We start from the raw sequence: 105,992 nt of genomic DNA on the forward strand, positions 1-105,992 counted from the left end.
CGGTAGATGCCTCAGCCGTGGCGCACCTGTCTTTTGAAACCCAAAGCTGTCCTGTGGGGTCCGTGGCGAGACCTGGCGTGCCGACCACGGGGCGGCGCCTGTCCCAGCTCGGACCTAGGCGCTGTGGGGCACGGGGGCATGGGATGGGGCGGGGTATCAGGCTCGGTTCGGTGCATCGGCCCTTGGCGGGCCAGAGCGTGAAACAGGGATCACCCCAAGGCATCGAAGGTGGTGGGGGCCGGGGGCCGGGGCGGCGCGGGCCGAAGGCAGGAGCGAAGCCCCGAGTCCCCGAGCCCCCACAGGCCCGCGTGTGGGCCTGTGGGGTGTGATCCCAAGTAGCGGCGGCCGGAAGAGCCACCAGGCCAGAGCTCCGGATGGCCGAAGGCCAAGAGACCCCCGCTCCCCCTCCCGAAGACCTCAGGGACTCAACAAGCCGTAGGGCCAGGCAAGGGGCTGTGGTGCTGTCCTGGGGGTGGCGAAGCATGGGAGAGCTGAGGTTCCCCGCGCTGCTGCTGAAGGGTTCTGTTCATTCCAAGTGCGCCACGGCTGAGGCATCTACCGAACCCCACAAGCCGAAGACCCAGGTGGGGGCCGGGGGAGCCACCCCTCCCCCGCCCAACGGGCGGGGCTTGATGAAGTAGAGAAACCTGTAACAGCTTCGGACCCCCTCGCCCATGAACACGGTATGTATGGATTTGGGCACTCTGTGAATTTCTCCGGTTCTCGCCTTCGCGCATGGCCTAGGCCACCGGTACGGTGGAACCACCCTAGGGACCTGGAGGTCGATCAATGCCCGAAACGGCGAGGCAGATCGCCGATGACCTACGGGCACGGATCGATGATGGTGAGTTCGGGCCTGGCGCTCGGCTTCCAGGGGAACCCGCGCTCGTCAGGGACTACGGCGTAGCCAAGATGACAGCAAGCGGCGCACTGAAGTTGTTGATCGCGGAGGGTGTGGCAGTCTCGCGTCCCGGCTCCGGTACGTACGTACGGGAGTTCAAACCGATCCTGCGAGACGCGACGAAGCGGCTCTCTCGTGACCAGTGGGCTGCGGGCAAGTCGATCTGGTCGGCTGACATTGGTGAACGGCCTATGACCGTGGCTGATGTTGAGGTGTACGAGGAGCAGGCTCCTCGCTGGGTGACCCGCGCCCTTGGCCTCGATGGAGGCTCGCTCGTGGTCGTGCGGAGTCGTCGATTCCTGGTGGACGGCGAGCCGGTACAGCGAGCCGTCTCCTACTTGCCGGCGGAGTTGGTGCGCGGTTCGCGCATCGCAGAGCCGGACTCTGGGCCGGGTGGAACCTACAAGCGCCTCGCGGAGTTGGGCGCAGAGCCGGTTCATTTCAGCGAAGACCTACGTGCCCGAATGCCCAGCTCCGAAGAATCGTCGGCGCTGTCGATCCTTCCCGGCACTCCGGTGATCGAAATCTGCCGCACGGCATACACGGAGGACGGTCGCGCCGTGGAACTCAATCAGATGCTGTTGGACGCCGGCGCTTACGCGTTGCGCTACAGCTTCGGAAGCTGACCCCCAGTCAGAAAGTAGTGCTCGCAAGCAAAGGCCCACCCCGGTGGGCCTTTTTGCTGCCCTCACTCCTGCGCGGGGCGGCTCGCCCAGAACGGGACCCTTGACCTCCCTAGGGAGGTACGCTTTAATCTCCCTAGGGAGGTTGATACCACTCCCGTTCTCGCCTCCAAGAGGAGCACTTCATGCCGTCCTTCAAGATCGACCTTTCAACCGCTGTCGTGTTCGTGGCGACGCCGGCCGTACCGAAGGTGATCAGCAAGCAGACCGGGGAGCGGGCCATGGACCGGGAGACCGGTGCGGCGCTCTCAACAGTGGGCCTGCTGATCTCGGACGAGGGGGAGGGGAACCTCTATCAGGTGACCGTGCCCGAGACAGGGATCTCCGAGAGCCTGACGCCGGGCATGCCGGTCTCGGTGATCGGCCTCAAGGCCCGTGACTGGGAGAACGAGTTCAACGGCCAGAAGCGTCACGGCATCTCGTTCCGCGCGGTCGCGATCTCTGCGGGGGGCTGATCATGGACCTCCGGACCTGCTTACTGCTGGCCGCTGTCGCGGTAATCGCCGGCGGACTCGGCTTCGCGAAAGTCCGCGCTCCTCGCGTGTACTGGTCGCTGGTGGGCCTGCCGCTGACCTGGGGCCGGTTCACGGTGACTTACCGGTCCACGATGGAGGTGTGCGGGCTGACCGTGCAGCCCTCGGGTCTGCGGGCGTTCATGACTCGCAACGTGGCCCGCCGTGAGGTCCGGCCGGTGCCCCCGAAAGTCCGCCGAGTGCGGCCCACCTCCACCGGCTTGCGGATCTCCCTGCGGCTTCCCGCGGGCTTGGAACCGGCGGACGTGGCGGCCGCTTCCGAACGGTTGCGGCACGCCTGGGGGGTCCGTTCGGTGCTCGTGCGGGAGACCCGTCCGGGCATCGTCGACTTGCGGATGACCGGCTACGACGTTCTTAATCGGGTGCGCATGCCGCGTCGCTCCAAGGTCGACGGTCCGATGGTCGTTCCCGTCGCGCTGCGGGAGGACGGCTCGGTGTTCGTCCGGGACTATCGCAAGGTGCCGATGGCGCTGACCCTGGGCGCCAATCAGTCGGGCAAGTCGATGTATCAGCGCAACCTGGTCGCCGGCCTGGCCAAGCTGCCGGTGGGCCTGGTGGGTATCGACTGCAAGCGCGGGGTGGAACAGAGCCGCTACGCGCCTCGCCTGTCGGCGCTGGCGACCACCCCGCAAGAAGCCGGGCGCCTGCTCGAAGTGCTGGTCACCGAGATGGAAGACCGCTTCGATCTGCTGAGCCTGCACGGCGTCTCGGACCTGTGGGATCTGCCCGAGGATGCCCGGCCGGTGCCGCTGGTGGTGCTGGTCGACGAGGTGGCCGAACTGTTCCTCGTGGTCGCGAAGAAGGACGAGGCGGCTCGGGACCAGATGGTCATGCAGATGGTCCGGCTCGCGCAGCTGGCCCGCGCGATCGGCATCTATCTGGAGGTCTGCGGGCAGCGCTTCGGCTCCGAGCTGGGCAAGGGCGCCACCACGCTCCGAGCCCAGCTGACCGGCCGGGTCGTGCACCGCGTCAACGACAAGCAGACCGGCGAAATGGGCCTGGGTGACATCGCCCCCGACGCGGTCCAGGCCGTGACGACGATCCCGCCCGACCGCCCCGGCGTCGCGGTGGCCGGCGACTCCTCGGGCGGCTGGTCCCGCATCCGCACCCCCGCCATGTCCCCCGCTGAGGCTGCGGCCGTCTGCCGAGAGTTCGCGTACCTGACCCCGGAGCTGGCGTTCTTGGCCCCGTTCCGTCCGATCGTGCGCTCCGAGCCGACACCGGAGCCTGCCCCGCCGCTGGTCGCTCCCCGGCCGGTCACCGAGTAACAGCGCACTCCGCTACCCCGGTCGGCGTGACCGTCTCGCGCCACGTCCCTACCCCGCCCATGCCGGAAGTTGGGAGTTCACCACATGGCCGCACGCAAGCCCGTCGCCAAGTCCAGGGCGAAGAAGTGCCCGGAGTGCAAGGGCAAGGGCGAGATCACCGAGACCGTCCGGGTCGGCGCCCGCAAGGGCCGCGCCACCGCCGATCAACAGGCCGCCCTGTGCACCACGTGCTGGGGCTCGGGCGAAGCCACCGACTGAACCCGCCGGGGCCGGGCGGCCGGACACGATCCCCGCCCCGCCCCCGGCTCAACCCCCCGAAGGAGGTGAGGACATGACCCGCTCGATCCGCGTGGACGCGGTGCTCGTGCAAGCCGTCATCGCCGGCGCCCTGTCCTTCGCCCACCTGCACGACCTTGCCGCCGCCGCGGGACAGGACGGCTGGAAGGCCTGGGCCTACCCGATCTCGGTCGACCTGCTGTTGGTCGCCGCCTGGCGCCGGCTTCGCGCCGGTGGACCGACCGGACTGGCCTGGTGCTGGTTCTTGATCGCGCTGGTCGCCTCGCTGGGCGCCAACGTGGCCACCGCCGGCTTCCTCGACATGCAGCATCCCCCGGCCTGGCTGCGGTTCGGCGTCGCCGGATGGCCCGCGCTGGCCTTCCTCGGCGGCACCCTCCTGGCCCACTCGCCCAAGCAAACCGACCACCGGATGCCGGTTCCGCCGGCGCCCGCAGCCCCGGCCCCCGCCCCTGAAGCCACCACGCCCGAGCCGGAATCCGAGCACGAGGAGATCCCTGTACCGGACCCTGCCCCGGCCTTGCCCGAAACGTCGACTCCCGCGGTTCCGCCGGCGCTGATCGAGCACGCCCGGAAGGTCGCCACCGAGCACCACACACGGACCGGAAACCGGATCGACGCGGCCACCCTGCGCGCCCGGCTCGGGGTCCCCGAAGCGCTCGCCAACACGCTCGTGACCCAGCTCGCCTGAGCCGAGAGGAGAAACACCGTGACCCGCCCGAACCGCTTCTACGACCTGATCCGTATCGGCCCCGTCCAGGTCGGTACCTACAACAACGGACGCGGACGCACCAAGCACACCGCCGCCTGCACCGCCCCGAATTGCGGCTTCTCCACCGAGCACGGCAACCGATCGGCCGCTGAACTTGCGGCCCGCACCCACCGCTGCACGGCCTGACAAGGGAGAGCCGTCCCATGCGACTGCCCGACGAACAGCTCCATGCCGGTCACATCCCCGCCGATCTCTACGAGCGGCTTCCGCCCGGCACCGACCCGCGAGCGGTCGTGATCGTGCAGGAGGCTCCCCGCTCCTACAAGGGCCCGATCCTGCTGACCCTGGCCATCACCGCCGGGTGTGCGGTCGTGCTGCTGGTGCTCGCCTTCGTCGTCCAGATCATCGCCGCATCGATCATCGCGGTCCTCTCCGCGACCTGCGGGCTGAGCTACACCCTCAACCGCGCATCCAGGAATGGCCGTTCGTCCGGCCGCATCGCCAAGGGGCGCTCGCGCTCACCTCGCCGGCGCCCTACACGCTCCCGGCCCGCTCGGTCCAAGAGCCGCTACCGCAAGTACTAGCGCCCTCCGGGGCGGCCTCGGTCGCCAAACTTCCGCCGCCCCGGACGGCTTCACCCCATCCAGATCGACCAGACCCGAAAGGGAGACCTTCATGATGCACCAGCCCACCCCGCCCCCGCCCATCTGCAAGGACTGCGACGGCTTTCCCACCGTGGCCATCACCACCGGTGCCCGCCACGGCGACGGATCCCGCGTCACCCTGCACGTCGACTGCCGCACCTGCACGGGCAGCGGCCGTGTCCGCCTCTCGGGCAAGCAGGAGGTGAACGCGTAATGCCTCGACGTTGGAGCCGCGGAACGGACCGCATCCTGTCCGACGAACTGGACAGCGACTACGACCGCGCCAAGCAGGTAGGCAGCGCCCACCAGCGCCATGACGGCGACCGCTCGTCACAGCGCTCGTCCGGGGACACGTCCGGGCCGTCGTGCGACTCGGCCAGCACGCCCAAAAAGCGCGGGTGGTTCTCATGATCCTCCCGCCCAACGGGTCGCGTGTCCTGGACTTGTTCTCCTGCTCGGGTGGGGCCGGCTTCGGCTATCACCTCGCCGGGTTCGAGGTGGACGGCTGCGACATCGCCGACCGCCCTCGCTACCCGTTCACCTACCACCGGGGCGATGCGCTCGAATACCTCGCCCATCTGATCGCCACCGGTGAGATCGCCCGGTACCGGCTCGTGCACGCCTCCCCGCCCTGCCAAGCCGGCTGCGCTCTCACTGTCGGCACGAACCACTCGCAGGGCTGGGGCGCCTCGCACACCGATCTCGTGGCGGCCACGCGGCACCTGCTCGATCAGACCGGATTGCCGTATGTGATCGAGCAGCCCAACGGCCGCGCCGAGATCCGCAAAGACGTCTCCCTGTGCGGGGAGATGTTCGGGCTCGGCGTGCTGCGTCACCGCAACTTCGAGCTGGGCCGCTGGGCCACCGCGAGGCCAGCTCACCCCAAGCACCGGGGCTACGTGCGTGGTCATCGTCACGGCGTCCGGCGGGAGGGCCCCTACGTGGCCGCTTACGGAGAAGGCGGCGGCAAAGCCACCGTGTCCGAGATGCAGAGCGCGATGGGCATCACCTGGACCGACGTTCGCGAAGAACTCACCGAAGCGATCCCCCCGGCCTACACCCGGTGGATTGGCACCGCCTTCCTGACCGCCCGGCAGGAGGTGTTCGCGTGAACGACACCGCCCCTCTGGCGGGTCTCGACCCGGCCACCCTCAGCGACGTGCTGAGGGTGGCCGGCGCCGACGACTTCGACCGCTGGCACGAGCAGATCCGCCGTACCGGAGGCTGCTCCGACCCGATCCGCCTCACCGGCGGTACCAAGACCATCGACCCGGCCACCAAGACCGTGCTGCACGCCTACAGCACCGGCCACGAGCCGGGCGGCACCCTCCGACTGGCCTGCGGCAACCGCCGTGCCTCGCGCTGCCCCTCCTGCGCCTGGACCTACGCCGGCGACACCTACCACCTGATCCGCGCCGGACTGGTCGGCGACCCGGACAAGGGCACCCCGCACACCGTGCGCGATCACCCCCGCGTCTTCGCCACCCTCACCGCCCCCTCGTTCGGCCCCGTCCACAACCGCCCGGGCAACCGGCCCTGCCGCTGCGGCCAACGGCACGCTGAAGATGCGTCCGAACTGGGTACCGCCCTCGATCCGGCCACCTACGACTACGCCGGGGCGGTGCTGTGGAACAACCATGCTTCGGACCTTTGGCGCTACTTCACGATCTACCTCCGCCGGGAGATCGCTGCACGGGCCGGACTCACACAGAAGGACGCTCGTGAACAGTCGCGTGTCTCCTTCGGGAAGGTCGCCGAATACCAAAAGCGCGGGGCCGTCCACTTCCACGCCGTGATCCGCTTCGACGGGCCTGAAGGACCCGATACCCCGCCCCCGCCCTGGGCCACCCTGGCTCTGCTCGACGACGCGATCCGTGCCGCCGCTGCCCGTGTCGCAGTCGACGTACCCCCGGCCGACGATCAACCCGCCCGCACCCTCGGCTGGGGCAAACAGCTCGATGTCCGCCCCATCAAGGCGTTCGGAGAGGGATCCGAGATCACCGAACTGGCTGTCGCCTCCTACGTCGCCAAGTACGCCACCAAAGCAGCCGAGACCACCGGCGCCGCTGACGCACCGATCCACTGCCGCAAGTGCCAGGGAACCGGCCACTCCTCCGTGTACGAGCGTCCCGGCTCGCTGCTCAGCCAATGCGCGGGCTGCCACGGCACCGGACTGGGAGAAGACCTTGCCCGCCTGGAGATCTCCGCACACGCCCGACGTCTCATGACCGCCTGCGTCGACCTGCAAGCGCACTACCCCGAGCGCGTGCTAGCTCGCTGGGCCCACATGCTCGGCTTCCGCGGCCACTTCTCCACCAAGTCCCGCCGCTACTCCACCACCCTCGGCGCCCTCCGTCAGGTCCGCGCCGACTACCGCGCCGCCCAACAACGCGCAGCCCTCGGCCTGCCCGACCCCGACGAGAACCCGGAGGCAACCACGCTCACGCTCGCCCACTGGTCCTACGCCGGACACGGCCACACCCCCGGCGAATCCTGGCTCGCCGCCTCAATCGCCCGGGACATACAGCTCAACCGAGAAACAGCCCGCGAAGCCCTGCAAGACCAACTCGACGTGGAAGGAGCCGCAGCATGACGACGACAGTGATCCAACCGAAGTGGCACACGACCAAAGAGGTCGCCGCGATGCTCGGCTACGGCCTCTCCAAGACCAAGATGCTGGTGCTCACCGGCGAGATCCGTTCCATCAAGGACGGGGGGAGCCGCCGCATCCTTCCCCGCTACGTGGATGAGTACGTCGAGCGTCGCGCCCGCCTGGCTGAGGAGGAAGCAGCATGAGCGGCAAGCGCGGCAACGGTGAAGGCTCCATCTACCCGTACAAGAATGGCTACGCGGCCTACGTCTGGGTGACCAAGCCGGACGGCACACGGGCCCGGAAGTACGTCTACGGCAAGACTCGTGAGGAGACACACGAGAAGTGGCTCAACCTCCACGCAGAAGCGAAGAAGGGGCCCGTCGCCACTCGGCACCGCACGGTGTCCGCCTTCCTCACGTACTGGCTCGACTCGATCGTTAAGCCAAACCTCGCCCCCCTGTCGTACGTGTCGTACGAGGGCTGCGTGCGCCTCTACATCGCTCCCTACCTCGGAGCGAAGCGGCTGGATCGGCTGTCTGTCCGGGACGTACGCGAGTGGCTGACCAAGCTGGCGACGGTCTGCCAGTGCTGTGCTCAGGGCAAGGATGCGAAGCGCGCACCGGCACGGCGGCAATGCTGCGCGGTCGGAGACTGCTGCGAGGCGTACCCCTCTCGCCGGGTCATCCAGGCGTCCCGCGATGCCCTGCGGGCTGCCCTGACGCATGCCGTCTCCGAGGAGGAGATCAATAGGAACGTCGCTTCTCTGGTGAAGGTGCCCAAGCCGCGTCGTCGCCGGATCAAGCCGTGGTCGGTCGCCGAAGCCGGTCAGTTTCTCACCGACGCTGCCGCTCGGGATGATCACCTGTTCGCCGCGTGGATGCTGGTTCTCTGCCTCGGCCTGCGCCGCGGTGAGGTCCTGGGGCTGACGTGGAAGTCCGTCGATTTCGATGCTGGCGAGTTGTACGTGGATCACCAGATCCAGCGCGCCGGCCGCGAGATCCTCCACCGCGAGACCAAGACCGAGGACTCGGACGACTTCCTGCCCCTGCCCGCGCTCTGTCTCAAGGCTCTGCGGATGCGTCGGGCCCAGCAAGCCGGGGACCGCAGCGCCGCCGGTGACGCCTGGCAGGACAGGCACGGCCTGATCTTCACCACGAAGTACGGGACCCCGATCGAGCCGGGCAACATGACCCGGATGTTCGCCCTGCGGGCTAGGCGTGCCGGTCTCCGTGTGATCCCGCTGCGGAACACCCGGCACACGTGCAGCTCGCTCCTGGTGGCCCTGAAGGTGCACCCGAAGGTGGCGCAACGCATCCTGCGGCACTCGCAGATCGCCATGACGATGGAGGTCTACGCGGAAGCGAGCGAGGAAGAAGTGCGCTCGGCACTCGATCAACTGTCCGGCGCGATGGACGCCACCGGCTGAGGCGGTTGCTGTACTTCGCTGCTGTACGGGCAACGCAAGAGGCCCCCGGATGATCTCCGGGGGCCTCTTGCCTGTGTGCACTCGGCAGGATTCGAACCTGCAACCTTCTGATCCGTAGTCAGATGCTCTATCCGTTAAGCTACGAGTGCTTGATTTTTCTGTTTTCCGTCTTCGCTCTCCGGCCTTTGGGCCCGTTCGCGGCGACAGGAAGAACATTACATGACCGCCGCCGCCATGTGAAATCCGTTAGCCACACCGCTTGCGACCTGCGTAAACGTGCCTCCCGGCGGGGAAACGCCGAAGCCCCGGTCCAGGGGACCGGGGCTTCGGGATCTTGCAGCGGAGGCGGAGGGATTTGAACCCTCGATGGGATTTAAGTCCCAAACCGCATTAGCAGTGCGGCGCCATAGACCGGACTAGGCGACGCCTCCAGCTTGCACACCTGCGCGAGCGCGGGGTGCGTGCAGATGATGACACAGCCGAGCGGCGTGTCACCAATCGCGGCTTCCACGGTACTAGTCGGGCGGCCCGCAGAGCAAAGCGTCTTTCCGCGCCCGCAACGTCGCGGCGTCAACGGCGTTAGACGCGGTAGAGCCCGTACGTGTTCGCGTACCCGGTATCCCGCACCCAGTGGAGCCCCGTCATGCTGCGCCGTCTCGTCCTCACCGCCGCCGCGTCCCTCGCCGCGCTGTCCGCCGCTCCCGTCGTCGCCCACGCCGACATGGGCTCCCTGCCCCTGTCGACGCCGCTGACCGAGCCGGCCCCCGACCGGCTCACGGTGGAGGTCACCGACGCCGGGGACGGGTACGACGGGACGTACAAGCTGGAATGTCACCCGTCGGGCGGTACGCACCCCCAGGCCAAGGAGGCGTGCTCGAAGCTCGACGAAGGCACGTGGGGCCGTGACACCTTCTCGCCCACGCCCGCCGACTCGATCTGCACCATGCAGTACGGCGGCCCCGCCACCGCGCACGTCACCGGCACCTGGCACGGCCGGCCCGTCGACGCGACGTACAGCCGCAGCAACGGATGCGAGATCTCCCGGTGGAACAAGCTCGTCCCGGTGCTGCCCGACATCGCGCGCTAGCCCCGGCGATCGGTTCTGGCCACAGCCGTGACCGGTTCCCGGCCACGGCTGAATCCGTCCGCCCGCCACCCCGTCGTGACCAGGCGGTACGGAAGCCTCACATCTTCTGCGTGCGACCTCCCTCTCATCCGGCGTCGCGCGCACAACCTCTCCCCGTAGACTCCCTCCCGTGACACGCCGCGGGCCGCGGGGCAAGATGGCCTGGGCGAGTCGGCAAGCAGCAGTAACCAGGGAGGAAGCGTCGTCGTGAGCAGCAGGCCATCCCGAGGCGCTGCTCGCCTCGCAGCCATACTCGACGCGCTTCCGGACGCGCTGGTCCTCGTGAACGCGAACGGGACCGTCGTGAACGCGAACGCGATCGCGCTCGAGGCGTTCGAGACGCCGGGCACCGCCCTCGTGGGGCGCGGGCTCCTCGATCTGTTGCCGGAGTTCGACTCCCGGCTCATTCCCGGATCGATGCGCAGGCCCGAATCCATCGACGAGCGCGGGCGGACCAAGCCGACGCGGATGACCGCGCGGCGTACGGACGGCAGCGAGTTCCCCGTCGAGGTCACCAGCTCGAACCTCGAGGACATCCGGGACGCCTACGACAATTACGGCTACACCGGCGACGAGTTGCTCATGCTCGTCGTACGCGACCTTTCGGGCGCCGTGGACACCGAGGCCGAACTCGCGCGCTCCCAGCGGCAGACCGAGATGATCCTGCGTGCCGCCGCCGAAGGCGTCGTCGGGACGGACACCGACGGACGGGTCGTCCTCGTCAATCCGGCCGCCGCGCAGATACTCGGCTTCCGGGCCAGCGACCTGGGCGGGCAGGAACTGCACAACCTGGTGCTCCACTCGCGCGCCGACGGCGAGCCCTTCCCGTACGAGGAGTCCCCGCTCGCCGACACCCTGCGCTCCGGGCGCAAGCACCGGGTGCGCGGACAGGTCCTGTGGTCCAAGAGCGGCGACCGGGTCGCGGTCGACCTGACGACGGCTCCGGTGCGGGACGGCGACCAGCTCGTCGGCGCGGTCATGACGTTCACCGACCGGCGGCCCTACGACGCGCTGGCTGAGGAGCACGAGGCCGCGCTCGCCGCGCACGCGCAGGAGATGCAGGCCGCGACCGAGCGGCGCACGGAGGAGCTGCGGGCCGCCACCGAGCGGCACGCCGCCGAACTCGCCGCCGCCGCCGAGCAGCGCGCCGAGGAGATCGCCGCCGAGCAGGAGCGGTACGCGGCGCTCGCCGAGCGCGAGAAGGACCGGTTCGAGGAGCTCGCGGAGAGCGAGAAGGCGCGGTACGACGCGCTGGCCGCGCGGCACGAGCAGCTGCTCGCCGTGCTCGGGTCGTCCCTGCGAGGTCCGCTCGACGAGCTGCGGCGCGAGCTGGCGGCTCTCGCCGCCGATGACGCCGGGCAGTTGTGGCCCGAGGCGAATCAGGTCCTTCATCACCTTTCGGCCGGGTACGCGCGCATCACCACCCTCGTCGACAACGTGCTGGGCTTCCAACTGCTCGACTCGGGTGCCGATCAATTGTCGTGCGTGAAGGTCATGCTCGACGCCGTCGTCGCGAGCGGCGTCGAGGGCGCGGTCGAGCTGATCGGGCCCGGACGCGCGCAGTTCGCGGTGCACGCGCCGCCGATCGAGGTCGAGGTGGACCCGGGGCGGCTCGCCACGGCCCTCGCCCACCTGGTCGCCGACGTGGCGGGCATCGACGCCACGGGCAACGCGCGCGCCGGCGCCGCCCCTTCGGCCGTCACCGCCGGTGGGTACGTGGACTCGACCGTGGTCGTGGCCGCCGCTCAGCGCGGCGAGGTCGTGCGCATCGAGGTGCGGGGGCCGTACGCCGGGGGAGACCCGGTGCACGAGCCGATCGTCCGGGGCATCGTGCGGGCGCACGGCGGCGTGCTGCAGACGCACGAGGTGCCGGGGATGAGCGGCACGGCGTACGTTCTTGAGGTGCCGATCGGTGCGGGGGGCGGGGCGGTCTCCGTTGCCCCTGCGGTGGTTGGCGGTGCCTTGGACTCCTCCGCCGGGGCCTCGGACGGGGCCTCTGGTGGAACATCTGGTGGGTCCTCTGGCGACTCTTCCGTCGGCTCTTCCGTCGGCTCTTCCGTCGTGGTGCCCGCGCAGGCTTCTCCCGCCACGGGTGGCGGGAGGCGACGGGCCCGGCGTGCTGCCGGCCCCTCGGTGGACTCGTTCCTGGAGAGCTCGGTTTCCGGGGACGCGACTTCGGGGGGCACCGGCGCCGACTCCCTGGGCGGGGCTGCGCCCAGTGGGACCGGGCGGCGGCGTGGTCGGCGTGCGGCGGAGGCTGAGGCCGCGCAGGCGGCTGAGGCTGCGGGGGCTGCTGGGGCTGCTGGGGCGCAGGCTGCGGTTGCCGCTGAGGCCGCGGCTTCGGTCGAGGCACCCGTTGCTTCGGCGGCGCCCGCGCCGGCCGAGGCTTCTCAGACTTCTGGTGGTACCGGGCGGCGGCGTGCAAGGCCCAGCGTCGCGGAAGGGTCGGCGGGTGCCGCAGGCTCTGCGGGCTCTGTGGGCTCCGTGGTGACCGCCGCCGAGCATGCCGCCGGGTCGGCGGCTCTGGGGCAGACGGTGCCGCCGCAGGGTGTGCCGGTGCCCGCGGGTGGCGTGGCTCCTGCCGGGCAGCGGGCTCGGCGGAGCGATGAGCAGTTGGCGTTGCCGCCCGCTCTGCCTTCGGGTGGTGGCGGGCAGGAGGGTGCTGCCGCCGGGGGTTCCGGGGGCAGTGGCTCCGGGGGCAGTGGTACCGGGGGCAGTGGTACCGGGGCCGGGACGGCTATGGCTGTCGCGGGGTCGCCCGGCTCCACCGGTGACGCGGGCGAGGCCTCGCCCCGGCCGACGGGACGGCGCCGCCGCGCGCTGGCCGCCGCCAAGGAGCGGGCCGCCGCCGAGGAGGCTCCCAGCGGGCGCGTCTTCGCGCTGCCGCCCGCCTCCGCGGACCAGGACGACACGGGTCAGCACGAAGCGGCCCTGCACCACCCCGCCGACGACCACACCCCGCCGCAGCCCCACCCGGCACAGGCGCCGACGGGCCGCCGCCGGTCGCGTCCCGCGGGGGACGCGCAAGGGACCCCGCCCGCCGGTACTCCCTCGCAGCCCACGACGTACGCCGAAGGCACTCCCGCGCGAGGCGTCCACACACCCGGCAGGGGCGTCGCGCTCCCGCCCGAGCGCGGTACGGAGGAGCGGGCCGCGCAGCCGCTGCCCGCCGAGGCCGCGCCCGGCGACCCCAACTCGACGCAGGGGCGCGCGATCAGCGTGCGTACGCTCGGGCAGGGTGTGCCGTTCGGCCAGCAGATCGCCGAGCAGCAGCAGCGCCGCCTCGGGCTCCAGCAGGGCCAGGCTCCGGCCGCGGCACCGCAGAATCCACAGGCACCGCAGAATCCGCAGAATCCGCAGATCCCGCAGGCACCGCAGCCTCCGCTGCCCCCGCAGGCGCCTCCGGCCCAGCAGGCCGCCGGGGCCGCGGGGCCGGTACCGCCGCGGGCGCCTGCGAAGGACCAGGAGCAGGCCAAGGCCGCCACCCCGGCCCCGTCCGCCCCGGCCCCGTCCGCCCCGGCCGCCCCGCGGTCCACCGCGGGGCCTCTGCCCACCGCGGGCCCGCTGCCCGAGCAGGCGCCGGGGCAGTCGCAGTCCCACACCCTCGGCGGTGGCGGCTCGCTCGGCGGCTCCGTCAGTGGCTCGGGGCGTCGCCGCAGGCTCTCCACTCCCCCCGACCCCGCGGCGGACGACCGCCCCGAGGCCGCGGCCCGCCCGCACCCCCAGGCGCAGGCCCACCCGCAGTCCCGGATCGCGTCCTCCAGCGAGGGCACGGGACGCTCGTACGCGATCGGCGCACCGGACGAGGACGCCGACGAGGGCCCGGAGCCGCTGGACGGCCCCGGCGGCGCCGTCGAGGTCGCCAACCGTCCCCAGCCGCAGCCCATGGACGACGAACTGCCGCCCGAGCCGCTGGACAACCCGCGCCGCCTCCTCGTCTGGCCCGCGCCCGACGTCACCACCCAGCAGGCGCTGAGCGACCGCGGCTACCGTCCCGTGATCGTGAACTCCCGCGAGGAGGTCGACGCCCAGATCGCCGCCTTCCCCGCGGCCCTGTTCGTGGACCCGCTGACGGGACCGATCACGCGTACGGCGCTGCAGTCGCTGCGCACGGCCGCCGTGGCCGCGGAGGTTCCCGTGCTCGTCACGGCGGGCCTCGGCCAGGCGACGCGCGAGGCGGCGTACGGCGCCGACCCCGCCGTACTCCTGAAGGCCCTCGCACCGCGCGACAGCGAGCAGCACCCGCCGCGCGTCCTGCTCATCGAGGAGCACGAGGAGATCGCGCTCGCCCTGACCGCGACGCTGGAGCGGCGCGGCATGCAGGTCGCGCGGGCCGAGAGCGACGCGGACGCGGTGACGCTCGCGGCGCAGATGCGGCCGAACCTGGTGGTGATGGACCTGATGCAGGTGCGTCGGCGCAGGGCCGGGATCATCGACTGGCTGCGCGCGAACGGCCAGTTGAACCGCACGCCGCTCGTCGTCTACACCGCCGCCGTCGACCAGACGGAGCTGCCGCGGCTCGCGGCGGGGGAGACGGTGCTGTTCCTCGCGGAGCGCTCGACGAGCACCGAGGTGCAGGGCCGCATCGTGGACCTGCTGGCGAAGATCGGTACGAACTAGGCCTCAGGGCGCGGACATACGGCGATGCGCCGCCCCCCCCCTGTGGGGGAGCGGCGCATCGGTATCGCGGGTGAAGCCCTGCGTCAGAGCTTGGTGACGTCCAGCTCGCCTTCGGCGTACTGCTTGCGCAGCACCTTCTTGTCGAACTTGCCGACGCTCGTCTTGGGCACGGCCGGCACGATCGCCCAGCGCTCGGGCAGCTGCCACTTGGCGATAGTGCCCGCGAGGAAGTCGCGCAGGGCCGCGTATTCGAGGCTCGCGCCCTCCTTCAACACGACCGTGGCGAGCGGACGTTCGCCCCACTTGTCGTCGGGTACGGCGACGACCGCCGCCTCCGCGACGTCCGGGTGGGCCATGATCGCGTTCTCCAGCTCGACGCTGGAGATCCACTCGCCGCCCGACTTGATGACGTCCTTCGCACGGTCGGTGAGGGTGAGGAAGCCGTCGGGGGTGATCACGCCGACGTCGCCGGTCTTCAGCCAGCCGTCCGCGCTGAACTTGTCCTCGGGCTTGAGGTCCTCGCCGCCCGCGCCGCCGTAGTAGGCGCCCGCGATCCACGGCCCGCGCACCTCCAGCTCGCCCGCGGCCTCGCCGTCCCAGGGCAGGTGTTCGCCGCCGGGGCCGACCAGGCGGGCCTCGACGCCGGTCGGGAAACGGCCCTGGGTCAGGCGGTAGCCGAACTCCTCGTCCGTGCCGATGGACTTGGCCGGCGGGCGGGCGACCGTGCCGAGCGGGGAGGTCTCCGTCATGCCCCAGGCGTGGCAGACGCGCATGCCGAGCTTGTCGAACGCCTCCATCAGCGAGGGCGGGCAGGCCGAGCCGCCGATGGTGACCTGGCCGAGCGAGCTGACGTCACGCGGCTTCGCGGTGAGCTCGGCGAGCAGGCCCTGCCAGATGGTGGGGACGGCGGCCGCGTGCGTGGGCCGCTCCGTCTCGATCATCTCGGCGAGCGGCGCGGGCTGGAGGAAACGGTCCGGCATCAGCATGTTCACGCCCGCCATCAGCGTCGCGTGCGGCAGACCCCAGGCGTTGACGTGGAACTGCGGGACGACGACGAGCGTGGTGTCCGCGTCCGTCAGGCCCATCGACTCGCTCATGTTGACCTGCATGGAGTGCAGGTAGATGGAGCGGTGGGAGTAGACGACGCCCTTGGGGTCGCCGGTGGTGCCGGAGGTGTAGCACATGGCGGCGGCCGTGCGCTCGTCCAGCTCGGGCCAGTCGTACGTCGTCGGCTTGGCGGCGATCAGGTCCTCGTACTCGTGCACCTGCGCCTGGATCCCCGCCAGCGGCGAACGGTCGCCGGGGCCCGAGACCACGAGGTGCTCGACGGTCGGCAGCTGCGGCAGCAGGGGCGCGAGCAGCGGGATGAGGGAGCCGTTGACGATGACGACGCGGTCGGCCGCGTGGTTCACGATCCAGGTCAACTGGTCGGCGGGCAGCCGGAGGTTGAGGGTGTGCAGGACGGCGCCCATACAGGGGACCGCGAAGTAGGCCTCGACATGCTCGGCGTTGTTCCACATGAAGGTGGCGACGCGTTCGTCGCCGTCGACCCCGAGGTCCTCGCGCAGCGCGTGCGCCAGCTGGGCGGCGCGTTCGCCGATCTCGCGGAAGCTGCGGCGCTGTGGAGCGGCTTCGCCGGTCCACGTGGTGACCTGCGACGACCCGTGCACGGTCGTCCCGTGCCGGAGGATGCGGGTGACGGTCAGTGGTACGTCCTGCATCGTGCTCAGCACGGCGTCCTCCCGGTGGGCGCGCGGCATTCATCCGGGGCGGCTCCCGAATGACCTACCTGGCAGTAGGGCTCGCCAGATTCTTGCCGCATACCGCACGGTATGTCACTAGGTCGGGAGAAGAAAGGTCCGGCGGAACTGCGACGATCAGCGGACCGGGGTCCGGCGGGCTGCCGCGAACCGGGGCCGGCGAGCTGCCGCGATCAGCGGACCGGGGTGAGCTCCGGGTCCTCGCGCAGCTTGCCGAGCGCACGCGACACCGCGCTCTTGACGGTGCCGATGGAGACCCCGAGCACCTCGGCCGTCTGCGCCTCGCTGAGATCCTCGTAGTACCGCAGGACGACCATCGCCCGCTGCCGCGCGGGCAGCTTCATGATCGCGCGCCACATCGCGTCCCGGAGCACCTGCTGTTCCGCCGGATCCGCGACCGGCGTCACCTCGGGCTCGGGCAGCTCGTCACACGCGAACTCGTCGACCTTGCGCTTGCGCCACTGCGAGGTCCGGGTGTTCAGCAGGGCCCGGCGCACATAACCGTCGAGCGCCCGATGGTCCTCGATCCGGTCCCACGCCACGTAGGTCTTGGTGAGGGCGGTCTGGAGCAGATCCTCGGCATCGCTCGGATTCGCGGTCAGCGAGCGCGCGGTGCGCAGCAACACGGGCTGACGTGCCCGTACGTACGACGCGAACGACGGATACGCCGAAGGACTCGCTGTCCGCGTCGCGGCCTTCGATGCGCTGGTGCACATGGGCACCATGGATACGGTCATGGCTCCACGCTAGAAGCGCCCCCTACTTCTGCGGATCGGCCGCAGGTCCCTAAGAGGTGTCCGCCTCAGGTTGTACGCGGGGTGGTAGCCCCACCTCCTGAAGGTGGAGGAGGCGGAGCGTACCCCTGAGGGTTCACCCCTGAGAGGCCGTACTCCGGTACGGCCCGACGGCCGGGCCCGACGGCCGGGCCCACGGTCCGGCCCGGGTGGTCTCCCGCCCTAGCCGATCCGGGCCACCGGCGCGTGCACGAGGTTCCGGTCGATCTTCAGCGTGCGTCCGCCGTGCCGCTCCTTCACGTTCCCCGCGTACTGGTGGATGCGCCGCTCAGGGTGCCACGCGCCCTTGCTCAGCGCGGGCTCGCGGTACAGGTGGGGCCGCGTGTGCCAGCGCGCGAACCACATCACCCCCGGCAGGTCCCGCACTCCTGCCTTCCGCGCCGCCTCCATGTGCCGTACGCCGGAGCTCGCACTGCTGTAGAACCCCGGTACGTACCCCAGCCTGCGCACCTCGCGGTCCCAGGCCCGCACGAAGGCCAGCGTGCCGTGGGCGCACTCCTTCTGCCGGTAGCTGTACGCCTCCATGTCCAAGTAGAGCGGGCTGAGCCGCCGCATCCCGAGTGCCTTCGCCTTCCGTACCGCGTCACGCCCCTCCCGTGTCCCCTGCCGCACGGGGTACCGGCCCATGCGTACGTGCTTCTTGTGCTTCGCGATGACGCAGGGCGACTGCGAACCGACGTACACCGGCAGCACCTTCCACCCCTGCCCCCGCACAGTGCGCATCCAGGCGCGGTTCAGCTGAGGCTGGCGCTTGCACGCCCGGCCGCGGCCCGCGTAATAGACGCCCACCGCTCCGTAGGCGGAGGCCTTCCAGCGGCGCATCGTGTCGGCGGACGGGGCGAGGCAGGTGTCGAAGGCCTTGCCCCGGAAGGTCGAGACCCCGGCGGGCCACCCAGCCGCACGGCCCTCAGCTCCGCCCCCGGCTCCGGCTCCGGCTCCGGCTCCGGCCCCGACTCCGGCTCCGGCCCCAGTTCCAGCTCCAGCTCCGGACCCAGCTCCGGCCTCGCGGCCCACGGCCTCGGCCCGGCTCACGGCGATGGTCGGCGGTACGCCCTCGGCCAGGGCGGTGAGGGCGACGGCGAGGACAAATCCCATCATCAGCTTTCTGCAACGCATACGCAGAGTGAAGGGCCCGGAGCCCGCGCCACGCACGCGCCACGCCCGGAACACGCGCCGCGTTCAGCCGTCCGCCGCCAGAATCAACCCCGACGTGGGGACACCGGTGCCCGCCGTGACCAGAGTGCGCGCGGCGTCCGGTATCTGGTTCACGGACGTGCCGCGCACCTGTCTGACGGCCTCCGCTATGCCGTTCATCCCGTGCAGATACGCCTCCCCGAGCTGCCCCCCGTGCGTGTTCAGCGGCAGCGCCTCCTCGGCCACGAAGTCCGCCGCCTCACCCGGCTCGCAGAAACCGAACTCCTCCAGCTGCATCAGCACGAACGGCGTGAAGTGGTCGTAGAGAATGCCCACGTCCATGTCCCCGGGCGCCAGACCGGAACTCCGCCACAACTGCCTTGCCACCACGCTCATTTCGGGCAGCCCGCTCAGGTCGTCGCGGTAGAAGCTGGTCATCTGCTCCTGCGCCCGGCCCGCGCCCTGGGCCGCCGCCGTGATCACCACCGGCGGATTCGGCAGATCCCGGGCCCGCTCCACGCTCGTCACGACGATGGCCTGCCCACCGTCGGTCTCCTGACAGCAGTCCAGGAGCCGCAGCGGCTCGACGATCCAGCGCGAGGCGGCGTGATCGGCGAGCGTGATCGGCTTACCGTGGAAATAGGCCGCCGGGTTGGTCGCCGCGTACTTCCGGTCGGTGACCGCCACATGGCCGAAGGCGTCGGGGGTCAGGCCGTAGGTGTGCAGATAGCGCTGGGCCGCCATCGCCACCCAGGAGGCCGGGGTCAGCAACCCGAACGGCAGGGCCCAGCCGAGCGCCGCGCCCTCCGCCGACGGCTCCCTGTGCTGCACGCCCGAGCCGAACCGCCGCCCCGAACGCTCGTTGAACGCGCGATAACAGACGACGACTTCGGCCACTCCGGTCGCCACCGCGAGCGCCGCCTGCTGGACGGTCGCGCAGGCCGCGCCTCCGCCGTAGTGGACGCGTGAGAAGAACGAGAGCTCCCCGATCCCGGCCGCCTGCGCGACGGTGATCTCCGGGTTCGTGTCCATGGTGAACGTGACCATGCCGTCGACGTCGGAGGGGCCGAGCCCGGCGTCGTCGAGCGCGAGGCCCACCGCCTCCACGGCGAGTCTGAGCTCACTGCGCCCCGAGTCCTTGGAGAACTCGGTCGCCCCGATCCCGACGACGGCCGCCTTGCCGCCCAGGTGATCGCGCGTATGTACGCTCATGCCGCGCCCCCCGCCGACGCCTCGCGGTGCGCCCTGCCGGAGACCTTGCCGGGCGCCTTGCCGGGAGGCCCGTTGGACGCCCCCACGGACTTCCCGACGGACGCAGCGCCGGACGCCCCGCCTGGTGGCCCGGCGGAAGCCCCGCCCGGGACCGTGACCCTGACCGTTCCGGTGACGTGCTTGCCGATGCCGTTGGCCCCGACCACCCGCACCGTGGCCGTATCGCCCTCGACCTGCTCCACGGAACCGGTCAACACCATCGTGTCCCCCGGATAGTTCGGCGCCCCCAGCCGTATCGCCACCTTGCGCAGGATCGCCCCGGAGCCGAAGTGGTCCGTGATGTACCGGCCGACCAGGCCGTTCGTGGTCAGGATGTTCATGAAGATGTCGGGGGAGCCCTTCTCCTGGGCGGCCACCGAGTCGTGGTGCACGTCCTGGTAGTCCCGCGACGCGATCGCACCGGAGACGATCAGCGTCCGGGTGACCGGGATGGTGAGCTCCGGCAGCTCGTCCCCGACCCTCACGCGGCCCTCTCCTCCTCCGACATACCGTCCCCCCGTCATCCCGTCCCCTCCTGCGCGCTCGCGGCGATCAAGTCGCCCATCTCCTGCAGTACTTCGCTCCCGCTTCCCAGGTAGGCGTCCAGCTGCCGCCCCCACAGGAAGTGCCGGTGCACGGGGTGGTCGAGGTCGGCCCCCATGCCGCCGTGCAGATGCTGGCCCGCGTGCACGACGCGCTTGCCGCCCTCCGACGCCCACCACGCGGCGGTCAGCGCATGCGTGCCGTACGGCAGTCCCGTGTCACGGCGCCAGGCCGCCTCGTACGCCGTGACCCGTATCGCCTCGGTGTCCATATGGGCGTCCGCTGCCCGGAGTTGGACCCCCTGCTTGGCCGCGAGTGGCCGCCCGAACTGCTCCCGCTCGTTCGTGTGGGCCACCGCGCGGGCCAGCGACCCCGCGCACACCCCGGCCTGTAGCCCGGCGAAAGCTGTCCGCGCGCTCGCCAGGACGTCGTCGTACGCCCCCTCCCCTCCGATCCGCTCCCCGGGAGTCCCGGCCAGGACCAGCCGCCCGGCCGCCCAGGGCGCGGTCAGCTCCACGGGCTCCGCCTCCGCGTCGGCCACCCGCACCCTCCACAGGCTGTGCCCACCCCCCGGCGCGGGATCACGCACCGCCACCAGGACCTCCGTGGCATCCCGCAGCCAGGGCACCCAGGGCACCACCCCGGTCAGCGCCCCGGTCGACCCGCCGGCCGGCGCCCCAGTCGTCCCGTCGGCCGGCGCCCCCTCCGCGGAGGCCACCACGCCGCCCCGCGCCGGGAACGCCCCCGTCGCGACCGCCGTACCGTCCCGCAGCCCCGGCAGCAGCCGCCCCCGCTGCTCCGCCGTGCCGTGCGCCGCCACCGCGAGCAGCCCATAGACACAGCTCGCCGCGAACGGCACCTGTGCCGTCGTCCGCCCCTGCTCCTCGACCAGCAGCACGAGCCCGAGCAGCCCGACGTCCTCCACCGCACCCGGCAGCCCCGCCGCGCACAGCGCCTTCCACAGCTCGGCATCCGACCCCGTGCCCGCCGCCGCGAGTCGCTCGGGTGTGGACAGGTCTCCGAAGATCTCTCCGGCAAGGTCCCGCGCGGCGGCCTGTTCTTCCGTGGGTGTGAAGTCCATGTCAGACCTCGCCCCCCGTCATGCCCTCGACGACCCGGAACACCGGGAGCTCCAATTCCTTGTCCACCTGCTGGAATTCGAGCCGCACCGGCTGACCGATCCGCACCTTGTCGCTGGGCAGGCCCACCACATTGCTGACCATGCGCACGCCCTCCGCCAGGTCGATGAGCCCGACCGCGTACGGGGGATCGAAGGCGGGGAAGGGCGGGTGGTGCATGACGACGTACGAGTAGATCGTGCCCTCGCCGCTCGCCTCGACCGTGTCCCATTCGAGCGACCCGCAGGCATTGCAGCCGGGCAGCCAGGGGAAGCGCAGCGCCTGGCAGCCACCGCAGCGCTGGATCAGGAGCTGGTGCCGGGCCACGCCTTCCCAGAACCCGGCGTTGTCCCGATTGATCACGGGGCGGGGCCGCTTGCCCTGGGGTTTCCGCTGCGCTGGCGCGTACTTGAGAATCCGGAAGCGGTGCGTGCCCGCCGGCTCGCCGCCCGCTCTGACGTCCATCCGGGTCGTGACGAAGTGCCCCGTGCCCAGCTTCGTCGTCTTGCGCTCCGACACCGACTCGATGACCGCGTCGAAGGTGATCTCGTCCCCCGGCCGCAGGGCCCGCAGATACTCCTGCTCGCAGTCCGTGGCGACGACCGAGGTGTACCCCGCGCCGTCCAGGAGCGCGAACAGCTCCTCGTGAGCGGGCGAACGCCCTTGGTGCCCGGAGAGCCCACCCATCGTCCAGGCCTGGAGCATGGTCGGCGGCGCGATCGGATCCGTCCCCGCGTAGGCCGAGTTCGCGTCCCCCATGGCCTCGCACCAGTGCCGGATCATCGGCTCGTTCACCGGGTCCTTGCCCACGCCCGACGTGGCGGCCGCCCGCCCCTCGAACGCCTTCAACGTCTCGTACGAAAGATCGGTCACCGCCGTCCCCTCCGCATCCCGAGGCGCATCGTCGCCACGATCTCCCGCTGCACCTCGCTCACCCCGCCCCCGAACGTATTGATCTGTGCCGCCCTGTTCATCCGCTCCAACTCCCCCTCACCACCCGTGCCGAGCGCCAGGGCCCCAGGTGAACCGGCCCGCACCAGACCGGTCTCGCCCGTGACTTCCTGACATATTCGGTACACCTCCACCGCCGATTCGGTTCCCATGAACTTCACGCCACTCGCGTCTCCCGGCGCCAGCGCGCCCGCCCCGACATCCCCCACCAAACGCCAGTTGAGCAGGCGCGTTGCCGCAATCCGTGCCTGCGCTTCGGCCAATCTCGACCGGACCCACGGAGCGTCAATCCGGCGTTCGCCCGTCACCGGATCGGGTGTACGGGCGAAGGCGAGGGCCGCGGCGTAGAAGTCCTCGGCCTGCATGCCGATCGCGGCGAGCGCCACCCGCTCGTGGTTGAGCTGGTTGGTGATGAGCCCCCAGCCGCCGTTCTCCTCGCCGACGAGATTCGTGGCGGGCACGCGGATCCCGTCGTAGTACGTCGCCGTCGTCGTCAGACCGCCCACGGTCTCGATGGGCGTCCACGAGAATCCGGGGGCGTCGGTCGGCACGAGGATGATCGAGATGCCCTGGTGCTTGGGGGCCTCTGGGTCGGTGCGGCAGGCCAGCCAGATCCAGTCGGCGTTCTGGGCGTTCGACGTGAAGATCTTCTGCCCGTCGATGACCCAGGCGGCCTCCGTCCCCGCGCCTTCGCCTTCCGTCTCCCCCTCGCGCACCGCCCGCGTCCGCAGCGAGGCCAGATCCGTCCCCGCCGACGGCTCGCTGTACCCGATCGCGAACACGAGATCGCCGCTGAGGATGCGCGGCAGGAAGGCGGCCTTCTGCTCCTCGGTGCCGTACTTCATGAGGGTCGGCCCGACGGTGTTCAGGGTGACCATCGATACGGGCGCGCCCGCGCGGTAGGCCTCGTCGAAGAAGACGAACTGCTCGTCGGGACCGCGCCCCTGGCCGCCGTACTCGACCGGCCAGCCGAGGCCGAGCATGCCGTCGGCCCCGATGCGCCGCAGCAGTCGGCGCTGGCCCTCCAGGTCGTTCCCTTCGGGCGGCCCGCCGGGCATCAGATCTCGGAAGTACGCGCGCAGTTCCGCGCGCAGCTGCTGCTGGCGTTCGGTGGGGGCGAGGTGCACGGGGGCGGCCTCTCCTTCGCGTACGGCGTCCGCGTACGGGCGGCGCACCGACGCGCCGCACCGACAATGGTTTCTGACTGTCCGTCAGAAACTGTCGTGGTGTCAAGAGATCACCCGGGATGCGGTCGCCATGAGATCGCCCCACACCCGAGCGCCATGAGGTCGCCCCACACCCGAGCGCCGTGGGATCGCCCCGTATCCGAACGCCGTGGGATCGCCCCGGCTTCGCGAGAGATCACCCGAGGCGGGAGGGCGTACCCCGAACACGCCTGCGCGGCGGTGCAGATGCACCGCCGCGCAGAACGTCACACACCCCATCGAGCGGGCCCCGGGAGGTGTCCCGGAGGGCCGTCACCTCACCAGAGGTGGGTGAAGTTGACGGCGACGTTCTCGTTCGACTGGTCGATCGCCGTGAACGCCGAGCCGTTCACCTGGGCGGTGTTGTTCTGGTTCGAGGCGCCCGAACCGACTGCCTGCTGCTGCGACGTGGACGAGTTGCCGCTGTTGTTGCCGCCGACGCCGCTGCCGTTGACAGTCGCCACGCCGGCATTCGATCCGTCGTTCGCGAAGGAGCCGTTGTCGGCCGTCGCGACACCCGTGAAGAGTGCGGCAGCCAGGGGCAGGGCCGCGGCTGCAGCGATGACGCGGGCGGTACGGATGCTTGCCATGTGAATTCCTCCGTTACGGGGGTACGCACCGGCGACGCGCCGGGAGTACCTGAAGTGCGGCTTGTTCCGGGGCAGTTGGCCGACCGCCCCTGGTGTTCTGCACGACGTCGCGACTCCAGAGTTGCCCACCGAATCCCCGGCGAACCACCCCGGAAGCCCCAATTCCCCCGCAAGCGTGAGTACAAGTCGATAAACATGCTTGGCTCCCACAAAGCCCCTGCTCAGCACCTAAAAACCCGCCCAAACCCAGGCGCCGCACGCGCTGAAGCGTTCCGCCACTTCCTGAAGATCGACGGGCGCGCCCGCGTTTCGTCCGCGCGCCGTGCCGCCCCCTCTTCCTTTCTTCGAACACCTGTACGAAAATGAAGGCATGGCCACCATCGACCGCCATGCCACAGCACTCGTACTCGCCCACGCCCTGTCAGCCGCCGAGCGCGGCCTCGCCGTCATCCCGCTCTCCCGCACCAAGCTGCCGGCGCTCCGCTCCCCCCACCACGAGCAGCCCGAACCGACCCCCTGCCACGGCGAATGCGGCCGCCCCGGACACGGCGTGTACGACGCGTCGACCGACCCCCGCCGCATCCGCGAGCTCTTCGCCGCCGCTCCCTGGGCCACCGGCTACGGGATCGCGTGCGGGCTGCCCCCGCACCATCTGATCGGCATCGACCTGGACACCAAGTCCGGTACGGATGCTCCGGCGGCCCTGCGGGAACTGGCGCTGCGCCACTTGTTCACGATCCCGGCGACGGTCGTCGTGGCGACCCCGAGCGGTGGCCGCCACATCTGGCTCGCGGGCCCGCCCGACGCCGTCGTCCCCAACTCGGCGGGGCGCCTCGCCCCCGGCATCGACATCCGTGGCGCGGGCGGCTATCTCGTCGGCCCCGGTTCGCGCACCGAGCACGGCGTCTACAGCACCGTGGCCGGCACCGCCCATCTCCCGCCGGCGAGCTGCCCGCCCGCACTGCTGCGCCTGCTGATGCCCCCGCCCCGCGTCTACCGCCCCACGCTCCCGCAGGCACCCGCCCCGCCCCAACGGGGCCAGGGCCTAGTCCAGTTCGTGCTCGCCGCGCACGAGGGCCAGCGCAACACCCGCCTGTTCTGGGCTGCTTGCCGCGCCTACGAGAACGGCATCGGCGAGTCCCTGACCGAGGACCTCACCGATGCCGCGGTCCAGGTCGGCCTGACGGAGCGCGAGGCACGCTCGACGATCGCTTCGGCGGCGCGCCTGACGGGGTACGCGTAGAGCCCCCTGAAGGGACGCGGTAAGGGACGCCCGCAATGGCGGACGCCCCTTACCCAGCCTGCACGCTCCCCGGCGCCCCACAAGCCGCTAACCACAAGCCGCCAACCGCCAACCGCTAACCGCTAACCGCTAACCGCTAACCGCTAACCGAGCATCGAACGCACGGCCGCACGGTCGATGTTCGTCAGGGCGCGGACCAGCTTCGGGGTGAGGAAGACGATGGTGAGGCCGACCAGGGATGCCCCGGCGATCTGCACCGGCGACTCCAGGTAGAACGCGTGCTGCTCGCCACCGGAGGTGTAGTCGAACACCCGGTAGCCGGGCCAGTCGAGGTAGCGCGGGAAGACCCAGGTGTACGCCGGAAGGAGCGCGACCACCCAGCCGGTGACCAGGAAGGTGACGCTGAGAACGAAGGACACCACGCGCGACGGGAACATCACGACCTGGAAGAGCAGCGCCCGCCAGCCCGCACCGTCCGAGAGCCGCGCCCGCATCCCCGCCCACGCACCCGCGTCCCGCGGCGCCTTCACGGCAGCGGGCCCGGCGACGTCGAGCCCCAGCTGCGCCCGCGCCCGCCCCCGCTCGGCGGCGCCGAACCCCCGCGCACCGGCCAGAGCGGCCGCGAGGACCGGCAGTCCGAGCACGGTGACGAACAGGCCCAGGCCGAGCGCGAACATCGTCACGGCGAAGGTGAAGCCGACGATGGCGACGGGCAGCGACGTCACCGTGTAGCCGATCTCCCGGTAGGTGGAACCGGAAAACGGTGCACGCCAGAAGCCCGGGGACCCGGCGGAGCGCACGGGTGAAGGAGCGGTGGGAGCGGTGGGAGCGGCTGCGTACGGCAGGGCGCTGGTACTCATGACGGGCCTCGAATCTTCACGGTGGGGAGGTGGTGGGGACGTGCCGTGCTGACGTCCTCAAGGCTCGCGAATCCCGACGGCCCGCGACATACGGCGACCCGGCCTCTCGGGGGTGTCACTGGCACCACCCCCGGCCAGGGTGGTGAGACACGCCTCCACGCGCTCCCCCACACACACGAAGCCCCACACGCCCCCACACGCGAAAGGGTGCCCCTCAATGAGAGGCACCCTTTCGAACAGCAGACTGCCGACTGTCAGCCGTCGAAGCCGAAGCCGTGGAGGGCGGTCCCGTCCCGGTGCCCGCCGTCCGCCTGGCCGGCGGTGGTGATCCCGTAGGGGCCGCCCATGTTGGTGAAGGTCTGGCCTGCGTAGCGGCCCTCGCTGATGGTGGTGCTCGGGTCGTCGGCGACGGCGGTACCGGCGGCCAGGAACCCGGCGACGGTGGCTACGGCGAGGGCAGATGCGATGCGCTTCAACACGAGTTTCTCCTCTGAGACGAATCCAGTGATCTCCGCGGAGAACGACACCTCACTCGGCCCGCACCTTCTCCTAGGCTCGCCGCGCAGCGGCCACGTGGAGTACGGGGTTCATCCATGGCTTAGGCCACCTGGGCTCCAGTCCCCGCGTGCGTGATCGGCCCAGGGCCGGAGGGAAGGGCGGGACGTCACGAGGGCCGGAAAAGAGGAAGAGCCTCCGACCGATTGCGCTGGTCAGAGGCTCTCAACCACTGCGGTGGGTGTGGGATTTGAACCCACGGTGACTCTCGCCACGACGGTTTTCAAGACCAGCCGGTTTCCCACACCCAAAGGGCCTCCGACCTGCACGGGGGCCCGACGCTGCCACGCCCGTAGCCTCACGTTGGCCAGAGGATGGCCACGGGCCTCAGTTTGGGCACTCCGGTCAGGTCAGGCGCGAGCCTCAGTGTCTGCCCACAGCCAAGGGGTCCTCTGGGAGAGAAATGGCGTCCGATGACCTCTGTGCGAGCCAGCCGGACCGACGGTGCGAAGGCGCCTCCGTCCGGACGTGCTTGAACCCCAAACGCTCGTAGTAGGCCTGCAGATCTGTGTTCGTGCGCCAAGTGTCGATACGAACCCACTCGCGTCCCTCCAGCGCGGCAACCCGAGAAGCCCAGTCGACGATGCGAACACCGAGCTGCCTGCCTGCCGCCGATCTCGCCACGATCAGTTTGTAGAGGTAGAACGCGGACTCCGGCTTGTCGTCGTCGTTCCAGAAGTCTCGGTCAATGGGCCCACGGCTGACGGTAGCCAGTGCCGCCCCACTGTCGTCGACGACGACCCAGGCCCGCCCGTCATCGATCGTGGCGTGCCATTTGCTGATGGCTCTCGCGCCAGCCTCGCGGTCATTCCACTGATCTGTGCCTCTCGCATGGAGCCACTGTTCAGCTTCCGTCCGCAGCGCCATGAGCGCGGGTACGTCCTCGGCTGCGGCAGGGCGAAGGTACTCAGTCGGCATCGACTTCATAGAGGATCTTGTGCCTGTCTCCTGGGAGGATCGTGACCATGCAGCGAAGAGGTTTCCCGTCTCCGTCGTAACCAGTCCGGGTGTGCTCCGCGACCGGTGTGGCCGACGGCAGAGCCAGCAGTTCAGCCTCCTTGAGTGTCGGCATCCGTACGGCGATCTCATCGCGGTACGTCGCCTGAACAAGGCCGACGGATGCGAGCACTCCGCCGGGTGCGGACACGTCACGGGGTTCCATGAGCGGGGTGCCGGAAACGAGTTCCTGGGGAAAGTACGAGTCCGCGAGGGCGTACGGCCGGTTGTCGACGTACCGCACCCGCTTGCGCGCCACCGCCAGTCCCCCCTCAGACAGAGCTAGCGCGTCATGGACGTGCTTCGGGGGCTCGACGATCGAGACACTGATTTCCTGCCGAGGGCTCTTGCCCTCATCGGCAACGGCGCTGGCCCATTGGTCACCAGCCGTCCGACCCTCCACGGCAGTGGCGTGACGCTTGCGGCTCTCTAGCGTCGTCCAGTTCCACACGACTGGGGGGTAGTCCTCGCGGACGTACTTCCCCTGCCCTTGCCCGGTCACGACTAGGCCCTCATCGACAAGGGCCCGGACGCCGGCGCGCACGGTTTCACGGCTGTAGCCGTACTGGCTCATCAACTTGGCTTCGCTGGGAAGCGCTTGGCCGCCTTCAAGCTGACCCGAATCGATCTGTTCTCGCAGGTCAGCCGCGATCTCTTGCGCCTTCGTAAGTCCGCGTCGCACGTGTCCCCTCCGTCTCACCGGTCTAACTCCTCCATACAAGTTAGACCAGGGGGCTTGACTCTCCAAGACCGAGTGGGCATTCTCATCTCACGGCACTCCTCCAGACAAGTCGTACGGGGTGTCACGTACAGCAGTACTTGCAGACCAGGAGCCCCGCATCGGACGGGGGGAGGTTTCCCGGCGCCTTGTCAGCCGGAGGGCTTAGACCGAAAGGTCACGTCTCCATACGCCTTCGACAGGCGTGGCGGCTCTACCGCCGCCCGCCCTGAAGGAGACAAACGCATCACTTCACCTTCCGCAGCGTTCCGCGCTGCGGCCGGTTGCCTCCGCTGCTCGTCTCGTACGAGCAGCGCTGAGGGGAGCCGGAACACCCCTTCGTTTCCTGGGAGTCCTTCATGAGCGCTGTTGAGATCGTTTCGTTCGGCTACCTGCACGAGGCCCCGCCCGCCGCGCACCTGACCATCGACCTGCGCCAGCACTTCCGCGACCCGCACGTGTCGCCGGAGCTGCGGTACATGACGGCCGATGACGAGCCGGTACGTACCGCCGTGCTGCGCACCCCCGGCATCACGGACCTGGTGGCGGCCACCGCCACGGCGGTCGCCGCGTTCGCCTCCGGCCCCAGCGCCGGAACGGTCACCGTCGCCGACGGCTGCGCCGGCGGCCGCCATCGGGCGCCCACCTTCGCCCGCGCCCTGGCCGAGCAGCTCACGGCAGCCGGGCACTCGGTGACCGTCTCCCACCGGGACCTGAGCAAGGCCGTCGTGCAGCGCTGACGGCTGCCCGCGTCGCCCGGTGATCCGGGCGGCAAGGGGAGCCGGACAGCCCGTCCGGCCGCTCTGCAACCGAGGAGATCGCTGTGACTGCACGCCACTTCATGAAGCCCGGCAGCATCGACCAGGACGACTTGATCGCCGACATCCAGGCGGACGTTGCCTCCGCGCACGGCGCGACCAAAGCGCTGGAAGAGGCCGGTTCGCCCGGCGCGCAGAGCATGCGCGCTGCCACCGACGGGTTCCTCGACGAGCTGTCGGAGGCCAAGGCCGGTACCTGGCAGCCCAAGCACCCGATCTGAGTCCGCGCACCGTCCCACACCAACCTTCACCGCTCATCCACGCACGCACCTCTGAGATGGAGATACGTCATGGCCAAGCACAACGAGATCCACAACGGCGACGCGGGCAACGTCATCGACGCCAAGAGCGCCGAGGTGATCAGCACCGGCGGCGGTCAGGTCATCAACAACAGCGTCGTCGTCACCGGCGAGAACAGCACCTCGCAGGTGATCAACGGCGACAACCACGGCGGGCTCAACATGACCTTCAACCGCCGCTAGATCGCCGCCCCCGCACGATCGCCCCGATGGTCGCAAGGCTGGGTTCGACTCCTGGCCGGGGCACTGCGGTCGCACTCGCTGACCGCTCCGCCGCGCTCACCGCGGCTTCCTCTCAACGGCGCGCACCCCCGGAGCTGGCACTCCGGGGGTGCTGTTTGGGCCGTTGCCACCTGCTAGGGAGAACACGACCCATGAACCACATCGTCACTGTTCAGGACGCTGTTACCGCCTTCGAGCCGTGGATGGAACCCACGGCCGCTGAGCTGGACGCCATCGAGCAGGAGATGCCCGTCATCCTGGCGGACGTCGACCTGTTGGATGCGCAGATCATCACCCTGGACCGCACACCCAACGAGCTGGACGCCAGGCGCCTGCGCCGGGCCCGCCGCAAGGCCCTCGCCGCCCGCGTGACCCTCGCCAACGCCGCCATCGTGCTGCCGGGGGTGGGCGCGTGAGTGCCACCGAGTCGAAGCTGACGGCCGCACACGCTGAGGTGAAGGCCGAGATCGCCCGCACCGACACCAAGACCAGCCTGCTGCTCGCCTTTGTCGGCGCGCTGCTCGCCGGGACCTGGACGATCGCCAAAGACGCGCCCCTGACTGCCCCCGCTTACGTGGTGGGCGGGCTCGGTACGGCGCTGCTGCTCGCCGCGGCGGGCCTGCTGCTGCGGTCGGTGCGCCCGAACTTGGGCGGCCGTCACGGTTTCCCGCTGTGGGCCACGCTCACGGCCGAGGAGATCAGCGCCACCCTCGCGACGGACCTGAGCGCGGATATCGCGGGTCTGTCCCGCATCGCGGTCGCCAAGTTCACCAGCCTTCAGCGCGCGGTCGACCTGACCCGCGCGGGCGGGGCCCTGCTCATCATCGCCGCGCTCATCGCGGTCGGGGGTGCGCTGTGAAGGCGAAGACGGTGCTTCCGGCCGTCGCGATGACGGCCGTGTCCATGGTGCTCACCCTCGCCGTGGTCGTGATGTGGCTCGGCACGGCGGTGCCGTGGCCGGTCGCCCTGGTCGTCGGTCTCGGCATCGACGGGGGATGGCTGGCCACTCTCGCCTACGAACGGCGCCTCGCCGCGCAGGGCGACCACAACCGCGTGGTGACGGCCGTCGGCTGGTCCTTCGGGCTCCTGGCCGCCGGGGTCCTGGTCGCCCACGGGGTGAGTGCCGAGGACTCCGCCGGTGCGTGGCTGGCGGTGGCGTGGCTGCCGATCGCCGCGAAGGCGCTGTGGCTGGTGCACGGCATGTGGGAGCGGACCGCGCTCACCCCGCACGCGCTGGACGCCATCCAGGGGATTCAGCAGGAGGCGCGCGACGAGGCGGCCGTGGCCCGTGCCCGGCTGCGGTCTGAAGCGGCCACGGAGGAGACGCGGTTGACGGCCGTGACGGCCGCCGGGGCACGCGTCGCCCGCGTCCAGGCCAAGACCGCCCGCACCCTGTCGGGGGCGTGGTCGACGCTGGAGACGGCCCGCAAGGGCGAAGGCACGGGCAAGGCGCTGACCAGCGTGACGGCCTCCGTCACGCCCGGCGTCACGGCCCGCTGGGACCTTCCGATCTGGGGTCCGACCGAGCCGGTTCCGGCCCTGGAGACGGCCGCCCCCGCGCTCACGGATACGGAGCTGGATCTGCTGGTCGACGAGATCCGCACCAGTGAACACCCCGCCCTGTCCTACCGCGACATGGCCGCCCGCTTCCGCGCGTCCGGCCATTCCGCCTCGGAGGTCCGGCTGCGGGCCGCGTGGAAGCGCGTCGCCTGATGGCCACGCTGCCGGTCTTCCGGTGGCACCTGGCCCCGGACGGCTACGCCACCCGCCGCCAACTCCGGGCGCGCGGCCTGCGGCCCGGTGGTCAGTGCGTGGCCGCGCAGCTCGAACGGCCACGCCGCCGCCGCGAACCGCTGGTCGCCTACCTCTACCGCGTCGACCTCGCCAAGCCCATGCGGCCGATGACCCCGGCCCGATGGGCGGCTCTGGCCAAGGCGAACGCTGCGCGCCGCGTGTGCCCCGCCTGCTGCCGCGATGCGGGCTACGTCATCCCTGCATCGCTCGGCTCGTGCGTGCCCTGCGCCTACCCCGAACCCTCCGACTCCCCGAGGAGTGCTTGCCATGGGTAAGCCCGACACCCGCCGCCTGGACCGTGAGATCCAGCAGGCGAACCGCAAGCTGGCCGCCGTCCAGAATCGCGAGATGTGGCCGCTGGAGAGCCGCGAACGGCGCGCCGTCGCCTCCGCCGTCGTCAGCACCTCCGTCAAGGTCGCGCGGCACAAGAGCCCCGACCGCGCCGTGACCAAGGCCGACACCGCCTGGCAGGCGGCCGAGACCCGGCTGATCGCGGAGATCGCCGCGATGCAGACCGAGCGTCAGCGCATCGTCAACGAGAACGCCAAGGCCAAGGCCGCCAAAAAGTCGTCGGGGTGGTGGTGACCATGGCCGCCAAACCGGCGCCTCCCGGTGAGTGCCCGCAGTGCTGGCAGCACGCCCACGACAAGAGCATCCACCGCCGCCTCAAACCGCGCGAGGACTGCACGCCGTGCCTGAACCACATGGTCAACGGCTGCCCCTCCCTCGTGCCCAAGAAGCCCTCCCGCTGGTTCTGAGCGCACCCCGCGCCGGGGCGACCTCGCTTCACGGACGCCCCGGCGCCCCTCAACTTCCCGCCCCGGAAGGGGTAGTCAGGAGTCTTTCCGCCATGGGTGACAACGTCGTTCACCTGCACAAGAACCCCGCCCCACCCGCTGCCGGCACCGCGACCGTGACCACCCTGAGCGTGGTCCCCGAACCTGTCGCCGCGCCGGTCGTGCCGCTGTGGGTGCGCTCCGGACGCGCCCTGCGCCGGATCGCCACCGACGAGCGCACCACGACGGCCGCCCGTGCCATGGCCCGCCACAGCATGTACGTGGTGGGCGGCACGCGGATCGTGGCCCGCCGCACCTGGGACGGCCGCACCGGCTCCCGCTACGAACGCATGCTGCGGGCCGCCGAAGCCGCAGGAAACTATGAGGTGGCCCAGGAGTGGGAGGAGCGCCTTCAGCGCTTCCGCGACGCGCGCCACCGCCGCCGCATGGACCTGCTCCACTCGCCCGTGGATGCGGCCAAGGGCGCCTTGGTCGGCACAGGCATGGGCATCGGTACTCTGGTGGCGCTTGGCATCGTGATGGCCATCAACAACGGCAACATCGCCGACGTCATCACCCCGCTCGCCGCCACCATCGACTTCATCGGCCTGCTCATCCGGATCGTGCAAGTCGTCTGGGGCCCCGCCCTCACGATCGGCCCGTTCCTCGCGCTGCTCGCCCTGTGGGCCGTCGGCCACAAGCAGCAGGCCGCCCCCAACTGGGCACTGCCCGCCAACGTCCGCAACGGCGAGGGTGAGCCGATCACACCGTCCATCGTGGTCAAGGCCCTGCGCGACCTCGGGGTGCCCGCCCTGCGCAATGCCATCAAGGAGATGGGCGACGCAGGCGCCGCCATGCTCGGCCCGATCCGGATCGCCGGATGCGGCGTGGAAGTCGACGTGACCCTTCCCTCCGGGGTGTCGACGATCGAGGTGCAGAACAAGCGGCGCAAGCTCGCGGAGAACCTGACCCGGCACGAGCACGAGGTGTTCATCACCATCCCCCAGGCCGCCCGCACGGTGCGGCTCTGGATCGCCGACAGTGGCGCGCTGGACGAGCCGATCGGGCCGTCGCCGCTGGTCACTGACGAGTCGATGACCGCCGACTACGCCAAGGGCCGCGCCCCCTGGGGCCAGGACCTGCGCGGCGACGCGGCGGCGCTGAGCCTGTATCAGCGCCACCTGCTCATCACGGGCCTGTCGAACCAGGGCAAGACCGTGGCCCTGCGCTCCCTCGCGCTGTGGGTCGCGCTGGATCGGTCGGTGCAGTTCCTGATGGGCGACCTCAAGGGCGTGGGCGACTGGGCCATGTTCGACGGCCTGGCCACCACCCTCATCCAGGGCCCCACCGACGAACACGTCATCCAGGTGACCGAGATGGTTGAGGGCGCGGTGGAGGAGATGAACCGCCGCATCCAGGCCCCGCCCGGCACTGTCTTCCCGGCGCTCATCGTGCTGGTTGACGAGGCGCAGGTGGCGTTCATGTGCCCGGCCAAGGACGACGAGAAGCGCCCCTATGGCGGCTCGAAGGCCAACTCCCGCTACTTCATGGCCGTCCGCAAAATCCACAACCAGGGGCGTGCGGTAAACGTCCTGATGTGGCAGGGCACCCAGGACCCCACCAACGAGAACCTGCCCAAGCTAGTCCGCGAGGGCGCCCACACCCGCGCCTCGCTCGCGCTGGGCACCGAATCCCAGGCGCGCATGGCCTTGGGCGACAAGGCCGTGGACGGCGGGGCCGCGCCGAACCTGCTTCGTCCGGGCCTGGATCAGGGCACGTTGGTCGTTGCTTCGTCCGGGATCGACATCCCGCAGGGGCAGTCGTCCCTCACGGTGCGCACGCACTACATCGACGACGACGCGGCCGAGGCCATCACGGAGCGCGCCAAGGCCCTGCGCGACGGCGTGACCACCCTGCACGCCATCGAACGGGGCGAGGAGCGTGACCGGCTCGCCGACATTGCCGCCGTGCTCGGCACTTCCCCACGGCTGCTCACCCAGGACGTCCTCAAGCGGTTGGCGACGCTCGACAGCGACACGTACGGCAAGTGGTCGTTCATCGACCTCAAGCGCGCCTTGGACGGCACCGGCGCTGAGCCCTACAAGTCGGATGGCCGCATGGTCATCGCCGCCGACCGCCTCAGCCGCGCCCTGAAGAACCGCGAGGGCGACGGTTCCGCTTCCGCCGCGAAGTAGAGGGAGGCAAGCCGCTTCTAGTCAGGGAGGCAGGGAGAACTCCCTGACCGCCTCCCTAACCCGCCTCCCTCGCCCTGACCTGCACAAATGATCGCTCAGGGAGGCAGGGAGGCGCCGCAGGTCAGCCCCCTGAAACCCCCTCCACACGCCACCCGACAGGGGGTGCCTCCGCCTCCCTGCCCCATCCCAGAAGGTATTCCGCATGCATCCCGAGACACCCCCTCAAACCGATACCCCGAGCCCCGGACTGAGCGAAGCCCAGGCCGAAACCGAAGCCCGCCGGATCATCGCGGACGCCTACCGGCCCACCGCCTACCGCGACGACGCTCCCCTCCCCGCCCACGGTGACGCCCCGGCCGTAGCTCAGCCCGGACGGCCCCCGATGAGCCAGGGCGCCACCGATGCCAGCGTGCTCATGCTCGCGGGAGGCACCACCACCGTCATGGTCGGCGGCACCGCCGCCGTGCTCATGTACGTCTCCCAGTTCGCCGACCCGATCGTCTGCGGCCTCGTCTTCGGCGCCCCCACCGCCCTCCTGCTCGCCCTCGCCCGGCTCGTCCAGCGGGCCAAGCCCGCCCCCAACGTCCACCACCACTACCAGGGCCCCGTCTACCAGGACCGGCGCAACGTCCACAGCCGCACGAACGGCGTGTGGGCCAAGACCAACAACCAGCAGTAGCTACGCCAAGGGCGGCCCCCGCATCTCGCCAAAGAACTGGGGCCGCCCTTGTCACCAGCACTCTTCACAGAACTGGAGACCTCCAGCATGACGCAACCCACCCGCATCCGGCGAGACGGCCACCGGCCGTTACTGCTGGACCTGTTCTCCTGCGCGGGCGGCGCAGGCATGGGCTACGCCCGCGCGGGCTTCCGCGTGCACGGCTGCGACATCGCCGACCGGTCCAACTACCCCTTCCCACAGCACCAAGGCGATGCGCTGGAATACCTCGCGTGCCTCATTTCGACGGGCGAGATCGAGCGGTACGCGTTCGTGCACGCTTCTTGCCCCTGTCAGGCAGGGTGCGCGTTGACCGTGGGCACCAACCAGTCCCAGGGCTGGGGCGGTACGCACGTCGACCTCGTGGCGCCCACCCGCGCACTGTTGGAGCGCACGGGCCTCCCGTACGTGATCGAGCAGCCCAACGGCCGCGCGGAGATCCGCAAAGACCTCACGCTGTGCGGGGAGATGTTCGGGCTCGGCGTCATCCGGCATCGCAACTTCGAGTTGGGCGGCTGGAGCATCGAGCAGCCGGCGCACGTCGCACACCGGGGCCGCGTACGTGGCTACCGCCACGGCCGGTACTTCGACGGCCCGTACGTGGCCGCCTACGGCAACGGCGGGGGCAAGCCCACGATCCCAGAGCTTCAGGCCGCGATGGGCATCGACTGGACCGATGTCCGCGAGGAACTGACCGAAGCCATCCCACCCGCCTACAGCGAGCACATCGGCCGCGCCTTCCTCGCCTCCCGCGTGCTGGGGGTGGCGGCATGAGCGAGATCCTGCTGAACGCGGCCCTTGAGGCCGCCGAACGCGGCTGGCACGTCTTCCCGCTCCGCCCCGGCACCAAGCGCCCCGCCCTGCACGGCGAAGCCTCCTGCCCCCGCACCGGCGTCTGCGCGAGCGGCCACCGCAAGTGGGAGCAACGCGCCACCACCGACGCGGACCGCATCCGCGCCACCTGGTCCCACGGCGCGTTCAACGTCGGCATCGCCACCGGCCCCTCCGGGCTGCTGGTCGTCGATCTCGACATGCCCAAGACCAACAGCAGTGCGGACACGCCTTGCGGCGTGACGACCTTCAAGGCGCTCTGCGAGCGCACCGGCCGCACCGTCCCGGCTACCTGCCGGACGCGGACCGCGAGCGGCGGACAGCACCTGTACTTCACCACGCCGCCCGACGTGCGGCTGGCCAATACGGCAGGCACGATCGCCCCGTTGGTCGACACCCGCGCATGGGGCGGCTACGTCGTCGCAGCGGGCAGCACCACCCCCGCCGGCCCCTATGAAGCCGTAGGCGGCCCCGTGGCGGCCCCACTGCCCGGATGGCTGCTGTGCATCCTCAAGCCCGCCCCCAAGCCGTCACAGGCCCCCTCAGTGGCCGTAACGGCACAATCCAGCAGATACGCTGACATCGCGCTCGCCAACGAGACCCGCAACGTCTCCGGGGCCCAACAGGGGGAGCGCGAGGCGAAGTTGTTCGCGGCGGCGCGCGCCCTGGGGCGGTTCATCGCGTGGGGCGACCTGCCCCGATCGTCGGTCGAGGATGCTCTTCAGGGAGCGGGCGAGGCGGCCGGATTGCCAGCGTCCCAGTGCCGCGCGACCCTGCGCAGCGCACTGAACTGGTCAATCGCCCACAACCAGCGTCGCCGGGAAGCGGCATGAGCACGCCACCCCGTCCTCCTCTGAAGAGCATCACCCGCACCCCGTCGGGCCCCTGCTCCGCCGAACCCACCGCACCACGGACGGCCGTGGGCGAGCCGAGGGGCGTCGCCGAAGGCGTCCCCATTGCTGTTCGCCCTGACCCGCCATCCGGTGACGGACGGTATCCCGTGGCGTGGCTGCACATCGTCGCCCCGCGCGGCGCGGTGCCCACCGCGACGTCACGGTGCCTGTGCGGCCGTGACCGCAGCGCCGTTGGCAAGCCCCGCGTGCTCGCCCTCATCGACGACCACGCCGCCCACCGCGAAACCTGCCCGCTCCGCACTCCCCAGGAAGGGAGGGCCGCCGCATGACCGACGTCATCGACGGGGCCGCGCTGCTCGACGAGGTGGAAGCCTTTCACCGCCGCTTCAACGTCTTCCCCCACGAGGCCGCCTACGTCGCGGTCGCCCTGTGGGATGCCCACGCTCACCTACTCGACTGCTTCGACTCCACCCCACGCCTCGCCTTCCTCTCCCCTGAGCCGGGTTCCGGGAAGTCACGGGCGCTGGAGATCGTGGAAACCCTCGTGCCCGACCCCATGACGGCCGTCAACGCGTCCGCCGCCGCCCTCTTCCGGTCCGTGTCCAACCCCAACGGTCGGCCCACGATCCTGTTCGACGAGATCGACACGATCTTTGGCCCGAAGGCAGGCGACAACGAGGAACTGCGCGGATTCCTCAACGCAGGCCACCGCCGCACGGGGGTCACCTACCGGTGCATCGGCGATGGCGGCAACCAGACCGTTCAGGCTTTCCCCTCGTACGCAGGCGTCGCGGTTGCCGGACTCGGGAACCTGCCGGACACGATCATGACGCGGTCCGTCATCATCCGGATGCGCCGGCGGGCCCGCAACGAGCGCATCGAACCCTTCCGCGCCCGCATCCACGAGGCCGAGGGCCACAAGCTCCGTGACCGCCTCGCCCAATGGGCCGAGCACGCACGCGGGTTCGTCATGGGCGCCTGGCCCGACATGCCCGAAGGCGTCAGCGACCGCCCGGCAGATGTGTGGGAACCCCTGCTCGCCATCGCCGACGCGGCCGGTGGCGACTGGCCCGCCAGGGCACGCGAGGCATGCGTGACGTTGGTGACCGCCTCCCAGGCCAACGACAAAGGCAGCCTCGGCGTAAGGCTGTTGACCGACCTACGCGACCACGTCATGGGCGGCATCGACCGCCTGCCCACCATCGCCATCCTGGACCGGCTCAACGCCCTGGACGACGCACCGTGGGCCGATCTGAACGGCAAGCCGCTCGACAACCGGCGCCTCTCCAAGATGCTCGCGGAGTACATGACGGGCGACAACGAACCCATCACCTCCCGCAACATCAAGACCGCCGGAAGCGTCCTCAAGGGCTACTACACCGCCGATCTCCACGACGCGTGGGCCCGCTACTGCCCCCCACCCCCCGAAAGTCCGCTACCTCCGCTACCCGGCACCGAAAACCTGGCCTGACCAGCGATAACGAGGTAGCGGCAAGCCGTGCGGCTTGCCGCTACCTATCCGCTACCGCTACCCCGTCCGCTACCTCCGACAGGCCCTCTGACCTGCGAGGTAGCGGAGGTAGCGGAAGTAGCGGCCCTCAGAGACACGGGGGCCAAGCCCCCCTCCTTCTGTCCAAGGAGTCCATGGCATGGCACGCCCACAGAAGCTCAAGTTGTCCGAAGTCCTCACCGAGATCCGCATGAGCCGCGCCGCCTTCTACCGCATGCGCGCACGTGGCCAGGCCCCCCGCCTCCAAAAACTCCCTAACGGCGAGATCCGCGTGAACCGCGCCGACTTGGACGCGTGGTGGGAGAGCTGCGACCAGCGCGCCGCCTGAATCAACGCCACACCATCAAAGGACCGTTGAGGGGACCGCTTCCGGCGGTCCCCTCCGTCATGAGGTGATCTATGAAGAGCCACAACGTGCGGATCTGGGGCATCCGCCGCCGCGAGAGCAAGTCGGCACCCTTCCAGGTGCGTTGGACCGTGGCAGGCAAGGTCCACCAAGAGCCCTTTGCCACGAAGACACTCGCGGACGCCCGTCGAGCGAAGCTCGTCACAGCCGCTGGCGCTGGTGAAGCGTTCGACGTCGCTACGGGGCTCCCTGCTTCAGAACTCCGGGAGGCGACGTCTCCGACCTGGTACGAACACGCCTGTGCGTACGCGCTCATGAAGTGGCCCAACGCGTCTGCCAAGCATCGTGCTGGCATCGCAGAGGCCCTGACTGCCCTGACCGTGGCACTCGTCTCAACCTCCCGTGGGGCACCGGACTCACTCGTCCTGCGCCACGCTCTTCAGGGATGGGCGTTCAGGGTCACGCTCGGGAACGACGGGCAGCACCGGGCTCTGAAGGATGCCGAGCAGGACATTCCGCGCGATGTCCGCTGCGCCCTGGACTGGGTGTCCGGCGCCTCGCTCAAAGTGATCGAGGTGGCCGAGTCGGACAACATCCGACGTGCCCTAACTGCTCTGTCCAAGCGGCTGGACGGAAAGCGTGCGGCGGACAACACGATGAGGCGTAAGCGGATGGTGTTCAGCAATGCCATGCGTTACGCGGTCGAGCGGGAGGTACTTCCTGCGAACCCCTTGGGGCGAATCGACTGGGCAGCGCCGGACACCACAGATGAAGTGGACTTCCAGTACGTGCCAGACCCACAGCAGACACGACGGCTGATCGACGCGGTACGGGCTGCTGGCGGGCGCGGCCCGCATCTGCACGCGTTCTTTGGCTGCCTCTACTACGCCGCTATGCGCCCATCCGAAGTGGCATCGCTCATGAGGCGGAACTGCAAGCTCCCTGCCGAGGGTTGGGGGGAACTGGTGCTCACGCAGAGTCGCCCGGAAGTCGGTTCGGGCTGGACCGATGACGGCCGCTCGTTCGAGGAACGAGGGTTGAAGCGGCGGGCGCGCAAGGCCACGCGCCCCGTGCCGATCCCGCCCACACTGGTCGCGATGCTGCGTGCACATCTGGACCAGTTCGGCACGGCGGAGGACGGTCGACTCTTCCGTGCAGCCCGTGGCGGTCGGATCAGGTCCACCGAGTACACAGACCTGTGGCAACAGGCCCGAAAGGCTGCGCTCACACCGGAGGAAGCGGCCACGCCGCTCGCAGACGTCCCGTACTCGCTCCGGCACTCCGGGGTCTCGCTGTGGATCAAAGCGGGCGTCGACCCGGTGGAAGTCGCACGGCGTGCCGGTCACAGTCCGGCGGTGCTGTGGCGGTTCTACGCGAAGATCCTTCGCGGCCAACAGACGGTGTCGAACCAGATGATTGATGCCGCTCTGGCCGAAGGCGCCTGACCAGGCTTTATGGTGCCTGCCGCTTGGCCACAGGTTGGCCGCACGCACTGGTCAAAGGTGGGACAACCCGAGTCAGGGTGAGACAGGGTGAACGCAGAAGGGGTGTCCCTCGCGGAGGGGCACCCCTTCTGACCAGTCAATACTCTGACCTGCTGCGGTGGGTGTGGGATTTGAACCCACGGTGACTCTCGCCACGACGGTTTTCAAGACCGTTCCCTTAGGCCGCTCGGGCAACCCACCCCGCACCGCCGCTCAGGCGGTGCGGGGTCAAGAGTAGCGGGTCAGCTCTCGCCCTTGCGTTCGCCCAGGACCACGTCGACCTTGTGCTCCTTGCCGTCGCGCGTGTAGGTGATCTCGACGGTGTCGCCCGGCTTGTGGGTCCAGATCTGGCCGATCAGGGTCGGGCCGCTGTCGATCACCGTGTCGTCCAGCTTCGTGATGACGTCGCCGGGCTTGAGGCCCGCCTTGTCCGCCGGACCGTTCGGGGTGACCGCCTCCGTGCCGCTGGCGCCCTCCTGGGAGATCGTGGCGCCGCCCGCCTTCTCCTCCAGGGCGACCGAGGCACCGATCACGGGGTAGACGGCCTGGCCGGTCTTGATGAGCTGCTGTGCGACGTACTTGGCCTGGTTGACCGGGATCGCGAAGCCCAGGCCGATGGAGCCGGACTGGCCGCCTCCGCCGAGGCCGCCGCCGCTCTCCGCGGGCTTGATCGCGGAGTTGATGCCGATGACCGCACCGCCCGCGTCGAGCAGCGGGCCGCCGGAGTTGCCGGGGTTGATGGAGGCGTCGGTCTGCAGGGCGCTCATGTACGAGCTCTTGCTGCTCGCGCCGTCGCTGGAGGTCACCGGGCGGTCCTTGGCGCTGACGATGCCGGTGGTGACCGTGTTCGAGAGGCCGAAGGGCGCGCCGATGGCGATCGTGGAGTCGCCGACGGCCACCTTGTCGGAGTTGGCCAGGGGGAGCGGCTTCAGGTTCGAGGGCGGGCTCTTGAGCTTGAGGACCGCTACGTCGTAGCCCTCGGCGCGGCCGACCACCTCGGCGTCGTACTTCTTGCCGTCCGAGAACGTCGCCGCGACCTTCCCGCCGTCGGCGGCGGAGGCCACGACGTGGTTGTTCGTGAGGATGTGGCCCTGCTTGTCGTAGACGAAGCCGGTGCCCGTGCCGCCCTCGCCGTTGCCGCCCTGGGCCTCGATGGTGACGACGCTGGGCAGCGCCTTGTTCGCGATGTCGGCGACCGTGCCGGGGTCGCGCTTGAGGTCGGCCGGGGTGTCCGACGCGGACACCGTGGTCGAGCCCGTGCTGTTGTCGTTCCGGTCGGCCGCCCAGAAGCCGATGCCGCCGCCGACACCACCGGCGACCAGGGCGGCCACGAGCACCGCGGCGATCAGACCACCGCGTCGGCTCGCGGGCTTGGGCCCCTCGGGGTGCTGCGCCGCGTACGACGCGCCCCACCCGGAGCCCGAGCCGCCACCTTGGGCGTACGAAGGAACGGCGGGCGGCGGCGGAGGCGGCCAGGCGCCGGCACCGGAGGCGTGCGGGGCGGCGTGCTGGGGCGCGCCCGCGGCGGCACCGGCGTGCGCGGGAGCCTGGTGCGCCGTCGGTTCCTGGGCGGACGCCGCGGGGGACGGCGCCGCGAGGTCGGGTGCGGAAGGGTGCGTCGGCTCGGCGGAAGCAGCGGGAGTTTCCACCGGCACAGGAGGCGCTGACGGGGCCGGGGGTACCTCGGTGCCCTCGTTCTCGGTGCTCACAGCTCTTCTCCTCGGTCCACGCTGTCGTTCTCGGTCACGGCCTGGCTGTGCCCAACTGTGCATCTGTCTGCAGTCAGCTTTTCCCATGGGCTGTCAGGGCACCATAAGCCGATCCTGTGGATCCGGCTCTGTGTGCCAGGTCCGGCTCGGTGTTCGCCACCCCTTGGGCACACCTGCGGGTACCCCGTGATGGCACCATGACGCGGTGACCCTCGCACGACAGCACCAGATCCAGGTCGTCGCCCACCGCGGAGCCTCCGAAGACGCCCCCGAGCACACGCTGGCCGCGTACAAGAAGGCCGTCGAGGACGGAGCCGACGCCCTCGAATGCGATGTACGCCTCACCGCGGACGGACAGCTCGTCTGTGTCCACGACCGCCGCGTGAACCGTACGTCGAACGGCCGAGGAGCCGTGTCGGCCCTGGAGCTCGCCGACCTGGCCACGCTCGACTTCGGCTCCTGGAAGAACAACCACGGTGAGGCCGACGAAGGCCCCGACTGGGAGGACACCTCCGTCCTCACCCTGGAGCGGCTGCTCGAGCTGGTGGCCGAGAGCAACGCCTCGGGGCGCAACGTCCAGCTGGCCATCGAGACCAAGCACCCCACCCGCTGGGCGGGCCAGGTCGAGGAAAGGCTGCTCCTTCTACTGAAGCGCTTCGGTTTGGATTCCCCACCCGCCGACGGCCCCTCTCCCGTACGCGTCATGAGCTTCTCGGCGCGCTCCCTGCACCGGGTACGGGCCGCGTCCCCCACTCTTCCGACGGTCTATCTGATGCAGTTCGTCTCGCCGCGACACCGCGACGGCCGCCTTCCCGAGGGCGTCCGGATCGCGGGGCCGGGCATGCGGATCATCCGCAATCACCCCGGCTACGTGGCCAAACTCCAACGCGCGGGCCACCAGGTGCACGTGTGGACCGTGAACGAACCCGAGGACGTCGAGCTCTGCGCCGACCTCGGCGTCGACGCCATCATCACCAATCGCCCCAAGCAGGTGCTGTCCCAGTTGGGCCGCCGCTAACCGCGACCACGTCGGTTACGGGGTGTGCACCGGCGCGTTCGGTCCGTATTCGATCGTTACGAGTGCGTCACCGCACAAGGATTGGCCGGTTTCCGGTCCAGTCCATTGGGGCATTCACACCGTGGCGTGGGGCGAAGGAGGTCTCGGGGGTGGCGTTGGTGGTGGCACGGGAGGTGCCCGCGTCGTCGAGCATGGCCGTACCCCATGGCCCGGCGGGCGTGGGGGAAGCAAGGCACCGGATGCGCGATCAACTGCGCAGGAACGGAGTGCCGGAATCGGTCGTCGACGATGCTGTACTGATCCTTTCGGAATTGCTCAGCAATGCCTGTCGGCACGGCAGGCCGCTGGGCGAAGGAATGGTGGGCGACGGTGATGTCCGGGCCGCCTGGTGCGTGGACGCGGCAGGCCGGCTGACGGTCGAGGTGACGGACGGCGGCGGCCCGACGCGCCCCGTTCCGGCCACGCCCTCGGTCACCGCGCACGGCGGTCGCGGGCTCAACATCATCACGGCGCTCGCCGACGCGTGGGGCGTGCGTGACGACACCCACGGCGAGGTCACGGTCTGGGCAGCGGTCCACGCCGAGCAGCGTCACGAGGACTTCGCTACGCGCGTCGCGGCCCCGTCGGGCGCGGCGATACCCGACCTGGCGTACGCGGACCCCTTCGACGACCTCGACTGACTCAGGCTGGATCCCGACGCCCCATGGGTGAGCGGCTAGGCTCGCGCCCGTACGCCCAAGACGTACGAAGAGCCACGCTGGAAAGCCGCATCCGGGAGACACCCAAGATGGCCAAGAAGCGCCCTCAGACCAAGGGCAAGCAGCCGCAGCTGACGGACGGGCAGGTCCCTGTCGTCGGTGCCCGCGAACCCTGCCCCTGCGGTTCGGGCCGCCGTTACAAGGCCTGTCACGGCCGGGCCGCCGCGCACGCGGTGACCGAGCTGGTGCAGCGCCCCTTCGAGGGCCTGCCCGGCGAGGGCGACTGGGTGGCTCTGCGCGAGCTCGTCCCGGCGGCGACCGTCGAACTGCCCCTGAAGGACGGGCTGCCGGACGGCGTGCCCTCGGTCGCCCTGGCGACCGTCCTGCCGATGGCCTGGCCCGCGCTGCGCCGCGACGACGGCTCGGTCCTGCTCGGCCTCCAGAACGACACGGCGTCCGGCGACATCAGCCGCGACCTCGCCGACACCCTCCAGCGCGCCCTGACCGCCGAGCCCGGCTCCCCGGTCCAGGCGCGCCGCGCCCCCGCCGACGGGCCGCGCCTTCAGGACATCCTCGACCCCGACGGCGCATTCGAGCCGATCGTGCACGCGGGCTTCGAATTCTGGGTGCCGGACTCGGAGAACGCGTCCACGGAGGTCTCCGCGTCCCTGGAGCGGGCCAACGCCGCCGCGATCCCGACCGTGAAGCTCTCCGGTGTGGACTCCGCGTACTGGTGCGAGACCCCGGACAAGAACCACCTGCGCTGGGTCATGCCGCACCCCGAGGAGCAGCTCCTGGACGCGCTCGCCCGCCTGCACGCGGCCGGCACGTCGAGTCTGGGCGAGGGCACCCGCCTGGTCGGCTCCTTCCGGGCGCACGGTCTGACGGTCCCGGTGTGGGACCTGCCGACCGGAATGGGCGCCGAGGACATCGAGAAGCCCGCCGCGGAGTTCGCCGAGCGGCTCGCGACTGCGCTCGGCAGCGATGCCCCGCTCACGCCGGACGAGCGCCGGGCGCGCGGCGGTCTCACCAACCGCCAGGTGACGCTGAGCTGACCCACCAGTCAGTCGGAGGGGAGGGGTGACTCCTGTCACAACTCCCCGTCGTCGCAGGTGAATCCCTGTCTGGATATCCGAGATCGAATTTGCCCAGAGCAGATCTCTTGTTACCGTTCAGGTAGCCCGGTTGCTGGTGCATCCCCCGTCGCCAGCAACCGGGCCCTTCCATGTCCGGCCCGCCGTACGGCCTGACCTGCGATCTCAACTGGCCGTCGGCCGCGCGGAGTTGCTCCCGGAGCGCAGGAGCAACGGTCCACCACTCCCGTCGGCGAACTCCACCACCGCCGAATAGGCCTCGGTATTCCCCGCCGTACGCTCCCGCGGCGTCTCGCACGCCCCCGGCTCGTCCGCCGCGCCCACCGCGCAGTGCGTCTGGACGGTGCGTCCGCCCGGACCCATAACGGTCAGTACGGCGCTCAGCTCATCACCGGTCGTGTTGCGGTAGTACGTGCGCCCCCAGGTGTCGCGTCCCTGGGTCAGAACACACGTCTGGGCTTCGATGCCCTTGGGGGAGGTGAGTTCGGGTCCGCACTGGGCGGCGCTGTCGAGGCCGAGCCCCCCGAGGAGCGACGAGTCACCCGAAGACGAAGATGAAGTCGAGCCCGAAGACGAAGACGCGCCCTCCGTAGAGGGCCGTTTCGAAGTCGGCTTCTCCGAAGAGGGCTGTTTCGCGTCGGGATCCGGCGCCGCCCCCGGTGCCGCGTCCGCCGACCGCTCCGACGGCCCGGCTTCGGCGTCACCGTCGCCCACAGGCCCCGCGGACGCGCCGGCGAGCGGCAGGAGAACCGTAATGGCCACGACGCCCATGAGCGCGATCAGGCGGGGGTTCATAGGGCCTGACACTAACGACGTTTGATGGGCGCCCGGCTCGCCGCGCGCCCATTTCCCCTACAACTCGGGGGCGCTCACACCCGTACGAGTGAGCGCGTCCACCACCGCGTCCACCACGGCCTCGACATCGGGCACCCACGGCGCCGCCGAGCCGGGCAGCGGAGCCCGCTCCCAGCGCACCGGTCCCTGGCCCGTCCCGGAGGGCGGAAGGGCGAGATATCCGCCCTCTCCGTGGAAGCGCAGCGAGCCGGGCACGAAGTCCTTGGCGTACAGCAGGTCGCCCAACTGCTCCATGGAGTACGGCGCGACGAGCAGGAAGAGGCGGGCGGGGGTCGCCACGACCGGGCCGAGCCTGATGCCCATCTGGTCGAGCGCGGCCAGGGCGCGCGCGCCCGCGATCGCGGGCAGACTGACGGCGCACGGGGCACTGGCGCCGGTGGCGAGCACGATCGGCGCGTCCGGGCGGTTCGTCCACCACCAGCGCACCATGCGCTCGTCGGTCGTCGCGGTCAGCAGACCGGGGTCCAGGGGATGTGCTCCCGGCACCGTGCAGTCGGGGTCGGGGCAGGCGCAGCGGGTGTCGTCTCGCCGGTCGAGCCCGACGCCGGGCACCACGGGCCACTTCCATGCCGTCGCAAAGGTCAGTGCCGCGCCGATCAGACCGGGAATCTGGTCAGACTTCCTGCCGGTGAGCCTGGACAGGAGCCTGCGTCGCCTTCCGAGGATCTCGCGCATGAGCGCTCGTTCCTTTCCGTTTACACGCCGAGGAACACGGCGGGCCACATCACACCATGTGTGGATCACTTCGCTGTGCGTAGAACTGGCGCATCACACCCCAGCCTGCGGCATGGGGAACCCCTAGGGGGCCGAGCGTTAGCGTGGCGTGGGGTGGCGGTGCCTGGCGTTTGCTGTCCCGCGTACTTATTCGCCGCCTCCCCCACGGGAGGATGGGGCACGGTCGTCGTGAGTTAAGACGCCCGGTTCCGTCACCAGGTTCCGGGCTGATCTCAACTGCCCCTGGTCATCACCGAGTACGTACCCATCACGGCCGCTGTGACGCGCCTCCCATGCCTGAGGGCCTGGGAGTGCCCCTTGTTGAACAATCCCAGTCGATCGCAATAGGCCGTCGCCTCAGGCACTTTTGAGCCAAGTTACCAAGATCGCCTAAACGCCACAGAATTCCCACGGACACCAGGAATCCCAGCGGGACAATGCTGGACATCCCCTCATCAGTGCGTGTAGATGTGGAGAACATTGCTAGCGGCGCAGAATGACATGGGGGTTTGCGATGCTATTGAGCAATACGCACCGGCCGGAAAGCCGTCAGCCATGAACGCTCCGCACCTTCCGAAAGTGGCCGGAATCGATTCAACTGTTCCGCCACCAGCCCACACTGTCGCGCCCACCCCACAGGCCCAAGGCGCACCGACCCTCATGATCCAGGACCGGCTCGCGGGCTGGATCTCCGATCTCACCACCCTGCAGGAGCTCACCGAACGCCTGGCCCGCACGGCCACGCTCGACGAGGCCCTGCACGAACTGCTGCGCGCCGGAGCCGGCCTGGTCGGCGCCCGCCGCGGCCTGCTCGTCCTGGAGCCCGCCGACGGGCTCGGGCCCGACACCACCGTCGGCCTCGGCCTCGCCCGCGCCGACCTGGGGCACATCGAGACGGTGCCCCGCGGCGCCACCGCCTTCGGGCGGCTCCTCGACGCACCGCCCGCGCCGCCCGGCTCGGAGACCGGGATCGTCAACGCGGATCTGCTCGCCGACAGCACCCTCGACCCCCGCCACCGCGAGGTCGCCGTCCGGCTCGGCTACGCGGCGAGCTACGCACTGCCCCTGTCCACCGAGGCGGCGGGCCGGATCGGCGCCGCGGTCTGGCTGTACGACGAGCCCGCGGAGCCCGGCGAGCGCCAGCGGCACCTCGTGGGCCTCTACGCACGCCAGGCCGCCGAGCACCTGGCGCGGCTGCTCGAACTCGACCGCGCCCGCACGACGGAGGCCACACTGCGCGAGGAGCTGCTGCCCTCACGGCTGCCGCGGGTCGCCGGGGTGCAGCTCGCCGCCCGGCACCGCACCTGCGCGCGCGGAGGCGGCGACTGGTTCGACGCGCTGCCGCTGCCCGACGCCGCGCTCGGCCTGGCGGTCGGGTCCGTCACCGGGTCGGGTCCCAGCGCCGTCGCCGCGATGGGGCGCCTGCGGGCCTCCTTGCGGGCGTACGCCGTCATGGAGGGCGAGGACCCCGTCGCCGTCCTGTCCGATCTGGAGCTGCTGCTGCGGCTCACCGAGCCCGCGCGGTCGGCGACGGCCCTCTTCGCCTACTGCGAACCGGCGCTGCGCAAGATCGTCCTGGCCGGGGCCGGGCACAGCCCGCCGCTGGTGATCGGCGAGCGGCGCACCGAGTTCGTGGAGACCTCGCTCTCGGCGCCGCTGGGCATGCTCGCCTGCTGGGAGGCGCCGAGCGTGGAGTTCCAGCCGGAGCCGGGAGAAACGGTGCTTCTCTATACGGACGGGCTTCTGCACCGCACGGGCGACCCGATGGACCGGGCCTTCGCACGGCTGCACGCGGCGGCGGCGAGCGTGCCGAAGCCGGTGCGCGACGACCCGGACGCACTCGTCGATCACGTGCTGCGGACGGTGCTGCCGGACGGCCTCGACGCCGCCGACAGCGACGAGGACGTGGTGCTTCTTGCGGCCCGCTTCGAGTGACGCCCCGGGGTCCGTTTCGAGTGACCCCCGCAATACGGCATGTAATGGGCCTTCCGGCACTTGGCCCCCTTCCGTACGCCCGTACGATGGAGGGGGCCCAGTGTCGTACATAGGAGGCAGATCGTGTCGGAGGAGCTCAATCCGGAGAACCCGGAGACCCCGGAAGACCTGGAGATCGAGTCCGAGGAAGAGCCGATCAAGCAGCGCAAGAACGGCCTGTACCCGGGCGTCTCCGACGAGCTCGCCGAGAACATGAAGTCCGGCTGGGCCGACACAGAGCTGCACGACCTGCAGCCGATCGCCCAGGCCGAGCACACCGCCGCCCGCCGTGCCGCGCTCTCCGCGCGCTTCCCGGGCGAGCGTCTCGTGATCCCCGCGGGCAATCTCAAGACCCGCTCGAACGACACCGAGTACGCCTTCCGCGCCTCCGTCGAGTACGCGTACCTGACCGGCAACCAGACCGAGGACGGCGTCCTGGTCCTGGAGCCGACGGACTTCGCGGACGGCACGAGCGGCCACGAGGCCACCATCTACCTGCTGCCGCGCTCCAACCGCGAGAACGGCGAGTTCTGGCTGGACGGCCAGGGCGAGCTGTGGGTCGGCCGCAGGCACTCCCTCACCGAGGCCGAGACGCTGTACGGCATCCCGGCGTCCGACGTGCGCGAGCTGCCCGGACAGCTGCGCGAGGCGACCGGCTCCGTCCGCGTCGTCCGTGGCTACGACGCCGGCATCGAGGCCGCGCTGACCGACAAGGTCACGGCCGAGCGCGACGAGGAACTGCGCGTCTTCCTGTCCGAGGCCCGTCTGGTCAAGGACGAGTTCGAGGTCGGCGAGCTCCAGAAGGCGTGCGACTCGACGGCCCGCGGCTTCGAGGACGTCGTACGCGTCCTGGACAAGGCCGAGGCAACCAGCGAGCGTTACATCGAGGGCACGTTCTTCCTGCGCGCCCGCGTCGACGGCAACGACATCGGCTACGGCTCGATCTGCGCCGCGGGCCCGCACGCCACGACGCTGCACTGGGTGCGCAACGACGGCGCCGTGCGCTCCGGGGAGCTGCTGCTGCTCGACGCCGGTGTGGAGACGCACACGTACTACACCGCCGACGTGACGCGGACGCTGCCGATCAACGGCCGCTTCGACGCGCTCCAGCGGAAGATCTACGACGCCGTGTACGAGGCCCAGGAGGCCGGCATCGCGGCGGTGCAGCCCGGCGCCAAGTACCGCGACTTCCACGACGCCGCGCAGCGCGTGCTCGCCGAGAGGCTCGTGGAGTGGGGCCTCGTCGAGGGCCCGGTCGAGCGCGTCCTGGAGCTGGGTCTCCAGCGCCGCTGGACCCTGCACGGCACCGGTCACATGCTCGGCATGGACGTCCACGACTGCGCGGCCGCGCGCCGTGAGACGTACGCCGACGGTGTCCTGGAGCCCGGCATGTGCCTGACCGTCGAGCCCGGTCTGTACTTCCAGGCGGACGACCTGACGGTCCCGGAGGAGTACCGCGGCATCGGCGTGCGGATCGAGGACGACATCCTCGTGACGGCCGACGGCAACAAGAACCTGTCGGCGGCGCTGCCGCGGCGGGCCGATGACGTCGAGGCGTGGATGGCCGAGCTCAAGGGCTGAGCATTTTGCTGAACCGGGCCTCTTCTTTAAGAAGGGGCCCGGTTTCGTGTTCCCAGGGTGCTGCAGGGTGCTGTCCGGGGCCTAGCGCTCATCCTCGCCCGCCACCTTGGCGGTGCTCAGGGCGATGCGGTTCCAGGTGTTGATGGTGAAGATCAGGGCCAGGACGTGGCCCAGCTCCGTCTCCTCGAACTGCGCCGCCGCGCGGGCGTAGACGTCGTCCGGTACGCCGCCCTGGTGGACGAGCGTGACGGCCTCGGTCAGGTCGAGGGCCGCCTGCTCCTTCTCCGTGAAGAAGTTCCTGGCCTCGCGCCAGACGCCGATCATGTGCAGGCGTGCCTCGTCCTCGCCGGCCTTGCGCGCGTCGGTGGTGTGCATGTGGAGGCAGTAGGCGCAGCCGTTGAGCAGCGAGGCGCGGATCTGGATCAGTTCGACAAGCGCCGGGTCGAGTCCCTCGCGAGCGGCGGCGTCCAGTCCGATGACGGCCTTGAAGGCCTTCGGGGCGGCCTTGGCGAAGTTGAGGCGGGGGGCGTGCGTGTGGGGCTGCCCGGCGGTGTGGGCGGCGGGCTGCGGGGCGCTCTGGGAGGCGGGCTGAGGGGCGATCTGCGTGGCGTTCTCGTTGTTCGTCATGACCATGAATCTACGGGCCGCATAGACCTCGGATAGGGTGCATTTTCATGCCGGAATCATGGGTCAATTTGGCGGAGCGCATCGGGAGCGACCTGCACCTGGAGCTCTCCGGGGCGGGTGGCCGCCGCGCCGTCCTCATCCGCGCGCTGCGCGACGCCGTGCGCGAGGGGCGGCTCGCTCCGGGGACGCGGCTTCCGCCCTACCGCTCGCTGGCCGCCGATCTGGGCATCGCCCGCAACACCGTCGCCGACGCCTACGCCGAGCTGGTCGCCGAGGGCTGGCTGACCGCGCGGCAGGGCTCCGGCACCCGGGTGGCCGACCGGGCGGCGCCTCCCGCGCGCACCCGCGTCCCCAAGCGGGCACCCACCCGGCCCGCGAAACCGGCCCCGCCCGCGTACGACCTGCGCCAGGGCCAGCCCGACGCCGCCTCCTTCCCGCGCACCGCCTGGCTCGCCGCGGCCCGGCGCGCCCTCAACTCGGCGCCGAACGAGGCCTTCGGGCCGGGTGACCCGCAGGGCCGCGTAGAGCTGCGCCGGGCGCTCGCCGGCTACCTGGGGCGCGCCCGCGGAGTGCGCACCGATCCGGAGCGGATCGTGGTGTGCTCCGGGTTCGCACACGCCCTGCGGCTGCTGTTCGGGACCGGGGGAGGCGGGATGCTGCGGGGCCCTTCCCCAAGCTCTCGGCTTCGCTCGAGCAGGGGATACCCCATCGCCGTGGAGTCGTACGGCCTCGGCTTCCACCGCTCGATCCTCGCGACCGCGGGCGTACGGACGGTCCCGCTCGGCCTCGACGAGAAGGGCGCCCGGATCGAGGAGTTGACCGAGGGTCAGCGAGTCCGGGCCGTCCTGCTCACGCCCGCACACCAGTTCCCGACCGGCGGCCCCCTGCACCCGACCCGGCGCGCGGCGGTGATCGACTGGGCGCGTGCCGGCGGCGGCCTCGTCCTGGAGGACGACTACGACGGGGAGTTCCGCTACGACCGGGAGCCCGTGGGCGCGGTACAGGGTTTGGATTCCGAACGCGTCGTCTACATGGGCTCGGTCAGCAAGAGCCTCTCTCCGGGGGTGCGTCTGGGGTGGCTTGTTCTGCCCGAACACCTCATCGACGGCGTACTCGCGGCCAAGGGCGAACGGGAGGCGTGGGCCAGTGTCATCGACCAGCTCACGCTCGCCGACCTGATCGAGTCCGGCCACTACGACCGGCACATCCGCCGCATGCGTCAGCGCTACCGCCACCGCCGTGACCAGCTCGTCGAGGCGCTCGCCGCGCACGCCCCGCACATCAGCCCCACCGGAGTCGCCGCGGGCCTGCACGCCGTCCTTGAACTGCCGCCCGGCACCGAACAGTCCACGGCGAAGGCGGCGGCCTGGCAGGGCCTCGCGCTGGAGGGCCTGGCCGATTTCCGCCACCCGGAGGCCACCATGCCCGCGCCCGACGGCCTGGTCGTCGGGTACTCCACGCCGCCGGAACACGCCTACGGAGCGGCGCTCGACGCCCTGTGCAGGGCGCTGCCGCCCGGGTGAGGCACACCGCGGGTGAGGCGGCCGGGCGGCAGGGAAGAGCCCTCAGGCGCCCTCAGGCACTCCTCAGGCAGCCCTCAGGCCGAGACGAGCGGCGCGTCCTCGCGCCACTTGAGGATCTTGTCGAAGCTGATCACCGCACCGCCCCTGCCTCCCGGCCTCGGGCCGAAGTGCACATGATCGGCGAGCTCCTGGATGAGGTAGAGACCCCGTCCGTGCTCGGCGGTGTCGGACACGGTCTGCGCGACAGGGACGAACCCCGGGCCGGAATCGGCCACTTCGATGCGGCACTTCTCGCCGTCCAGGTACGCCGTCACCCGGTAGGCCCCGGCCGCCCCCTCGGGGGGCACCGCCGCCCCGCCGTGCTCCACCGCGTTGGCACAGGCCTCGCTGAGAGCCACCGACAGGTCGTACGAGACGTCGGGATCCACCCCCGCGGTCTCCATCGTGCCGATCAGCAGCCGACGGGCCAGTGGGACGCTCGCAGCTTCGCGCCGCAAATGGAGAGACCACCACATGCTCATGCTCCAGCCTCCTGGCCGCGGCTCGACATACCGATACGTATTGCCGCAAGCGCCCGTGTATAAGCGCGCACTTGACGTGATGCCGCCCATACGGCGGACGCGCGAACGGCTCGGGACGGTGTAGACACGTCCCCCACAAGGCACTTTCGATGCCCCTAAAGGCACTCATTCGTGGTGGATGGGCATCGATCGGCACCGATCACCATCCATGGGAGCTTGCGGACCTGCCGTATGCGGCGGGTAAGGCCAGTGCGATGATGTTCCGGCCATGACTGCCCCCCACCAGCGCGAAGCGCGCGCCGGAGTCGACCTCCGGCTGCTGAGAGCCTCGGTGTTCGCCGTGCTCTGCGTCGTGCTGTCCGCCGGGGGCCATGTGCTCGCTTCCTGCGCCGCCGTCCCGCTGTGGACGCTCGGCGTCGGGTTCCTCGCCGTCCTGGCCGTCGCGGCACCGCTCGCCGGGCGTGAGCGCTCGCTGCCGGGCATCGCCGCCGCACTGGCTGCCGGGCAGGTGGGGCTGCACGCGCTCTTCGGGGTCGGCCAGCACGGCGGCGCCGCGGGGGCCACCGCCGACACCTCCCTGGTGGAGCAGGCCGCGCGCCTGGTGTGCGGGGCTGGCGCGGCCAATCTCAGCCCCGCCCAGGCCCACCGGATCCTGACGACGGCGGGCGTGCAGCCGGGCGGCGGGGCCACCGGCCACGTCATGCATCACAACGCCCCGGCCACGGCGGCGGACTCCGCGATGGACTCGATGTCGCTGCTCCCGTCGCTTCCGATGCTGCTGGGGCACGTACTCGCCGCCGTCGCCGCCGGATGGCTGCTGCGCCGCGGCGACATCGCGCTGCTCCGCCTCGTACGGCTCTCGGCACATGGGGCGTATGGAGTCGCCGAGGGGGCGCTCGTGCGTTCCCTGCGCGGGGCTGTCGCTCTTGTGTGCGCCCTGCGCGCCGGACTTCCCGGAGCGCCCGACGCGGATTCCCGCGCATCCCGTACAGCGTTCTTCGGACCGCCGAAGAAGCCGCACACCACCGCGCTCCAGCACACGGTGATCAGGCGAGGCCCGCCGGCCGCCGCCGCACTCGCACTCGCTGCCTGACGCGACGCACTCCTACCGCAGCACTACGGAGAGGTGCCTCACGCCCGGCGGCGTCCACGCGCGCGTGCCCGCTCGGTTCGTCGCCGCGCGCACTCTCCCTGATCACCACTGCTGGCCTGATCAGCACTGTTGATCACCACCGCTGAAAGTGGAGTGTTCTGCCATGTCTGTTCTGTCCGCGCTGTCCGCCGTGAAGGCCTCCCGCGTCTCCGTCGTCGGTGGCGTCGCCGCCTCCGCCGTCCTGCTGCTCTCCGTCCCCGCCTTCGCACACGTCAGCGTCACGGCCGAGGGCGAGGCCGCCAAGGGCGGCTACGCCACGGTCAACTTCAAGGTGCCGAACGAGATGGACGACGCCTCGACCAACAAGCTCGAGGTGTCCTTCCCCGAGGACCACCCGCTCGCCTCCGTCATGACGCAGCCCGTCCCCGGGTGGACCGCGAAGGTCACCAAGAAGAAGCTCGACAAGCCGCTGGAGATGCACGGCGAGAAGATCGACGAGGCCGTCTCCAAGGTCACCTGGACCGCCGACGGCAAGGGCGTCCAGCCGGGCACCTTCCAGAAGTTCCCGCTCTCCCTCGGCGCGCTGCCCGAGGACGCCGACGAACTCGTCTTCAAGGCCGTCCAGACGTACGACAACAAGGAAGTCGTCCGCTGGATCGAGCCGCAGCAGAAGGGCCAGGAGGAGCCGGAGCACCCGGCGCCCGCCCTCGCGCTGACCGCACCGTCCGAGGACGGGCACGGCGCCGCCGCCTCGCACGACGACACCAAGGAAGACGCGAAGTCGGACGACAAGAGCGAGTCCGCCTCCTCCGACAGCAGCGACTCCACCGCCCGCGTCCTCGGCGTCGTCGGCATCGTCGTCGGTGCCGCCGGCGTGGCCTTCGGGGTCCTCGCCGGTCGTCGGCGCACCAACAGCTGAGCCACCCTTCGGGCCGCGCCGGGGGCGTTTCGCCTGCCCCCGGTGCGCCCGGGCCCCCCTCACATCTGGGACATTTTCGTATGCGCAAGAAGAAGCTGCTCGCCGCCGCCATGCTGGCCGCGGCCACCCTCACCCTGTCCGCCTGCGGCGGCGGTGACGACAGCAAGAAGCCCGTCGCGGACGTCTCCGTGGAGTCCAACGGCGACAAGGCCGCGACCATCCTCGACAAGCCCTTCGAGAAGCCGGACCTCGTCCTCACCGACACGCACGGCAAGAAGTACGACCTGCGCAAGCAGACCAAGGGCAAGCCGACGCTCATCTACTTCGGCTACACCAACTGCCCGGACGTCTGCCCCCTGACGATGAGCAACATCGCCGTCGCCAAGAAGCAGCTGCCCAAGGCCGAACAGGACGACCTCCAGGTCGTCTTCGTGACCACCGACCCCAAGCGCGACACCCCCGCCACCCTCGGCAAGTGGCTCAAGGGGCAGGACACCGACTTCATCGGTCTGACCGGTGACTTCGACACCATCCAGGGCAGCGCCCGCACCCTCGGCATCAGCATCGAGCCCTCCAAGAAGGAGAAGGGCAAGGTCGTCTCGATGCACGGCACGCAGGTCATCGCGTTCTCGCCGAAGACCGACGCCGGGTACGTGCTGTACGGCGAGGACACCACCGTGGACGACTACACCAAGGACCTCCCCAAGATCGTCAAGGGAGCGACCCCGTGAACCGCCGCACTCTCCTCTCCGGGGCCGTGGCGCTGACGGCGGGGCTCGCCCTCGCGGGCTGCTCGGACTCGTCCGGCGACAAGGACGGCGCCAAGGCGTCGGACAAGCCGGAGCTCAAGGTCTCGGGCGCCTTCATGCCCGAGCCCGCCATGGACACCATGGCCTCCGGGTTCTTCACCGTCACGAACAAGGGCGGCGCCGACAAGCTCACATCGGTGACCAGCTCCGTCGCCCGGAGCGTGACGCTGCACAGCACCAAGGACAACGCGATGAAGGAGCAGAAGTCGTTCGACGTACCCGCGAACGGCGAGCTCGACTTCGCGCGGGGCGGCAACCACCTCATGTTCGAAGAGGTCAAGCAGAAGCCGAAGCAGGGCGACAAGGTCTCGGTGACGCTGCACTTCGAGAAGTCGGACCCGATCGAGATCGAGGTTCCGGTGAAGGCCGCCACGTACAACCCCAAGCCCGGCAAGCACGCGTCGCACTGAGGGACTGATCGCTGATGCAGACCATCGCTCCCCGCTGTGGAGCTCGCTCCGGGGCCACCGCCCGCTTCGGGATAACCCCCGGTGCCGGACGGCTCCTGCTCGTCGTCGCCGTCTTCCTCGGCGCCCTGCTGGCCACGGCGGCCCCCGCTTCCGCCCATGCCGCGCTGACGGGCAGCGACCCCAAGCAGGGGGCGGTGGTCGACACGGCGCCCGCCCGGGTGTCGCTGACCTTCTCCGAGAAGGTCGCCATGTCCGACGGCTCCGTACGGGTGCTCGACCCGGCCGGCAAGCGCGTCGACACCGGCAAGACCAGTGACCTCGGGTCCAACACGTACGGCGTGAAGCTGCACAAGGGGCTGCCCGACGGCACGTTCACCGTGGCCTACCAGGTCGTCTCCGCCGACAGCCACCCCATCTCCGGGGCCTACACCTTCTCCGTGGGCGCGCCGTCCGACACCAAGGTCGCGCTGCCGGACCAGGAAGTGGGCGGCGGATTCGTCGGCGGGCTCTACGGCTTCGCGCGCTACCTCTCGTACGCCGGATTCATCCTCGTCGTCGGCGGGGCGGCCTTCGTCCTCGGCTGCTGGCCGGGCGGCGCGGGCGTGCGGCCCGTGCAGCGCCTCGTGGTGTCCGGCTGGCTCACGCTGACCGCGTCCACCCTGGTCATGCTGCTGTTCCGGGCGCCCTACACGGGGTCGGGGAAGATCGCCGACGCCTTCGACATGGCCAAGCTCGGCGACGTGCTCCAGACGAAGACGGGAGCCGCGCTGGTCTCACGGCTGCTACTGCTCGCCGCCGCCGCGCTCTTCATCGCCGTCCTCTTCGGTGCGTACGAAAAGCGAACCGACCCCAAGGAGCGCAAGGACCTCACCTTCGGGCTCGCGATCGGCGGAGGCGTCGTCGCCGTCGGACTCGCCGCGACCTGGGCCATGGCCGAGCACGCGTCGACGGGCATCCAGGCCGGGCTCGCGATGCCCGTGGACGTCGTGCACCTGATCGCCGTCGCCGCCTGGCTCGGCGGGCTCGCGGCGCTCGTCGTCGCCCTCTACTTCGCGCCGTCGGTGGAGGCCGGGGCGGTGCGGCGCTTCTCGCGCGTGGCGTTCTGCAGCGTCATCGCCCTGGCGGCGACCGGGCTCTACCAGTCGTGGCGGCAGGTCGGCTCGTGGTCGGCGCTCACCGGTACGTGGTACGGACAGCTGCTCCTCATCAAGGTCGGCCTGGTGGTCGTCCTCGTCGGCATCGCCTGGATCTCGCGACGCTGGACGGCGCGGATCGCGGACCAGGCCGGCGACATGGCGCCGGAGGCGGCGGCCGCGGCCGTCGTCGAGAACCGCGCGGAGAAGCGTGCCGGGGCCAAGCGCGTGGAGAAGAAGCCGGTGACGGTGCCCGCGGGGGCCGCCGGAGCGGACTCCAAGCGCTCGGCCCAACTCGCCCGCCAGCAGGCCGCCATGAGCACCGCCCGCGAGAAGCGGATCCGCGACGCGGACCCCAACCGGTCCGGCCTGCGCCGCTCCGTGCTCGCCGAGGCGGGTGTCGCCGTGGTCCTGCTCGCCATCACCACGGTCCTCACCTCCACCGAGCCGGGGCGCACGGAGGAAGAAGCGGCCGCTTCGCAGACGGCCGCCGCCGCGCAGCGGTCCGGACCGCTCACCCTCAAGATCCCCTTCGACACGGTCTCCGACGACGGCAAGGGCACCGTGCAGCTCGACCTGGACCCGGGCCGCACCGGCAGCAACGAAATGCACATCTTCGTGAAGCGGCCGAACGGCAGTGCCTTCGACATCCCCGAGGTGAAGGTCTCCTTCACCCTGAAGTCGAAGGACCTCGGCCCGCTGCCCGTCGCCCCCGACCACATCGCCACCGGACACTGGAGCTCCAGCGGGGTCCAGATTCCGATGGCGGGCGAGTGGAAGGTCGCGGTGACCGTGCGCACGTCCGACATCGACCAAGTGACCGTGAACAAGAACGTGCAGATCGGCTGAACGGAACCACCATGGCGGACAACGGGATTTCGAGGCGGCGGCTGCTCGGCACCGCCGGTGCCACCGGTCTCGCGCTCGGCGCGGCGGGTGGTGCGGCCGGGTACGCCGCGGCGCCGTCGGACACTCCCGAGAAGGCGGCCTCGCTGGCTTCCCTTGGCGCGGACACGGTCATGTTTCACGGGAAACATCAGCCGGGCATCACCACGCCCGTCCAGTCCCGCGGCCATCTGGTGGCCTTCGACCTCGCCGCGGGCGCGGGCCGCAAGGAAGCGGCGGCCCTGCTGCGCCGCTGGTCGGCGACGGCCGAGCGGCTGATGGCGGGCAAGGCCGCACAGGGCGAGGACACGGACGTCGCGCGGGACGCGGGTCCCTCGTCCCTGACCGTCACCTTCGGCTTCGGGCACAGCTTCTTCGGGCGCACCGGCCTGGAGGAGCAGCGCCCGTCGGCGCTCGACCCGCTGCCGGACTTCTCCTCCGACCGCCTCGACAAGGCGCGCAGCGACGGCGACCTGTGGGTGCAGATCGGCGCCAACGACCCGCTCGTCGCCTTCCACGCGCTGCGTGCGCTCCAGAAGGAGGCGGGTGACGCGGCGCGCGTGCGGTGGCAGATGAACGGCTTCAACCGCTCGCCCGGCGCGACCGCGCAGCCCATGACGACCCGCAATCTGATGGGCCAGATCGACGGCACGAACAATCCGAAGCCGTCGGAGGACGACTTCGACCGGCGGATCTATGTGCCCGCCACGGGTGACCCGTCCTGGATGGCGGGCGGCTCCTATGCCGTCGTACGCCGTATCCGGATGCTCCTCGACGACTGGGAGAAGCTCGGGCTCAAGGACCAGGAGGCGGTCATCGGGCGCCACAAGGCGGACGGCTCGCCCCTGACCGGCGGCACGGAGACCACCGAGCCGAAGCTGGAGAAGGCGGGCGCGGACGGCAAGTACGTCATCGCCCTCAACGCCCACGCCCGCATCACCCGGCCGGACCAGAACGGCGGCTCCGCGATGCTGCGCCGCCCGTTCTCGTACCACGACGGCTTCGACAAGGGCGGCGAGCCGGACGCGGGGCTGCTCTTCGTGTGCTGGCAGGCGGACCCGCTGCGCGGCTTCGTGCCGGTGCAGCGCAAGCTCGACCGGGGGGACGCGCTGTCGGAGTTCATCCGGCACGAGGCGAGCGGCCTCTTCGCGGTGCCGGGCGGGGCGGCGAAGGGCGAGTACGTGGGGCAGCGGTTGCTGGAGGGGTAGGGCTGGGCCCGGTCTCGTATGTACGTACGTGGGGCGGGCGCCGCTTCGTGAGACGCGTGAGCCATGCCACGGACAGGCCATTAGGGTGACGGTATGTCGGCGATGCGCTACACCTATCTCGGCCCCGAGGGCACCTTCACCGAAGCCGCCCTCCGCACGCTCCCGGAAGCGGCCACCAGGGAGCTCGTCCCGATGGTGTCCGTGCCGGCCGCGCTGGACGCGGTCCGTAGCGGTGACGCGGCTGCCGCGCTGGTGCCGATCGAGAACTCCGTCGAGGGCGGCGTCACCACCACCGTCGACGAGCTCGCCAAGGGCGAGCCGTTGATGATCTACCGCGAGGTCGTCCTGCCGATCGCCTTCGCGCTGCTGGTGCGGCCCGGCACGCAGCTCAAGGACATCAAGACGGTGACCGGCCACCCCGTGGCCCAGCCGCAGGTCCGCAACTGGCTCGCCGCGAACCTCCCGGACGCCCTGTGGGAGTCGGCGGCCTCGAACGCGGACGGCGCGCGCCTCGTCCAGGAGGGCCGCTTCGACGCGGCCTTCGCCGGCGAGTTCGCGGCGGCGACGTACGGCCTTCAGCCGCTGGTCAGCGAGATCCACGACGCGGCGACGGCCGAGACCCGCTTCGTCCTGGTCGGCCGCCCGGCCCGGCCCGCCGCGCCGACCGGCGCGGACAAGACCTCGGTGGTCATCTGGCTCGGCGACGACCACCCCGGCGCCCTGCTCGAACTGCTCCAGGAGTTCGCCGTACGCGGGGTCAACCTGATGCGGATCGAATCGCGGCCCACCGGCCAGCGCATCGGCAACTACTGCTTCTCCGTGGACGCCGAGGGCCACATCACGGACCGCCGCGTGGGCGAGGCGCTGATGGGCCTCAAGCGGATCTGCCCGCAGGTGCGCTTCCTCGGTTCGTACCCGCGTGCGGGAGTGGCGCCCGCGGACGTCCGGCCGCTGCGCCCGGGGACGACCGATGGCGAGTTCCTTGCGGCGTCGGACTGGCTGACCCAGTGCCAGGACGGCCGGTTCTGAGCGGTCTTACCTGCTGATTTACGTTGTCCACAAAGTTATCCACAGGCGCGCTTCTCGACCTGGGGACAAGTCGACAACGAAGCACGACATGGTCGACAAATCGGCCTACAACCCACAAGTCCGTCCACAGTCCCGCACGTCACCCCTCGTCCACCCTTTTCCATTGATCAACTCTTTGGGGCGAACCATTTCCACTCGAAAGTGGGTGTGAGGGTGGTTTGGGACGGGAATCCTTCGCCGTGCATGCGGCTTTCGGAACGATCTCTTCCGGCATCCACAGATCTTTCGCACAGCCTGTGGATAACTTTTCCGGAGGGGATATTCCTGTGGACAACCCGGGTCCCAAGTCCCGCTCCCCACAAGGGGATCGGGTCAAGGCGGCGCGTCCCCTCTGCCCCATTTCGGGGAATGGCACCCTTTTCATTGACCCGGAAGCCGAAGATCCGGCGAAGGGTGCGACAGCTGCGCGAGGGGCGCACGACGACTGCCCGGTGGCTCATTTCCGTCGCGCCGCTTTCGGGAATTCCCATTCCGGCAAATCGGTCATAACGCTACAGAGTGGAATATCGAGTCGAGAGCCGGAACCTCTCGACGGTAGCCTGGTGGGGTGATTGACCTTCGCCTGCTCCGTGAGGACCCCGACCGTGTTCGCGCCTCCCAGCGCGCCCGTGGAGAGGACGTCGCGCTCGTCGACGCCCTGCTCTCCGCCGACGAGCGGCGCAGGTCGTCCGGGCTCCGCTTCGACGAGCTCCGTTCCGAGCAGAAGGCGCTCGGCAAGCTCATCCCCAAGGCCTCGGGTGACGAGAAGGCCGAACTCCTGAAGAAGGCCGGCGAGCTGTCCGCCGCCGTCAAGGCGGCCAACGCCGCACAGGACGAGGCCGACGAGGAGACCAAGCGCCTCCTCGGCCAGCTGGGCAACCTCGTCCACCCCGACGTCCCGGTCGGCGGCGAGGAGGACTTCGTCGTCCTCGACACCATCGGCACCCCGCGCGACTTCGCGGCCGAGGGCTTCGAGCCCAAGGACCACCTGGAGCTCGGCGAGATGCTCGGCGCCATCGACGTCGAGCGCGGCGCGAAGGTCTCCGGATCGCGCTTCTACTACCTCACGGGTGTCGGCGCGCTGCTCGAACTGGCCCTGGTGAACGCGGCGATCGCGCAGGCGACGGAAGCCGGGTTCATCCCGATGCTGACGCCCGCCCTGGTCCGCCCGCGCGCCATGGAGGGCACGGGCTTCCTCGGCCAGGCCGCCGAGAACGTCTACCACCTGGAGAAGGACGACTACTACCTGGTCGGCACCTCCGAGGTCGCGCTCGCCGGTTACCACATGGACGAGATCATCGACGCCGACAAACTGCCCCTGCGGTACGCGGGCTTCTCGCCCTGCTTCCGCCGCGAGGCCGGCACGTACGGCAAGGACACCCGCGGCATCTTCCGCGTGCACCAGTTCGACAAGGTCGAGATGTTCTCGTACGTCGACCCGGCGGACGCGGAGAACGAGCACCAGCGGCTCCTGGAGTGGGAGAAGCAGTGGCTCACCGGCCTCGGCCTGCCGTTCCAGGTGATCGACGTCGCCACCGGTGACCTGGGCTCCTCGGCCTCGCGGAAGTTCGACTGCGAGGCGTGGATCCCGACGCAGGGCAAGTACCGCGAGCTGACCTCCGCGTCGAACTGCGACACCTTCCAGTCCCGCCGTCTGTCGATCCGCATGCGCGAAGAGAACGACGGCAAGAAGGTGACGCAGCCGCTCGCGACGCTGAACGGCACGCTCTGCGCCGTCCCGCGCACGATCGTCGCGCTCCTGGAGAACCACCAGCAGGCCGACGGCTCCGTGTGGGTGCCCGAGGTGCTGCGTCCGTATCTGGGGGGACGAGAGATCCTGGAGCCCATCGCCAAGTGAGCCACCCTGCTCCTGCCACCCCGTCCTTCCCGTACAAACTCGTCGCGACCGACCTCGACGGAACGCTCCTGCGCTCCGACGACACGGTCTCGGCGCGTACGCGCGACGCGCTCACCGCGGCCACCGCGGCGGGCGCCGCGCACATCATCGTCACCGGCCGTGCCGTGCCGTGGACCCGGCACATCCTCGACGACCTGGGCTACGACGGCCTCGCGGTGTGCGGGCAGGGCGCGCAGGTCTACCACGCGGGCGAGCACCGGCTGCTCACGTCGGTCACGCTCGACCGGCAACTGGCGGGCATCGCCCTGGCCAAGATAGAGGCGGAGATCGGCCCGCTGGCGCTGGCCGCGAGCCGTGACGGCCTCGACGGCGAGGTGATCGTGGGCCCTGGGTACGTGGTCCAGGACGGCCCGCTGCCCGCCGTCCCGTTCACGGACGTCGCCGAGCTGTGGTCGGCTCCGCTGAACAAGGTGTACGTCCAGCACCCGGGCCTGAGCGACGACGAGCTGGCCGCGGTGGCGCGTCAGGTGGCCGGTGGACTGGTCGGCGTGACGATGGCCGGCGAGGGCATCGTCGAACTGCTGCCCCTCGGCCTCTCCAAGGCGACGGGCCTGTCCCTGGCGGCGCGCCGCCTGGGCGCGAAGGCCGCGGACACGATCGCCTTCGGGGACATGCCCAACGACATCCCGATGTTCGGCTGGGCGGCACATGGCGTGGCGATGGCCAACGCCCACGAGGAACTCAAGACGGTGGCGGACGAGGTGACGGCGTCGAACGAGGACGACGGCATCGCGGCGGTCCTTGAGAGGCTCCTCGGCTGACCCTGGGGGCTTCACGCCCCGCACGCACTGAGCCGGCCACCGCGTTTCGGTGGCCGGCTCAGTGCGATGTCGGGTGGGCGGCCCGCGCAGTGAAGTGCGCGCTCGAAGCGGCCGCCCCGGGCATCTCCCCCGTGGGCGGGGCTCGACGGAGCGAGTGACTACTCCGGAGCCTGCCGCGGGATGCCCTGCCGGGAACTCGACGGACTGGTGAAGGACACGTCGGCTCCTCTCCCCGTAGGCGGGCGCCAGGGTCGTGGCGCGGTGACACAACTACTGTGCCCGCGCCCCGAGTTGCCCGCCACTCAATTAATCACTCCTCCCCGGCCAGCGTCAGCGAGCGCAGCTTCTGCCCGGCGTACCAGGTGGCGAGGACCGTGACGCCGACCAGCAGCACCGTGGCGACCGGGAGTCCGACGTCCGAGGTGACCAGGTCGCCGCCCGCGGTCTTCTGGGCGACGGCGAGCGACCACTGCTGGACGCTGAGCGTGCGCGCCCCGGAGACCAGCGACCCGAAGAGCGCCTCCCACACGAGGGCGTAGACCAGTCCGAAGACGACCGCGTGCCGGGTGATGGTGCCCAGAAGCAGGAACATCGCGGCGTACGCGATCGAGGCGACCAGGGCGGCGATGGTGTAGGCCACCGCGATCTGCTGGCCGTTGCCGTTCAGGATCATGCCCGCGATGAACGTCGGGACCGCGGAGAAGGCCATGGTCACGGCGATGGCGACGGTGAGCTTCGTAATGATGATCGTGGGGCGCTTGACCGGCTTGGAGAGGAGATAGACGACGGAGCCGTCGTCGATCTCCGGGCCGATGGCTCCGGTGCCCGCGATGACGCCGATGATCGGCACCATCGTGGCGAGCGCGAAGCCGCCCAGGAGGTCGGATGCGACCTGGTCGTCGGCGCCGCTGAATCCGCGGACGGCTGCGGCGATGACGATGAGCAGGACGGGCAGGGCGAAGAGGATCAGCGCCCTGCGGCGGCCGAGCAGGGCCCGGTAGGTGAGCCGGGCGACAGTGGGGTCGTACACGATGGCTCCCTTCAGGCCGCGACGAGATAGGAGAAGACCGACTCGAGGGACTCGTCCGAGGGCGAGACCGTGAGGAGCCGGATGTCGTGATCGCGGGCGATGCGTGGCAACAGGGCGGTGAAGCGCCCGAAGTCGATGGCTTGGATGCGCAGGGCGCCTTCCTTGAGGTCGACTTCGATTCCTGCCGTCGACGGGTCTGCGATCAGGGCTGCGGCCAGGGCGCGGTCGTCGCTGGAACGCACCAGGTAGCGGTGCGGGCGGTCGGTCATCAGGCGGCGGATCTTGCGGAAGTCACCGCTCGCCGCGTGCCGGCCGGCCACGATCACCTCGATGTGCGAGGCCAGTTGCTCGACCTCTTCGAGGATGTGCGAGGAGAACAGGACCGTGCGGCCCTCGTCCCCCATGCGCCGCAGCAGGTCCATCAGCTGCATGCGCTGGCGGGGGTCCATGCCGTTGAACGGCTCGTCGAGCAGGAGCACGGACGGTTCGTGGACGAGGGCGGAGGCCATCTTCACGCGCTGGCGCATGCCCTTGCTGTACGTCGAGATCTTGCGGTCCTGTGCGTACTCCATCTCGACCGTGGCGAGGGCCTTGTGCGCGGCCCGCTCGTCCAGGCCGTGCAACTCGGCGTTGGCGACGACGAATTCGCGTCCGGTGAGGAAGTCGTACATCGCCTCGCGCTCGGGGACGATGCCGATGTCCTTGTAGATCTGTTCGTTGCGCCAGATCGGCTTGGCGTCGAGGGTGACGCTGCCGGTGGAGGGGGCGAGGAAGCCGCCCATCATGTTGATGAGGGTGGACTTCCCCGCGCCGTTCGGACCGAGGAGGCCGGTGACGCCGGGGCCGACGTTCATCGTGATGTCGTTGACCGCCACCACGTTGCCGAACCAGCGGCTGGTGTGGTCGATGTTGATGGTGCTCACAGCCCGACCTTTCGGTAGCGGCGCAGCAGTGCGCCGTAGCAGCCCGCGATGAGGGCGAGGACGACGATCACGTAGACCACGCCGGTGCCGGACGAGGGGCCTTCCCCTCCGGGGAAGGCGGAGGTCGCGCCGAGGAACGCGGTCTGTACGCCGTCGATGAGCGTGATCGGCGAGAAGAGGCCGAGCCAGGCGATGGCGTCGGTGCTGCCCTGTTCGTAGGCGATGGCCTGGACCGTGGACACCGCTCCGTAGCTGATGGTCAGTACGGCGATGACGGCGGCGATCCCGAAGCCGCGGCGGGGGGTGATCGCCGAGACGACGAGGGCGATGCCGGAGAAGAGGAGCGAGAGCAGCGCCACGGAGACGAGCCCCTGGCCGAAGCCCTTCGTCTGGTCCACGAAGTCGAGCTTGGCGAGCAGCGCCCCTACGTAGAGGACGAGCAGCGGTGCGGCCGTGAGGACGAAGAGGGCCGAGGCCATCGCCGCGAACTTGGCGCGTACGTAGTCGCTGTGCTCGATGGGACGGGAGAAGTAGAGGGGGACGGTCTTGAAGCGGAGGTCGCGGGAGACCGTCTGGGGGGCCTGGGCGGCCAGATAGAGACTGATCACTGCCTGCAGCACGATCGCGTAGCGGGTGTAGTCGAGGGGGAGGTCGTTCGCCTTGGTGGTCACGGCGACCGCCACCATGATCGCGGCGGGGACGCACATCACCGCGAAGAGGATCATGGGCAGGACCTTGGACTTGGCCGAGCGGCCCAGCCCGTACGCCCCGCGCAGGCTCTGCGAGAAGAGCGAGCGGCGTGCATAGGCGCGGCCCAGGCGCGGGCCGTCGTAGTTGCGATAGCCGATGTTGTGGATCTGGGTCTGTTCGCCGGCGCGTGCCGGGGTCTGCTCAACCGCCATGGCGGACCGCCTCCTTCCGCGCTTCCTGGTCGGACTGTTGAGACCCTTCGGACGGCTCGGACTGCCCGGACTGCCCGGACTGCCCGGTGGTCTGCTCGGCCTGCTCGGACTGGAAGACCTCTGCGATGTGGTGCCTGCGCTGTTCCATCCGGACCAGGCCGAGGCCGAGGTCCGCGACGAGGTCGCGCACCAGGTCGTACGTCTCGTCGCCGTCCGCTTCGAGGAGCACGGTGTGACCGGCACCGGGCAGGCCGCTTCCCTCGTGGGTGGCGACCCCGCGTCCCTGCAGGGCCTCGCGGAACACCTTGGTGCCGTCGGGGTGCTCGTCGGTGTCCGTCACCTCGACGGCCAGCGTCGTGGTGGTCTGGGTGAAGTCGGTGGTGGAGCTGGACCGCAGGAGCTTGCCGCCGTCGATGACGACGACGTGGTCACACGTGCGCTCCAGCTCGCCGAGCAGGTGCGAGGTGACCAGGACGGAGATGCCGAAGTCCGTGTGGACGCGGCGGATGAGGCCCAGCATCTCGTCACGGCCCACGGGATCGAGGCCGTTGGTCGGCTCGTCCAGGAAGACCAGGTCGGGGTCGTGGACGAGGGCCTGCGCGAGCTTCACGCGCTGCTTCATCCCCGTCGAATAGCCGCCGATGGGGCGATAGCGCTCCTCGTACAGACCGACGTGCCGCAGGGTGTCCGCGGTGCGCTCGCGGGCCGCCGTGGGCGGCAGTCCCGACATGCGCGCCATGTGGACGACGAATTCGGTGGCCGACACGTCGGGCGGCAGACAGTCGTGCTCGGGCATGTACCCGACGCGTTCACGGATCTGGCCGCCACTGGTGGCGACGTCGAGGCCGAGCACGGCGGCGGTGCCCTCCGTGGCGGGGGACAGACCCAGCAGGATCTTGATCAGTGTGGACTTGCCGGCTCCATTGGCTCCGACGAGTCCGGTTACACCGGGCCCGATATCCATGGAGAGCCGGTCAAGCGCGGTCACCCTCGGGAACCGCTTGCTCAGGCTTTCGGTCGCGATCACAGTCACATTTCGAAGGTAGTGGCGCAGGCCACATCAGGCGTCAGACCAGGGTGCTGTCCTCGCCTCACTCTCGGGTATTACGGGCCCGTAGGGGTCGTCCTGAGGTCGCCCCCTGGGGGATACCCCGCAGTTTCCACCCGAGTCGGGCCCGGCTGGTACGCAGCTATTGACGTAGCCGCTGAGCATTGTCACATTCATCAGTGTCAAGTTACGGACGCGTACTGCGATGGACCGGACACGGACGGACGGTGGCATGACCTCAGCAGTGGCAGGTGAACTCTCCGCGGAACTGCGGGGGTTCAGGGAAGTGCAGACCCTCGCGTATGAATGCGCGGAGGCGGTCGCGGCGCAGCTCAAGCCGGGTGTGACCGAGCGCGACGCGGCGCGGATGCAGCGTGAGTGGCTGCGGGAGCGAGGCGTGCGGGACTGGTTCCACCTGCCCTTCGCCTGGTTCGGGGACCGCACGGCGTTCGTGAACTTCCGGATACCGCTGCAGTTCTTCCCCACCAACCGTCGGCTCGAGCCGGGGATGCCCTTCATCCTCGACATGGCCCCGGTCTACAAGGGATACACGGCGGACATCGGCTACTCGGGCTGCCTCGGCCTCAATCCCGTGCACGACAAGCTGCTCGCCGACCTGGAGGCGCACCGCGAGCTGCTCCTGCGCGAGGTGCGCGAGCGTCGCCCGCTGCGCGAGATCTATGAGGACGTGGACCGGCTCATGGTCCGCCAGGGCTATGCCAACCGCCACCGCGCATACCCCTTCGGCGTCATCGCGCACAAGATCGACCGCGTCAAGGAGCGCCGCCGGTCGCCGCATGTCTTCGGCTTCGGCACCCAGTCCCTGAAGGGGCTGGCGAGCGACGCGCTCCATGGCCACCGGGACGGCTGGTCGCCGCTGTGGTCGCCGTACAAATTCTCCGACCACCCGCCCCAGCCGGGGCTCTGGGCGGTCGAACCGCACCTCGGATTCCGGGGTACGGGCGCGAAGTTCGAGGAGATCCTGGTCGTCACCGACTCCAAGGACCCCGAGCAGAGCGCGTTCTGGCTGGATGACGATCTGCCGCATGTGCGGCGCTGGGCTGAGGAGAGGGCCGCCGCATGAGCACGGAAGGAATCACCAAGGGGATCAAGGGCGCCCGCGAGCGCTGGGTGCGCACGGGCGGAGTGGAGCTGTGCGTCGCCGAGCTGGGCGACCCGACGCAGCCCACGGTGCTGCTCGTGCACGGCTATCCGGACTCCAAGGAGGTGTGGGCGGACGTCGCCGAGCGTCTCGCCGACCGCTTCCATGTCGTGCTCTACGACGTGCGCGGCCACGGCAGGTCGACGGCTCCGCAGCCGCTGCGCGGCGGCTTCACGCTGGAGAAGCTGACCGATGACTTCGTGGCCGTCGCCGATGCGGTGAGCCCGGACAAGCCGGTGCATCTGGTGGGCCACGACTGGGGTTCGGTACAGGCCTGGGAGTTCGTCACGGTCAAGCGCACCGAGGGGCGCATCGCGTCCTTCACCTCGATGTCGGGGCCCTCGCTCGACCACTTCGGGCACTGGATCAAGAAGCGGATGACCCGGCCCACACCGCGCAAGGTCGGCCAGCTCCTCGGCCAGGGCGCCAAGTCCTGGTACGTGTACATGCTGCACACGCCGGTGCTCCCCGAGCTCGCCTGGCGCGGACCGCTCGGCAAGCGGTGGCCGAAGATCCTCGAACGCATGGAGAAGGTCCCCGCGGGCGACTATCCGACGTCGTCGCTGCCCTCGGACGCCGCGCACGGAGCATGGCTCTACCGCGACAACGTCCGCGCACGGCTGCGCAGGCCCCGCGCCGACGCCTACGCGCACGCCCCCGTGCAGCTCATCACGCCGTCCGGCGACATCTTCCTGTCGGAGAAGCTCTACGACGAACTGGAGCTGTGGGCGCCGGAGCTGGTGCGCCGCAGCATCCCGGCCAAGCACTGGGTGCCCCGCACCCGGCCCGACCAGCTGTCGGCCTGGATCACGGACTTCGTCACCAGCAACGAGGACGGGGTGCCCGCCAACGACAGTGTGGCCACCGGCAAGCACGCCGATCGCTTCGGCGGCCAGCTGGTCCTGGTCACGGGCGCGGGCAGCGGCATCGGCCGTGCCACCGCCTTCGCGTTCGCCGAGGCGGGCGCGCGCGTGGTGGCCGTCGACCGGGACGCGGAGAGCGCGGCACGCACGGCGGAGATGTCCCGTCTGATCGGCGCCCCCGAGGCCTGGGGCGAGACGGTCGACGTCACCGACGAGCAGGCCATGGAGAAGCTCGCCGAGAAGGTCGCCAGGGAGTACGGCATCGTCGACGTCCTGGTGAACAACGCGGGGATCGGCCTCTCCGGCTCGTTCCTCGCCACGAGCACCGAGGACTGGAAGAAGGTCCTGGACGTCAATCTGTGGGGCGTGATCCACGGCTGCCGGCTCTTCGGCAAGCAGATGGCCGAGCGCGGCCAGGGCGGCCACATCGTCAACACCGCTTCCGCGGCGGCCTATCAGCCCTCCAAGGCGCTGCCCGCCTACAGCACCTCCAAGGCAGCGGTCCTGATGCTCAGCGAGTGCCTGCGCGCGGAGCTGGCGGGTCAGGGCATCGGGGTCTCCGCGATATGCCCGGGCCTGGTGAACACGAACATCACGTCGACCGCGCGCTTCGCCGGCGTCGACGCCGAGGAGGAGAAGCGCCGCCAGAAGAAGGCCTCGCGCCTGTACGGCCTGCGCAACTACCCGCCGGAGAAGGTCGCCGACGCGATCCTGCGCGCGGTCGTCAAGAACCAGGCCGTGGTCCCGGTCACCCCGGAGGCCCGTGGCGCCCACCTCATGTCCCGCTTCACGCCCAAGGCCCTGCGTGCGATCGCCCGATTGGAGCCGCCGCTGTGAGCACGGAGAAGAGCACCGGCACGAACACCGAGGAGCACTACACGATCGTTCCGCGCCGGGTCTCGTTCGACTGGGAACGGACGCCGCTGCACTGGATACCGGACGAGCCCACCGCCACCCACGTCATCAACGTGCTGCATCTGCTTCTCCCGGCAGGGGAGCGGTGGTTCGTGAAGGTCTTCAAGGAAGGCCTGCCCCTGATCACCGACCCGGCGCTGCTCAAGGACGTCAAGGGGTTCATGGGCCAGGAGGCCACGCACAGCGTGCAGCACGCGCACGTGCTCGACCACCTGGCGGCGCAGCGGCTCGACACCGCGGCCTTCACCAAGTACGTCGACTTCCTCTTCGAGAAACTCCTCGGCGAGAGCCCGCCGTTGGGGGCTCCGATACCGACGCAGGAGTGGCTGCGCTTCCGTCTCGCGGTCGTCGCGGCGATCGAGCAGTTCACGGCGGTCCTGGGGAACTGGGTGCTGCACGCCGAGGGCCTGGACCAGGCGGACGCCGACGCGGTCATGCTCGACCTGCTGCGCTGGCACGGCGCGGAGGAGGTCGAGCACCGCTCGGTCGCCTTCGACATGTACCAGCACTGCGGCGGCGACGGCTTGCCCCGCTACGCCCGCCGCATCGCCGGCATGGCGGTCACCGCGCCCGTGATGCTGTACCTGTGGGTCTGGGGCACCGGCTATCTCATGCGCAGGGACCCCCAGCTCGCGGGGCGCATCCGTTACTCCCTCACCGAGCACAACAAGGCGGTCAGAAAAGGCCTGCTGCCCTCCTGGCAAGAGCTCGGTGCGGCCATACCCCGCTACCTGCGGCGGTCGTACCATCCCTCGCAGGAAGGCTCGCTGCGCAAGGCCGTCGAATATCTGGCGGAGTCACCCGCGGCACGGGCCGCGGCCGCTGCGGTCGGCCGAGCGGCCATCGCCTAGCACGAGGTTCTACGGAGGCGGGGAGCGTGGACGAGCAGTCGGGCGCGGGGCAGAGGCCGGTGGATCAGCACGGCACCGAGCACAGGCCGGTGGAACACCACAGCACCGAGCACAGGCCGGTGGAGTACCGCATCGAGGACCTGGCGCACCACAGCGGCGCCACGGTCCGCACGATCCGCGCCTACCAGGACCGCGGCCTGCTCCCCCGGCCCGAGCGGCGCGGCCGGGCCAATGTGTACGGCGATGCGCATCTGGCCCGGTTGAGTCAGATAGCCGATCTGCTCGACAGGGGCTACACCCTGGCCTCCATCAAGGAGCTGCTCGAAGCCTGGGACGCGGGCCGGGGGCTCGGCGGTGTCCTGGGGCTGGCCGCCGAGGTCGACGGCCCGTGGACGGACGAGAAGGCCGACCGGATGACCCGGGCGGAGCTGGACGCGGCGTTCGGCGGCGATCCGGACGAGGCGGCGGTGGCCGACGCGATCGCGCTCGGCGTGCTGGAACCGATGCCGGGTCGGGACGACGAATTCCTCGTGCCCAGCCCTCAAGAGCTGGCGGTCGCAGTGGAGTTGCATGCCGCCGGTGTTCCGTTGTCCGCAATCTCCGGTCATCTCCGGGAGTTGAGGGGGCAGGTCGAGCACATAGCCTCTCGTTTCCTGGAGTTCACGACCGAGCACGTCTTCGCGCGCTTTCTCGGCCATCACCCGCCGAGCGAGACGGAAGCGGCGGAGGCAGCCGCTCTCGTGCGGCGCCTGAGGCCGCTCGCCCAGCAGTCCGTCGACGCCGAACTGGCCCGTGCCATGCGTCTGTTCGCCACCCGCCATCTCCAGCACCACCTTGCGTCGGGACAGCCCGCTCAACGTACGAACGAGGCTCTTCCGGTGGCACTGCCGGCGTCGACAATGCAGGCCGTGGAGGGGCTCGTTGGGCGGGAGAACGCTGCCGCGTTCATCGCCGCGGCCACTGAACGCGAAGTGCAGGCCAGGACATTGGACTCACTTGCCGCAAGTCACAGCAATAGGGGATCTGTTGACCAAAAGCCCTAAATGAGCTGGGTGTTGTCCACAGAATCGCCAATTCCCCTGTGGATAACTGGACTTGGCTGTGGATCAAACCTGTGGACGAAAAGTCGTGGATGAAAAGTCGGTGGACGAAAATCGAGTGCGGGAAGAACGGCTCGGAGCGAGGCTGAATGGATGAATAGAGAACCCCCCTCCGGCGCTCCCTCTGCCGCTCGCCCCGACGACGAAGCGCCCTCCGCCGAAGCGGCCGCCGAGCGACGCACCGTAAAGGTGTCGAAATACCTCTCCAGGCACCTGCGCCACGAGCCCGCGAGAATCGGTATCGCGCTCGACGAGAGCGGCTGGGTGGAGATCGACGCCCTCATCGCCGCCGCGGCGGCGCACGGATTCCGCTTCACACGTGCCGAGCTGGAGCACGTGGTGGCCGTGAACGACAAAAAGCGCTTCGCCGTGGAAGGCGGCCGGATCCGCGCCAGTCAGGGCCACTCCGTCGCCGTCGACCTCGATCTGCCCCCGGCGGCCCCGCCCGCGTACCTCTTCCACGGCACGGTGGGCAGCAATGTGCCCGCGATCCGCGCCGAAGGCCTGCGGCCCATGAACCGCCATGCCGTGCACCTCTCGCCCGACCGCGAGACCGCCACCCGCGTCGGCGCCCGCCGCGGGCGGCCCGTCGTGCTCTCCGTGGACGCGGGCGCGATGCACCGCGACGGACACGTGTTCCAGGTCAGCGCCAACGGCGTCTGGCTCACCGCCGCCGTGCCCCCGGGCTACATCCGTTTCCCGGACAAGCACTGACCGCTGCGGAAGAGCACCTCCCCAGGGCCGTCCTCACTCCGGCTGACCAGCGGATTCCGGTGAAAGCCCGAGCCGCCCGCGGGGCATACGCTCTGATACATGAGTTTGCGTCTGAGTACCGTGATCCTGCCTGTCCGTCGTTGGCACGAGGGCGGCAAGGAGCGTTGGCAGCGGGCCGAGGAGCTGGGATTCCACACCGCGTACACCTATGACCACCTCTCCTGGCGGACCTTCCGCGACGGGCCCTGGTTCGGCGCGGTGCCGACCCTGACCGCCGCCGCGGCCGCCACCGACCGGCTGCGCCTGGGCACCCTGGTCACCTCGCCGAACTTCCGGCACCCGGTGACCCTCGCCAAGGACCTGATCACGCTGGACGACGTGTCCGACGGCCGCATCACCCTCGGCATCGGCGCCGGCGGCAACGGCTTCGACGCCACCGCACTGCTCAAGGCGGGCGAGGAGCCCTGGACCCCGCGCGAGCGGGCCGACCACTTCGGCGAGTTCCTGCCCCTGCTCGACCGTCTTCTCACCGAAGACGTCGTTTCGTACGAGGGCGAGTACTACTCCGCATCCGAGGTGCGCAACATCCCCGGCTGCGTCCAGCGCCCCCGGCTGCCCTTCGCGGTGGCCGCCACCGGGCCGCGCGGCCTGAAGCTCGCCGCCCGCCACGGGCAGGCGTGGGTGACCACGGGCGACCCGAAACTCTTCGAGAACGGCACTCCGGAGCAGTCACTTCAAGCCATCCGCGGCCAGGCCGAGAAGCTGGCCACGGCCTGCGACGCGATCGGCCGTGACGTCGGCGAGCTCGACAAGATCCTGCTCACCGGCTTCACCCCGGACCGCCCCCTGGACTCCTTCGACGCCTTCGTGGACTTCGCCGGCAACCACGCTGAGCTGGGCTTCAACGAGATCGTTCTGCACTGGCCGCTGCCGGGCACGGATTTCGCGGCCGACGAGAAGGTCTTCGAGCGGATCGCCACGGAGGCCCTGGTCCAGCTGGGAGACCACACAACAGGGGCGTAAAGGCACTCAGATGTGCGCCCCAGCGCACGCCCGTGCACGCATATGCGGGACAATCGATGGCGTGACCTCAGCTACCCCACGGCCCAAGACCCCGGCCGCATCCGTCCCCCACCGGCCCAAGGCCCGGCTGATCGCCACGGACCTGGACGGCACCCTGCTGCGTGACGACAAGTCCGTGTCCGACCGCACCGTCGCCGCACTCGCCGCCGCCGAACGGGCCGGGATCGAGGTCTTCTTCGTCACCGGCCGCCCGGCCCGCTGGATGGACGTCGTCAGCTCGCACGTCCACGGCCACGGCCTCGCCATCTGCGGCAACGGCGCCGCCGTCGTCGACCTGCACGACGGCTCCGGCGGCCACCGCTTCGTGAAGGTGCGGGAACTGCGGCGCGAGGACGCGCTCGACGTCGTGCGCCTCCTGCGCGCGGCGGCCCCCGGCACGTCCTTCGCGGTCGAGCGGACCGGCGGGCTGCACCACGAGCCGACGTACCCGCCCCTGCACCTGGAGCCCGGCGAGAGCGTCGCCCCCGCGGAGAAGCTCCTCGCCGAGGACTCCGACAACGCCACCCAGCCCATCCTGAAGGTCCTCGCCTTCCACCCCGAGCTCGCGCCCGACGCGTTCCTCGTCATGGCCCGCGCGGCCGTGCGCGGGCAGGTCGAGATCACCCGTTCGAGCCCGAGCGCTCTGCTGGAGATCAGCGGCCCGGGCGTCTCCAAGGCCAGCACCCTGGAGCTGTGCTGCGCCGAGCGCGGCATCACGCCCGCGGAGGTCGTGGCCTTCGGGGACATGCCGAACGACATCGAGATGCTCACCTGGGCGGGCACGTCGTACGCGATGGGCAACGCGCACCCGGACGTGCTCGCCGCCGCTTCGGGGCGCACGGTCGCCAACAACGAGGACGGCGTCGCGGTCGTCATCGAGCGCATCCTGAGCGAGCAGCAGGAGCGGTAGCCCTCTCGCGGGAACACCCCCTCTCGGGAGCACCTCTCTCGGGAGCACCGCTCCCGAGAGAGCCCCTCGTGGGAGCGGCCCCTCTCCCAAGAGCGGGTCAGAGCCGCACACCCCGCTCGTCCAGCCACTCGGCGGGGTCCACCCCGGACCCCAGATGCGGCGTGAGCCGTACCTCGAAGTGCAGGTGCGGCCCCGTCGAGTTGCCGGTCGTGCCCGCCTGCCCGAGCCACTGCCCGGTGCGCACCCGGTCCCCCTGGTCGACGGTGACGGCGGCCAGATGCGCGTACTGCGTGTAGTAGCCGCCCTCGTGCGCCACCAGGACCTCGATGCCGAAGCCTCCCCCGCACGACACGGACACCACGCGGCCCTCGCCGACCGACCGCACCGGCGCCCCGATGCCGACGGCGAAGTCCTGCCCGGTGTGCCGGTGCGACCAGCGCGCACCGGCACTGTCGAAGCCCGCCGACAGCTCGTACGTCTCCACGGGCGCCACCCACGCGCGCGTGGAGTCCGTCTCCGGCTGGTCCAGGCGTACGGCGCCCCTGCACTGCCCGGCGGCGACCGACCGGTCGGCCTCGCCCTGAAGCGTCCACTGCGCCGACTCCAGCTTGCTCTCGATCCCGCGCTTCAGCTTCGCGAGGCCCGCGTTGCGCCGGTCCAGGGTGCGTTTGGCGCGGTCCGCCGTGCGCTTGGCATCCGCGAGCCTGGTGGCGGCCCGCTGGGTCTTGGTGACGGCGTTCGTGACGGCGAGATCCGCCTGCCACATCAGCCGCTGACCGCGCATCAGCTCTTCGGGGCTGTCGGCGAGCAGGAGTTGGGCGGTCTGGGGCAGGCCACCGCCGCTGCGGTACTGGGCGCTGGCCATCCGGCCGAGGTCCCCGTGCAGCACGTCGACCGCGTGACGCTCCTTGGTGAGGAGTCGGTCCAGTTTCCGGACCTTCGCGCGTTGCGCTTCGGCGGCGTGCCGACCCGCTTCGTAGCGCACGGTCGCCGCGGACGCCTCCTCGTAGAGGCGTGCCACTTCGGCGCTCGTACCTGGCCCATCTCCGGACCCGTCGCCCGGCTCCTCGGAGGCATCGGCGGGCGTGGGGCACAGGAGCGCGCACAGCAGTACCGACACGGTGAAGAGCGGGTGGTGGATACCGCGGTGGCTCAAGCGCATGTCAGGGATCGTTGCCCCGCCGCCGTCGCCGGGTCCTGCCCGACTCGTACACCCGGGGCACCCGGTGCCCCGAACAGCCCACTGCCGTACGGCCGAACAGGGCTCTCCGGAGAGGCCTGTTCAACAGCGGCCGCCCCGAACAGGGCCCCGGGGAGGCCGGTTCAACAACAGCCGCTCCGTGGAGACCACTTCAGAGCCGCCCGTAGAGACCACTTCCGAGCCGCCCCGTAGTGACCGCTTCAGTACGGCGCCTGCCACACCACCGTCGTACCGCCGCCGTCCTCCCCGATGCCGGGCCCGTACCAACTGTCCCCACCCAGCGACTCCGCTCGCCTCTTGAGGTTCTTCAGGCCGCTGCGCCGACCGCCCCGCGCGATGCCGACCCCGTCGTCCGACACCGTCAGGCGTACGCCCTGCTGCCCGTCGGGAAGGGTCACCGTCCCGTCGACGACGACGTCGATGCGGTCGGCGCCCGCGTGCCGGAACGCGTTGGACAGCGCCTCGCGCAGCGCCGCGATGAGGTTCTTGCCGGTGAGCTCGCCGACCACCGTGTCGACGGCGCCCACGAAGTGGTGCGTGGGCTTGAAGCCGAGCGGCACCGCGGCCATGTTGATCTCGCGAAGGACCCGCGTACGCAGCCCGGACGGCGCCTCGGCCGGGCCCTGCTGCAAGGCGAAGATCGCCGTACGGATCTCCTGGATCGTCACGTCCAGCTCGTCGACGGCCTTGCCCACGCCCGTCTGCACCTCGGGCACGACGGACCTGCGCTGGGCGCTCTCCAGCATCATCCCGGTGGCGAACAGCCGCTGGATGACGAGGTCGTGCAGGTCCCGCGCGATCCGGTCGCGGTCCTCGTACACCGCGAGCCGTTCCCGGTCGCGCTGCGCCTCGGCCATCATCAGGGCGAGCGCGGCCTGCGAGGCGAACTGGGTGGCGAGGGTCCGCTCGGTCTCGCTGAACGGCCGTGCGCCACGCGCGCGTGGCGTGACGAGCGTCCCCATGACGCGTCCGTCGCTCTGCAGCGGCAGCATCATGACGGGCCCGTAGTCGCGGGCGAGGTCGGTCATGACGCGCGGGTCCGTGGCCGCGTCGTCGAGGAACACGGAGTCACCGGCGAGCAGGTCGGTGATGATGCGGCTCTCCGGGGGGACGACCACGCCGAGCATCCCGGAGGGTTCGTCGGAGGAGACGGCGACGATCTCCATGCCGCCCTCGTCGTCGGGCAGGAGCACGATCCCGGCGGCCGAGTCGGCGAGATGGCGGGCCTGTTCGGCGACGACGGCGAGCGCCTCCTCCGCGTCGCTCCCCGAGAGCAGCGCGGTGGTGACCGCCACGGAGCCGTCGATCCAGCGCTCGCGCTGCATGGCGGCTTCGTAGAGGCGCGCGTTGCCGATGGCGATGCCCGCCTCCGTCGCGAGCACGCGGACCATGTGCACGTCGTACTCGTTGAAGTCGCCGCCGCCCCGCTTCTCGGTCAGGTAGAGGTTGCCGAAGATCTCGCCCTGGACGCGGATGGGGACGCCGAGGAAGGTCCGCATCGGCGGGTGGTGGGCCGGGAAGCCGCACGAGCGCGGGTCGGCCGACAGGTCGGCGAGGCGCAGGGTCTCCGGCTGGTGGATGAGGGCGCCGAGCAGCCCCTTGTGTCCGTCGGGCAGGCGCCCGATCCGCGCGGCGGTCTCCCCGTCGATGCCGAAGTAGACGAAGTCGGAGAGCCCCTTGCCGTCCTCGGAGACGACGCCGATCGCCGCGTAGTGGGCGTCCGCGAGCTCGGCCGCCGTCTCGCAGATGCGGTCGAGCGTGGTGTGCAGTTCGAGCCCGGCGCCCACGGAACGCATCGCTTCCAGGAGCTGCGGCACGCGGGCGGTCAGCTCGGGGGAGAGCCCCTGGAGGCTGCGGGTCGCCTGCTTCGCCGCCTCGATCGCGTCCGGTGTGCCGTCGGGTTGCGGAGAGGCGGCGGAGGCCGAGGGGGCTGACATGCTTTGAGAGTAGTTAGTCCTATTTGGCGAGGAAAGTCGGGGCCCGCTCCCCACCGGGCGCGGACCCCGCGGTCCTACCCGGCGGCCGTCACGAGCAGGTCCGCCGCCTGCTCCCGTTCCAGCATGCGCCGCAGCGGCCCGTCCACCGCCACGAGCTCCGCGTACGCACCGCGCTGCACCACCTGGCCCGCGTCCAGGACGATCACCTCGTCCACCGCGTCGAGCCCGGCGAGGCGGTGCGTGATGAGCAGCGTCGTACGCCCCTCGGTGGCGGCGAGGAGATCGTCGGTGAGGGCGTCGGCGGTCGGCAGGTCGAGGTGTTCGGCCGGCTCGTCCAGGACGAGGACGGGGAAGTCGGCGAGCAGCGCGCGGGCCAGGGCGATGCGCTGGCGCTGGCCTCCGGAGAGCCGGGCCCCGTGCTCGCCGACCAGGGTGTCGAGTCCTTCGGGGAGCGAGTCGGTCCACTCCTGGAGCCGGGCCCGCGTAAGGGCGCCGCGCAGTTCCTCGTCACTGGCGTCCTTGCGCGCGATGAGCAGGTTCTCGCGTACGGAGCTGTCGAAGATGTGCGCGTCCTGCGCGCACAGCCCGACGAGCTCGCGCACGGTGTCGCCGTCCAGCGTGGCCGCGTCCGTGCCGCCCAGGCTGTACGTCCCTTCGCTCGTCCCCAGGAAGCGCAGCAGCACCTGGGCGAGCGTCGTCTTGCCGGAACCCGATGCCCCCACCACCGCGATGCGCCGTCCGCGCTCCAGCGTCAGGTCGACACCGGCGAGGGCGTCCCGGTCCTGTCCCTCGTACCGGGCGTGCAGCCCCTCGACGCGGAGCGGGAAGGGTGTCTGCGGGCGCTGTGCGGGGGCGGCGGGCTCGGGGACGGGTTCGGGGGCGTCGAGCACCTCGTAGACGCGCTCGGCGCTCTTCCTGACGCGCTGGCGGTACTGCACGGCGAGCGGCAGACCCAGGACCGCCTCGAAGGCGGCGAGCGGGGTCAGGACGACGACGGCGAGCGCGACACCGCTGAGCCGGCCGTCGTGCAGCGCCTGTACGCCGACGACCGCGGCGGCGGCCACGGTGAGACCGGAGGCGAGCGCCCCGAGCCCGTCGCCGAGCGCGGTGGCCTTGGCGGTGCGCGAGGCGATCCGGGTCAGCTCGGCGTCGGCTTCCTTCACCTTGGCCGTACGCCGGGTCAGCGCGCCGGCGACCGTCAACTCGGCGGTACCGGTGAGCAGATCGGCGACCCGGGTGGCGAGCACCCCGCGCGCGGGGGCGAGTTTCCGTTCCGCACGGCGGGCGACGGCTCCGGAGAGCAGCGGTACGCCCACTCCGGCGAGGAGCAGTCCGACGGCGAGGACAGCGCCCGCTTCGGGCAGCAGCCAGGCGGTGAAGCCGACGGCTCCGGCGCCCACCGCGGCGGCGGCCGACGCGGGCAGGAGCCAGCGCAGCCAGTAGTCCTGGAGGGCGTCCACGTCGGCGACCAGGCGGGAGAGGAGGTCGCCGCGGCGGGTCTTCCTGAGCCCGGCAGGGGCGAGGCGCTCCAGGCGCCGGTAGACGGCCACACGCGTGTCGGCGAGCATGCGCAGCACGGCGTCGTGCGAGACGAGGCGCTCCGCGTAACGGAAGACGGCGCGGCCCATCCCGAAGGCACGGGTCGCCGTCACGGCGATCATCAGGTACATCACCGGCGGCTGCTCCGACGCCCGGCTGATCAGCCACCCCGAGGTGGCCATCAGCCCCACGGAGCTGCCGATGGCGAGGGTTCCGAGCAGCAGGGCGAGTGCGAGCTTGCCCTTCCGCGCCTGTGCGGCATCCCGCACCCGGGCCAGGACGTCGCCCTTCGGCCGCGGACTCGCCCACGCGTCCACCGGGTCGTCCGGCGCCTCCGGGTGCCCCAAGGACGTGTCGCCGCCCTGCGGCGCGTCCACCGCCGCCCCCAAAAGGGCCGCCGCGTCCAACCCGCGCGGGGCTCCGTCAGCAGGGGCGTGGAGCCGTACGACCCGGTCGGCGACCCCGAGCAACGCCGGCCGGTGCACGACCAGCAGCACGGTCCGCCCCACAGCCAGCCGCCGGACCGCCTCGACGACCCCCGCCTCGGTCTCCCCGTCCAGAGCCGCGGTCGGCTCGTCCAGGAGCACCACAGGCCGGTCGGCCAGAAACGCCCGGGCGAGCGCGAGCCGCTGCCGCTGTCCGGCGGAGAGTCCCGCCCCGTCCTCCCCGAGCAGCGTCTCCACACCGCCCGGCAGGGCGGAGACGAACTCCCAGGCCCCCGCCGCGCTCAACGCGTCCCGCACCGAAGCGTCGTCCGCGTCCGGCCGCGCGAGGCGTACGTTCTCCGCGACGGACCCCGCGTACAGGTGCGGCCGCTGCGGCACCCAGGCGATCCGCTCCCGCCACTGCTCCGGCGCGACCTCGGCCAGGTCGACGCCCCCGACGCACACCCGCCCCTCGGCGGGCTCGACGAACCCGAGGATCACGTCCAGGAGCGTCGACTTGCCCACCCCGCTGGGCCCGACCAGAGCCACCGTCTCGCCGGACTCCACCGCGAACGAAACCCCGGAGACCGCGTCCGAGTCCCGCCCCGGGTAGCGGACCGTCACGCCCTCCACGCTCAGCGTCCCCGAGGGCGCCGGCGCCTGCCCGGCGGCCCGCACCGGAGCCTCCAGGACCTTGAAGATCTCCTCGGCGGCGGAGAGCCCCTCCGCCGCCGCGTGGTACTGAGCCCCGACCTGGCGCAGCGGCAGATAGGCCTCGGGCGCGAGGATCAGGATCACCAGACCCGCGTACAGATCCAGGTCGCCGTGGACGAGCCGCATCCCGATGGTCACCGCGACCAGTGCCACGGACAGCGTCGCGAGGAGTTCGAGCGCGAACGACGACAGGAAGGCGATGCGCAGCGTCCGCATCGTCGCCTGCCGGTACTCGCCCGTGATCCGCCGGATCGACTCGGCCTGCGCCTTCGCGCGGCCGAACACCTTCAGGGTCGGCAGCCCCGCCACCACGTCCAGGAAGTGCCCCGACAGGCGGGACAGGAGCCGCCACTGACGGTCCATCCGGTTCTGGGTCGCCATGCCGATCAAGATCATGAAGATCGGGATCAGCGGCAGTGTCACGACGATGATCGCCGCCGACACCCAGTCCTCGGTGACGATCCGCGCGAGCACCGCCACCGGCACCACCACCGCGAGCCCCAGCTGCGGCAGGTAGCGCGAAAAGTAGTCGTCGAGCGCGTCCACGCCCCGCGTCGCCAGCGAGACCAGCGAACCCGTCCGCTGGCCGCTCAGCCAGCCGGGACCCAACTGCCCCGCCCGGTCGAGCAGCCGCCCCCGCAGCTCCGACTTCACCGCCGCGCTCGCCCGGTGCGCGGCGAGCTCGGTCAGCCAGGCGACAAGGGCACGGCCCGCCGCGACCACCGCGAGCAGGACGAGCGGCGTCCCCAAGTCACCGGGGGCGAACCCCTTCTGGAAGGCCCCGACCACGATCTCGGCGATAAGCATCGCCTGAGCGACGACAAGCCCTGCCCCGGCGACGCCGAGGATCACCACGGCGGCCAGGAAGAACCGAGTGGCACGGGCGTACCGAAGCAGGCGCGGGTCGATCGGTTTCACGTGAAACACACCCTCCGAAGGGACCAGAGATCAGAGACCAGCGAGCGATCACTCAGGCACGGACACCTCAGTGCGCGGAATCCGCGATGTGCTGCGTCCCGATCCGCTTGCGGAACACCCAGTAGGTCCACGACTGGTAGAGCAGCACGATGGGTGTCGCGATGCCGGCACACCACGTCATGATCTTCAGGGTGTACGGGCTCGAAGAGGCGTTGGTGACCGTGAGACTCCACTCCTCGTTCAGCGACGACGGCATGACGTTCGGGAAGAGCGTCAGGAACAGCATCGCGACGGCCGCCACGATGGTGATGCCCGAGAGCGCGAACGACCAGCCCTCGCGCCCCACCTTGATCGCCCCGATGGCGCCGACGAGCGCGACCACGGCCACGATCATCGCGACCAGGCTCTTGGCGTCGCCGTTGTCCGCCTGGGTCCAGATCAGGAAGCCGAGCGAGAGCACGGCCGTGACAAGACCGAGCCCGAACGCCGTCTTCCGCGCCCGCACCCGGATGTCGCCCACCGTCTTGAGTGAGGCGAACACCGCGCCATGGAACGTGAACAGCGTAAGGGTGACCAGCCCACCGAGGATCGAGTATGGGTTGAGCAGGTCCCAGAAGTTGCCCACGAACTCCTTGTGGGCGTCGATCTTCACGCCGCGCGTGATGTTGGCGAAGGCCACGCCCCACATCACCGCCGGGATCAGCGAGGTCCAGAAGATGGCCTGCTCCCAGTTGCGCTGCCACTTCTCCTCGGGCCGCTTCGCCCGGTACTCGAAGGCGACACCGCGCACGATCAGGCAGAGCAGGATGATCAGCAACGGCAGATAGAAGCCGGAGAAGAGCGTCGCGTACCACTCGGGGAAGGCGGCGAAGGTCGCGCCGCCCGCCGTCAGGAGCCACACCTCGTTGCCGTCCCAGACGGGGCCGATGGTGTTGATCAGGACCCGCTTCTCGACCCGGTCACGGGCGAGCAGCTTGGTCAGGATGCCGATCCCGAAGTCGAAGCCCTCCAGGAAGAAGTAGCCGATCCACAGGACTGCGATCAGCACGAACCAGACGTCGTGAAGTTCCATGTCGATCAACTCCCTCAGTACGAGAAGGCCATGGGCCGGTCGGCATCGGCGTCGGTGTCGCTGTCCGAGCCCGAACCCGCGCCAGGACCGCCGATCTTGGTGGGCGGGTTGAGATCGGCCTCGGTGAGCTCGGGCGGGCCCTGCTTGATGTACTTGAGCAGCAGCTTCACCTCGATCACGGCGAGGATCGCGTAGATAGCGGTGAACACGACCAGCGAGGTGATCACCTCACCCTGCGAAACCCCCGGCGAGACCGCGTCCCTGGTCTTCAGGACGCCGTAGACCACCCAGGGCTGACGCCCGGTCTCGGTGAAGATCCAGCCCCAGGCGGTGCCGATGAGGGGGAAGATCAGCGTCCACTGCGAGAGCCGCCACCACCAGTTGCCGAGCTTCGGCGTCAGCTCCTTGTTCTTGGTGAACATGAGCTTGGGTACGTCGTCCTCGCCCGTGCGGTGCTCCGGCGCGAGCCAGAACTTCTTCCGCGTGAGCCAGAGTCCGGCGGTGCACAGGGCCATCGAGACCCCGCCGAAGCCGATCATCCAGCGGTAGGACCAGTAGGCGGTGGGGATGTTGGGCCGGTAATCGCCGGGCCCGAACTTCTCCTGCGCCTCCTTGTTGAGGTCGTTGATGCCGGGGATCTCGGCGCTGAAGTTGTTCTTGGCGAGGAAGGACAGTATTCCGGGGATCTCGATGGCCACGTCGTTGTGCCCCTTGGACACGTCGCCGTACGCGAAGAGCGAGAACGGCGCCGGCTTCTCCGACTCCCACAGGGCCTCGGCGGCCGACATCTTCATCGGCTGCTGCTCGTACATGACCTTGCCGAGAGTGTCGGCGCTGACCACGGTGAGCAGGGTGCCGACGAACGCGGTCACCAGGCCGAGCCGCATCGACATCCGCATGGTGCGGATGTGCTGCTTCTTGCGCAGGTGGAAGATCGCGATGCCGGTCATGAAGGCGCCGCCGACCAGGACGGCCGCCGAGATGACGTGGAAGAAGTTGACCAGCGTCGTCTCCTGGAAGAGCACTTTCGAGAAGTCGGTGAGCTCCGCGCGCTTGGTGCCGTCCCGCTCCACGATCTTGTAGCCGACCGGGTGCTGCATAAAGGCGTTGGCGGCGATGATGAAGTACGCCGACAGGACGGTTCCCACGGAGACGATCCAGATCGTCGCGCAGTGCAGCTTCTTCGGGAGCTTGTCCCAGCCGAAGATCCACAGGCCGATGAAGGTCGACTCGAAGAAGAACGCGATGAGCGCCTCGAAGGCGAGTGGCGCCCCGAAGACGTCACCGACGAAGCGCGAGTAGTCGGACCAGTTCATGCCGAACTGGAACTCCTGGACGATGCCGGTGACGACACCCATCGCGATGTTGATCAGGAACAGCTTTCCCCAGAACTTGGTCGCCCTGAGGTAGTGCTCCTTGCCCGTGCGCACCCAAGCCGTCTCCAGGATCGCCGTGAGGGCGGCCAGCGAGATCGTCAGTGGGACGAACAGGAAGTGGTAGACGGTGGTGATGCCGAACTGCCATCGCGCCAAGGTCTCGGGCGCCAGAGCCAGATCCACGTCGACTTCTCCTTACGGCCGTGATCACATCGGCAGTTTGCCCCTTTAATCCCACTTACCTCGGGAGCAACCGGGACACGCTTGTGAACGCGTTCACATTCACAAGCATTATGTCGTACCGGTTCTGAGCCCGAACAGGGGGTCCCCCCTTACTGACGGGAACCTCACACAGCCGTCACACGGGACACGGCGAAGCACGCGGACACGGCGAAGGGGCCGAGGACAGCGTCCCCGGCCCCTCGTCACACCGCCTGCCTACAGCTCCTTGCGGAACGCCTCGGCCGCCTGGAGGAAGATGTCGTTGGCCTCGGTCTCGCCGATCGTGGCCCGCATCCCCTCGCCCGCGAACGGCCGTACGACCACGCCGGCCCTCTCGCACGCCGCAGCGAAGTCACTCGTGTGCTCCCCCAGCCGCAGCCACACGAAGTTCGCCTGCGTCTCGGGCACCGTCCAGCCCTGCCCGCGCAGCGTCTCGACCACCCGCGTGCGCTCGGCGACCAGCGAGCCGACCCGGCCCATCAGCTCGTCCTCGGCCCGCAGCGAGGCCACCGCCGCGTCCTGCGCGAGCTGGCTCACCCCGAAGGGCACCGCCGTCTTGCGCAGCGCGGCCGCCACCGGCTCATGGGCGATCGCGAAGCCGACGCGCAGACCCGCCAGGCCGTACGCCTTGGAGAACGTACGCAGCACCGCGACGTTCGGACGGTCGCGGTAGAGATCGACGCCGTCCGGCACCTCGGCGTCCCGGATGAACTCGCGGTAGGCCTCGTCCAGCACCACCAGGACATCGCTCGGCACCCGGTCGAGGAACCGCTCGAGCTCGGCCCTGCGCACGACGGTGCCGGTCGGGTTGTTCGGGTTGCAGACGAAGATCAGCCGCGTCCGGTCGGTGATGGCGTCGGCCATCGCGTCCAGGTCGTGCACGTCCCCCGGCGTCAGCGGCACCTTCACCGACGTGGCACCGCTCACCTGCGTGATGATCGGGTACGCCTCGAAGGACCGCCAGGCGTAGATGACCTCGTCACCCGGGCCCGACGTGGCCTGGAGCAGCTGCTGCGCGACGCCGACGGAGCCGGTGCCGGTCGCCACGTGGGACGCCGGCACCCCGAAGCGGTCGGCGATTTCGCTCATCAGGCCGGTGCACGCCATGTCCGGGTAGCGGTTGAACGTGCCCGCGGCGGCGAGCACGCTCTCCATGACGCCCGGCAGCGGCGGGTAGGGGTTCTCGTTCGAGGACAGTTTGTAGGCCACCGGTCCGGCGGCAGCGGCAGGCTTCCCCGGCTTGTAGGTGGGGATACCCTCCAGCTCGGCACGCAGCCTCGGGCTCGTCTCGCTCACCGCAGTCCTCCTCTTGAACACCTGAACACCCTGACTTCAATACTCCTCACCTTATGAGGATTCAGCTCTGCTGCGAATGGGTCAGGGAGATCCGCTCCGACAGGCGCGCGCAGAGGGGGGAGCGCTCCCTCCTCCTGCACGCGCCGGTGGCTCACTCCGTGGCGCGCATCACCCGTGAAGGTGAGTTGAGACCTCTTCGAGACATCGCTCATTTGGCAGGCCAGTGCGCGGCGACAAAGGACCGTCCACCCTGGAACCGGCCAACTCCCTTGCAATCCAAGGTCGTTGACCCGTTTTGGCCATGCAGAAACGTGCCTGTCAACGAGTGAATATGCGTCCGCACTACCCACCCCCATGAGCCCTACTATCGGCTCGCCATGACAGCAGCAGGGAACCACCAGGTGAGCCGAGCGGAGACCGCCCGCCGGGGCAACCGGCAGAGTCGAGCGGGCATCAGAGACGTCGCCGCCGCCGCCGGTGTCTCCATCACGACTGTCTCCGACGCTCTTAACGGCAAAGGGCGGCTTCCGGACGCCACCCGACGCCATGTCCGCGAGGTCGCAGAACGGCTGGGCTATCGCCCCTCCGCCGCGGCCCGAACGCTCCGTACCGGCAAGTCGGGCCTGATCGGCCTGACCGTGACGACCTACGGGGATGAACCTTTCACCTTCACCGAATTCGCGTACTTCGCGGAGATGGCCAGAGCCGCCACCTCGGCCGCGCTGGCCCGCGGCTACGCCCTTGTCATCCTGCCCGCCACCTCCCGGCGCAGCCCGGTCGACGTGTGGTCGAACGTCGCGCTCGACGGCACCGTCGTCGTCGATCCGTCCGACCACGACCCCGTCGTCAGCGAACTCGTGCGCCAGGGCCTGCCCGTGGTGTCCGACGGCCGCCCGGCCGGGTCTCTGCCGGTCACCGCCTGGGTCGACAACGACCACGAGGCGGCCGTCCTGGAGATCCTCGACCACCTCGCGGCGGCCGGAGCCCGCCGGATCGGGCTGCTCACCGGGACCACCACGGACACGTACACCCATCTGTCCACGACCGCCTATCTGCGCTGGTGCGAACGCGTCGGCCAGGACCCCGTCTACGAGTCCTACCCCGCCCACGACCCCTGCGCGGGCGCCGTCGCGGCCGACCGGCTGCTCGCCCGACCGGACCGGCCCGACGCCGTCTACGGCCTCTTCGACCCCAACGGCACCGATCTCCTCGCGGCCGCCCGCCGGTACGGACTGCGCGTCCCGGACGACCTGCTGCTCGTGTGCTGCAGCGAGTCCACCGTCTACGCCACCACCGAACCGCCCATCACCACGCTCTCGCTCAAACCGCGGCGCATCGGCACGGCCGTCGTCCAGCTCCTGATCGACGCCATCGAAGGCCTGGATTCGGGCCGGCCCGTCGAGCAGGTGATACCGACGGAGCTGATCGTGCGCACCTCGTCCGAGCGACGTCCACCGCGTACGACGGTCAGCCCACCCCGCTCGCCCGGACCCGGTTGAGCGGGCCGCCGGGCGGGGAGAACCCCCGTCAACCAGTCCTGCCCGGCACGGCCCGGTCGTGACCTGTGGGGAAACCCCTACCCAATTCGGGAGAAAACCTCGGTGAACTGGGGTTCCGCACTGATTCACCACCCCTGGTGCACCACACAGCGCGAGCCGCATTCCTATGATGGGCGGACGACACCGCGGGCCGCTGCGACCAGGCAGTCCGATCTCGGTGCAGATGCGGCGCAATGGTGGTGGAGGGGTCGATGACTCAGGGGGCCGGTCAGGGACCCGATGTGCGGACGGCGACGTTGCGCGACTTCCGCGTTCCGGCGTACGTCCATGAGACCGGTCCGGTCGACGGGGGTTCGGCGGGCGTGGCGGCTCCGGGCGTCTCGGGGGACATCCCCGGGGCGCCGGACGACGGCTACACCCCCACCCAGCGCGACCTGCCCGTCATCAATCGCGGCGACACCGTGCAAGTGGAGGTGCAGGTCATGCCCGAGCCTCCGCAGGCGACCGACGAGCACGGCCCGCTGTTCGTGGTGGGCGACGTGCACGGCTATCTGGACGAGCTGCTCGGGGCCCTCCACGAGCAGGGACTCATCGACGGCGACGGCGACTGGGCCGCGGGCAACGCGCGCCTGTGGTTCCTCGGCGACTTCACCGACCGCGGCCCGGACGGCATCGGCGTCATCGACCTCGTGATGCGCCTGTCCGCGCAGGCGGCGGCCGCCGGCGGCTACTGCAAGGCCCTGATGGGCAACCACGAGCTGCTCCTGCTCGGCGCGAAGCGGTTCGGGGACACCCCGGTCAACTCGGGCGCCGGCACGGCCACCTTCCAGGCGGCCTGGCTCCTGAACGGCGGCCAGAAGACCGACATGGAGCGCCTCGAGGACCACCACTTGCAGTGGATGGCCCGCCTCGACGCGATCGAGTCGGAGGACGGGCATCTCCTGATGCACTCCGACACGACCGCCTATCTGGATTACGGCGACTCGATCGAAGCCGTGAACGACACGGTCCGCGAGACCCTCACGCGCAACGACGCGGACGAGTGCTGGGATCTCTTCCGGAAGTTCACCAAGCGCTTCGCCTTCCGGGACGAGTCGGGCCCCGATGCCGTACGTGAACTCCTCGACATGTACGGCGGCCACCGCATCGTGCATGGCCACAGCCCCATCCCGTATCTGCTCGGCGATGTCGGCTCCGAGGATGACTCGGACGGCGGCGGACCCGTCATCGAGGGCCCCCACATCTACGCAGGCGGACTGGCCATCGCCATGGACGGCGGCGTGACCATGGCCGGAAAACTGCTGGTCTGCCAACTGCCCCTGGATAACTGAGCCTTCACGGGGCAGGTGCACCCCTACACGATCACGCTGGCCAAGGGGCCTTTTTCTGGAAACCCCCTGTCACCGCGTGCCGTCACGGCTCTACCATCGGCTTATCCGTAGCAGGCTCCCCTCCGTTTCTGCCCGACGGCTCGTAGCCATGCGAGCCCCAAGCCCTACGGAGCATCGGGGGATGCACATGAACAGCGCTCCACACCTGCTCAATGAGGACCGCCCCGAATACGAGCGGATCCTCGATGAGGCGCTGCGCACCGCACCGAACCGTCCTGATCTCGCCGCAGTGGGCGAGCGGCTCAATCCCGAGCAACTGCGCACCATGGCGCTGAACGCCACGGCGCTGATCACTGCCGCCGCCGCGACCGAGTACACGCACTATGTGAAGGTCCGCGAGGAACTGCGCGAAAGCGGATCTGCCGCACCATCGATCCGGGAGCGGAGCCCAGAGGGCCCGGCGGAAGCCGGCTCCGGCGGCCTCGGTCTCGCCACCACGATGGGGGAGGTCACCACCCAGGCATCGGGGGCGGGGGCCGTCGCCGTCGTCGCGGTGCTCGCACCTGTTCTCGCCGGGGCGGCCGCCGCGATCTTCCTGCTCGTCGGCTACATCCTGAAGATGCTCAACCCCGAGCCCGCCTTCGCGGAAACCCTGCTCACCGCGGGGTGGCTGTTCGGCGCGCTCACCGCAGGCGGCATCCTGATCGCTGCGATCGGCCTGCTCCTGACCGCCCTGCGCAACGGCTCCACCTCGCTGCAGGCCGGTTCGTACGGCGAACACAACGAGGAGGTGGTCCGCGCCAGGGAAGCCTGGGGCGAGGCACTCCTGGAGCGCGGTCTCCTGCCGTTCCTGCGGGAGGCGCTCGCGGATCCGGGGGCGGCGCACGCGGCTCGTACGCCGGCGGCGGACCCGAGCAGCCGCATGCCCCACCTCGGCTACAACAGGCCCGGATTCAGCAGCCCGGACGGCGGCCCCGCGGCGGGACCGCGCCCGAGCTTCTCGAGCCCGGACTTCTCAAGCCCGGACTTCGGCGGGCCCGACCACAAGCCGGAGTAGTACGCGCGGTTTCGGGCGGACGGACGGTCACGGCCGTCCGCCCGAAGCACCACGCGCTGGCGCTGATCAGTCGGCGAGCCGCTGTTCAGTGGGCGAGCCGCTGCTCAGTCGGCGATCGGGAGATACACGCGGTTTCCGGCTGCCGCGAACTCCTTGGACTTCTGCTCCATGCCCGCCTCGATCTCGTTCTGCGTGCCGCCGTGCTCACGGCGGATGTCGTGCGAGATCTTCATGGAACAGAACTTCGGCCCGCACATCGAGCAGAAGTGCGCCGTCTTCGCGGGCTCCGCCGGCAGGGTCTCGTCGTGGAACTCCCGCGCCGTGACCGGGTCGAGGGCCAGGTTGAACTGGTCCTCCCAGCGGAACTCGAAGCGCGCGTCCGAGAGCGCGTCGTCCCAGTCCTGCGCGCCCGGGTGCCCCTTGGCGAGGTCCGCCGCGTGCGCCGCGATCTTGTACGTGATGACGCCGGTCTTCACGTCGTCGCGGTTGGGCAGGCCCAGGTGCTCCTTGGGCGTGACGTAGCAGAGCATCGCCGTGCCCCACCAGCCGATCATCGCGGCACCGATGCCGGAGGTGATGTGGTCGTACGCGGGAGCGATGTCCGTGGTCAGCGGGCCGAGCGTGTAGAACGGCGCCTCCTCGCAGATCTCCTGCTGAAGGTCGATGTTCTCCTTGATCTTGTGCATCGGGACATGTCCCGGGCCCTCGATCATCGTCTGTACGTTGTGACGCTTGGCGATCGTGTTGAGTTCCCCGAGGGTGCGCAACTCGGCGAACTGCGCCTCGTCGTTGGCGTCCGCGATCGAACCGGGCCGCAGACCGTCGCCGAGCGAGTACGTCACGTCGTACGCAGCGAGGATGTCGCAGAGCTCCTCGAAGTTCTCGTAGAGGAAGCTCTCCTTGTGGTGCGCGAGACACCAGGCAGCCATGATCGAACCGCCGCGCGAGACGATGCCGGTCTTGCGGTTGGCGGTCAGCGGGACGTACGGAAGGCGCACACCCGCGTGCACCGTCATGTAGTCCACGCCCTGTTCGGCCTGCTCGATGACCGTGTCCTTGTAGATCTCCCAGGTCAGCGCCTCGGCCTGGCCGTCGACCTTCTCCAGGGCCTGGTAGAGCGGCACGGTGCCGATGGGGACGGGGGAGTTGCGCAGGACCCACTCGCGGGTCGTGTGGATGTTGCGCCCGGTGGACAGGTCCATGACCGTGTCGGCGCCCCACTTGGTCGCCCAGGTCATCTTGTCCACCTCCTCCTCGATGGAGGAGGTGACCGCGGAGTTGCCGATGTTGGCGTTCACCTTCACCAGGAACCTCTTGCCGATGATCATCGGCTCGATCTCCGGGTGGTTGACGTTGGCGGGGATGACGGCGCGACCGGCGGCGACCTCCGCGCGCACGACCTCGGGATCGAGGTTCTCGCGGATCCCGATGAACTCCATCTCGGGCGTGATCTCGCCGCGACGGGCGTACGCCAGCTGCGTCACCGCCTGGCCCTCTCGGCCGCGGCGCGGCTGACGCGGACGGCCGGGGAAGACCGCGTCGAGGTTCTTCAGGCCGCCGCGCGGCGAGGTGTGCTTGATGCCGTCGTCCTCGGGACGGGGCGGGCGGCCCACGTACTCCTCGGTGTCGCCGCGAGCGATGATCCAGTTCTCGCGCAGCGGCGCGAGGCCCCTGCGGACGTCGGTGTCGATGGACTCGTCGGTGTACGGCCCCGAGGTGTCGTACAGGGTCACGGCCTTGCCGTTGGTGAGGTGCACCTGTCGGACCGGCACCCGCAGGTCGGGGCGTGAGCCCTCGACGTACGCCTTGTGCCAGCCGATGGACTTCCCGGCCTCGTCGCTCTGGTTCTGCGTCGAGGCAGGCGTGCGTGCGTCCGCTGTGGTCATGAGACCTACTCCCTACGCCGGCATTACCCGGTAACAGGTTCGGCGGTCGACGCAGCGAATCCCGCACGGCTCGGGCACATTTGTGCCGCTTCGTACGGAGGTCAGCGCCCTCTCAGCCCGGTGCTCCGAGCTCCCGCGATTGCAAAGGTGTCTCCACGCTAGCGTCCTATCGGGCGCGCTGAACAGAGGGCCCCCGCCGTTCTTGCGATGATCGGGCAGTGACCACCACACAGCCGCCGTCCCAGCCGCCCGTCCCGAACGTGCCTCCGGACCCGCACGGGCACTCCCACAGCCACGGTCCCGCCGCGCCCGTCTCCAAGCATCTGCGCAAGGTCATCGCCGCCGTGCTGATTCCCTTCGCCACCGCGGTGCTCGTGGGGCTCGCGGTGTTCTGGCCAGGTGGCGCTCCGTCCCACGAGCGCACCGGAGTCGGCTTCGACCGGCAGACCCAGTCGGCCGATGTGACCAAGGTGCAGAAGCTCTCCTGCAAGGACGTGAACGCCTCGCAGACCCCGCCCAACGGCGACACCTCCACCGCCGAGGGGCAGTCCGCGCAGTCCCGCGCGGAAGGCATCTGCAAGAAGGCGACGATCGAGGTGACCAGCGGCAAGGACACGGGCCGCACCTTCACCGAGATCGTCCAGCCGGACTCACCGCGGCAGTTGCGCGAGGGCCAGGAGGTGGTGGTCGCCTATGAGCCATCGGCCCCCGAGGAGCTCCAGTACTCGGTCACCGACGTGAACCGGAAGTTCCCCATGGCCCTGCTCGCCGGGATCTTCGCGCTCGCCGTCGTCGTGGTGGGCCGGCTGCGTGGCGTCATGGCCCTGGTCGCCCTGGCGTTGAGCTTCCTGGTCCTGACGTTCTTCATCCTGCCCGCGATCCTGCAGGGCTCGAACCCGCTGGTCGTGGCGGTGATCGGGGCCAGCGCCATCATGCTGATCGCGCTCTATCTGTGCCACGGGCTCACGGCGCGCACATCGGTCGCGGTCCTGGGCACGCTGATCTCGCTGCTCCTCATCGGGCTGCTCGGCTCGCTCTTCATCGGCTGGGCCTCACTGACCGGCAACACGGACGACAACACCGGCCTGATCCACGGCCTGTACCCGGACATCGACATGAGCGGTCTGCTGCTCGCCGGCGTCATCATCGGCTCGCTCGGCGTGCTCGACGACGTGACGGTGACGCAGACGTCCGCGGTCTGGGAACTGCACCAGGCCAACCCCACGATGGGCTGGCGCGGTCTGTACGGCGCGGCCATCCGCATCGGCCGCGACCACATCGCCTCGGTCGTCAACACCCTGGTCCTGGCCTACGCGGGCGCCGCGCTGCCCCTGCTGCTGCTCTTCTCGATCGCCCAGAGCAGCGTGGGCACGGTGGCCAACAGCGAGCTGGTCGCCGAGGAGATCGTGCGCACCCTGGTCGGCTCGATCGGCCTGGTCGCCTCCGTGCCGGTGACGACCGCGCTCGCGGCCCTGGTGGTCTCGGCCGACCGCTCGACCCCCGCGGGCCGTACGGGAAGCACGGCGCACCCGGCAGGCACGTCGCACCCGGGGATCGCGGGCCACCCGGGCGGCGCCGGTGCCACCCCGGCCGCCAAGCAGACCCGAGGCGGAAAGGGCCGACGCCGCAAGGCCTGAGCGGCCGATGCCACGAAATGCACCAATCTGCCGTACGGCTGCGCCTTTTGGATCGCGGGGGTCAGCCCGCGCTCTGCTCCTCGGCGAGGATCCGGTCCAGCGCTTCGTCCAGGTGCGTCTCGAGATCGGCGAGCGCCCGCTCCTGCCCCAGCGGAACCAGCTTGTCCGTCCGGTCGAGGAAGGCGAGCAGCGGCGGAATCCCCACCCGGAACAGCGCCTGGTCCGGCCCGACCTGAAGCCTGATGAGCACCTCGTCGAGCAGTTCGGGATCGGTGGGCGCGATGTGCACATCCCCGTCGCCGCACGCCCCGCCCACCCCGTCGACCAGCAACTCACGTCCGAAGGCCCAGGTCACAGGGGCGTCGCCGGGGAGGTGGAAGGTCAGCCGGACGGCGTAGGGATCACCGCTCTCATAACCCAGCTCCACCGGGATGCGAAACGACAGCTCCTCGGAAACGAGGAAGCTCATCATGACCTCTGCCTGGACCGACTCGCGCATCGCCCGCCTACCCCGTCGCTAAAGCTCGACTGGCCAGGAACCAACTCCCTGACACTCATGGCATCTTGCTTAACGTACACATCAGATCACAAGGAGTGAGTTTTCAGATGCTGATAGAGAAGGCAAGTGTCCCCAGTAGCCTTCCGATCTCATTCTGCAACCTCGCGGCCGCAGGCAGTAGTCGATCTGCTTGATAGGACGGAACGGAAATCGCCATCGTCGCCGCCGTGTTACCCGCAGTGATCGGAATCGCGGCACAGACCGTTCCCAACGCGTACTCCTGCCGCTCCACCACGGGCCGCATCCGGCCCATCCCCTCCAGACGGCGCAGGAAGGCCCGGTCGTCGTGGACCGAGTACGGAGTGATCGACTGCACCGGGTAGCGGGAGAGGTGGTCCTGGCGCTGCTCGTCGTCGAGTTGGCCGAGCAGACACTGTCCGATCGCATGGGCGTGTCCCGTCTCGCGGAAGTCGGCCCACTCCTCCACCGCCGGATTGCCCGGCGTGTCCGCGACCGCCACGACCTCGATCTCGCCCTCGCGGTAGACGGCGAAGTACACCGGCACCCCGATGGCGTCGCGCCAGTGCTCCAGGGCTTCGCCGATCATGCCGCGACGATTCTGCTGTGCTCCGCTCGCGCTCAGCCGCTCGGCCGCCTCGCCGAGCACGAACACTCCCTTGTCCCGGCGCAGATAGCCCTCGTGGGTCAGCGTGCGCAGCAGGTGATACGCCGTGGGCAGCGCGAGCCCGGCCTCCCGGGCCAACTGCTTGGCGGGGGCGCCCTCCTGATGCGCGGAGGCGGCTTCCAGCAACCGCATCGCCCGCTGCACCGAGCCAATGAGAGTCGGCGCGGCGGCAGTTGATGCCGTGACGGTCGGCGGTGCGCCGTACGAGGCGTTGTTCGCCGGGGAGCCCTTGGCCGAGGAGCCACGGGAGGCGGAGCCACTGGACGGGGAGCCAGCGGGCGGGGAGCCGGCGGACGGGGAGCCGCTGGCCGGAGGGTCGTTGGACGAGGTGTCGGCGGGTGTGGCGTCAACCGAGGCCAAGGTTCACTCCCGAAACGCGTGGGGGTTCCGCCCGTGCCCGGGATACACGGGTGGGAGCGCAGGGCGCCCGCGCGCGGGGATCGACACCCCGCGTCGGTTTTCGGACTCTAACCGGTGGCCGCCGGCCTAAGCCCCCACAGCGGGAAACTTCCCCCACCCGAGCGAACTGTTGCGAAAAATCACCAATCGCTGCGCGAAGAGGTCGACCCGGATATGAACTTCCGTACGACGTAGATCAGTCCACCCACCAGCGCCACGAAAAGCAGTGCCTTGAACAACAGGCCGACCACGAATCCCACGACGCTCGCTATCAGACCGCCGAACACGACCAGGGCGATGACCGGCACCGCGATCCACTTCACCCACCACGGCAATCCCGAGAAGATCTCCTGCGCTGCCATCGTCCTTACCTCTCTCCGCATCTGTCCTACTTCTTGCATTCGATGCTAGGGCGGCGGAGGGCCCGACGGGGGCCTCGCATCCCTTGCCCTCCCCTGATCCGCCCCCTAGGGAACCCCGAGGTCGCAGCCCTGAGAAGTCAGCCCTGCGGCGTAGAGGATCCGCTCCCGCGGGAGCGGATCGGCCCTCCACCGCAGCAGATCACCCCTCCGGCGGTGAGAAGACGACGAGTACCCGCAGGTCCTCGCTGATGTGATGGAACTTGTGGGCGACCCCCGCCGGCACGTACACGACACTGCCGCGCGCGACTTGGGTGGTCTCCATGCCGACCGTGATCGACGCCCGCCCGCTGACGATCATGTACACCTCGTCCTGCTGGTGAGGCTGCTGCGGGTCGGACTCCCCGGCGTCGAGCGCGTACAGCCCGACCGACATGTTCCGCTCGCGCAGAAACTGCAGATACGCGCCGTCGTTCGCCGCGCGCTCCGTCTCCAGTTCATCCAGCCGGAATGCCTTCATCGTCCTCGTACGCCCCTTGCCCCAGGTCGCGAGCCGACCGCTCTGGCCGTCCGTCTGCAACGATCAGACACATGAAGAATTTCGTAGTCAAGACGATCGCCAACGCGGCGGCCCTGGCCGTCGCCGTGTGGCTCCTCGACAAGATCACCCTGACCGGCGACAGCACAGGCAAGAAGACCCTCACGCTGATCGTCGTCGCACTGCTCTTCGGCCTGGTGAACTTCCTGGTCAAGCCGATCGTGAAGGTGCTCACCTTCCCCCTGTTCATCCTGACGCTCGGCCTGATCACCCTCGTGGTCAACGCCCTGATGCTGCTGCTGACCTCGTGGCTGGCCGACAAGTTCGACCTGAGCTTCCACGTCGATGGCTTCTGGACCGCCGTCCTGGGCGGCCTGATCATCTCGATCGTCTCCTGGGCGATGAACGTCGTCCTGCCCGACGACAAGGACTGAGCCCGCCCCATGGCCTTCTCCGTGTGCTTCGTCTGCACCGGCAACATCTGCCGGTCCCCCATGGCCGAATCCGTCTTCCGCGCGCGGCTGGACGAGGCCGGGCTCGGCGACCTGGTCCAGGTGGGCAGTGCGGGCACCGACGGCTGGCACGAGGGGGACGGCGCCGATCCGCGCACCGTCTCCGCCCTGACGGCGGCCGGCTACGAGAGCGATCACGTGGCGCGCCGCTTCCAGGTCTCCTGGTTCCCCCGGCTCGACCTGGTGATCGCCCTGGACGCCGGCCATCAGCGGACCCTGCGCCGCCTCGCGCCCACACCGGCCGACGCGGACAAGGTGCGGCTGCTGCGCTCGTACGACCCCGAGGCCGCCGCCCGGGGCGACCTGGACGTCCCCGATCCGTACTACGGGGACGAGGACGGGTTCGACGCGTGCCTGAGAATGGTGGAGGCGGCGAGCGACGGTCTGCTCGACGCCGTACGCGAAGCAAGGGAAGGGCGGGCGGCATGACGGACTCCGCAGCGATAGCCGCAGGTACCGGCGCGGGCACAGCCGCGGGAGCGGTCCCGGGAAGAGGCGCCGGGATGGGCGACGGCACGAGAGCGGTGCGGGCCGGTCTCCCCGAGCCCGTGAAGCACGAGCCGACCCTCCCGGGACCGGTGTTCGCCGCGCACTTCCACCTGCCGGGCGATCCGACGGGGCCGTACACCTACGGGCGGGACGACAACCCGACCTGGACGCTCCTGGAGCAGGCCATCGGCGAGCTCGAGGCGCCGGGTGAGGGCGGTGCCGCCGACGCGGACGTCGAGACCCTGGTCTTCGCCTCCGGGATGGCCGCCATCTCCGCGGTGCTCTTCTCGCAGCTGCGCGCCGGCGACGCGGTGGTCCTGCCGGACGACGGCTATCAGGCGCTGCCCCTGGTCAGGGAGCAGCTCACCGCGTACGGCATCGAGGTGCGCACCGCCCCGACCGGCGGCGACGCCCAGCTCGACGTCCTGGACGGCGCGAAGCTGCTGTGGATCGAGACGCCGTCGAACCCGGGCCTGGACGTGTGCGACGTGCGGCGCCTCGCCGAGGCGGCACACGCGCGGGGCGCCCTGGTGGCGGTCGACAACACCCTGGCCACACCGCTCGGCCAGCGCCCCCTCGAACTCGGCGCGGACTTCTCGGTGGCCAGCGGCACCAAGATGCTCACCGGCCACGGCGACATCCTCCTCGGGTACGTCGCCTGCCGCGACGCCGAGCTGACCGCTGCCGTGCGGCGCTGGCGCAAGATCGTCGGCGCCATCCCGGGGCCGATGGAGGCCTGGCTGGCGCATCGTTCGCTCGCCACGCTGCAGCTGCGCGCCGATCGCCAGAACGCCAACGCCCTGGCCCTTGCCCAGGCGCTGCGCGGACGCGACGAGGTGACCGGGCTTCGCTACCCGGGGCTGCCCGAGGACCCCTCGTACAAGATCGCCTCGCAGCAGATGCGGCGCTTCGGGTGCGTGGTCTCCTTCACCCTGCCCTCACGCGCGCGCGGCGACCGTTTTCTCGACGCGCTGCGTCTGGTGGACGACGCGACGAGCTTCGGCGGCGTGCGTTCCACCGCGGAGCGGCGTGGCCGCTGGGGCGGGGACGCCGTCGCGGAGGGCTTCATCCGCCTCTCCGCCGGGTCCGAGGACCCGGATGACCTGGTCGCGGACGTGCTGCGGGCGCTGGACGAGTCGGCGGGCTGACAGTCCCGCGTGCGTACGGACCGCTTGCGGCTAGTACCGGGCTACGCACAACGAACGGTCCGAGCCTCCCCCCTCGTGGCTCGGACCGTTCCGGTTCTGCGCGCGAAGAACCGCGCGAACAAGGCTAGTTGACTCTGTGTCAGTGTCCAATCACAGTAGCGACAGAGACCTATCGACATATTTATAGTTGGGCGCGGCCTGAATGCCGCGCCGGGGAGGGCGTCACCGTGGATCTGGCCCTGCTGCGCACGTTTGTGACCGTGCATCGGGCCGGTTCCTTCACGCGGGCGGCCGCACTGCTCGGGCTTTCACAGCCCGCCGTGACGTCGCAGATACGCACCCTGGAGCGGCAGCTGGGCCGCCCGCTGTTCCTGCGCCAGGCGCGCGGCGTGACCCCCACGACCATCGGGGACGAACTCGCCCACAAGGCCGCGCCCCATCTCGACGCCCTGGTGGAGATCGCCGAGACGGGCCTCGAAGAGGACTCCTCGGTACGCACCCTCCATCTCGCGGGGCCTCCGGAGTTCACCGCGGCCCGCGCGTTACCCGCCCTCACCGCGCTGACCGGCCAGGACGGACAGGGCTTCGCGCTGCGTGCCTCGTTCGGCACCGCGGAGGAGGTCCTCGAAGGGCTCTCCGCAGGGCACCACGACCTGGCCATCACCACGGCCCGGCCACGCGGCGCCCTGCTCACCGCGGCGCCGCTCTGCGACGAGGAGCACGTCCTGGTCGCGGGCCCGCACCTGGCCGCCCGCATCGGCCCCGGCAAGCTGCGCCGCAGGGGCGCGTCCGCCCTGGAGAACCTGCCGGTGGTGGAGGTGCACGAGTCTCTGCCGCTGGTCGCCCGGTACTGGGCCGCCGTCTTCGACACCCGTCCGGCCGCATCGGGCACCGTCATTGTGCCGGACCTGCGGGCGGTGCTCGCCTGCGTCGTCGCCGGGGCGGGGCTCGCCGTGCTGCCACGCTATCTCTGTGCGCCCGCTCTGAAGAATGGCGAGGTCGTGGCCCTGCTGGACCCGGCGGTGCCCCCGTTGCGCACGTATTTCCTCGCCGTACGCACCGGCACACTCGCGATGCCGCACATAGCGCGGGCGCACGAGTGGCTGCTGCGTGCTGCCGTCGACTGGGCTTGAGCAGGACTCCGACTGGTTCACGATGTTTCACGTGGAACAGTCCGGGCCACATTCCTCCCATGACCGTTCGACCTGTGGTCAAGCGCACCGCCCGCGCCATCCTGCTCGATGGCGACGACCTGATCCTGATCAAGCGGACCAAGCCCGGTGTCGATCCCTACTGGCTCACCCCCGGTGGCGGCGTGGAACCGGAGGACGCGACCGTCGTCGACGCGCTCCATCGTGAGGTGCACGAGGAGCTCGGCGCCAAGATCTCCGACGTGGTTCCCTGCTTCGTGGACACCGTCGAGCACATCGGCGAGGACGGTGGCGCGACCGGCGTCAAAGTGCAGCACTTCTTCGTCTGCCGTCTGGAGTCCATGGATCTCTCGCTGCGGCACGGCCCCGAGGTGGAGGAGCCGTGCGGCGAGTACGAGATCGTCCATGTGCCCTTCACCCGCGTCGGGATCGCCTCGGTCCACCTCGTACCGCTCTCGCTGCGGCACTATCTGGACGGCAACATCGAGGGCGTACGCGCGATGCACGCCCCTGACCTGGGCTGAGCCGGGCTTTCTTGCTCCTGGGCGCTGAGCCTCAGTCGGCCACCGCCACCAGTTCCTCCACGGAGTCGTGGCGGATCCGGCCGGCCGGGATGCCGATGTCCCGCAGCGCGTCCACACCGCTGCGGATCATGCCGGGCGGGCCCGACAGGTAGGCGTCGTACTCGTTCCAGGGGCCGTACTCGCGCACGGCGTCCGGGAATTGGGCGTGATCGTCGACGACCGGGCGGACCGAGAGCCACGGGTGGGTCTGCTGGAGGCGCAGCATCGTGTCGATGTCGTACAGGTCGTGGTCGGTGCGGGCGCCGTAGAAGACCTCGACCGGGCGCCGTTCGCCGTGCTCGGCGACGTCCTCGACGAGCGCCTTGATGGGGGCGATGCCGGTGCCGCCCCCCAGACAGAGCAAGCCGCTGTCGGTGGTGTGGTCGACGGTCATCGAGCCGGCGGGGGCGCCCAGCCGCAGGACGTCACCGGGCCGTGCGTGGTGCACCAGGGCGTTGGAGACCCAGCCCGCGGGGACGGCCTTCACGTGGAACGAGAGCAGCCCGTCGGAGCGCGGCGCCGACGCGAACGAGTAGTGCCGCCAGATCCGCGGCCACCAGGGCGTCTCCAGGCTCGTGTACTGGCCCGCCAGGAAGGGGTAGGGCTGGTCGGGGCGGACGGTCACGACAGCGATGTCAGGCGTCCTGAGATCGTGCGAGACCACCTCGGCCAACCACCAGGCGGGTGCGCGCAGTTCATCGGCGGCGGCCGCGTCGATCATGATCTGGGAGATCGTCGTGTACGTACGGACCCAGGCGGCCTCGGTCTCCTCGTCCCAGACCGCGCTCGCGTACCGGCTGAGCGAGCCGATCAGACACTCGCCGACGGCCGGGTAGTGCTCGGGCCGGGTGCCGTACTTGCGGTGTCCGCGGCCGAGGTTCTTCAGATACGCGGTGAGCACGTCGGTGTGGTCGATGTGCTCGGCCGCGGTCAGCAGCGCCTTGAGCAGCCGGTCGCGCTGGGTGTCCATCGCGGCGGGGAACAAGGGGCGCAGGTCGGGGTGCCGGGTGAAGAGGAGCGCGTAGAAGTACGAGGTCACCTTGTCGGCGACGGGGCCTATCTCAGCCATCGTGCGCTGGACGCGGATCGCGTCGGGGGAGCCCTGGGGAGAGGGCTGTCTTGGTTCGGGTACGCGCTCGGTCCGCGGCTCGGGATGACCCGCCGGGGCCTGAGGGGCGTTCTGGGCCACGTTCTGCGCGACGTTCGCAGCGGGCGCAGCGGGCGCCGGTCCTGCCGCTTCCGGGGCTTCAGTCGCTTCCCGGGCGGCGGGTATTCGGTCCTCGGGGGCGCGATCGGGTTCCGGCGTGGGCCGGGCCTCGGGAGCAGACGGCTCAGGAGCAGCTGTCGCAGGAGCAGCCGTCTCAGGAGCATCTGCGGACGCAGCCGCGCCGGGCCTGCCCACCGGGCGTATGGCGGACACCCGGCGGCCCTCGGCCGCCTCGGGCTCACCGCCCTCGGGTCGTGTCGGCTCGCCGCCCTCCGACGGCTTCGGCGCCTTGCGTGGGGTGAACCAGCCGCCTCCACCGCCGCTGTCGCCGGAAGTGCCGTTGCCCGCCGACGTGGTGGTCGGAGCGTCCATGCTGTGCCTCGCCTCGAACATCTCTCAGTCGGTCCATGCACTTCCCTGTGGGAAGCCGCTTACTTTCCCCGCTCTGCCTCGTCAGCCAATGTGGCCACATTGAACCTCGAATTACCGGACCCTACGGACAAGTAGGCACCAAATGTGACATTGCCCGCAGTCATCTCACCGCAGCGTCCCATCCCTCACCGTCACGCCGGTCGCATAACGGAAAGTTCAGGTCTTCGATCTCTTCGCCCCGTTAGGCTGCGTTGACCTCCGCCCGTGCCCCCCTGGGGTGCACTGAGATGCACCCGGCTCGAACCGGACTCGACCATACCGGCAGCCGTCCGGCGCACAAGTCCCGCCGCCCTTCACCGGGAATTCAGCGAGCCTGCGCCCCACCAATTGCCCCAATTACCGGATGCCACACACCAATTCATACGCCTTACGCAGATCACGCCCGACATAAGAGTGGGTGGCGAGCCCGGCCAGCCGCTGATCCGCATTGACAGCGACCGAAACAGGCACCGCGCCGAACAGCTCCAGGTCAGAGAGCGAGTCGCCATAAGCGACGCAATCGGACCGCCCCACCCCCAACTCCTCACAGAGCCGGTTCGCGATCTTCACCTTGGCCGCGGCGTTGAGAATGCCCGCCGGATTCACCGGCTCGGTGAACGGCACGGAGGGGAAAACCGATCCGTACGCGGCATGCGCGCCCCAGCCGAGCAGTCGCTCGACGAAGAAGGACGGCGACAGGGAGATCACCGCGCAGTAGTCGCCGCTCACCCGGATCTCGGCCCAGGTCTCCCGAATTCCCATCAGCCACGGCGCTCCCTCGAAAGCCGCTGTGACCTGCGCGTCCGTGAGTTCCGCCCACAGGGCGCGCACACGGACGGCGTACTGGGGCGAGTCGATCCGCCGCGCCACGAAGTCCCGTTCCAGCTCGGCGATCTCCGCTCCGAGGCCGAGCTGGCGCGAGATCTCCACGGGCGCCGCCGTGCCGTGCAGCAGCGTTCCGTCCAGGTCGAAGAGGTGAAGGCGTGCCATGTACGCCGAGGCTAGTACCCGCGGTTACTCCCGCTGTCAGACGCCTTCGGCCACCGCTCCCGGCACCGTGTTTCACGTGAAACTAAGCCGCCCCGCTCGCCGGGCCACCCTCGTCGTCCATGTCACCGCCGCCGCAGGCTGGCTCGGGCTCACGCTCGGCCTGCTCGCGCTCGCCTTCGCGGCCATCACCACGGGGTCCGCCCCGACCACCGAAGCCGCAGCCCGCTCCATGAAGCTCTTCGCGGACTGGCTGGTGCTCCCGCTCGCGCTGCTCACCCTGCTGAGCGGTCTGCTGCTGTCCCTCGGGACTCCTTGGGGTCTCGCCAGGCACCGCTGGGTCTACACGAAGTTCTGGCTGACCCTGGCGACCACCGCCGCATCGGCCTTCGCGCTGCGTCCGGGCATCAACGACACGGTCGCCACCGTGTCCGCGGGCTCCCCGCTGGCGGACCCGACCGACCTGATCGCCGGTCCCGTCGTCTCCCTGAGCGCGTATCTCTTCATGATGGTCATCTCGGTGCTCAAGCCGTGGGGGCTGACGCGCCGTGGCCAGAAGCAGCGTGACCAAAACCGACGTGCTTCTGCCCACAAACCGGTGGACGCCAAGGACGTGCGTCAGACAGCCTGAGCCGAGTGTCGACACCTACGATCTCCGCACTGCCCATCCGCCGGCTGACCCTCCGTGATCTCACCGCCTGCGCCGACCTGTCGCAGGATCGCGGCTGGCCACGCGAGGAACACAAATGGGGGTTGTTGCTCTCCGCCGGCACGGGATACGGCATCGACGACCCCGACGGTGACGGCCTCGTCGCCGCCTGCGTGGTGACCGAGTACGGACCACAGGAGCGCCCCGGCCTCGGAGCGGTCGGCATGGTCCTCGTCGCCGAGCGACACGCCCGCAAGGGCATCGGCCGCCGCCTGATGCGGTATGTCATCGAAGGTGCGGGCACCACCCCGCTCACCTTGCACGCGACGCCGAACGGCCGCCCTCTCTACGAACAGCTCGGATTCAAGACCACGGGTCGCGCCGAGATGGTCCGCGGCCGGTTAACCCCCGGCGGCACGCTGCCGGATGTCACCACCCGCCCGGCGACCGCGGAGGACCTGCAAGCGCTCGTCCGGCTCGACACAGAGGTCTTCGGCCTCGACCGCACGCACGTGCTCACCCGGCTCCCCGCCTTCGTCGACCAGCTGCGGGTCGCGGAGGCTAACGGCACGATCACCGGCTATGCGGGCGCCTGGCCGAACATGGAGACCCATGTCATCGGCCCCCTGATCGCCCGGGACACGGAGACGGCGAAGGCCCTGATCGCCTCGCTCGCCGCGGGCTCGGACAGGCCGCTGCGCACCGACATCGACGTACGCCATGAAGAGCTGCTCGCCTGGGTGAAGGAGCGCGGCCTCGCGCCCATCGCCTTCAATGCCGTGATGACGTACGGCGTTCCCGAGCTGCCCGGCGACTGGACCCGCCGTTTCGCGCCGCTGACGGTCGCGGCCGGCTGACCGCACACAGAGGCCCGCCCCAGAGACCGGATGGTTGCCGGTACTCGAGGGCGGGCCTTCGTCATGTCCTCGCGCGGTGTCGTGCTCGCCGCACTCCCGGCGTCGTACTACGCGAGGGTCTCCACGGCCGTCGTGGCGAACCCGTGGTCCTGCTCGGGCGCTCCGCCGCCGACGCCGATGGCCCCGATCAGACGGCCGCCACGGTGGACCGGGACGCCACCGGCGATGAAGAGCAGCGGCCGGTCGAGGGCGGTGGGCAGGGTGTGGAAGGGCCCGTCGGGCTTGACCAGGTCGACGAGGTCGGCGGTCGGGGCGTTGAGCTGAAGCGCCGTGTACGCCTTGCGGGTGCTGGTCTCGCCGGAGATCAGCACGGCCCGGTCGTCGCGCAGGAAGGCGAGCAGCTGACCGCCCGCGTCGAGGACGGTGACGCTGACCGTGACATCGGCTGCCTCGGCCGCGCGGCGGGCCGCGGTGATGAGTGCCTCGGCGTCCTGCGTGGTCAGCGGGGCGACGGCGGTGGTGGTGCTCATGAGGTTTCTCCTTGTGCGGTGGTGCTTGTACTGAGGGGGTTCGGGAGGGGTCGGTCAGTGGTGGACGGGCGTCGCCTGCTCTACGGGGGACACGGGGGACACGCCCGCCACGACCAGGCTGGGAGCGGCGGCTGCCGAGCGGCGCTCGAGCGTGGCCGAGACAACGGCCAGGACGAGTGCGGAGCCCGCGAGTACGGCGCCCACCCAGTTCGGGGCGGTGTAGCCGAGGCCCGCGGAGATCACGAGGCCGCCGAGCCAGGCCGAGAGCGCGTTGCCGAGGTTGAAGGCGCCGATGTTCATGGCCGAGGCGAGCGTGGGTGCGCCGGAGGCCTGGTCGAGGACCCGCTTCTGCAGCGGCGGCACGGTGGCGAAGCCCAGGGCGCCGATCAGCGTGATGGTCACGGCTGCCGCGATCTTGTTGTGGGCGGTGAGGGTGAAGAGGGCGAGCACGACGGCCAGCGCGCTGAGCGAGATGTAGAGCAGCGGCATCAGGGCGCGGTCGGCGAACTTTCCGCCGATCAGGTTGCCCGCGACCATGCCGAGCCCGAAGAGGACGAGAAGCCAGGTCACGGACGAGTCCGCGTAGCCGGCGACGTCCGTCATCATCGGCGCGAGGTAGGTGACGGCCGCGAAGACACCGCCGAAGCCGAGGATCGTCATCGCCATGGCGAGCAGCACCTGCACGTTGCGGAACGCGGCCAGCTCGTGGCGCAGGCGTACGCCTTCGGGCTTGGGCAGGTCCGGCACGAGCTTGGCGATACCGGCCAGGCCGATGACGCCGAGGCCCGCGACGACGGCGAAGGTGACGCGCCAGCCGACTGTCTGTCCGACGAGCGTGCCGAGCGGCACACCGACCACGTTGGCCACGGTCAGGCCCGTGAACATCATGGCAATGGCCCCGGCCTTCTTCTCCGGTGCGACCAGTTCGGCCGCGACGACCGAGCCGATGCCGAAGAAGGCACCGTGGGCGAGCGAGGCGACGACACGGCCAGCCAGCATGACGCCGAAGACCGGGGCCACGGCGGAGAGCAGGTTCCCCACGATGAACAGGCCCATGAGGAGCATCAGCATCCGCTTGCGCGAGATGCGGGTGCCCAGGACCGTCATCAGGGGAGCGCCCAGTACGACGCCGAGTGCGTAGCCGGTCACGAGCAGACCGGCCGTGGGGATGGAGACGCCGAAGTCACCCGCGACCTCAGGGAGCAGTCCCATGATCACGAACTCTGTGGTCCCGATTCCGAAGGCCCCGATCGCGAGGGCCAGTAGCGCGAGAGGCATGGTTCTACCTTCCAGACGGTTGCAGGTGCGCTTAGCTTGCGTCCACAATAGTTGCACACGCGGGTTACTTGCAATCGCCGGATATTGCGGCGGTGGACTATCCTGGTACTCAGCCGCTCCGGGACGGAGGAACAAGAGCCATGACAGCGACGGACCCCGCACTGACCGCCCTTGCGCAGGGCTGGTGCGCTCTCTCCCTGCTCCACGGGAAGATCGAGACCCACATCGAGCGCGCCCTGCAGGCCAAACACGGCCTGAGCGTGCGCGAGTACTCCCTGCTCGATGTCCTCAGCCGCCAGCACGACGGGGAGGGCGGCCATCTGCAGATGAAGCAGGTCGCCGACGCCGTCGTGCTCAGCCAGAGCGCCACCACGCGCCTGGTCACCCGGCTCGAGGACCGCGGGCTGCTCTCCCGCTACCTGTGCCCCACCGACCGTCGCGGCATCTACACGGACGTCAGCGAGTCGGGCACCGCGCTCCTCGCCGAGGCCCGTCCCACCAACGACACCGCGCTGCGTGAGGCGCTCGACGAGGCGGCGCTGGACCCGGAGCTCGCACCGCTGGTCAGGGCCGTCGAAGCGGTGCGCGTCCCGGCGTAGCGCGCCTGGCAGCGCAGCGGCCGGCCCGCCACGGCGGGCGGCTGCATAGGCTGCGCCTCATGGGAGATCTTGAGATACGCCCGGCGGTCGCCGACGACATCCCCGCCATCGTGGAGATGCTCGCCGACGACCCCCTGGGCAGCACGCGCGAGTCGCCGGACGACCTCACCCCGTACCTCACCGCGTACGAACGCCTTGCCGCAGACCCGAATCAGCACCTGGTCGTCGCCGTGCGCGAGGGACGCGTCGTCGGCACCCTCCAGCTCACGATCGTGCCGGGCCTGTCCCGGAAGGGAGCGACTCGGTCGATCATCGAGGGCGTACGCGTCCACGCCGACGCGCGCGGCAGCGGCCTCGGCACCCGGTTCATCGAGTGGGCGGTCGATGAATCCCGGCGTCAGGACTGCCAGTTGGTGCAGCTGACCTCCGATGCCACCCGCACCGATGCCCGCCGCTTCTACGAGCGGCTCGGGTTCACGGCATCGCATGTGGGTTTCAAGCTTCAGCTCTGAAGCCGCCGTTGACATGACGTGCCGGTGATTGTCTGACATGACGTGCCGGTGGTTCATCTGACATGACAGGCCGGTGGTTCGTCGTGTTTCACGTGAAACAAGACCAAACAACCAGCGGTCGGAAAAAACAAAATAAGGAGCCCGCC

The 105,992-nt window shown here is 70.1% G+C and carries 103 protein-coding genes, 3 tRNA genes and 1 pseudogene; 67 read left to right on the top strand and 40 right to left on the bottom strand.

What is annotated here, in order from left to right; all coding sequences use genetic code 11:
• Positions 1-789: 789 nt before the first annotated feature.
• The 12 genes from ACZ6ZP_RS41970 (at position 790) to ACZ6ZP_RS42025 (ending at position 9,054) form a co-directional block, all read left to right on the top strand.
• Entirely contained in the window at positions 790-1,527 is a 738-nt protein-coding gene (locus tag ACZ6ZP_RS41970; RefSeq protein ID WP_469410494.1) for a GntR family transcriptional regulator, read from the top strand.
• 182 nt (positions 1,528-1,709) lie between these two features.
• A complete protein-coding gene (locus ACZ6ZP_RS41975) occupies positions 1,710-2,039 on the top strand; it encodes an SCO3933 family regulatory protein (RefSeq protein ID WP_469410495.1) in 330 nt (109 codons plus the stop codon).
• Between the two features lie 2 nt (positions 2,040-2,041).
• Positions 2,042-3,385 (top strand): FtsK/SpoIIIE domain-containing protein, encoded by a 1,344-nt coding sequence (locus ACZ6ZP_RS41980; RefSeq protein WP_469410496.1) that lies wholly within the window; start codon positions 2,042-2,044, stop codon positions 3,383-3,385.
• 84 nt (positions 3,386-3,469) lie between these two features.
• On the top strand, positions 3,470-3,643 hold the full coding sequence (locus tag ACZ6ZP_RS41985) for a hypothetical protein (RefSeq protein WP_469410497.1): 174 nt from the start codon (positions 3,470-3,472) through the stop codon (positions 3,641-3,643).
• A 73-nt stretch (positions 3,644-3,716) separates the two neighbouring features.
• On the top strand, positions 3,717-4,370 hold the full coding sequence (locus tag ACZ6ZP_RS41990; RefSeq protein WP_469410498.1) for a DUF2637 domain-containing protein: 654 nt from the start codon (positions 3,717-3,719) through the stop codon (positions 4,368-4,370).
• Between the two features lie 18 nt (positions 4,371-4,388).
• Complete coding sequence (locus tag ACZ6ZP_RS41995; protein WP_469410499.1) at positions 4,389-4,577, top strand: mobile element transfer protein; 189 nt, start codon at positions 4,389-4,391, stop codon at positions 4,575-4,577.
• Positions 4,578-4,594: 17 nt separating this feature from the next.
• Positions 4,595-4,975 carry a hypothetical protein gene (locus ACZ6ZP_RS42000; protein ID WP_469410500.1) on the top strand — a complete coding sequence of 127 codons (381 nt, stop codon included), beginning with the start codon at positions 4,595-4,597 and terminating at the stop codon, positions 4,973-4,975.
• 94 nt (positions 4,976-5,069) lie between these two features.
• Positions 5,070-5,249 (top strand): hypothetical protein, encoded by a 180-nt coding sequence (locus ACZ6ZP_RS42005; protein WP_469410541.1) that lies wholly within the window; start codon positions 5,070-5,072, stop codon positions 5,247-5,249.
• 193 nt (positions 5,250-5,442) lie between these two features.
• Positions 5,443-6,147 (top strand): DNA methylase, encoded by a 705-nt coding sequence (locus tag ACZ6ZP_RS42010; RefSeq protein ID WP_469410501.1) that lies wholly within the window; start codon positions 5,443-5,445, stop codon positions 6,145-6,147.
• Complete coding sequence (locus ACZ6ZP_RS42015; protein WP_469410502.1) at positions 6,144-7,628, top strand: replication initiator; 1,485 nt, start codon at positions 6,144-6,146, stop codon at positions 7,626-7,628. Before ACZ6ZP_RS42010 ends, ACZ6ZP_RS42015 begins: the two co-directional genes overlap by 4 nt.
• A complete protein-coding gene (locus tag ACZ6ZP_RS42020; protein ID WP_469410503.1) occupies positions 7,625-7,831 on the top strand; it encodes a helix-turn-helix domain-containing protein in 207 nt (68 codons plus the stop codon). The genes ACZ6ZP_RS42015 and ACZ6ZP_RS42020 overlap by 4 nt, the downstream gene beginning before the upstream one ends.
• A complete protein-coding gene (locus tag ACZ6ZP_RS42025) occupies positions 7,828-9,054 on the top strand; it encodes a site-specific integrase (protein ID WP_469410504.1) in 1,227 nt (408 codons plus the stop codon). Before ACZ6ZP_RS42020 ends, ACZ6ZP_RS42025 begins: the two co-directional genes overlap by 4 nt.
• A 76-nt stretch (positions 9,055-9,130) precedes the next feature.
• Here the strand turns inward: ACZ6ZP_RS42025 and ACZ6ZP_RS42030 are convergent.
• Positions 9,131-9,203: transfer RNA gene (locus tag ACZ6ZP_RS42030), tRNA-Arg, on the bottom strand.
• A 191-nt stretch (positions 9,204-9,394) separates the two neighbouring features.
• Positions 9,395-9,485: transfer RNA gene (locus ACZ6ZP_RS42035), tRNA-Ser, on the bottom strand.
• Between the two features lie 212 nt (positions 9,486-9,697).
• Here ACZ6ZP_RS42035 and ACZ6ZP_RS42040 point away from each other — a divergent pair.
• Positions 9,698-10,141: an SSI family serine proteinase inhibitor gene (locus ACZ6ZP_RS42040; RefSeq protein ID WP_351167398.1), complete on the top strand. Its 444-nt coding sequence runs from the start codon at positions 9,698-9,700 to the stop codon at positions 10,139-10,141.
• 246 nt (positions 10,142-10,387) lie between these two features.
• Positions 10,388-14,800 (top strand): PAS domain-containing protein, encoded by a 4,413-nt coding sequence (locus ACZ6ZP_RS42045; protein ID WP_469410505.1) that lies wholly within the window; start codon positions 10,388-10,390, stop codon positions 14,798-14,800.
• A gap of 83 nt (positions 14,801-14,883) precedes the next feature.
• Here the strand turns inward: ACZ6ZP_RS42045 and ACZ6ZP_RS42050 are convergent, their stop codons facing one another.
• From ACZ6ZP_RS42050 to ACZ6ZP_RS42090, 9 genes and pseudogenes are all read right to left on the bottom strand, one after another.
• On the bottom strand, positions 14,884-16,533 hold the full coding sequence (locus ACZ6ZP_RS42050; RefSeq protein ID WP_366462437.1) for a long-chain fatty acid--CoA ligase: 1,650 nt from the start codon (positions 16,531-16,533) through the stop codon (positions 14,884-14,886).
• Positions 16,534-16,733: 200 nt separating this feature from the next.
• The gene (locus ACZ6ZP_RS42055; RefSeq protein ID WP_249588982.1) at positions 16,734-17,297 is read right to left on the bottom strand and encodes a SigE family RNA polymerase sigma factor; all 564 of its coding nucleotides are present in this window, start codon (positions 17,295-17,297) and stop codon (positions 16,734-16,736) included.
• Between the two features lie 219 nt (positions 17,298-17,516).
• A complete protein-coding gene (locus ACZ6ZP_RS42060; protein WP_469410506.1) occupies positions 17,517-18,452 on the bottom strand; it encodes a DUF1906 domain-containing protein in 936 nt (311 codons plus the stop codon).
• Between the two features lie 81 nt (positions 18,453-18,533).
• A complete protein-coding gene (locus tag ACZ6ZP_RS42065) occupies positions 18,534-19,700 on the bottom strand; it encodes a lipid-transfer protein (RefSeq protein WP_469410507.1) in 1,167 nt (388 codons plus the stop codon).
• A 137-nt stretch (positions 19,701-19,837) separates the two neighbouring features.
• Positions 19,838-20,224, bottom strand: a pseudogene (locus ACZ6ZP_RS42070) (MaoC family dehydratase); the annotation flags it as partial.
• A 35-nt stretch (positions 20,225-20,259) separates the two neighbouring features.
• Complete coding sequence (locus ACZ6ZP_RS42075) at positions 20,260-21,363, bottom strand: acyl-CoA dehydrogenase family protein (protein WP_469410508.1); 1,104 nt, start codon at positions 21,361-21,363, stop codon at positions 20,260-20,262.
• Between the two features lies 1 nt (position 21,364).
• Positions 21,365-22,273, bottom strand: a complete 909-nt coding sequence (locus ACZ6ZP_RS42080) for a bifunctional MaoC family dehydratase N-terminal/OB-fold nucleic acid binding domain-containing protein (RefSeq protein ID WP_351167388.1) — start codon at positions 22,271-22,273, stop codon at positions 21,365-21,367.
• Positions 22,270-23,478 (bottom strand): acyl-CoA dehydrogenase family protein, encoded by a 1,209-nt coding sequence (locus tag ACZ6ZP_RS42085; protein ID WP_469410509.1) that lies wholly within the window; start codon positions 23,476-23,478, stop codon positions 22,270-22,272. Before ACZ6ZP_RS42085 ends, ACZ6ZP_RS42080 begins: the two co-directional genes overlap by 4 nt.
• A gap of 356 nt (positions 23,479-23,834) precedes the next feature.
• Positions 23,835-24,146 (bottom strand): hypothetical protein, encoded by a 312-nt coding sequence (locus tag ACZ6ZP_RS42090; RefSeq protein WP_351167384.1) that lies wholly within the window; start codon positions 24,144-24,146, stop codon positions 23,835-23,837.
• Between the two features lie 370 nt (positions 24,147-24,516).
• Here ACZ6ZP_RS42090 and ACZ6ZP_RS42095 point away from each other — a divergent pair, with 370 nt between their 5' ends.
• A complete protein-coding gene (locus ACZ6ZP_RS42095) occupies positions 24,517-25,389 on the top strand; it encodes a bifunctional DNA primase/polymerase (protein WP_351167382.1) in 873 nt (290 codons plus the stop codon).
• A 143-nt stretch (positions 25,390-25,532) separates the two neighbouring features.
• Here ACZ6ZP_RS42095 and ACZ6ZP_RS42100 read toward each other — a convergent pair whose 3' ends face one another.
• The 4 genes from ACZ6ZP_RS42100 to ACZ6ZP_RS42115 all read right to left on the bottom strand — a co-directional run bounded on the left by ACZ6ZP_RS42100 (position 25,533) and on the right by ACZ6ZP_RS42115 (position 28,482).
• The gene (locus ACZ6ZP_RS42100) at positions 25,533-26,249 is read right to left on the bottom strand and encodes a sensor domain-containing protein (protein ID WP_469410510.1); all 717 of its coding nucleotides are present in this window, start codon (positions 26,247-26,249) and stop codon (positions 25,533-25,535) included.
• A 254-nt stretch (positions 26,250-26,503) separates the two neighbouring features.
• Positions 26,504-26,728 (bottom strand): hypothetical protein, encoded by a 225-nt coding sequence (locus tag ACZ6ZP_RS42105; protein ID WP_351167378.1) that lies wholly within the window; start codon positions 26,726-26,728, stop codon positions 26,504-26,506.
• Positions 26,729-27,167: 439 nt separating this feature from the next.
• Positions 27,168-27,731 carry a GNAT family N-acetyltransferase gene (locus ACZ6ZP_RS42110; RefSeq protein ID WP_469410511.1) on the bottom strand — a complete coding sequence of 188 codons (564 nt, stop codon included), beginning with the start codon at positions 27,729-27,731 and terminating at the stop codon, positions 27,168-27,170.
• Positions 27,712-28,482 (bottom strand): GntR family transcriptional regulator, encoded by a 771-nt coding sequence (locus ACZ6ZP_RS42115; protein WP_469410512.1) that lies wholly within the window; start codon positions 28,480-28,482, stop codon positions 27,712-27,714. The genes ACZ6ZP_RS42110 and ACZ6ZP_RS42115 overlap by 20 nt, the downstream gene beginning before the upstream one ends.
• A 395-nt stretch (positions 28,483-28,877) precedes the next feature.
• On the opposite strand from ACZ6ZP_RS42115, the gene ACZ6ZP_RS42120 reads away from it, so the two are divergent.
• From ACZ6ZP_RS42120 to ACZ6ZP_RS42200, 17 genes are all read left to right on the top strand, one after another.
• Positions 28,878-29,258, top strand: a complete 381-nt coding sequence (locus tag ACZ6ZP_RS42120) for a RapZ C-terminal domain-containing protein (RefSeq protein WP_469410513.1) — start codon at positions 28,878-28,880, stop codon at positions 29,256-29,258.
• Between the two features lie 83 nt (positions 29,259-29,341).
• Positions 29,342-29,557, top strand: coding sequence for a hypothetical protein (locus tag ACZ6ZP_RS42125; protein WP_351167362.1), 216 nt, complete (start codon positions 29,342-29,344; stop codon positions 29,555-29,557).
• 69 nt (positions 29,558-29,626) lie between these two features.
• The gene (locus tag ACZ6ZP_RS42130) at positions 29,627-29,818 is read left to right on the top strand and encodes a hypothetical protein (protein ID WP_469410514.1); all 192 of its coding nucleotides are present in this window, start codon (positions 29,627-29,629) and stop codon (positions 29,816-29,818) included.
• Positions 29,819-30,009: 191 nt separating this feature from the next.
• Entirely contained in the window at positions 30,010-30,273 is a 264-nt protein-coding gene (locus tag ACZ6ZP_RS42135; RefSeq protein WP_351167359.1) for a DUF6284 family protein, read from the top strand.
• Entirely contained in the window at positions 30,270-30,716 is a 447-nt protein-coding gene (locus ACZ6ZP_RS42140) for a Pycsar system effector family protein (protein ID WP_469410515.1), read from the top strand. The genes ACZ6ZP_RS42135 and ACZ6ZP_RS42140 overlap by 4 nt, the downstream gene beginning before the upstream one ends.
• Complete coding sequence (locus tag ACZ6ZP_RS42145) at positions 30,713-31,570, top strand: protein spdB (RefSeq protein WP_469410516.1); 858 nt, start codon at positions 30,713-30,715, stop codon at positions 31,568-31,570. The genes ACZ6ZP_RS42140 and ACZ6ZP_RS42145 overlap by 4 nt, the downstream gene beginning before the upstream one ends.
• Complete coding sequence (locus ACZ6ZP_RS42150) at positions 31,570-31,926, top strand: RRQRL motif-containing zinc-binding protein (protein WP_469410517.1); 357 nt, start codon at positions 31,570-31,572, stop codon at positions 31,924-31,926. The genes ACZ6ZP_RS42145 and ACZ6ZP_RS42150 overlap by 1 nt, the downstream gene beginning before the upstream one ends.
• Positions 31,919-32,236, top strand: a complete 318-nt coding sequence (locus ACZ6ZP_RS42155) for a hypothetical protein (protein ID WP_469410518.1) — start codon at positions 31,919-31,921, stop codon at positions 32,234-32,236. The genes ACZ6ZP_RS42150 and ACZ6ZP_RS42155 overlap by 8 nt, the downstream gene beginning before the upstream one ends.
• Before the next feature lie 2 nt (positions 32,237-32,238).
• Positions 32,239-32,409 (top strand): pRL2-8, encoded by a 171-nt coding sequence (locus tag ACZ6ZP_RS42160; RefSeq protein WP_469410519.1) that lies wholly within the window; start codon positions 32,239-32,241, stop codon positions 32,407-32,409.
• Positions 32,410-32,501: 92 nt separating this feature from the next.
• Positions 32,502-34,622 (top strand): FtsK/SpoIIIE domain-containing protein, encoded by a 2,121-nt coding sequence (locus ACZ6ZP_RS42165; RefSeq protein WP_469410520.1) that lies wholly within the window; start codon positions 32,502-32,504, stop codon positions 34,620-34,622.
• A gap of 202 nt (positions 34,623-34,824) precedes the next feature.
• Positions 34,825-35,301: a hypothetical protein gene (locus ACZ6ZP_RS42170; protein WP_469410521.1), complete on the top strand. Its 477-nt coding sequence runs from the start codon at positions 34,825-34,827 to the stop codon at positions 35,299-35,301.
• Positions 35,302-35,388: 87 nt separating this feature from the next.
• Complete coding sequence (locus ACZ6ZP_RS42175) at positions 35,389-36,114, top strand: DNA methylase (protein ID WP_469410522.1); 726 nt, start codon at positions 35,389-35,391, stop codon at positions 36,112-36,114.
• Positions 36,111-37,004, top strand: a complete 894-nt coding sequence (locus ACZ6ZP_RS42180; RefSeq protein ID WP_469410523.1) for a bifunctional DNA primase/polymerase — start codon at positions 36,111-36,113, stop codon at positions 37,002-37,004. The genes ACZ6ZP_RS42175 and ACZ6ZP_RS42180 overlap by 4 nt, the downstream gene beginning before the upstream one ends.
• Before the next feature lie 167 nt (positions 37,005-37,171).
• Entirely contained in the window at positions 37,172-37,354 is a 183-nt protein-coding gene (locus ACZ6ZP_RS42185; protein ID WP_469410524.1) for a hypothetical protein, read from the top strand.
• Complete coding sequence (locus tag ACZ6ZP_RS42190) at positions 37,351-38,496, top strand: DUF3631 domain-containing protein (protein WP_469410525.1); 1,146 nt, start codon at positions 37,351-37,353, stop codon at positions 38,494-38,496. The genes ACZ6ZP_RS42185 and ACZ6ZP_RS42190 overlap by 4 nt, the downstream gene beginning before the upstream one ends.
• A 178-nt stretch (positions 38,497-38,674) precedes the next feature.
• Entirely contained in the window at positions 38,675-38,863 is a 189-nt protein-coding gene (locus ACZ6ZP_RS42195; protein WP_469410526.1) for a helix-turn-helix transcriptional regulator, read from the top strand.
• 71 nt (positions 38,864-38,934) lie between these two features.
• Entirely contained in the window at positions 38,935-40,326 is a 1,392-nt protein-coding gene (locus tag ACZ6ZP_RS42200; protein ID WP_469410527.1) for a tyrosine-type recombinase/integrase, read from the top strand.
• Positions 40,327-40,481: 155 nt separating this feature from the next.
• Here ACZ6ZP_RS42200 and ACZ6ZP_RS42205 read toward each other — a convergent pair.
• Positions 40,482-40,566, bottom strand: a tRNA-Ser gene (locus ACZ6ZP_RS42205).
• Between the two features lie 41 nt (positions 40,567-40,607).
• A complete protein-coding gene (locus ACZ6ZP_RS42210) occupies positions 40,608-42,074 on the bottom strand; it encodes a S1C family serine protease (protein WP_361470432.1) in 1,467 nt (488 codons plus the stop codon).
• A gap of 205 nt (positions 42,075-42,279) precedes the next feature.
• On the opposite strand from ACZ6ZP_RS42210, the gene ACZ6ZP_RS42215 reads away from it, so the two are divergent.
• From ACZ6ZP_RS42215 to ACZ6ZP_RS42225, 3 genes are all read left to right on the top strand, one after another.
• A complete protein-coding gene (locus ACZ6ZP_RS42215; protein WP_351167334.1) occupies positions 42,280-43,092 on the top strand; it encodes a glycerophosphodiester phosphodiesterase in 813 nt (270 codons plus the stop codon).
• A 62-nt stretch (positions 43,093-43,154) separates the two neighbouring features.
• A complete protein-coding gene (locus ACZ6ZP_RS42220) occupies positions 43,155-43,772 on the top strand; it encodes an ATP-binding protein (protein WP_351167332.1) in 618 nt (205 codons plus the stop codon).
• 107 nt (positions 43,773-43,879) lie between these two features.
• Positions 43,880-44,845, top strand: a complete 966-nt coding sequence (locus tag ACZ6ZP_RS42225; protein ID WP_351167330.1) for a DUF5926 family protein — start codon at positions 43,880-43,882, stop codon at positions 44,843-44,845.
• 204 nt (positions 44,846-45,049) lie between these two features.
• Here ACZ6ZP_RS42225 and ACZ6ZP_RS42230 read toward each other — a convergent pair whose 3' ends face one another.
• Together ACZ6ZP_RS42230 and ACZ6ZP_RS42235 are read right to left on the bottom strand one after the other, a co-directional pair.
• Positions 45,050-45,679 (bottom strand): hypothetical protein, encoded by a 630-nt coding sequence (locus tag ACZ6ZP_RS42230; protein WP_469410528.1) that lies wholly within the window; start codon positions 45,677-45,679, stop codon positions 45,050-45,052.
• Positions 45,680-45,736: 57 nt separating this feature from the next.
• Entirely contained in the window at positions 45,737-46,414 is a 678-nt protein-coding gene (locus tag ACZ6ZP_RS42235; RefSeq protein WP_361470438.1) for a bifunctional DNA primase/polymerase, read from the bottom strand.
• 540 nt (positions 46,415-46,954) lie between these two features.
• On the opposite strand from ACZ6ZP_RS42235, the gene ACZ6ZP_RS42240 reads away from it, so the two are divergent.
• Positions 46,955-48,388, top strand: a complete 1,434-nt coding sequence (locus tag ACZ6ZP_RS42240; RefSeq protein ID WP_469410529.1) for a PP2C family protein-serine/threonine phosphatase — start codon at positions 46,955-46,957, stop codon at positions 48,386-48,388.
• 123 nt (positions 48,389-48,511) lie between these two features.
• Positions 48,512-50,008, top strand: coding sequence for an aminopeptidase P family protein (locus ACZ6ZP_RS42245; protein WP_366462442.1), 1,497 nt, complete (start codon positions 48,512-48,514; stop codon positions 50,006-50,008).
• A gap of 81 nt (positions 50,009-50,089) precedes the next feature.
• Here ACZ6ZP_RS42245 and ACZ6ZP_RS42250 read toward each other — a convergent pair whose 3' ends face one another.
• Positions 50,090-50,635, bottom strand: coding sequence for a carboxymuconolactone decarboxylase family protein (locus ACZ6ZP_RS42250; protein ID WP_468614639.1), 546 nt, complete (start codon positions 50,633-50,635; stop codon positions 50,090-50,092).
• 47 nt (positions 50,636-50,682) lie between these two features.
• Here ACZ6ZP_RS42250 and pdxR point away from each other — a divergent pair, with 47 nt between their 5' ends.
• A complete protein-coding gene (gene pdxR / locus ACZ6ZP_RS42255) occupies positions 50,683-52,158 on the top strand; it encodes a MocR-like pyridoxine biosynthesis transcription factor PdxR (RefSeq protein WP_351167318.1) in 1,476 nt (491 codons plus the stop codon).
• Between the two features lie 74 nt (positions 52,159-52,232).
• On the opposite strand, the gene ACZ6ZP_RS42260 is transcribed toward pdxR, so the two are convergent.
• Positions 52,233-52,679 carry an ATP-binding protein gene (locus ACZ6ZP_RS42260; protein ID WP_351167316.1) on the bottom strand — a complete coding sequence of 149 codons (447 nt, stop codon included), beginning with the start codon at positions 52,677-52,679 and terminating at the stop codon, positions 52,233-52,235.
• 268 nt (positions 52,680-52,947) lie between these two features.
• Here ACZ6ZP_RS42260 and ACZ6ZP_RS42265 point away from each other — a divergent pair, with 268 nt between their 5' ends.
• The 9 genes from ACZ6ZP_RS42265 (at position 52,948) to ACZ6ZP_RS42305 (ending at position 62,883) form a co-directional block, all read left to right on the top strand.
• Positions 52,948-53,772, top strand: a complete 825-nt coding sequence (locus tag ACZ6ZP_RS42265; RefSeq protein WP_469410530.1) for a hypothetical protein — start codon at positions 52,948-52,950, stop codon at positions 53,770-53,772.
• A 190-nt stretch (positions 53,773-53,962) separates the two neighbouring features.
• A complete protein-coding gene (locus ACZ6ZP_RS42270; protein WP_351167577.1) occupies positions 53,963-54,691 on the top strand; it encodes a YcnI family copper-binding membrane protein in 729 nt (242 codons plus the stop codon).
• An 80-nt stretch (positions 54,692-54,771) separates the two neighbouring features.
• Complete coding sequence (locus ACZ6ZP_RS42275) at positions 54,772-55,422, top strand: SCO family protein (RefSeq protein ID WP_351167312.1); 651 nt, start codon at positions 54,772-54,774, stop codon at positions 55,420-55,422.
• Positions 55,419-55,910, top strand: coding sequence for a copper chaperone PCu(A)C (locus tag ACZ6ZP_RS42280; protein WP_469410531.1), 492 nt, complete (start codon positions 55,419-55,421; stop codon positions 55,908-55,910). The genes ACZ6ZP_RS42275 and ACZ6ZP_RS42280 overlap by 4 nt, the downstream gene beginning before the upstream one ends.
• A 14-nt stretch (positions 55,911-55,924) precedes the next feature.
• Positions 55,925-57,892, top strand: a complete 1,968-nt coding sequence (locus tag ACZ6ZP_RS42285; protein WP_469410532.1) for a copper resistance CopC/CopD family protein — start codon at positions 55,925-55,927, stop codon at positions 57,890-57,892.
• A gap of 11 nt (positions 57,893-57,903) precedes the next feature.
• A complete protein-coding gene (gene efeB, locus ACZ6ZP_RS42290; protein ID WP_469410533.1) occupies positions 57,904-59,136 on the top strand; it encodes an iron uptake transporter deferrochelatase/peroxidase subunit in 1,233 nt (410 codons plus the stop codon).
• Positions 59,137-59,229: 93 nt separating this feature from the next.
• Entirely contained in the window at positions 59,230-60,165 is a 936-nt protein-coding gene (pheA, locus tag ACZ6ZP_RS42295; protein ID WP_351167304.1) for a prephenate dehydratase, read from the top strand.
• Between the two features lie 607 nt (positions 60,166-60,772).
• Positions 60,773-62,062, top strand: a complete 1,290-nt coding sequence (gene serS / locus ACZ6ZP_RS42300) for a serine--tRNA ligase (protein ID WP_351167302.1) — start codon at positions 60,773-60,775, stop codon at positions 62,060-62,062.
• Complete coding sequence (locus ACZ6ZP_RS42305; RefSeq protein ID WP_361470453.1) at positions 62,059-62,883, top strand: HAD family hydrolase; 825 nt, start codon at positions 62,059-62,061, stop codon at positions 62,881-62,883. The genes serS and ACZ6ZP_RS42305 overlap by 4 nt, the downstream gene beginning before the upstream one ends.
• A gap of 310 nt (positions 62,884-63,193) precedes the next feature.
• Here ACZ6ZP_RS42305 and ACZ6ZP_RS42310 read toward each other — a convergent pair whose 3' ends face one another.
• Genes ACZ6ZP_RS42310 through ACZ6ZP_RS42325 form a run of 4 tightly spaced genes read right to left on the bottom strand, consistent with a single transcriptional unit; the run spans position 63,194 to position 66,765 of the window.
• Positions 63,194-63,913 carry an ABC transporter permease gene (locus ACZ6ZP_RS42310; RefSeq protein WP_351167298.1) on the bottom strand — a complete coding sequence of 240 codons (720 nt, stop codon included), beginning with the start codon at positions 63,911-63,913 and terminating at the stop codon, positions 63,194-63,196.
• Between the two features lie 11 nt (positions 63,914-63,924).
• Positions 63,925-64,836, bottom strand: a complete 912-nt coding sequence (locus ACZ6ZP_RS42315) for an ABC transporter ATP-binding protein (protein ID WP_249588953.1) — start codon at positions 64,834-64,836, stop codon at positions 63,925-63,927.
• The gene (locus ACZ6ZP_RS42320) at positions 64,833-65,738 is read right to left on the bottom strand and encodes an ABC transporter permease (RefSeq protein WP_361470455.1); all 906 of its coding nucleotides are present in this window, start codon (positions 65,736-65,738) and stop codon (positions 64,833-64,835) included. Before ACZ6ZP_RS42320 ends, ACZ6ZP_RS42315 begins: the two co-directional genes overlap by 4 nt.
• On the bottom strand, positions 65,728-66,765 hold the full coding sequence (locus ACZ6ZP_RS42325; RefSeq protein WP_469410542.1) for an ABC transporter ATP-binding protein: 1,038 nt from the start codon (positions 66,763-66,765) through the stop codon (positions 65,728-65,730). Before ACZ6ZP_RS42325 ends, ACZ6ZP_RS42320 begins: the two co-directional genes overlap by 11 nt.
• 253 nt (positions 66,766-67,018) lie before the next feature.
• Between ACZ6ZP_RS42325 and ACZ6ZP_RS42330 the strand changes: the two genes are divergently transcribed.
• From ACZ6ZP_RS42330 to ACZ6ZP_RS42360, 7 genes are all read left to right on the top strand, one after another.
• On the top strand, positions 67,019-67,870 hold the full coding sequence (locus tag ACZ6ZP_RS42330) for a M24 family metallopeptidase (RefSeq protein ID WP_351167294.1): 852 nt from the start codon (positions 67,019-67,021) through the stop codon (positions 67,868-67,870).
• Entirely contained in the window at positions 67,867-69,648 is a 1,782-nt protein-coding gene (locus ACZ6ZP_RS42335; RefSeq protein WP_351167292.1) for an SDR family oxidoreductase, read from the top strand. The genes ACZ6ZP_RS42330 and ACZ6ZP_RS42335 overlap by 4 nt, the downstream gene beginning before the upstream one ends.
• A complete protein-coding gene (locus ACZ6ZP_RS42340) occupies positions 69,645-70,577 on the top strand; it encodes a metal-dependent hydrolase (protein WP_351167290.1) in 933 nt (310 codons plus the stop codon). Before ACZ6ZP_RS42335 ends, ACZ6ZP_RS42340 begins: the two co-directional genes overlap by 4 nt.
• Positions 70,578-70,696: 119 nt before the next feature.
• Positions 70,697-71,620, top strand: a complete 924-nt coding sequence (locus ACZ6ZP_RS42345) for a MerR family transcriptional regulator (RefSeq protein ID WP_383816241.1) — start codon at positions 70,697-70,699, stop codon at positions 71,618-71,620.
• A gap of 150 nt (positions 71,621-71,770) precedes the next feature.
• The gene (locus tag ACZ6ZP_RS42350; protein WP_366462446.1) at positions 71,771-72,391 is read left to right on the top strand and encodes an RNA 2'-phosphotransferase; all 621 of its coding nucleotides are present in this window, start codon (positions 71,771-71,773) and stop codon (positions 72,389-72,391) included.
• A gap of 99 nt (positions 72,392-72,490) precedes the next feature.
• Positions 72,491-73,414 (top strand): LLM class flavin-dependent oxidoreductase, encoded by a 924-nt coding sequence (locus ACZ6ZP_RS42355; RefSeq protein ID WP_361470464.1) that lies wholly within the window; start codon positions 72,491-72,493, stop codon positions 73,412-73,414.
• 61 nt (positions 73,415-73,475) lie between these two features.
• A complete protein-coding gene (locus ACZ6ZP_RS42360) occupies positions 73,476-74,363 on the top strand; it encodes a Cof-type HAD-IIB family hydrolase (RefSeq protein WP_351167284.1) in 888 nt (295 codons plus the stop codon).
• A gap of 97 nt (positions 74,364-74,460) precedes the next feature.
• Here the strand turns inward: ACZ6ZP_RS42360 and ACZ6ZP_RS42365 are convergent, their stop codons facing one another.
• The 6 genes from ACZ6ZP_RS42365 to hisC all read right to left on the bottom strand — a co-directional run bounded on the left by ACZ6ZP_RS42365 (position 74,461) and on the right by hisC (position 85,063).
• Entirely contained in the window at positions 74,461-75,525 is a 1,065-nt protein-coding gene (locus ACZ6ZP_RS42365; RefSeq protein WP_469410534.1) for a murein hydrolase activator EnvC family protein, read from the bottom strand.
• 239 nt (positions 75,526-75,764) lie between these two features.
• Positions 75,765-77,501, bottom strand: coding sequence for a GAF domain-containing sensor histidine kinase (locus ACZ6ZP_RS42370; protein WP_351167280.1), 1,737 nt, complete (start codon positions 77,499-77,501; stop codon positions 75,765-75,767).
• Between the two features lie 74 nt (positions 77,502-77,575).
• The gene (cydD, locus tag ACZ6ZP_RS42375; RefSeq protein ID WP_469410535.1) at positions 77,576-81,097 is read right to left on the bottom strand and encodes a thiol reductant ABC exporter subunit CydD; all 3,522 of its coding nucleotides are present in this window, start codon (positions 81,095-81,097) and stop codon (positions 77,576-77,578) included.
• Between the two features lie 67 nt (positions 81,098-81,164).
• Entirely contained in the window at positions 81,165-82,169 is a 1,005-nt protein-coding gene (gene cydB / locus ACZ6ZP_RS42380; RefSeq protein ID WP_351167276.1) for a cytochrome d ubiquinol oxidase subunit II, read from the bottom strand.
• 14 nt (positions 82,170-82,183) lie between these two features.
• Complete coding sequence (locus ACZ6ZP_RS42385) at positions 82,184-83,728, bottom strand: cytochrome ubiquinol oxidase subunit I (protein ID WP_351167274.1); 1,545 nt, start codon at positions 83,726-83,728, stop codon at positions 82,184-82,186.
• A gap of 255 nt (positions 83,729-83,983) precedes the next feature.
• Entirely contained in the window at positions 83,984-85,063 is a 1,080-nt protein-coding gene (hisC, locus tag ACZ6ZP_RS42390) for a histidinol-phosphate transaminase (protein WP_383815467.1), read from the bottom strand.
• Positions 85,064-85,440: 377 nt separating this feature from the next.
• Between hisC and ACZ6ZP_RS42395 the strand changes: the two genes are divergently transcribed.
• The 3 genes from ACZ6ZP_RS42395 to ACZ6ZP_RS42405 all read left to right on the top strand — a co-directional run bounded on the left by ACZ6ZP_RS42395 (position 85,441) and on the right by ACZ6ZP_RS42405 (position 88,950).
• Positions 85,441-86,562, top strand: coding sequence for a LacI family DNA-binding transcriptional regulator (locus ACZ6ZP_RS42395; protein WP_190082941.1), 1,122 nt, complete (start codon positions 85,441-85,443; stop codon positions 86,560-86,562).
• Positions 86,563-86,813: 251 nt separating this feature from the next.
• A complete protein-coding gene (locus ACZ6ZP_RS42400; RefSeq protein ID WP_351167269.1) occupies positions 86,814-87,893 on the top strand; it encodes a metallophosphoesterase in 1,080 nt (359 codons plus the stop codon).
• Between the two features lie 181 nt (positions 87,894-88,074).
• Positions 88,075-88,950, top strand: coding sequence for a hypothetical protein (locus tag ACZ6ZP_RS42405; protein ID WP_351167267.1), 876 nt, complete (start codon positions 88,075-88,077; stop codon positions 88,948-88,950).
• Between the two features lie 104 nt (positions 88,951-89,054).
• On the opposite strand, the gene thiC is transcribed toward ACZ6ZP_RS42405, so the two are convergent.
• Positions 89,055-90,836: a phosphomethylpyrimidine synthase ThiC gene (gene thiC / locus ACZ6ZP_RS42410; RefSeq protein WP_351167265.1), complete on the bottom strand. Its 1,782-nt coding sequence runs from the start codon at positions 90,834-90,836 to the stop codon at positions 89,055-89,057.
• Between the two features lie 218 nt (positions 90,837-91,054).
• Here thiC and ACZ6ZP_RS42415 point away from each other — a divergent pair, with 218 nt between their 5' ends.
• Positions 91,055-92,473 (top strand): YibE/F family protein, encoded by a 1,419-nt coding sequence (locus ACZ6ZP_RS42415; RefSeq protein ID WP_361470477.1) that lies wholly within the window; start codon positions 91,055-91,057, stop codon positions 92,471-92,473.
• 61 nt (positions 92,474-92,534) lie between these two features.
• Here the strand turns inward: ACZ6ZP_RS42415 and ACZ6ZP_RS42420 are convergent, their stop codons facing one another.
• The 4 genes from ACZ6ZP_RS42420 to ACZ6ZP_RS42435 form a co-directional block, all read right to left on the bottom strand.
• A complete protein-coding gene (locus tag ACZ6ZP_RS42420) occupies positions 92,535-92,972 on the bottom strand; it encodes an SsgA family sporulation/cell division regulator (protein WP_351167261.1) in 438 nt (145 codons plus the stop codon).
• 103 nt (positions 92,973-93,075) lie between these two features.
• A complete protein-coding gene (locus tag ACZ6ZP_RS42425) occupies positions 93,076-93,801 on the bottom strand; it encodes an IclR family transcriptional regulator (protein WP_399975455.1) in 726 nt (241 codons plus the stop codon).
• A gap of 395 nt (positions 93,802-94,196) precedes the next feature.
• Positions 94,197-94,418 (bottom strand): DUF5326 family protein, encoded by a 222-nt coding sequence (locus tag ACZ6ZP_RS42430; RefSeq protein ID WP_351167259.1) that lies wholly within the window; start codon positions 94,416-94,418, stop codon positions 94,197-94,199.
• A gap of 199 nt (positions 94,419-94,617) precedes the next feature.
• Positions 94,618-94,935: a cupin domain-containing protein gene (locus ACZ6ZP_RS42435; protein ID WP_160506069.1), complete on the bottom strand. Its 318-nt coding sequence runs from the start codon at positions 94,933-94,935 to the stop codon at positions 94,618-94,620.
• Positions 94,936-95,006: 71 nt separating this feature from the next.
• Here ACZ6ZP_RS42435 and ACZ6ZP_RS42440 point away from each other — a divergent pair, with 71 nt between their 5' ends.
• The 5 genes from ACZ6ZP_RS42440 to ACZ6ZP_RS42460 all read left to right on the top strand — a co-directional run bounded on the left by ACZ6ZP_RS42440 (position 95,007) and on the right by ACZ6ZP_RS42460 (position 98,777).
• Entirely contained in the window at positions 95,007-95,387 is a 381-nt protein-coding gene (locus ACZ6ZP_RS42440) for a phage holin family protein (protein ID WP_249588931.1), read from the top strand.
• 9 nt (positions 95,388-95,396) lie between these two features.
• Positions 95,397-95,894: a low molecular weight protein-tyrosine-phosphatase gene (locus tag ACZ6ZP_RS42445; RefSeq protein ID WP_469410536.1), complete on the top strand. Its 498-nt coding sequence runs from the start codon at positions 95,397-95,399 to the stop codon at positions 95,892-95,894.
• Positions 95,891-97,102, top strand: a complete 1,212-nt coding sequence (locus tag ACZ6ZP_RS42450; RefSeq protein WP_361470481.1) for a cystathionine gamma-lyase — start codon at positions 95,891-95,893, stop codon at positions 97,100-97,102. The genes ACZ6ZP_RS42445 and ACZ6ZP_RS42450 overlap by 4 nt, the downstream gene beginning before the upstream one ends.
• Positions 97,103-97,329: 227 nt before the next feature.
• Positions 97,330-98,235, top strand: coding sequence for a LysR family transcriptional regulator (locus ACZ6ZP_RS42455; RefSeq protein WP_361470483.1), 906 nt, complete (start codon positions 97,330-97,332; stop codon positions 98,233-98,235).
• A 59-nt stretch (positions 98,236-98,294) separates the two neighbouring features.
• The gene (locus ACZ6ZP_RS42460; RefSeq protein WP_351167250.1) at positions 98,295-98,777 is read left to right on the top strand and encodes an NUDIX hydrolase; all 483 of its coding nucleotides are present in this window, start codon (positions 98,295-98,297) and stop codon (positions 98,775-98,777) included.
• A 31-nt stretch (positions 98,778-98,808) separates the two neighbouring features.
• Here the strand turns inward: ACZ6ZP_RS42460 and ACZ6ZP_RS42465 are convergent, their stop codons facing one another.
• Both ACZ6ZP_RS42465 and ACZ6ZP_RS42470 read right to left on the bottom strand, forming a co-directional pair.
• On the bottom strand, positions 98,809-100,395 hold the full coding sequence (locus ACZ6ZP_RS42465) for a globin domain-containing protein (protein ID WP_469410537.1): 1,587 nt from the start codon (positions 100,393-100,395) through the stop codon (positions 98,809-98,811).
• A gap of 396 nt (positions 100,396-100,791) precedes the next feature.
• The gene (locus ACZ6ZP_RS42470) at positions 100,792-101,424 is read right to left on the bottom strand and encodes an HAD family hydrolase (protein ID WP_469410538.1); all 633 of its coding nucleotides are present in this window, start codon (positions 101,422-101,424) and stop codon (positions 100,792-100,794) included.
• Positions 101,425-101,500: 76 nt separating this feature from the next.
• On the opposite strand from ACZ6ZP_RS42470, the gene ACZ6ZP_RS42475 reads away from it, so the two are divergent.
• Positions 101,501-102,052 (top strand): DUF2269 domain-containing protein, encoded by a 552-nt coding sequence (locus ACZ6ZP_RS42475; protein WP_383815485.1) that lies wholly within the window; start codon positions 101,501-101,503, stop codon positions 102,050-102,052.
• A gap of 5 nt (positions 102,053-102,057) precedes the next feature.
• Positions 102,058-102,927 (top strand): GNAT family N-acetyltransferase, encoded by an 870-nt coding sequence (locus ACZ6ZP_RS42480; RefSeq protein ID WP_469410539.1) that lies wholly within the window; start codon positions 102,058-102,060, stop codon positions 102,925-102,927.
• A gap of 107 nt (positions 102,928-103,034) precedes the next feature.
• On the opposite strand, the gene ACZ6ZP_RS42485 is transcribed toward ACZ6ZP_RS42480, so the two are convergent.
• Together ACZ6ZP_RS42485 and ACZ6ZP_RS42490 are read right to left on the bottom strand one after the other, a co-directional pair.
• Positions 103,035-103,457: a GlcG/HbpS family heme-binding protein gene (locus ACZ6ZP_RS42485; protein WP_469410540.1), complete on the bottom strand. Its 423-nt coding sequence runs from the start codon at positions 103,455-103,457 to the stop codon at positions 103,035-103,037.
• Between the two features lie 54 nt (positions 103,458-103,511).
• A complete protein-coding gene (locus tag ACZ6ZP_RS42490) occupies positions 103,512-104,735 on the bottom strand; it encodes an MFS transporter (RefSeq protein ID WP_351167238.1) in 1,224 nt (407 codons plus the stop codon).
• 140 nt (positions 104,736-104,875) lie between these two features.
• Here ACZ6ZP_RS42490 and ACZ6ZP_RS42495 point away from each other — a divergent pair, with 140 nt between their 5' ends.
• Positions 104,876-105,334, top strand: a complete 459-nt coding sequence (locus ACZ6ZP_RS42495) for a MarR family winged helix-turn-helix transcriptional regulator (protein WP_351167236.1) — start codon at positions 104,876-104,878, stop codon at positions 105,332-105,334.
• 59 nt (positions 105,335-105,393) lie between these two features.
• On the top strand, positions 105,394-105,846 hold the full coding sequence (locus ACZ6ZP_RS42500; RefSeq protein ID WP_351167234.1) for a GNAT family N-acetyltransferase: 453 nt from the start codon (positions 105,394-105,396) through the stop codon (positions 105,844-105,846).
• Positions 105,847-105,992: the final 146 nt, after the last annotated feature.

The sequence above is a fragment of the Streptomyces sp. NPDC054047 genome, assembly GCF_055585065.1.

Excerpts from the sequence above, each read along its gene's own strand:
- ACZ6ZP_RS41970 (WP_469410494.1), top strand. The coding sequence starts at position 790 with ATGCCCGAAACGGCGAGGCAGATCGCCGATGACCTACGGGCACGGATC.
- ACZ6ZP_RS41975 (WP_469410495.1), top strand. The coding sequence starts at position 1,710 with ATGCCGTCCTTCAAGATCGACCTTTCAACCGCTGTCGTGTTCGTGGCG.
- ACZ6ZP_RS41980 (WP_469410496.1), top strand. The coding sequence starts at position 2,042 with ATGGACCTCCGGACCTGCTTACTGCTGGCCGCTGTCGCGGTAATCGCC.
- ACZ6ZP_RS41985 (WP_469410497.1), top strand. The coding sequence starts at position 3,470 with ATGGCCGCACGCAAGCCCGTCGCCAAGTCCAGGGCGAAGAAGTGCCCG.
- ACZ6ZP_RS41990 (WP_469410498.1), top strand. The coding sequence starts at position 3,717 with ATGACCCGCTCGATCCGCGTGGACGCGGTGCTCGTGCAAGCCGTCATC.
- ACZ6ZP_RS42000 (WP_469410500.1), top strand. The coding sequence starts at position 4,595 with ATGCGACTGCCCGACGAACAGCTCCATGCCGGTCACATCCCCGCCGAT.
- ACZ6ZP_RS42005 (WP_469410541.1), top strand. The coding sequence starts at position 5,070 with ATGCACCAGCCCACCCCGCCCCCGCCCATCTGCAAGGACTGCGACGGC.
- ACZ6ZP_RS42010 (WP_469410501.1), top strand. The coding sequence starts at position 5,443 with ATGATCCTCCCGCCCAACGGGTCGCGTGTCCTGGACTTGTTCTCCTGC.
- ACZ6ZP_RS42020 (WP_469410503.1), top strand. The coding sequence starts at position 7,625 with ATGACGACGACAGTGATCCAACCGAAGTGGCACACGACCAAAGAGGTC.
- ACZ6ZP_RS42025 (WP_469410504.1), top strand. The coding sequence starts at position 7,828 with ATGAGCGGCAAGCGCGGCAACGGTGAAGGCTCCATCTACCCGTACAAG.
- ACZ6ZP_RS42040 (WP_351167398.1), top strand. The coding sequence starts at position 9,698 with ATGCTGCGCCGTCTCGTCCTCACCGCCGCCGCGTCCCTCGCCGCGCTG.
- ACZ6ZP_RS42055 (WP_249588982.1), bottom strand. The coding sequence starts at position 17,297 with ATGACCGTATCCATGGTGCCCATGTGCACCAGCGCATCGAAGGCCGCG.
- ACZ6ZP_RS42060 (WP_469410506.1), bottom strand. The coding sequence starts at position 18,452 with ATGATGGGATTTGTCCTCGCCGTCGCCCTCACCGCCCTGGCCGAGGGC.
- ACZ6ZP_RS42065 (WP_469410507.1), bottom strand. The coding sequence starts at position 19,700 with ATGAGCGTACATACGCGCGATCACCTGGGCGGCAAGGCGGCCGTCGTC.
- ACZ6ZP_RS42075 (WP_469410508.1), bottom strand. The coding sequence starts at position 21,363 with ATGGACTTCACACCCACGGAAGAACAGGCCGCCGCGCGGGACCTTGCC.
- ACZ6ZP_RS42090 (WP_351167384.1), bottom strand. The coding sequence starts at position 24,146 with ATGGCAAGCATCCGTACCGCCCGCGTCATCGCTGCAGCCGCGGCCCTG.
- ACZ6ZP_RS42095 (WP_351167382.1), top strand. The coding sequence starts at position 24,517 with ATGGCCACCATCGACCGCCATGCCACAGCACTCGTACTCGCCCACGCC.
- ACZ6ZP_RS42100 (WP_469410510.1), bottom strand. The coding sequence starts at position 26,249 with ATGAGTACCAGCGCCCTGCCGTACGCAGCCGCTCCCACCGCTCCCACC.
- ACZ6ZP_RS42110 (WP_469410511.1), bottom strand. The coding sequence starts at position 27,731 with ATGAAGTCGATGCCGACTGAGTACCTTCGCCCTGCCGCAGCCGAGGAC.
- ACZ6ZP_RS42120 (WP_469410513.1), top strand. The coding sequence starts at position 28,878 with ATGAGCGCTGTTGAGATCGTTTCGTTCGGCTACCTGCACGAGGCCCCG.
- ACZ6ZP_RS42130 (WP_469410514.1), top strand. The coding sequence starts at position 29,627 with ATGGCCAAGCACAACGAGATCCACAACGGCGACGCGGGCAACGTCATC.
- ACZ6ZP_RS42135 (WP_351167359.1), top strand. The coding sequence starts at position 30,010 with ATGAACCACATCGTCACTGTTCAGGACGCTGTTACCGCCTTCGAGCCG.
- ACZ6ZP_RS42150 (WP_469410517.1), top strand. The coding sequence starts at position 31,570 with ATGGCCACGCTGCCGGTCTTCCGGTGGCACCTGGCCCCGGACGGCTAC.
- ACZ6ZP_RS42155 (WP_469410518.1), top strand. The coding sequence starts at position 31,919 with ATGGGTAAGCCCGACACCCGCCGCCTGGACCGTGAGATCCAGCAGGCG.
- ACZ6ZP_RS42160 (WP_469410519.1), top strand. The coding sequence starts at position 32,239 with ATGGCCGCCAAACCGGCGCCTCCCGGTGAGTGCCCGCAGTGCTGGCAG.
- ACZ6ZP_RS42165 (WP_469410520.1), top strand. The coding sequence starts at position 32,502 with ATGGGTGACAACGTCGTTCACCTGCACAAGAACCCCGCCCCACCCGCT.
- ACZ6ZP_RS42170 (WP_469410521.1), top strand. The coding sequence starts at position 34,825 with ATGCATCCCGAGACACCCCCTCAAACCGATACCCCGAGCCCCGGACTG.
- ACZ6ZP_RS42175 (WP_469410522.1), top strand. The coding sequence starts at position 35,389 with ATGACGCAACCCACCCGCATCCGGCGAGACGGCCACCGGCCGTTACTG.
- ACZ6ZP_RS42180 (WP_469410523.1), top strand. The coding sequence starts at position 36,111 with ATGAGCGAGATCCTGCTGAACGCGGCCCTTGAGGCCGCCGAACGCGGC.
- ACZ6ZP_RS42190 (WP_469410525.1), top strand. The coding sequence starts at position 37,351 with ATGACCGACGTCATCGACGGGGCCGCGCTGCTCGACGAGGTGGAAGCC.
- ACZ6ZP_RS42195 (WP_469410526.1), top strand. The coding sequence starts at position 38,675 with ATGGCACGCCCACAGAAGCTCAAGTTGTCCGAAGTCCTCACCGAGATC.
- ACZ6ZP_RS42200 (WP_469410527.1), top strand. The coding sequence starts at position 38,935 with ATGAAGAGCCACAACGTGCGGATCTGGGGCATCCGCCGCCGCGAGAGC.
- ACZ6ZP_RS42225 (WP_351167330.1), top strand. The coding sequence starts at position 43,880 with ATGGCCAAGAAGCGCCCTCAGACCAAGGGCAAGCAGCCGCAGCTGACG.
- ACZ6ZP_RS42230 (WP_469410528.1), bottom strand. The coding sequence starts at position 45,679 with ATGAACCCCCGCCTGATCGCGCTCATGGGCGTCGTGGCCATTACGGTT.
- ACZ6ZP_RS42235 (WP_361470438.1), bottom strand. The coding sequence starts at position 46,414 with ATGCGCGAGATCCTCGGAAGGCGACGCAGGCTCCTGTCCAGGCTCACC.
- ACZ6ZP_RS42240 (WP_469410529.1), top strand. The coding sequence starts at position 46,955 with ATGGGGGTTTGCGATGCTATTGAGCAATACGCACCGGCCGGAAAGCCG.
- ACZ6ZP_RS42250 (WP_468614639.1), bottom strand. The coding sequence starts at position 50,635 with ATGACGAACAACGAGAACGCCACGCAGATCGCCCCTCAGCCCGCCTCC.
- pdxR (WP_351167318.1), top strand. The coding sequence starts at position 50,683 with ATGCCGGAATCATGGGTCAATTTGGCGGAGCGCATCGGGAGCGACCTG.
- ACZ6ZP_RS42260 (WP_351167316.1), bottom strand. The coding sequence starts at position 52,679 with ATGAGCATGTGGTGGTCTCTCCATTTGCGGCGCGAAGCTGCGAGCGTC.
- ACZ6ZP_RS42265 (WP_469410530.1), top strand. The coding sequence starts at position 52,948 with ATGACTGCCCCCCACCAGCGCGAAGCGCGCGCCGGAGTCGACCTCCGG.
- ACZ6ZP_RS42275 (WP_351167312.1), top strand. The coding sequence starts at position 54,772 with ATGCGCAAGAAGAAGCTGCTCGCCGCCGCCATGCTGGCCGCGGCCACC.
- ACZ6ZP_RS42285 (WP_469410532.1), top strand. The coding sequence starts at position 55,925 with ATGCAGACCATCGCTCCCCGCTGTGGAGCTCGCTCCGGGGCCACCGCC.
- efeB (WP_469410533.1), top strand. The coding sequence starts at position 57,904 with ATGGCGGACAACGGGATTTCGAGGCGGCGGCTGCTCGGCACCGCCGGT.
- pheA (WP_351167304.1), top strand. The coding sequence starts at position 59,230 with ATGTCGGCGATGCGCTACACCTATCTCGGCCCCGAGGGCACCTTCACC.
- ACZ6ZP_RS42320 (WP_361470455.1), bottom strand. The coding sequence starts at position 65,738 with ATGGCGGTTGAGCAGACCCCGGCACGCGCCGGCGAACAGACCCAGATC.
- ACZ6ZP_RS42330 (WP_351167294.1), top strand. The coding sequence starts at position 67,019 with ATGACCTCAGCAGTGGCAGGTGAACTCTCCGCGGAACTGCGGGGGTTC.
- ACZ6ZP_RS42335 (WP_351167292.1), top strand. The coding sequence starts at position 67,867 with ATGAGCACGGAAGGAATCACCAAGGGGATCAAGGGCGCCCGCGAGCGC.
- ACZ6ZP_RS42350 (WP_366462446.1), top strand. The coding sequence starts at position 71,771 with ATGAATAGAGAACCCCCCTCCGGCGCTCCCTCTGCCGCTCGCCCCGAC.
- ACZ6ZP_RS42355 (WP_361470464.1), top strand. The coding sequence starts at position 72,491 with ATGAGTTTGCGTCTGAGTACCGTGATCCTGCCTGTCCGTCGTTGGCAC.
- ACZ6ZP_RS42365 (WP_469410534.1), bottom strand. The coding sequence starts at position 75,525 with ATGCGCTTGAGCCACCGCGGTATCCACCACCCGCTCTTCACCGTGTCG.
- ACZ6ZP_RS42370 (WP_351167280.1), bottom strand. The coding sequence starts at position 77,501 with ATGTCAGCCCCCTCGGCCTCCGCCGCCTCTCCGCAACCCGACGGCACA.
- cydB (WP_351167276.1), bottom strand. The coding sequence starts at position 82,169 with ATGGAACTTCACGACGTCTGGTTCGTGCTGATCGCAGTCCTGTGGATC.
- ACZ6ZP_RS42395 (WP_190082941.1), top strand. The coding sequence starts at position 85,441 with ATGACAGCAGCAGGGAACCACCAGGTGAGCCGAGCGGAGACCGCCCGC.
- ACZ6ZP_RS42400 (WP_351167269.1), top strand. The coding sequence starts at position 86,814 with ATGACTCAGGGGGCCGGTCAGGGACCCGATGTGCGGACGGCGACGTTG.
- ACZ6ZP_RS42405 (WP_351167267.1), top strand. The coding sequence starts at position 88,075 with ATGCACATGAACAGCGCTCCACACCTGCTCAATGAGGACCGCCCCGAA.
- thiC (WP_351167265.1), bottom strand. The coding sequence starts at position 90,836 with ATGACCACAGCGGACGCACGCACGCCTGCCTCGACGCAGAACCAGAGC.
- ACZ6ZP_RS42420 (WP_351167261.1), bottom strand. The coding sequence starts at position 92,972 with ATGCGCGAGTCGGTCCAGGCAGAGGTCATGATGAGCTTCCTCGTTTCC.
- ACZ6ZP_RS42430 (WP_351167259.1), bottom strand. The coding sequence starts at position 94,418 with ATGGCAGCGCAGGAGATCTTCTCGGGATTGCCGTGGTGGGTGAAGTGG.
- ACZ6ZP_RS42435 (WP_160506069.1), bottom strand. The coding sequence starts at position 94,935 with ATGAAGGCATTCCGGCTGGATGAACTGGAGACGGAGCGCGCGGCGAAC.
- ACZ6ZP_RS42440 (WP_249588931.1), top strand. The coding sequence starts at position 95,007 with ATGAAGAATTTCGTAGTCAAGACGATCGCCAACGCGGCGGCCCTGGCC.
- ACZ6ZP_RS42445 (WP_469410536.1), top strand. The coding sequence starts at position 95,397 with ATGGCCTTCTCCGTGTGCTTCGTCTGCACCGGCAACATCTGCCGGTCC.
- ACZ6ZP_RS42450 (WP_361470481.1), top strand. The coding sequence starts at position 95,891 with ATGACGGACTCCGCAGCGATAGCCGCAGGTACCGGCGCGGGCACAGCC.
- ACZ6ZP_RS42460 (WP_351167250.1), top strand. The coding sequence starts at position 98,295 with ATGACCGTTCGACCTGTGGTCAAGCGCACCGCCCGCGCCATCCTGCTC.
- ACZ6ZP_RS42465 (WP_469410537.1), bottom strand. The coding sequence starts at position 100,395 with ATGGACGCTCCGACCACCACGTCGGCGGGCAACGGCACTTCCGGCGAC.
- ACZ6ZP_RS42470 (WP_469410538.1), bottom strand. The coding sequence starts at position 101,424 with ATGGCACGCCTTCACCTCTTCGACCTGGACGGAACGCTGCTGCACGGC.
- ACZ6ZP_RS42485 (WP_469410540.1), bottom strand. The coding sequence starts at position 103,457 with ATGAGCACCACCACCGCCGTCGCCCCGCTGACCACGCAGGACGCCGAG.
- ACZ6ZP_RS42490 (WP_351167238.1), bottom strand. The coding sequence starts at position 104,735 with ATGCCTCTCGCGCTACTGGCCCTCGCGATCGGGGCCTTCGGAATCGGG.
- ACZ6ZP_RS42495 (WP_351167236.1), top strand. The coding sequence starts at position 104,876 with ATGACAGCGACGGACCCCGCACTGACCGCCCTTGCGCAGGGCTGGTGC.
- ACZ6ZP_RS42500 (WP_351167234.1), top strand. The coding sequence starts at position 105,394 with ATGGGAGATCTTGAGATACGCCCGGCGGTCGCCGACGACATCCCCGCC.